Raw genomic sequence first — 115343 nt, 5'->3', positions numbered from 1 at the left:
TCGGTGGGTTCGTTTCATTGCTTGTCTCCTTTGTCGTTAATGACCGGCTGCGTGGTCTGCTTGCGTGTTGCTTGTATCTACATGATGGTGCGGGGGGAATCCGTACAGCGCGAGCTTGGGATCAGCTCATCCAGTTGCCACCGTCGACGTTCAGCGTCTGGGCGGTGATGTAATCGGCGTCGGCGGAAGCGAGGAATAGCGCGGCGCCGGTGAGGTCGTCGGGTACGCCCATGCGGCCGAGCGGCACCGCTTCACCGACAAGACGTTTCTTCTCGCCCAGCGGCCGGTTTTCGTAGCGCGCGAACAGCGCATCGACCTGCTCCCACATCGGCGTATCGACGACACCGGGTGCAATCCCGTTGACGTTGATCTTGTGCGGCGCGAGTGCGAGCGCCGCCGATTGCGTGTAGCTCAGCACCGCGGCTTTCGTCGCGCAGTAGTGAGAGACGAGCGCTTCGCCGCGCCGACCGGCCTGCGACGACATATTGATGATCTTGCCGCCATGCCCCTGCTCAACCATCTTGCGGGCGACCGCCTGCATCAGGAAGAACAGGCCTTTGACGTTGACCGAGAAGAGTGTGTCGAACGTGTCCCAGGACTCGTCGAGGAGCGGGCGCATGTCGAACAGCGCAGCGTTGTTGAACAGGATATCGATCTGGCCGAAACGGGACACGGTCTGCTCGACGATACGCTCGATGTCGTCGCGTCGCGTGACGTCCGCCGACACGACGAGCACGCGCTCACCGTCGCTGTCCTGCAGACGCTGCGCGAAACCGTCGGCCGGCTTCAGGTCGACGAGCACGCAGCGCGCGCCTTCATCCAGATAGCGCCGCGCGACCGCTTCACCGATCCCGCTGGCCGCGCCTGTCAGAATCGCCACCTTGTCTTGCAGTCGTGCTGCCACCGCTTGTCTCCAGGTTTTGGTCCGGGTTGTGGTCCGGTTGTTTGGCACACCGAGCGAACGCTCCGTGATCGAGCAATTGCTCTGTTTGTGGTCGAATGATCGGATACGTGTCGGGTCATGTCAAGGCACGCTGCAAGATTTCGATGGTGCAGCGCGTCAGTCTCATCGCAGGCTGGCCTGGTGGGTGGATGCGGCTCTTGCTCCCATCCGTTCGCGATACGTTATATCATTCCGCACTCGCGTCATCCGACGTTCACGGAATGCTCCGTATGTCCGCTTCGTCTGCTGTATCCACCGATCGACTTGCCGCCCGCCTCGCCACCGCCGATGCCGTCGCCGCACGCGAAGGGCTCGCGCTGACGCCGCTGCGTCGCCAGGTCTATGCGCTCATCGCGGCGAGCGAACGGCCCGTCGGTGCCTACGATCTGCTCGACGCACTCGCGCCGCAACGCGGTCGCGTGCCGCCGACCACCGTCTACCGTGCGCTCGACTTTCTCGTCGCGCACGGCTTCGTCCACCGGATCGAATCGAAGAATGCGTTCTTCGCGTGCTGCGAGATCGGCCGGCCGCATCAAGGCCAGTTCCTGATCTGCGAAGCGTGCGGCTCGACCGTCGAGATTCCCGGCGACGAACTCGCCGCGCAGTTGTCGCACAGCGCGCCGGCCCACGGTTTCGAAGTGCATCGCCAGGTCGTGGAACTGAGCGGCCTGTGCGCCGCCTGTCAGACCGGCGCACCCGCCTAGCCGTTGCACCTGCGCACTCGCGAAACAACACCCTCACCTTTCAACAAAGCAATCAGTCACCAGGAATAGCCGATGAAAACCCTCTCCGCTCCGTTGACCCGCCGCATGCTCGGCCTGTCGAAATATCTCGCGGCCGGTGCCGCCGCATTCGCGTTCGCGCATACCGCATTCGCGCAGGACGCGAAGATCCGCGTCGTCGCGGCGGAGAATTTCTACGGCGATGTCGTGCATCAACTCGGCGGCGAGCACGTCGACGTGACGAGCATCCTGAGCAATCCGGACCAGGACCCGCATCTGTTCGAAGCCAGCCCGAAGACGGCGCGCGATCTGCAGCACGCGAGCCTCGTCGTCTATAACGGTGCCGATTACGATCCGTGGATGACGAAGTTGCTGAACGCATCGAAGAATCCGCATCGCACGATCGTCATCGCGGCGGACCTCGTCGGCAAGAAGAGCGGCGACAATCCGCACCTGTGGTACGACCCGGCGACGATGCCCGCCGTCGCGCGCGCGGTCGTCGCGGCGCTCGACGCTGCTGACCCGGCGCATAAAGCGGCGTACGATGCGAACCTCGCGACCTTCGTCGAATCGATGAAGCCGGTCGCCGACAAGGCCGCTGCGCTGCGCGCCCGCTACGCCGGCGTGCCGGTGACGGCGACCGAGCCGGTGTTCGGCTACATGTCGGATGCGATCGGCCTCGACATGCGCAACCAGCGCTTCCAGCTGGCCGCGATGAACGACACGGAAGCGAGCGCGTCGGACATCGCCGCATTCGAGCGCGACCTGCGCGAGAAGCGCGTCCATGTCCTGATCTATAACAGCCAGGCGACCGAAGCCCTGACCAAACGCATGTTGAAACTGGCCCAGCAATCGCATGTTCCGACGGTGAGCGTCACCGAGACGCAGCCCGCCGGCAAGACCTTCCAGCAATGGATGCTCGCGCAGTTGAACGCGCTCGAGACGGCGCTTGCCGTAGGCGGCCCCGGTAAAGGAACCGCTCAATGACAGCAACAGATCGCCCTGCAAACGCGCAGGCCACCGGCACGACGCCCGTGCTCGAACTCGAGCATGTGACGCTCGATCTCGGCGGCCGCACGATCCTGCGCGACGCGAGTTTCGTCGTGAATCAGGGCGAATTCATCGGTGTGCTCGGGCCGAACGGCGCGGGCAAGACCACGCTGATGCGCGCGGTGCTCGGCCTCGTGCCGGCCGCGCAAGGGGCGATTCGCGTGCTCGGCGCGAGCGTCGAGCGTGGCAATCCGTCGATCGGTTATATGCCGCAGACGCGCAGCGCGCTCGCGGGCCGTCGCGTGCGCGGTCGCGATTTCGTCGCGATGGCTGCGGACGGTCATCGCTGGGGCTGGCCGCATGCCGATGCGAAAACGCGCGCGGACGTCGAGCGCGTGCTCGAACTGGTCGATGGCACTGCGCTCGCGGGACGGCCGCTGTCGGAGCTGTCGGGCGGTGAACGGCAGCGTCTGCTGCTCGCACAGTGTCTGCTCGGCAACCCGAAGCTGCTGCTGCTCGACGAACCGTTGATCAGTCTCGATCCGCATCATCAGAAAGGCGTCGTCGAACTGGTACGGCGCGTGCAGCAGGAACTCGGCATCGCCGTGCTGTTTTCCGCGCATGAACTCAATCCGCTGCTGCATGCGCTCGATCGCGTGCTGTATCTCGGCAGCGGCGTCGCGGCGCTCGGCACCGTCGACGAAGTGATCACGAAGCCGGTGCTGTCGCGCCTCTACGGTTCGACGATCGACGTGATGCGTGTGAACGGCCGCATCTTCGTGATGTCAGGTGATGTCGAGGTCGAGAAGCACGACCACGCGCACGAAGACGACAGCCACGATCACGGTCACTCCCACGATCACGGTCATTCTCATACCCACTCGCGTACGCCACGCGACGGACATTCGCACGATGTTTGAATACGACTTCATGATCAACGCATTCGCGGCGTCGGGAATCGTCGCGGTGCTGGCCGGCATCGTCGGCTACTTCCTCGTGATGCGCGGACAGACCTTCGCAGGCCATGCGCTGTCGCACGTCGGCTTCACCGGCGCGACGGGCGCGGTGCTGATCGGCATCTCGCCGATCTGGGGGATGGTCGGCTTCACGCTCGCGGCGGGCATCGGCATGGGCGCGCTCGGCGAACGTCTCGCGGGCCGCGATGTCGCGATCGGCGTGATCCTGTCGCTGTCGCTCGGCTTCGGGCTGCTGTTCCTGCACTTCTTCACCGCGTACGCGACGCAGGTCACCGCGCTGCTGTTCGGCAACGTGCTCGGCGTGAACCCGTCGACGCTCGTGATCCTCGCCGCGCTCGCCGCCGTGAGTCTCGTCGCGCTCGCGGCGATCATGCGTCCACTGCTGTTCGCGTCGCTGCAGCCCGAACTCGCTGAGGCTAAAGGCGTCTCGCTGCGCACCGTGTCGATCCTGTTCCTCTCGATCGCCGCAATCGCCGTTGCCGCGTGCACGCAGATCGTCGGCGTGCTGCTCGTGTTCACGCTAATGGTTGGACCGGCTGCGGCCGCGCAGAACCTCACCACGCGACTGTCCGCCGGACTCGTGCTGGCAGCGCTACTCGCGCTCGCGCAGTCGTGGATCGGGCTGACGCTCGCGTACTACACCGACTGGCCGACGAGTTTCTGGATCACTGCGCTCGCGGCGATCGTGTATGGCGGTAGTTTGCTGGGACGTCGCTGACAGCACGCAGCGCGCTCGAACACAAACGCGAACGCAAAAACAAACAGGGCGCCGGAAAAATCCGGCGCCCTGTTTTCGTTTCAGCTCTGCGCGAGCACGTCAGCCGAGCAGCACCTTCGCATGATGCGCGACGTGATCCTCGATGAAGCTCTGGATGAAGTAATACCCGTGGTCGTAGCCCGCATGACGGCGTAGCTCCAGCGGCTGCCCCGCCGCGCGACACGCCGCCTCGAACACATCGGGATTCAGTTGGGTCGCGAGAAACTGATCGGCAAGCCCCTGATCGACCAGAATCCCCTCGGCGAAACGATGTGACGCCTGCGCGACGAGTTCGCTCGCGTCGTACTGCTTCCACGCTTCGCGATCGTCGCCGAGATAACCCGAGAACGCCTTCTCGCCCCACGGACAGCGCGTCGGTGCCGCGATCGGTGCGAACGCCGACACTGAGCGATAGATGTCCGGATTACGCAGCGCGAGCATCAGCGCGCCGTGTCCGCCCATCGAATGCCCGAAGATCCCGAGCCGTTCTCCGTCGATAGGCAAGTTCGCCAGCACCGTCTCGCGCAGTTCGTCGCGCACGTACGAGTACATCCGGTAGTGCGCGGACCACGGCTCGCGCGTCGCGTCGACATAGAAGCCCGCGCCGACGCCGAAGTCCCACGCGTCGCTCTCGCCCGCGATGCCCGCGCCGCGCGGACTCGTGTCGGGTGCGATCAGCGCGATGCCATGCTGCGCGGCGAAGCGTTGCGCGCCACCCTTGATCGGAAACGTCTCCTCGGTGCAGGTCAGCCCCGCGAGATAGAACAGGGCGGGCACGCTGCCGAGCGCGACCTGCGGCGGCAGGTAGACCGAGAACCTCATCGGCAGACCGATCGTCGACGAATCGTGACGATAGAAACGCTGCTCGCCGCCGAACGCGGCATGCGATGAAACGAGTTCAAGCATCGTGCGCCCCTTGATTTAGTACAGCACGACTGAGCGGATCGACTCGCCCTTCTTCATCAGATCGAAGCCCTCGTTGATGCGGTCGAGCGGCAGACGATGCGTGATCAGATCATCGATATTGATCTTGCCTTCCATGTACCAGTCGACGATCTTCGGCACGTCGGTGCGACCGCGCGCGCCGCCGAACGCCGAACCCTTCCACTGCCGGCCGGTGACGAGCTGGAACGGCCGCGTGCTGATTTCCTCGCCGGCTGCAGCAACGCCGATGATGAACGACTGCCCCCAGCCTTTGTGCGTGCATTCGAGCGCCTGACGCATCACCTTCGTGTTGCCGATGCATTCGAACGAGTAGTCGGCGCCGCCGTCGGTCAGTTGCACGATATGGTCGACGACGTTCTCGACTTCGTTCGGGTTGATGAAGTGCGTCATGCCGAACTTCTTCGCGAGTTCGACGCGGCCGGGGTTGAGGTCCACACCAATAATCTTGTCGGCGCCGACCATCTTCGCGCCCTGAATCACATTCAACCCGATGCCGCCGAGCCCGAATACGACGACGTTCGCCCCCGCCTCGACCTTCGCCGAGTACACCACTGCGCCGACGCCGGTCGTCACGCCGCAGCCGATGTAGCAGACCTTGTCGAACGGCGCGTCTTCGCGGATCTTCGCGACCGCGATTTCCGGCACCACAATGTAGTTCGAGAACGTCGACGTGCCCATGTAGTGAAACAGCGGCTTGCCGTCGATCGAGAAACGCGAACTCGCATCGGGCATCAGGCCGCGGCCCTGGGTCGTGCGGATCGCCTGGCAGAGGTTCGTCTTGCGCGACAGGCAGAACTTGCACTGACGGCACTCGGGCGTATAGAGCGGAATCACGTGATCGCCCTTCTTCAGCGTGCCGACGCCGGGACCGACGTCGACGACGATGCCCGCGCCTTCATGGCCGAGAATCGCCGGGAAGATGCCTTCCGGGTCCGCGCCCGACAGCGTGTAGTAGTCGGTATGGCAGATGCCCGTCGCCTTCACCTCGATCAGCACTTCGCCCGCGCGCGGCCCTTCGAGATCGACTTCCTCGATCGTCAGCGGGGCGCCGGCTTTCCATGCGATAGCTGCTTTGGTCTTCATCGTGAATGCTCCTGGATCTGTTGATTCGAAAACTGGGTTGCGCGGTGGACGACCGCTTGGGTGACCGTTCCCATCCGCGCGCGGACCGGCGTCATGATCGCAAAAAAATGTGCGCACTGCGTTGCAGCGCGCGTCGCTGCATTGATCGCGCGCGACATCGTCATGTGCGTTTTTTCGGCGTGTCGAACCATGCTTCGACGCGTCCGTACAACTCGATGAAACGCGCGTGACGTCGCGCGAGCGCGGCATCGTCACGCGGTGAAGCGACCGGCGTCGTCGCCGGCGCGAGTGCGGCGAGATCGTTCGCATGCCAGTGACCGCACGCGATCCCACCGAGCATCGCCGCACCACGCGCCGCTGCATTCGGGCAATCGAGCGCGTGCAGTTCGACGTCGAGTGCATCGGCGAGCAGTTGACGCCAGCGCGAGTCGACCGAACCGCCGCCCGCGAGCCGCAACGTCGACACCGATGCGCCGCTCGCGCGGATCGCATCGAGCCCTGCGCGCAACGCGAACGCGACGCCTTCGAACGCCGCGCGCATCAGCGTGCCGCGCGTGTGGCCGAGCGCGAGCCCGAGCCAGCCGCCGCGCGCCGACGGATTGAGCCACGGCGAACGCTCGCCGGTCAGATACGGCAGGAACGCGAGGCCTTCGTCCGGTTCGACAGCGAATGCATCGCGGTAGGCATCCGTCCATTCATACGACAGCCAGCCGCGCACCGCTTCGAGCGCGACGCCGACGTTCTGCATCGCGGCCATGCGATACCAGTCGTCAGTGGCTGCGCGATAACGATGCAGTCCGCGTGCGGCCGTCGGTTCGGTTTTCGACAGCACGACGATCTGGCCGCCGGTGCCCGTCGTGAGCAACGCATCGCCGTCGTGTGCGAGACCGCTGCCGAGCATCGCGCACGGCGTATCGGCTGCGCCGGTCGCGAGCACGATGCCCGGGCGCAGACCGAGTGCGTGCGCCGCGTCGGCGGACAACATGCCGCCTGCTGCATACGCAGGCTGCAACGGCGCGAAGCAATCGTGTGGCAAACCGAGCCGGTCGAGCAGCGCGCGATCCCACACACCAGCCGGATCGGCGAGCGCGGTCGCGCATGCATCGGACGGATCGGTCACTGCCGCGCCGCCGAGCGCGACGCGCACCCAGTCCTTCGGTTGCAGCGCCCAGCGCGTGGCCTTCAATGCGTGCGGCTCGTGCTGCGCGATCCAGCGCAGCAACGGACCGGCCATGCCGGGCGCAACGGGATTCGGTTGCGGCTCGGGCCACGCATCGAGCAGCGAGAGTGCGCGCGTGTCGGGCCACAGCATCGCGGGACGTACTGCGTGACCCTCGGCATCGGTCAGCACGACGCCGTGCATCTGTCCCGACAGACCGATCGCGTCGACAGCGGTGCGTTCGTCGGCGGGCAGACGCGCGGACGCTTCGCACAGCGCGCGCCACCACGTCGAGACATCCGTCTCGGCCCAGCCGGGATGAGGTGTGTCGAGCGCATACGCGACGCTCGCCGACGCGGTCTCGCGACCCGCTTCGTCGACGATAGCGAGCTTCAGTGAACCGGTGCCGAGATCGATGCCGAGAAAGCGCATGAGGTAGTCGAGAAAAAGAGGAAGAACAGCAAGCTGACGGAAGCGGCATTGCAACAGGCATTGCACTCAGGTGCAACCGCCGTTCGAGGGTTAACCCCGTCGCCCGCACAACGGCGTCGAAACGCCACTATGCCCATCGCGGAATACACCTCATAGATTTTCACACATATGCCTGTGTGCGGCGGCATCGGCTGCGTACACGCGAACCGCCGCATCGCGGGGCTTGCAGCGTTCACGAGCCGTACAGGTTCCACGATGTGCCCGCGAAGCGCGCAGACGCATATCATCGCCGGGAGGTCCGGAATAGCGCTGACTGGTCTTGTTCGCCTTTTTTATCGCGCATACCGTGGAGTGCATCCCGAAAACAAAGGCGGAGACAGACAAGATGCAAGCAACCCAGGTTCATCCGTGCGACGAGCGACTGCCTGCGGGCCAGTTGCTGACGCTCGGCATCCAGCACGTGCTCGTGATGTATGCGGGCGCGGTCGCGGTCCCGTTGATCATCGGCAGCGCGCTGAAGCTGCCGAAAGAACAGATCGCGTTTCTGATCAGCGCGGACCTGTTCTCGTGCGGCATCGCGACGCTGATCCAGACGCTCGGCCTGTGGATCTTCGGCATCCGTCTGCCGGTCATCATGGGCTGCACGTTCGCTGCCGTCGGACCGATGGTCGCGATCGGCACGAATCCGAGTCTCGGCATTCTCGATATCTTCGGCTCGACGATCGCGGCGGGTGTCGTCGGCATCCTGCTCGCACCGGCGATCGGCAAGCTGTTGCGATTTTTTCCGCCGGTCGTGGTCGGTGTGGTGATCTCGGTGATCGGGCTGTCGCTGATGGAAGTCGGCATCAACTGGGCGGCCGGCGGCGTCGGCAATCCGGACTATGGCAACCCGGTCTATCTCGGACTGTCGCTCGTCGTGCTTACGCTGATCCTGCTGATCAACAAGTTCGGCCGCGGCTTCGTCGCGAACATCTCGGTGCTGCTCGGCATGGTCGCCGGTTTCGTGATCGCGGCGCTGCTCGGCCGCGTGAACATGGACGGCGTGACGAGCGCACCGTGGGTCGGTTTCGTGATGCCGTTCCACTTCGGCCTGCCGCACTTCGATCCGCTGTCGATCGCGACGATGGTCACCGTGATGTTCGTCACGTTCATCGAATCGACCGGCATGTTCCTCGCGGTCGGCGACATGGTGGACCGTCCGGTCGACCAGAAGACACTCGTGCGCGGCCTGCGCGTCGACGGGCTCGGCACGCTGATCGGCGGCATCTTCAACTCGTTCCCGCATACGTCGTTCTCGCAGAACGTCGGGCTGATCGGCGTGACCGGCGTGAAGAGCCGCTTCGTCTGCGCGATGGGCGGCGTGCTGCTCGTGCTGCTCGGGCTGTTTCCGAAGATGGCGCAGGTGGTCGCGTCAGTGCCCGCGTTCGTGCTCGGCGGCGCCGGCATCGTGATGTTCGGGATGGTCGCGGCGAACGGCATCAAGGTGCTGGCGAAGGTCGACTTCACGACGAATCACCACAACCTGTTCATCGTCGCAGTGAGTATCGGCCTCGGACTCGTGCCGGTCGTGTCGCCGCACTTCTTCGAGAAGCTGCCGTCCGCGCTGTCGCCGCTGCTGCATAGTGGGATTCTGCTGGCGTCGGTGTCGGCGGTGCTGTTGAATCTGGTGTTCAACGGGGTGAAAGACGAGCGGGCGGCGAGGCGCGCGATACGGGCCGCGGGGCATGATTTCGATGGGCGGGGTGGAAGCGCTGAAACACCGGCAGGTGACGAAATGCTGCGTGCTGCGGACATGCATTGATATCGCGTTGCTTCGTGCCGCAAGGTGCGAGGATGAAAACACTGCGGCATGCCGCTAGCTGTTCTGTTAAAGCATTGCCCGGTTGATGTACACCGGCGACGCTCGCGCCTCAGTCAATGACTGGGGCGTTTCTTTGTCCAAGGCACGCTCGCCAATGCGAAGCTCTTTGGCACTGTGGCAGACAGCGTGACGTCCTCGTTGCCCGTGCGCCCGGCTACGCAGTACTTCGCACGAAGATCAGGAGCAAGCTGTAGTCGCCTTTATCCGCCGCACGCAACGCGGTCAAGTAATTGGACCGGGCATTGTCTGCTTTAACCAGGGTCCCGCCTCCACCCCACGAAAACGGTTCCTGTTTCAGGCTGCGCAACAGCGCATCGGCCATCATGCGTGAGTGCCGGCCATTGCCGTTTGGAAACGGATGGATCCACACCAGCTCGCGGTGAAATCGTGCGGCAATCTCGTCGGACGGGAATGTGCCGTTGTCGACCCACCATCGCGTGTTATCGAAAAGATTTCTCAGCTTGACGCTGACCTGCGTCCAGTCACATCCGATGTTCTTGTCGGACTTGCGAAACGTACCTGCCCACGACCAGGTGTGATCGAACATCCTCCGGTGAAGATCACGACAGAACTCTTCGCCAAGGACATCGACCTTGCGCTGACGGCGAGACCATCGCACAGCTTGCAGGATGTTCTCCTGCTCCCAGTCATTCAGGTCGCCCTTGGTGGTCAGGTGCGTCGGTATCAGTCCTGCAAGCTCGTCGGGGTCAAGCGGTGTCTGGCCGTCCTGTTCGTCCAGCGCTATCGCCATAGGTCCGACCAGCGGCCCTGGAGTAGCTCCGCCGTTCTCTGCTCGACCTGTTTGCGAAGCCGGTCGGTTGCCGGACGCTGGTCTTCCAGACTCATCGTGTGAGCCACGCCGCCCACTTCCTGCAAAGCGATTGAGCGCGCCTGGTCTTCGACCACTTGCGTCAGCGGCTTTCTGGGCACCAGCGCGTAGACCAGCTCGCAGTCCAGCCCGTCAGCCAGCTTGCGCAGTTGTCCGAGCGTGATGCGTTCCTCCGCTTCAGCCAGTTCCGACTTGTGCAGGGTCGAACCGGCAACGCCCAAGCGGCCGGCCTGCTGTCGCTGGGTGAGCCCTAACGACTCCCGGATGACCTTCAGCCATCCATGCGGCGGAGTCCGACGGTTCGTCAAATCCGAGTACGCCGCGGCCGATGCCTGGACCTGCTCGAGCCGAAGCTGCCTCATTCTGGAATCCATTTTGCTGCCCTATAGGCTATCAAGAATTGAATAAATGCTAGCCTATAGTGAAGCAAATATCAAATTTCTGCTTCACTATAGGGCAGCAAATTCCATGAAATTGCTTCACTTTAAGGCAGCAGATGCATTTGACTGGCTACGCGGCGAGCCAGCGATTCCCGGGCAGTCTGCTTCGAGCGCCGGCCACCCGGCCCGATGAAGGAACCACGGCGACATCGGGCTTTGCACACGGAGTCATACCGCCGACCAATGAAAAAGGCCTCGACAGTCGTCGAGGCCTTGAGGCCGGTCGCCAGGTGTTGGCAACGCTTTTACAGAACGGCTAGCGGCATTCCGAGGAGGTTTGCTTTACCCACACCGCCACACGCGGCGTGCAGCGTAAGCGGGCATCACCCCGCCGACGCCCCCGACGCCGCAACCGGCGCACTCGCCGCACCATAGTCGACCGGTGCATCGGCCGGACGCGGCTGCTCGCCGGCCCGTTCGATCCACCCGCCGCCCAGCGCCTTGTACAGATCGACGAGGTTCGTCAGCCGGTCCACGCGTGCAGTGACAAGCGACTGCTGCGCCGAGTACAGCGCGTTCTGCGCGGTGAGCACCGACAGATAACTGTCCACGCCGTTCTTGTAGCGCAGGTCGGACAGATCGAGCGCGCGCTGTTCGGCGAACGCGTTGCGCTCGAGCGCCTGGATCTGCTGATCGTACGTACCGCGGGCAGCAAGACCGTCGGCCACTTCGCGGAACGCCGTCTGGATCGCCTTTTCGTACTGCGCGATCTGGATGTTCTTCTGCACGTTCGCGAGGTCGAGGTTCGCCCGGTTCGCACCGCCCTGGAAGATCGGAATCGAGATCTGCGGCGCGAACGCCCACGCTGCCGAACCCGGCTTGAACAGACCGCCGAGCGTCGGGCTCAGCGTGCCGAAGTTGCCGGTCAGCGAGATCTTCGGGAAGAACGCCGCGCGTGCCGCACCGATGTTCGCGTTTGCAGCGAGCAGGTTCTGCTCCGCTTCGGCGATGTCCGGACGACGCGTCAGCAGATCGGACGGCAGGCCAGCAGGGATGTCGGTGAGCAGGTTCTGGTCGCCGAGCGCCATGCCCGTCGGCAGATTGTCCGGCATCGGCTCGCCGAGCAGCAGCACCAGCGCGTTGACGGACTGCGCACGCAGACGCGCCTGCGCCTGCTGGTTCGCAAGCGCCGTCTCGACCACCGATTGCGCCTGCCGCAGAGACAGCTCAGTGCCCGTGCCGGTATCGAACTGCAGCTTCGTGATCCGGTACGACTCCTGCGCGGTCTTCAGTGTGTCTTCGGTGACTTTCAGCAGATCGTCGGCGCCGAGCACCTGCAGATAACTGTCGGCCACCGACGCCACCAGCGCGATCTCAGCCGCCTTGCGTGCCTGCGCGGTCGCCAGATATTGCGCGAGCGCCTGATCCTTCAGGCTCTGGATCCGGCCGAAGAAGTCGAGCTCCCACGATCCGCTCATGCCGACCGAGTACGTGTTCGTAATGTTCTGGCTGCCAGCCAGCAGATTGGTCGGCGTGCGCTGCTTGTTCTCCGAACCGACCGCATTGATCGCCGGGAACAGCTCGGCCCGGGTGATCTGATACTGCGCACGCGACGCCTGGATGTTCAGCACCGACACGCGCAGGTCGCGGTTGTTCTTCAGCGCGATCCCGATCAGCTGCTGCAGACGCGGATCGGCAAAGAAGTCGCGCCAGCCGATCTCGGTCGCCGCCTGGCCGTTCGCGCCACGCGCGCCGGGCGCGGTGCCCGGCTGCGTGTCGTAGACGCCGCCTGTCGGGAACGTGCCCGACACCGGCTCGGCCGGACGCTGATAGTGCGGCGCCAGCGTGCAGCCTGCGGCGAACAGTGCCACCGCCATTGCAATCAACGAATGTTTTTGCATCTCAATGTCCTTGGCTGGCCGAGCCCTTGCCGCCCTGACCGCCATCCGACGGATCATGCGGGTGGTGCTCGTTATAGTGCTCGAGCGCGGCATCCGGATCTTCCTTGTCGCCGGCGAACTTCGCGCGGATCACGACGAAGAACATCGGGATCATGAAGATAGCGAGGAAGGTCGCCGTCAACATCCCGCCGATCACGCCGGTACCGATCGCGTGCTGGCTTGCCGAACCTGCGCCGTTACTGATCGCGAGCGGCAGCACGCCGAGAATGAACGCGAGCGACGTCATCAGGATCGGACGCAGCCGCAGTCGCGCGGATTCGAGCGCGGCTTCGACCGGACCCATCCCCTGACCTTCCTGCAGTTCACGCGCGAACTCGACGATCAGAATCGCGTTCTTCGCCGACAGCCCCACCGTGGTCAACAAGCCGACCTGGAAGAACACGTCGTTCTCCAGCCCGCGCAGCGTCACGGCGAGCAGCGCGCCCAGCACGCCGAGCGGCACCACCATGATCACCGCGAACGGAATCGACCAGCTTTCGTACAGCGCCGCGAGACACAGGAACACGACGAGGATCGAGATGCCGTACAGGATCGGCGCCTGCGAACCGGACTGGCGTTCCTGGAACGACAGACCCGTCCATTGATAGCCGATACCCACCGGCAGCTTCGCCGCGATCGATTCCATCGCCGTCATCGCCTGGCCGGTACTCTTGCCCGGACCCGCCGCACCCTGGATTTCCACTGCGGAAATACCGTTGTAGCGTTCGAGCTTCGGCGAGCCGTAGGTCCAGTGGCCGGTGGCGAACGCGCTGAACGGCACCATCCCGCCCGCGCCGTTGCGCACGTACCAGATGTCCAGATCGTTCGGCGTCATCCGGAACGGTGCGTCGGCCTGCACGTAAACCTTCTTGATCCGGTTATCGGTGTCGAGGAAGTTGTTTACGTACTGCGACGCCCAGCCGATCGAGAACGTCTGGTCGATCGCCGATGCCGACACGCCGAGCGCCAGCGCCTTTTCGCGGTCGATGTCGACCTTGAACTGCGGCGTGTCGTTCAGCCCGTTAGGACGCACCTGTGCGAGCGACGGATCTTTCGCGGCCATCCCGAGCAACTGGTTACGCGCGGCCATCAGTGCTTCGTGGCCGAGGCCCGCACGATCCTGCAACTCGAAGTCGAAGCCCGACGCGGTCCCGAGTTCCGGAATCGACGGCGGATTGACCGGGAACACCAGTGCATCCTTGTACGACGCGAAGTGTCCGAACATCCGACCGACCAGCGCCTGGACCTTCTGGTCCGCGTGCTGACGTTCCGCGTAGTCCTTCATCCGCACGAACACGAGACCCGAGTTCTGCCCGCGACCCGCGAAGCTGAAACCGTTCACCGTGAACACCGACTCGACGATGCTCTTCTCGTCCTTCAGCAGATAGTCCGAGATGTTCGCAAGCGTGCGCGCGGTGGTTTCCTGCGTCGAACCGGCCGGCGTCTGCACGAGCACGAACATCGTGCCCTGATCTTCATCCGGCAGGAACGACTTCGGCAGCCGCACGAACAGCATCCCGACCGCGACGATCACCACCAGATAGATGATGAGCCAGCGGCCCGAACGCTTGATCACGTGGTGCACACCGCTGTGATACTTGTCGCGGCTCGCGTTGAACGTCCTGTTGAACCAGCCGAAGAAGCCCTTCTTCTCTTCGTGATGGCCGGCGGGAATCGGCTTGAGAATCGTCGCGCACAGCGCCGGCGTCAGAATCAACGCGACCAGCACGGACAGCACCATCGCGGCAACGATCGTCAGCGAGAACTGCCGATAGATCGCGCCCACCGAACCGCCCGAGAACGCAACCGGCACGAACACCGCCGACAGCACGAGCGCCACGCCGATCAGCGCGCCGGTGATCTGGTCCATCGCCTTGCGGGTCGCCTCTTTCGGCGATAACCCTTCCTCGGCCATCACCCGCTCGACGTTCTCGACCACCACGATCGCATCGTCGACCAGCAAGCCGATGGCGAGCACGAGACCGAACATCGACAGCACGTTGATCGAGAAACCGACCGCCGACATGATCGCGAACGTGCCCAGCAGCACGACCGGCACCGCGATGGTCGGAATCAGCGTCGCGCGCAGGTTCTGCAGGAACAGATACATCACGAGGAACACGAGGACGATACCTTCCAGCAGCGTCTTCACCACTTCCTCGATCGACAGCCGCACGAACGGCGTCGTGTCGTACGGATACTTCACGACGAGACCGTGCGGGAAGTACTTCGACAACTCGTCGATCTTCGCGCGCACAGCTTTCGCCGTCGCCAGTGCGTTCGCACCGGTGGCGAGCTGGATACCGAAGCCTGCCGTCGGCTGACCGTTGTACTTCGTATCGACGTTGTAGTTTTCGCCGCCGAGTTCGATACGCGCCACGTCGCGAATACGGACGCGCGAACCGTCCTGGTTCACCTTCAGCAGTACGTTGCCGAACTGCTCGGGCGTTTGCAGCAGCGTCGCTTCGGTGATGGTCGCCTGCAATGCCTGACCGTTCACCGCCGGTGTGCCGCCCAGCTGGCCGCCCGCGACCTGAACGTTCTGCGCCTGCAGTGCGTTCACGACGTCGACCGGCGTCAGACTGAAGTTGTTCAGCTTGTTCGCGTCGAGCCAGACCCGCATCGCGTACTGCGTACCGAACAGCGTCACCGTCCCCACGCCGTCGATCCGGCTGACCGGATCCTCGACGTTCGACGCAACGTAGTTAGCCAGGTCGTACTTCGACATGCTGCCGTCTTCGGACACGAACGCCATCACCAGCAGGAAGCTGGCGCTCGACTTCGTGACCTTCGTACCGAGCTGCTGCACGACCTGCGGCAGAAGCGGCGTCGCGAGCTGCAGCTTGTTCTGCACCTGCACCTGCGCGATGTCGGGGTTGGTGCCGGCCGCGAAGGTCAGCGTGATGGTTGCCGTACCGGAATCGTCAGACGTCGACGACAGATACAACAAGTGATCGAGACCGCTCATCTGCTGCTCGATCACCTGCGTGACGGTGTTTTCCACCGTCTTCGCCGATGCGCCCGGGTACGTTGCGCTGATCTGCACCGACGGCGGGGCGATGGTCGGGTACTGCGCGATCGGTAGCGTGAAGACCGACGCGACGCCCGCCAGCATCAGAATGATGGCGATCACCCATGCAAAAATCGGGCGATCGATAAAGAACTTTGCCATGAAACAGGCTCCCTGTTATTACGCGCCCGATGCGGCAGAGGCGGCTTGCGCCGGTTGCGCGCCCGATGCACCGGCAGCGGCCGACGCGGCCGGAGCACCCTGCGCGCCGCTCGCCGCGGGCGCACCCGCGACGGCTGCGCCGGAAGCAGGCGCAGCAGGCAACTGGGCGGGCACGGCTTTCACCTGCGCACCCGGATGAACCTTGTCGGTACCCTGGACGATCACGCGGTCGCCAGGATTCAGCCCGCTCTCGACGACCCAGTTCGTGCCTTGCGTTGCCGACGTCACGAGCGGACGCAGCTCGACCTTGTTCTCCGCGTTCACGACGAGCGCGGTTGCCTGACCCTTCTGGTCATGCGTCACGCCGATCTGCGGCACGATGAACGCGTTGTCGTTGACGCCTTCCTCGATGCGCGCGCGCACGAACATGCCAGGCAGCAGCACGTGGTTCGGGTTCGGGAAAATCGCCCGCACCGTTACCGAGCCGGTCGTCTGGTCGACGGTCACATCCGAGAACTGCAGCTTGCCGGGCGCCGCATACGTGCGGCCGTCCTCGAGGATCAGCGAGACCTTCGCGGCATCGGGACCGCTCGTCTTCAGACGGCCTTCCTGCACATCGCGACGGAACTTGAGGCCTTCGAGGCTCGACTGCGTGAGGTCGACGTAGACCGGATCGAGCTGCTGCACTGTCGACATCAGCGTCGCGGCGCTCGCCTGCACATACGCACCCGGCGTGACCTGCGAAATCCCGACCTGGCCGCTGATCGGCGAAATCACGTCGGTGTAGCCGAGGTTGATCTGCGCGGTGTCGACTGCAGCCTTGCCGGCCTGCACGTTCGCGGCGGCCTGGTCACGCGACGCGACCGCGTTGTCGTAGTCCTGCTTGCTGACCGCGTTGCCCGCGACCAGCACCTTGAAACGGGAGGCTTGCGCCGTCGTCGTCTTGAGGTTGGCTTCGGCGTTCGCGAGCGTCGCCTTCGCGTTGTTCAGCGCGGCGATGTACGGCGCCGGATCGATCTTGTACAGACGCTGACCGGCCTTGACCTGCGAACCTTCGGTGAATTCGCGACGCAGCACGATACCGTCGACCCGTGCGCGCACCTGCGCGACGAGGAATGCGTTGGTACGGCCCGGCAGTTCGCTCGTGACCGGCACGGACGTGGGCTGTACGGTGACAACGCCGACTTCCGGCGTTTGTTGCGGCGGTGCCGATTGTTTTTGTCCGCACGCCGCCAGCAGTACGGCAGCCGTCGCGGCAGTGATTAAGCGGAATGGAACCCGTTCGACGCGCATGGAGCGACCTCTGTCTATGACTGGGAGTGAAATAAGTGCGCGCATCCCACGCCCGGGGACGACGGCGCACGCACGCGTCTCTCGACGCCTGACCGGATAACCAGGATGCGCCACGAATACCGTGGGCTCCCGCGGCGACGCGTGCCAAACCTGAAAATGTCTCACCAGACGGCCTGCAAGCCGCCGATGAAAGCATTTGTTAAGACAACAGTGACGGATATTAACCGGTCATCACTGCTTGGGCTATCCGATCGCCGGGTGCTATTATAGATACATTCACGAATGCATGTAAAAGACGGTAGCTTCCCCCTCGCAGGCAGTCACAGCACGATCGTTCGTAGTTCGCTTAAAAAATGAACGATTTGTGGCGACCCGCGCTTAAAAGCACCAGGGAAATCCCGTAGTCACCGCAGGTCAACGACATGGTCCGACGAACCAAGGAAGAGGCACTGGAGACCCGCGCCAGCATCCTCGATGCCGCGGAACAGGTCTTCTTCGAGAAGGGCGTCTCGCGCACCTCGCTTGCCGACATCGCGCAGGCGGCCGGCGTCACGCGCGGCGCAATCTACTGGCACTTCGCCAACAAGGGCGATCTGTTTACCGAGATGTTCGACCGCGTGCTGCTGCCGCTCGACGAGTTGCAGGCGGCATCGCTCGATCCGCAGGAAGCCGATCCGCTCGGTCGGCTGGTCGAAATCTGCACGATGTGTCTGCGCGACACGGCGAACGATTCGCGGCGCCGGCGCGTGTTCGACATCCTGTTTCTGAAGTGCGAGTTCGTCGAGGAAATGGGCCCGGTGATGGCGCGCTACCAGAACAACATGCGCGACGCACTGGCCAATATCGCGGGCGGCTTGCGCAACGCGATCTCGAAAGGCCAGTTGCCGGCCGATCTCGATACGTCGCGCGCGGCGACGCTGCTGCATGCGTTCGTCGGCGGTTCGCTGCGCGACATGCTGATGTTGCCCGAAGCCACCGACTACGGCCGGCACGCGCAGCAACTCGTCGATGGGGTGTTCGATGCGTTGCGGTTGAGTCCTGCGTTGCGTACCGGTGGCGTAAGCGCCGATGTTGCCGCTGCTCCGCTCGCTCCATTGGAATAGCGCGGCGTTACGAATGCCGCAGACTCACCCTGCAGCGAGTGTGGCGCGCGCCTTCTGGTTCGACGCGTAGATCCCGCCGCGTTCGAGCGGCACGCCGCCCTGTAGCGCTGCGATCCATGCATCGGTTGTCGCGACCGCCGCGAAGCGCGAGTGCAGCACGACGCTGAACACGCGATGAATCTCCTCCGCGCTCGCCAACCCCGCGCTGTTTTCGTACGGCACGCTGCCGGTCGCGTCCGCCAGGAATTCGACGGTCAGGCCCGCGTGCAGCGCATGGTTGATCGTCGACGCATCGCAGTTGTGCGTCATGTAGCCGACCACGGTCAGCGTGTCGACGTTGCGTTCGGCGAGCCAGCCGGCGAGACCCGTCTCCTCGGTCCACGCGCTCGGCACCGTCTTCGTCACGAGATGATCGTGCTCGCGCGACGCAACCACCTGATGCAGTTCCGCGCCGACGCTGCCGCGCGCGAACAGCGGCGATGTTTCGGGTGCGAGGTTTTGCACGAGCACGATCGGCACACCGGCTGCGCGCGCCGCATCCATCGCGCGGCCGATATTCGCAAGCGACGTCTGCACGTCGGGATATTCGATCAGCAGGTTGCCGGTCACGTATTCGTTCTGCACGTCGATCACGATCAACGCGCGCTTGGGGCTGGCCATCAAAAGAGTCCTTGTCAGCAGGGATAAAAGGCACAACAGAGCGCCACAGGATAGCGAGCGTATCGCTCGCGTTCCATTCGCGCAGCAACAGAAGTAACGCGGCTCCGCTCAATCCAGCGAAAGCCAGTGTGCGCCATACAGCAGCAGCGCCACGAAGAAGATCATCACGCCCCACGCCCACATCGGCACACTGTGCGGATCGTCGCGATGAGAAACGCTCTGCGACGCGCGCGTGCCCAGCAGCGTCCCCGCCGCGCGCGGACCATGCGGCGCGCCAGGTTCGCGCGACCGCGTGCGACGCGCCCCGCTGCCGAAGCCGATCGGCCGCAAAAACACATGCTGACGACGATGTGCCTCACCGCTCGCCCGGTTCGGCCCCTGGCCGTGCTTCGCCTGCACGACCGCGCAAAACTCGGTGAAGAAATCGTCGGCCAGTTCGTGTAGCGCGTTTTCGATCTGCCGAGGCGGCAGTTCGGCGAGCGGTCCCGTCAGCGTCGCCCACACCGAATAGTCGATCCGCGTGCCGGGCTGCTGACCGTTCGTCGTGGCGGTCGCATCGCCGTCCGCACGCAGCGTCACACCGATCTGGCCGCGCAATGCACCGATCGCATCGGTACGCGCCTTGAAGTTCAGCGTGCGCTGGGACAGTCCGGTCGCTGTCGCTTCTTCGCCGGCGATGTGTGCACGCACCGCATAGCGCGCGCGCAGCGGACCGAGCGGCACCGTCAACGTGAGCGCATATTCGCCATGCGCGAGGCGTTCGAACGATTCGCAGTTGTCGAGACTCGCGCGCAGCAGCGCGAGGTCCTGCAGCGCATCGCGGACGTCAGCCAGCGCGAGCGGAATCCTCAACGCGTCGTTCAGTTCCATGACCGCTCCCCCGATAAACGCACGCCGCCCGGATCAGGAAGTCTGATCGATGCGGTCGACGCGCGATGCGTAAAACGCCAGGTACCCCCTGATCTGCTGGACCGCTTCGAACGGGGTCTCATAGCTCCAGACGGCGTTTTCGACGACGCCGTTCTCGGTGCGCAGATGGAAGTACGAGGCGTCGCCCTTGTGCGGACAATGCGACGTATGGGTCGACCGTTCGAGCCGCGCCATGTTGACGTCGGCGCTCGGAAAATAGAACACGTCGGGCAAGCCGGTTTCGCTTAGCGTCAGCGCGGCCTGCGTGTCGGCGACCGTGACGCCAAAATGAATCACCCGCACGCGCCGACGGTTCGGCGCGATCTCGATGCGATGCGCGGCGCCCGTGTCGGCGTCGGCCCCGCATGGGCTGCCGGAACGGTCATCGGAGGTCGGGGCGTCGCTCATCAGAGTGCTCCGCAAAGCGGTTGAAAACCGATGCTGGTCGCCGCGACGAACACCGCGCCGCCATGCATCGGCCCAAGAAAAAAGCCACGGGGGCTACCCGTGGCTTCATTATCGGCGAAACTCATGTCGGCTGCGCGGCTTTGCGCAGCCTCGCGAGATGGGTCAAACCCTCACTGCGTGGTCCAGTAGAAGGCTGCTTTCGCGGTGCCCTTCGCCGGCACGGTGATCGCCTTCGTCTGGTCGCGGTCCTTGTACGCCGCGTGAACCGTATAGCGTCCCGGGCTCAGGCGAACCAGCATGTACGGTCCGCGCGACGTTGCAGTCAGTACGTCGCCGTTGTGCGCATCGACGATCCGCACGTGGACGTCGGCGAGGAAATCGGAGCCGGGACCGGTGAAGCGCAGCGACAGCGGCCAGCTGCTTTGCGCGTGCTGCAACGCTTTCGACTCGTCCTGTCCCACACCGCCGGACGTGTACGCGACGTTACCCTGATGCTGCACCTGCGGCAGACCACCGCCGTTCGTGTTGCCGGCGCTCGTCTGATCGGTCGTCGTGCCGCCGCTGACGTCGCTCGCCTGCGCATACGCGCCGCCTGCGACACCGAGACCGAGCGTCAGCAGCGCCGCCATCGTGCCCGCGACGAACTTGCCGCGTGTGTTGCCCAATGCGCTGCCGGGTTGAGTGTTCTGTTGGTTCATCGCTTCGCTCCTTCTTCAGGTCGACTGGTCCGGCTCGCTTGAAGCTATAACGCAATGAACTGCGGCAAGCCGGATCGAGGTCCGTTCGAAAACGTCCGGAAACAAGGGTGGATGCAACCGCCGTGCCCGACGCGATGCTGCACTGCACTTTCCGCATTCACCGCATTCGCCGCATTCGCCGCGTCGGCACTGGAACCGCTTCAACACCCCGCCGCGTGAACCGGGCGGTGCGGCAGGCCGTACCCATCCGGTAAGAACCGCCGCGGCCGCGGAAAATTTACCGTCCGGGCCGCGGCCTTCGTGCGTCCGGTCAGCCGAGGTCGACCGGCACGAAGATCTGCGCATCGTCACGCTGGATCAGCAACGCGATGCTGCTGCCCGCCTGCGCGATCATCTGCTTCAACTGATCGACGCTCGTCACCGGACGGCCGTTGACCGCGAGAATCACGTCGCCCGGCTGGATGCCCGCGTTTGCGGCGGGACCGCCGGCCTGCTGCACGAGCAGACCGTGCGACAGCGACGCACTGCTCTTTTCCTGCGGCGTGAGCGCCCGCACCGCGACACCGAGACGGCCTTGCATCTGCGCGGGCGAATTACCGTCCGCCGACGCCGTCTTCGCATCGCCAAGCGCGCCGATCGTCACCTTCAGATCCTTCGTCGCCTTGTCACGCCACACCTGCACGGTGGCCGTGCTGCCCGGCTTCAGCCCGGCGACCTGCGACGGCAGATCCGACGAATCGCTCACCGGCGTACCGTTCACCGACAAGATCACGTCGCCCGGTTGCAGACCCGCCTTCGCGGCCGGACCGGATGCATCGACCGAGCTGACGAGCGCGCCTTGCGGCGTCTTCATGCCGAACGAGTTCGCGAGCGTCTGGTTCATCGACTGCACGGCGACGCCGAGACGGCCGCGGCTCACGTGACCCGTCTTTACGAGTTCGTCCTTGACCTTGATCGCCTCGTTGATCGGAATCGCGAACGACAGCCCCTGGAAGCCGCCGGTCTGCGAGTAGATCATCGAGTTGATGCCGATCACTTCGCCTTGCAGGTTGAACAGCGGTCCACCCGAGTTACCCGGATTCACCGGCACGTCGGTCTGGATGAACGGCGTGTAGTTCTCGTTCGGCAGCGAGCGCGACTTCGCGCTGATGATGCCGGACGTCACCGTGTTGTCGAAGCCGTACGGCGAACCGATCGCGACGACCCACTGACCGACCTTGCTTTGACGCGGATCGCCGATCTTCACCGTAGGCAGATTGTTCGCGTCGATCTTCAGCACCGCGACGTCCGACTGCTTGTCGGAGCCGACGACTTTCGCGCGGTATTCGCGCTTGTCGGTGAGCTTCACGGTGACGACGTTCGCGCCGTCGACGACGTGCGCATTGGTCAGGATATAACCGTCGCTGCTGACGATGAAGCCCGAGCCGAGACTCGCGCTCGGTTGATCCGAAGCGTCACCGCCGTCGCCGCCCTGCATGCCCGGCACGTTGCCGAAGAAGTGACGGTAGAACTGGTAGAACGGATCGCTCGGATCGATCGGCAGCTGCTGCATGTTGCCGCGCTGCGCAACCTGCTTCACGACGTGCTTCGCGCTGATGTTGACGACCGCCGGGCCATACGTTTCGACAAGACCGGAGAAATCGGGAATGCCGGTTTTCGCGGCGGCTTCCGCAGGCATCATCGCGGCCTGCGCCGGCGAGATGACCTGCGGTGCGGGCACGTTGCGGTGACCCGCGACGTAGCCGGCGGAGAGCGCCACCGCGACAGCTACGGCAACGGCGCCACGGGACAGGGATTTCGCTTTGATCGCGTTCATCGTGTGCTCCTGCAAAGGATTGCTTTTTCGATGAAACGAAGACTACGTGCCATCGCTTAAAGGAGTCTTAAACAGGTTACGAAGCGAAAATCGCAGGGCTTTCGGGTGTTTTCGCGTAGCTGTCGATAGGCTTGCTATCGATGTGTGGGCGTATGTGCGAGCGGGTTTGCGATGTACGAGTGACCTGTATGCCACGTGCGTGTGACACGCGTACGCGATGTGCGTCGATGCACTCGCATCGACACGCACCGACGTGCACGCGCATCGTCAGAAACGCACCGTCACGAGCAAACCGCCCGACGGCGCTTCACCCAGCGTCACCGACGCACGCTGCTGCATCGCGATGCGCTTCACGATCGCGAGACCGAGTCCGCTGCCGGCGACGTCGGTGCGTTCGCGCGTAGCACCGGACCCGACGCGATAGAACCGATCGAACACACGCTCACGCTCGTCGACCGGAATGCCTGGCCCGCTGTCCGCAATGCGCACGACCGGATGCCCTTCCTCGACCTTCAGGCTCACGTCGACCCGTCCACCCGACGGCGTGTACTTGGTCGCGTTATCGAGCAGATTGTTCAGCATCACGCGCAGCGTCTGCGCGTCGGCGATCACCGTTGCGGGCTCGCTGCCTTCGATGCCGAGATCGACGTCGCGTTGCTGCGCGAGCGGCACGTACGTCGTCACGCATTCGTCGAGCAGTGCATGCAGATCGACGGCTTTCGACGTGACTGGACCATCCGGTTCCGCGCGTGCGAGTGCGAGCAGCTGTTCGGCGAGACGCGTCGCGCGCGTGATGCCCGACTGCAGATCGGCGAGCGCTTCGCTGCGCGTGGCGTCGTCGCGTGCGCGTGCGACGAGCTGCGACTGGATCTGCACCGCCGCGAGCGGCGTACGCAACTCGTGCGCGGCATCGGCGACGAAAGCCTTCTGCGTGTCGAGCGCGATCGCGAGCCGATCGAGCAGCGCATTGAGCGCGCGCACGAGCGGCTGCACTTCGAGCGGCAGTCGCGCATCGGGCAATGGATCGAGCGCTTCGGGATGCCGCGTGTCGAGCGCACCGGCAACCCGTCGCAGCGGCGCGAGCCCACGTCCGACGACACCCCACACCGCTACGCCGAGCAGCGGCAGCAGCACGATCAGCGGCCACAGCGTGCGCAGCGCGACGTTCGCCGCGAGCCGGTTGCGCACCGACACGGGCTGCGCAAGCTGCACGACGTTATCGCCGACGATCGCGCCGTACACGCGCCAGTCGCCGCGCTCGGTCTTCTCGGTCGAGAAGCCGAGTTCCGCGCGCGGCGCGAGCGGCGCACGCGGATGCGAGTAGTACATCAACACGCCGTTGCGATTCCAGATCTGCAGCACGATGCCTTCGTCACCGGTATCGCGCGAGCTGAGGATCTGCGAGAACGGTTCCGCGGGCAACGCGGCCGCAATCTCCTGCAACTGGTAATCGAACAGCTCGTTGGCTTCGGCGAGCGCCTGACGGTAGATCAGCCACCCCGCGACACCGAGACCGAACATCACAATGGCAAGCAGCCAGAACAGCAATTGACGACGAATCGAACGCATCGGCTCAGGCTTCCTTCGCGATCATGTAGCCAAGGCCGCGCACGTTGCGGATCAGGTCGGCGCCGAGCTTCTTGCGCAGCGCGTGGATGTAGACCTCGACGGTATTGCTGCCGATCTCTTCGCCCCAGCCGTACATCTTTTCTTCGAGCTGGCTCTTCGACAGCACGGCGCCGGGCCGCGCGAGCAGCGCTTCGAGCAGCGCGAATTCGCGCGCGGACAACGCGATCGGCGAACCGTCGAGCGTCACCTGATGGCCGGTCGGATCGAGCGTCAGCGCGCCGTAGCGAACGATCGACTCGCTGCGTCCGGCTTGCCGACGGATCAGCGCACGCATCCGCGCGCCGAGTTCGTCGAGATCGAACGGCTTCACGAGGTAGTCGTCGGCGCCCGCGTCGAGACCCTTCACGCGATCGGCGACCGCATCACGCGCGGTGACGATCAGCACCGGCAGCGCATGGCCGCGCGCGCGCAGCGTGCGCAGCACATCGAGACCGTCGCGCTTCGGCAGGCCGAGGTCGAGCAGCAGCAGATCGTAAGGTTCGCCGGACGCGGCGCTCAACGCCGCCTCGCCGTCCTGCACCCAGTCGACCGCGAAGCCTTCGCCGCGCAGCGCCTTGCGCACGCCCTCGGCAATCATCCGGTCGTCTTCGACAAGCAGTATGCGCATGGCACGCAGGTTCCATATCGTTGCGAATGTCCGCATTCTAGCGCCCGCGCTTCGTTGCGCACGTCGCGTCGCTTTTTCAACGCAGCATCGCGGCATGTCTCTACAATGTGCGCTTTCGCTCGCTATGGGTGCCGTGAAGCTGCGTCCGACGCAGCTTCGTGCCTTCGATACCCGCCCCGCACGTCCAGGTTTTTATGACTCACGCTTTCGCTTCGCTGTCGCGCGCTTTCAGCCTCTATCGTTCCCGTGTCGCACGCACGGGGGCTTCTACTCTTCCCTGCATATCGACTGATGCCACGCCTGGCGCCGCCACGCATCGCACTGCTGTCGCCGCCACCGCCATTGCACTCGCCTGCGTCGCGCTCGTCGCCGCGCCGCCCGCGCACGCGCGGATCAAGGCGAAGCATCCGGCCGTCAACGTCACCACCGTATTGCCGCCTCAGGTGATGGCCGGACTGCAGCGTGCGCACGTGCCGCTGTCGGCGATCAGCGTGGTCGTCGAGAAAGTGGGCGACACGACGCCGATCGTCGCGCTGAACGCCGGCAAACCGATGCTGCCCGCATCGACGATGAAGCTCGTCACCACGTGGTCGGGTCTGTCGCTGCTCGGCCCCGATTACCGCTGGCGCACGAGCGCGTACGCCGACGGCACGCTCGACGCGAACGGCGTGCTGCACGGCAATCTGTACATCCAGGGCACCGGCGATCCGAAGCTCGTCCCCGAAGAACTGATCGACCTCGTGCAGAAAATCCATCAGGCGGGGATCAAGGGAATCGACGGCGGACTGGTGCTCGACAAGCGCTACTTCGACGCGTCGACACGCGATCTGCCGCCATTCGACGACGACATCACCGCGCCGTACAACGTCGGTCCCGATCCGTTGCTGTACGCGTTCAAGTCGCTGTCGTTCACGCTGACGCCGGCCCCGGACGGCAGCGTCGCGATCGACGTGCTGCCCGCGCTCGCGCAGTTGCAGATCGAAAACCAGTTGCACGCGAGCAGCGGTCCGTGCCGTGGCGAAGGCGCGGCGCTCGCGCCGAGCGTGACGCCGACGCAGAACGGCACGGTCGTCGCATCGTTTGCCGGCGACTATCCGCTGCGCTGCGGACCGCGCACGATCAACGTCGCGGTGCTCGATCACTCGGCGTTCTTCGCGGGCGGGTTCCTCGCGCTGTGGCAGCAAACGGGCGGCACGTTCAACGGCGCGACGCGCGAAGGCGCCGTGCCCGCCGATGCGAAGCTCGTCGCGACGCATCAGGGCCCGCCGCTCGGCGACATCGTTCGCGACATCAACAAGTTCAGCAACAACACGATGGCGCGCAACCTGTTCCTGACGATCGGCGCGGTCGCGGCGAAACCGCCGGCGACCCCCGCGAAATCGGCGCACGCAATCGAAGCGTTCCTGTCGCGCAGTGCATTGCCGATCGACGACCTGTCGCTCGACAACGGCTCGGGCCTGTCGCGCGACGAGCACGTCACCGCGCTGCTGCTCGCCGATCTGCTGCAGGCGGCGAACGCGAGTCCGGTCGCGCAGGTGTTCGTCGATTCGCTGCCCGTCGTCGGCGTGGACGGCACGATGCGCAACCGGCTCACCACGCAGCCGGTGGTCGGCAACGCGCACATCAAGACCGGCACGCTGCGCGATGTGCGCGCGATCGCGGGCTACGTCGCGGCCGCGGACGGTGTCAGCTATGTGGTCGTGAGTCTGATCAACAGTCCGCACGCGGAAGCGGCACGCGCCGCGCACGACTCGCTGCTCGAATGGGTCTATCAGGGTGCGTCGATGGAACTCGCGCCCGAGCCCTCCGAAGAACCGCGCAAGAAAGCGACCGGCAAGACCAGGAAAAACCCGCATCGCCGCGGCGCTCACTGACACGCACCGACGCCCGTCGAAGTTTCCTTCTAGCGATGCCGGGTTCTGCGTCGTAATGGAGCGTGTACGCTGTCGGGCAGTGTTCGACGGCCCTTCGCGCTGCATCTCATAAAGCGTTCATCACGCTCATCTGAAACGTCCCGCCGCGCGACAGCGCCGCATTCCGCCAGGGTCCGTCGAACGATAACGACAACGTCTGCCCATTCGCGCATCGCGATTTGCTGCGGCAGCCAGGGACCAGGGAGGAAGACGCTCATGCGATTCGATGCCGAATTGCTTCTGCTCGCGATGGCACCGGTGTTTCTCGCCTGCATCGGCTGGGAAGCGTGGCACCTGCATCGCACGCGACCCGGCGCCGCGATGTATAGCTGGCGCGACCTGCTGTGCAACGGGACGCTCGCGCTGATGCACCAGGGCGCCGACAAGATCGCGTGGTTCTTCGTCATTCCCGTCTACGCGTACGTCTATTCGCACTGGCGCTTTTACACGTGGCACGCGGGCTGGCTGTCGTTCGTCGTCCTGTTCGTCGCGCAGGATCTGCTCTATTACGTCTTTCATCGCTGCAGCCATCGCGTGCGCTGGCTGTGGGCCGCGCACGTCGTGCATCACTCGTCGGAGCGGATGAATTTCTCCACTGCATTCCGGCAGAGCCTGATGTACCCGATCGCCGGCATGTGGGCGTTCTGGCTGCCGCTTGCCGTGCTCGGCTTTCCGCCGCAGCAGATCGTCGCGATCGTGCTGATCAATCTCGCGTTCCAGTTTTTCGTGCACACGCAGGCGATCGGCCGGCTCGGCTGGCTCGAGTACGTGCTCAATACGCCGTCGATCCATCGCGTCCACCACGCGCGCAACGACCGCTACCTCGATCGTAACTACGCGGGCGTGCTGGTGATCTGGGATCGAATGTTCGGTAGCTACGTCGACGAGGATCCGCACGATGCGCCGGTGTACGGCATCGTCGAGCCGCTCGGTTCTTACAACCCGCTGAAGGCGACGTTCCACGAATGGGCGTCGATGTTTGCCGACGTCGCGCAGGTGCGCGGCTGGCGCAACAAGCTGCGCGCGCTGTTCGCGCCGCCGGCATGGGCGGCGCGCTATCACGTCGAGCGGGCCGAGGCGGCATCCAGCGTCGTTCCCGATGCGGGAAACGGTACGTCGCAGCGTTCGGTCGGGGTCTGAAAGCACCGGAACTAGAGGGAAACGACGACACGAAGGTGTTTCAAACATCGCGCGTATCGGAGAAGATTCTGTAAGCTGTCGTCACGCTGCCAAAACGGCGGACACGGCCCGCACAGATGGCCATGGCCATACGGACATACGAGGAGACGAAGTCGACATGAAACAGAAGAAATCACACAACCGGGGTCTTACGCGCACCGCACAAATCGCCATGGCGGCTGCCGCGTTTGCACTGCTCGCCGCGTGCGGCGGCGGCGACGACAACAATTCGAACAGCAGCGCGACACCCGCGGGCGGCGTCAAATTGCAGGTCGTGTCGTTCGGCGACAGCCTGTCCGACGTCGGCACGTATTCACCGGTCGTACTCGCCAATTTCGGCGGCGGCCGCTTCACGACGAACCCGGGCGAAATCTGGGCGCAGAAAGTCGCCGAATACTACGGCGGTACGCTGACGCCGGCCTATCTCGGCGGCTTCGGTCAGCCGCTGCAGGCATCGACGGGCCTTGGCTACGGACAGGGCGGCTCGCGCGTGACGGACCCGAACGGCATCGGCCACGCAGCAGCACCGCTGCCCGACTACGCGCAGGCCACCACGGTGCCGATCGTCACGCAGATGCAGAACTATCTGTCGGCCCACACGAGCTTCAACGCGAACCAGCTGGTGCTGATCAACGGCGGCGCGAACGACATCTTCTTCCAGGCCGCAGTCGTGCAGGCGACGATCGCAGCAGCCGTCGCGGCCGGCGCCGATCCGGCCACCGCGCAAACCCAGGCAGTCAACGCGGCGGTGCAGGCAATCGGCCTCGCGGCGACGCAGCTCGTGCAGAACGTGATTGCACCGGCGCTTCAGAACGGTGCGACGCACGTGGTCGTATCGAACGTGCCTGATATCGCGCAGACGCCGCAAGGTCTGTCGGGTGGTGCATCCGGACAGCAGCTGTTTGCGGGCCTCGTGTCGGCGTTCAACCAGACGCTGATCGGCACGCTGAACGCGACGGGTCTCGCGAGCAAGGTGGTCTACGTGCAGGCTGACACGTGGCAGGACGGCATCCTGGCGAACTACCAGGCGAACGGCTTCACGGTGTCGAACACGGGCACCGCGTGCAACCTGACCGCGATGGCCGCGGCGGCGCAGAAGTTCGGCTTGCCGAATCCGTCGTCGTTTGCATCGTCGCTGTTCTGCTCGCCGGACACGTACACGGTCGCGAATGCGGATCAGACGTATATGTTCGCGGACACCGTTCACCCGACGACGCATCTGCATGCGCTGTTTGCACAGCAGGTTGAGAAGCAGATTGCGGCTTCGGGTCTTGGCAAGTGATGTTGATGTGAGGCGTGTGCGGCGTGCGCGTGTGTTGCTGTTGCGCGCCGTGCGGCTCAAAGTAAAAAACCCGGTCAGCGATGGCCGGGTTTTTTGTTTGCGGGACGCGTATGTGGAAATGCGGTCGTCGGAGATGGGCGCTCGACGTCCAGAACGCCGTCACACCTCGCAATCGAATCGCTTCAGGACAACGCCTCGAACGCCGCAGCCGCTCTTCCAAGCCGATCGTTCACCGCGATCCATTCGATCGTATCAGGCAGCTTCTCGATCAAAATCCGCGCGACGTTCGCACGATCGAGCGCGCGCAGCAGCCCATACAGTTCGCGCGCATACGCATGCGGATCTTCCGGCGCAGCGACAAAATGCACGCCGTCCGCACTCGCCCACGCGCCCGCTCGCGACGCACGCGCAACGAGTGCGACACGCTCGCCCGCAGCACGCGCGGCGAGCAAAGGCTCGAGCGCACCGAACGGCAGCAGAGCAAGCGGCGTCTGCGGCGCATAGTGCGCCTTCAGCGTCCCCGACGCGCGCGGCGCCGTTGCATCCGAGCCATCAGGCAAACGCGGCGCTTCGCCGAGCACGTTCGCAATGTCCTGCGGTGTCACGTGACCGGGCCGCAGCAATGCAGGAAATCCACGCGACAGATCGACGATCGTCGATTCGATCCCGACGTCGGACGCGCCGCCGTCGAGCACATGAATCGCACCGCCAAATTCGTCGCGCACGTGTTGAGCAGTAGTCGGGCTCACGTGACCGAAGCGGTTCGCCGACGGCGCCGCGACACCGCCGCGACCGCCGCGACGCGCGACGAATGCCGACAGCAACGCCTGCGCGACCGGATGCGACGGACAACGCAGTCCAACCGAATCCTGTCCGCCGCTGACCGCCGCTGGAATATGCGCGGCACGCTTCAAAATCAGCGTGAGCGGACCTGGCCAGAACGCGTCGATCAGCTTGAGCGCATCGGGCGGCAGATGATCGACCCAGTAACCCGGATCGCCATGCGGCGCGAGATGCACGATCACCGGATGATTCGCCGGCCGACCCTTCGCCTCATAGATCCGCGCGACCGCCTGCGGACTCTCAGCGTCACCGCCCAGGCCATACACGGTCTCGGTCGGAAACGCGACGAGTTCGCCCGCATCGAGCAGCGCGGCTGCGTGCTCGATGTCCGCCGTACTAACGGAAGAGGAAGAAGCGTCGGCTGCGTGTTTCGGATCGATCGGCATGAAGGAGCGAGTCAAAAAACCGCGCGTCAGCCGACTGCGATATGCAGCAGCCGCGCGCAATCGCGTGCTGCGGTACGCGCTTCATCGAGCGTCGCCGCAGTGAAGTTCACGTGACCCATCTTGCGGCCAGGACGCGCTTCTTCCTTGCCGTACAGATGCAGCCGCGCGGCGGGCATCGCCGCGACTTCGTGCCACGGCGGCGTGACGGGCGCACTGCCCTTCGCATCGCCAGCCGCATCGGGAAACCACACGTCGCCGAGGATGTTCAGCATCACCGCCGGCGAATGCTGGCGCGGGTCGCCGAGCGGCATGCCGGTCATCGCGCGTACCTGCTGTTCGAACTGGCTCGTCGCGCATGCGTCGACCGTGTAGTGGCCGGAGTTGTGCGGACGCGGCGCCATCTCGTTCGCGACCAGCGAACCGTCGTCGAGAATGAAAAACTCGACGCACAGCACGCCGACATAGCCGAGCTTCGCGGCAATCTGCAGCGCTGCCTGTTGCGCCTGCTCGACGAGCATCGCATCTGCGTCCGGCGCGGGCACGATCGTATGCGCGAGCACGCCGTCGCGATGTGTGTTCTGCGCGAGCGGATAGACAGCCGTCGTACCGGTCGCGCCACGCGCGATCAACGCGGACACTTCGAACTTCAACTGCAAACGCTTTTCGAGCACGCACGGTACACCACCGAGCGACGCATGCGCAGCGCGCGCGTCGGCTGCATTCGTCACGCGCACCTGGCCCTTGCCGTCGTAGCCGAGCCGCGCGGTCTTGAGGATGCCGGGCAATACAGCGTCGAGCGTCGCGTCGTCGAGTGCAGCAAGCGCATCCGACGACTCGATCACGACATGCGGCGCCACCGGCACACCCGACGATGCGATAAAACGCTTCTCCTCGATACGATCCTGCGCGATCGCGACGCAGCGCCCCGCAGGACTCACGAACGTCGTGCGCGCGAGAAAGTCGAGGCTCGCGGCCGGCACGTTCTCGAATTCCGTCGATACGGCCGCGCACAGTCGCGCGAGGTCGGTCAGCGCGGCTTCGTCGTCGTAGGCTGCGCGCAGATGGCGGTCGGCGACGGAACCGGCGGGACTGGTCTCGTCCGGATCGAGCACCGCGACGCGGTAGCCCATCGCCTGGGCGGCGAAGCAGAACATGCGGCCGAGCTGGCCGCCGCCGACCATGCCAAGCCATGCGCCGGGCAGAATCGGGGAAACCGGGGTGTTGTCTGGATTCATCTCAGTGGTCGGTCGCGGCTGCGCGCAACGTGAAGCGCACAACCGGGGTCACGGGGGCGGCCATCGTAACGACAGCCCGCCAATGCTAAAAGCAGTTATAGAGCAGGCAGCACCATCGCATGCGCCACCTGGTTCTGCCGCACGCGGAACGCAGCAAGCTTGTCCGCGTAATCGGTCGACGTGCCGGACAGCAGCGACACCGCGAACAGCGCCGCATTCGCCGCGCCCGCTTCGCCGATCGCGAACGTCGCGACGGGTACGCCCTTCGGCATCTGCACGATCGAATGCAGCGAATCGACGCCCTTCAGATACTTGCCCGCGACCGGCACGCCGAGCACCGGCACCGTCGTCTTCGCGGCGAGCATGCCGGGCAGATGCGCCGCGCCGCCCGCGCCCGCGATGATCGCGCGCAGGCCGCGCTCGCGCGCGCTTTCGGCGTACGCGAACATCTCATCGGGCATCCGGTGCGCCGAGACGACCCGCGCTTCGTACGGCACGCCGAACTCCTGCAGAATCGCAACCGCGTGCTTCATCGTCTCCCAGTCGGAACTGGAGCCCATCAGCACACCGACGATCGGCGCGGCATGCGTGTGGACGGTCTGAACTTCGCTCATCGTGCCTGGTTCCCTGTTCGCTATGCGCGGCCGTTAAGCCAGCTTCTGGCCGGTGAGCCGCTCGAGCGCTTCCTGATACTTCTCGCTCGTCTTCGCGATCACGTCGTCGGGCAGCTTCGGTGCCGGCGGTGTTTTCGGCCACGGCTGGCTTTCGAGCCAGTCGCGCACGAACTGCTTGTCGAACGACGGCGGGTTCGTGCCGACCTGATATTCGTCGGCGGGCCAGAAGCGCGACGAATCGGCGGTCAGCGCTTCGTCCATCAGGAACAGTTCGCCGCGGTTGTCGAGACCGAATTCGAACTTCGTGTCCGCGATGATGATGCCGCGCGTCGCCGCGTATTCGGCGGCGGCTTCGTACAGCTTGATCGAGATGCTGCGGATCGTCGCCGACAGTTCGGTGCCGATGCGGCGCTCCATCTCGTCGTACGTGATGTTCTCGTCGTGATGACCCAGCTCGGCCTTCGCGGCCGGCGTGAAGATCGGCTCCGGCAGCTTCTGCGCGTTCTGCAGACCCGTCGGCAGTTGCACGCCGCACACCGAACCGGTGGCCTGATAGTCCTTCCAGCCGCTGCCCGCGAGATAACCGCGCACCACCGCTTCGACGAGAATCGGCTCGAGCCGCTTCACGACAACGGCGCGACCCTTCACCTGATCGACCTCGTCGGGTGCGACAACCGATTCCGGCGCGATGCCGGTGGTGTGGTTCGGCACGATGTCCTTCAGACGCTCGAACCAGAAGTCGGCCATCTGGTTCAGCACGCGACCCTTGGCCGGAATCGGCTCGCCCATCACGACGTCGAATGCGGACAGTCGGTCCGTCGTGACGATCAGCAGTTTGTCGTTGCCGACCGCGTAGTTGTCGCGGACCTTGCCGCGGCCGAGCAGCGGCAGCGAGCGGAGCGTGGATTCGTAGAGGGTGGACATCGTCGTGATTCGCCTAAAGTGGGGCCCGGGGCGGGACAAAACGGCTCGGAACCGTAAAAACCGAATGTAATCAAAAAGCTAAACGCCGTTCCCCGGATCATGCGGGAACGGCGAGACTGAGGCAACCGACTCGCCGGCACGAGACCGGCAAGTCGGCAAAACCGGTATTTTAGCGGACGACCTGCGCGAGCTCGCCGCTCTTGTACTTCTCGGCCATCTTGTCGAGCGCGAGCGGCTTGATCTTGCCTGCCTGACCTTCGCAGCCGAACGCGACGTAGCGGTCGATACACACCTTCTTCGCCGCTTCGCGCGCGGGCTTCAGGAAATCGCGCGGATCGAACTTCGCCGGGTTCTCGATGAAGTAACGGCGGATCGCACCGGTGATCGCGAGACGCAGGTCGGTATCGATGTTGATCTTGCGCACGCCATACTTGATGCCTTCCTGGATTTCCTCGACCGGCACGCCATACGTTTCCTTCATGTCGCCGCCGAACTCGCGGATTTCCGCGAGCAGTTCCTGCGGCACCGACGACGAACCGTGCATCACCAGGTGCGTGTTCGGAATGCGCGCGTGGATTTCCTTGATGCGCGAGATCGACAGGATGTCGCCGGTGGGCTTCTTCGAGAACTTGTACGCGCCGTGCGACGTGCCGATCGCGATTGCGAGTGCATCGCAGTGCGTGAGCTTGACGAAATCGGCGGCCTGCTCGACGTCGGTGAGCAGCTGCTCGCGCGTCATCGTGCCTTCGGCGCCGTGGCCGTCTTCCTTGTCGCCCTTCATCGTTTCCAGCGAGCCGAGCACGCCGAGTTCGGCCTCGACCGTGACGCCGATCGAATGCGCCATCTCGACCACCTTGCGCGACACGTCGACGTTGTACTCGTACGATGCGACCGTCTTGCCGTCAGCGGTCAGCGAACCGTCCATCATCACGCTGGTGAAGCCGCTGCGGATCGCCGCCATGCACACCGCCGGGGACTGCCCGTGATCCTGGTGCATCACGACCGGAATGTGCGGATACGACTCGACGGCCGCTTCGATCAGATGACGCAGGAATGGCTCGCCCGCATATTTGCGTGCACCCGCCGACGCCTGCATGATCACCGGTGCACCGACCTGGTCGGCCGCGGCCATGATCGCCTGCACCTGCTCCAGATTGTTCACGTTGAAGGCCGGCAGGCCGTAGCCGTTTTCGGCGGCATGATCCAGCAACTGACGCATTGAAACGAGAGGCATAGTGATACTCCTATGATTTGAAACGAATCCTGGTGCCGTCGGCATCTCATGGCGCGATTTTATCGCGAAGCAAACCACGTGCCGATGCGCAGCGGGGTGTCCCGTCTCTCGACGGACACCCGGCGCGCACGCCTCTCGCGGGCACGCGGCGCGTGTCGGGCTTTTAATGGCCCGACACGCGCTGGCTTGCTCAATAAGGCTCGCCGACCCGCACGATCTTCAGCGTGTTCGTTCCGCCTGCCTGACCCATCGGCTCGCCGACCGTCAGCACGACCATATCGCCGCGCGCCGCGTAACCCTTGCCGACGACCACTTCGAGTGCCTGCTGCAACGCGATGTCGCGATCGCTGCTGGCGTCGAGGTGCAGCGGCCGCACGTTGCGGTAGATCTGCATCGCACGCTCGCTGCCGGTACGCGGTGTGAGCGCGAAGATCGGCACGTGGGTCCAGTGACGCGACATCCACAGCGCGGTCGAGCCCGACTCGGTCAGCGCGACGATCGCCTTCGCGCCGAGGTGGTACGCGGTGAACAGCGCGCCCATTGCGATCGACTGGTCGATGCGCGTGAACGTGCGGTCGAGGAAATCGCGGTCGAGTTCGACGTGTTCCGACTTCTCCGCTTCGACGCAGATCGCGGCCATCGTTTCGATGGTCTGCACCGGGTACTTGCCCGCCGCCGATTCCGCCGACAGCATCACTGCATCCGTGCCGTCGAGCACCGCGTTCGCGACGTCCGAGACTTCGGCGCGGGTCGGCACCGGTGCGTGGATCATCGACTCCATCATCTGCGTCGCGGTGATCACGAACTTGTTCGACTCGCGTGCCATCCGGATCATGCGCTTTTGCAGCGCCGGCACTGCGGCATTGCCCACTTCCACCGCGAGATCGCCACGCGCGACCATGATGCCGTCCGACGCGTCGAGGATGCCCTGCAACGCCGGAATCGCTTCCGCGCGCTCGATCTTCGCAATCATCTTCGGCTTGATGCCATACGGCGCGCCCGCGATATTCGCGAGCTGGCGGGCCATTTCCATGTCGGTCGCGTTCTTCGGGAACGATACCGCGACGAAGTCCGCGCCGAGCGACATCGCCGTGCGGATGTCTTCCATGTCCTTCGCGGTCAGCGCGGGCGCGGTCAGGCCGCCGCCCTGGCGGTTGATGCCCTTGTTGTTCGACAGTTCGCCGCCGATCTTCACCTTCGTGTGGATCTCGGTGCCGATCACGCGCGTGACGTCCAGCACGATCAGGCCGTCGTTCAGCAGCAGCACGTCGCCCGCTTTCAGATCGCGCGGCAGGTCCTTGTAGTCCAGACCGACGCGCTCGTCGTTGCCGAGTTCGCATTCCGAGTCGAGGATGAATGCGTTGCCGGGCACGAGCGTGACCTTGCCGTTCTCGAACTTGCCGACGCGGATCTTCGGACCTTGCAGGTCGGCCATGATGCCGACCTCACGGCCCGCCTGGCGTGCCGCCTCGCGCACGTACTCGGCGCGCTGGCGGTGGTCGTCGGCGGTGCCGTGCGAAAAGTTGAGCCGCACCACGTCAAGCCCGGCGTCGATCATTTGCTGCAGGATCTCGGGCGTACTGGAAGCCGGGCCGATGGTGGCGACAATCTTGGTGGCGCGATGCATGAGTCTCCTCGTTGGAATGGGTTCGCCGGATTGAGCGTTGGGAGTCGGATGCGGAGGCTGCGCGCCGACGGGTACTGCCGGAACTGCGCTGGAGGGGGCCGGCGCAGTCGAGTGGGATGAAACCTGATGGATAGCTTCTGCAGCCGCGCTGGCGGCGGCCGCCTGCTCGGCGGATGCGGTCGGTGCCGCCACGCGTGGAGCGGCGTCCGGCGGTGCGGTCTTGCGCACCGCTTTGGGTGACGCACTACCGCCTGCCGTTGCGCGGGACTTCGCCGGTTTGCCCGTTGTGCGCGAGGCCATGTCAGGCCCGCGATTCGAGCACTTCGACTGCCGGCAGCTTCTTGCCCTCGAGGAACTCGAGGAACGCGCCGCCGCCGGTGGAGATATAGCTGACCTTGTCGTGGATGCCGTACTTCGCGATCGCCGCGAGCGTATCGCCGCCGCCCGCGATCGAGAATGCCGGCGATTTCGCGATCGCTTCCGCGAGCGTCTTCGTGCCGTTGCCGAACTGGTCGAACTCGAACACGCCGACCGGGCCGTTCCACACGATCGTACCGGCTTTCTCGAGTTGTGCGGCGAGGGCCTTCGCGGTATCCGGACCGATGTCGAGGATCATGTCGTCGTCCTCCACGTCGGCGACTGCCTTGATCACAGCCTTCGCCGTGGGCGCGAATTCCTTCGCGGTGACGACGTCGGTCGGGATCGGCACCGATGCGCCGCGCGCCTTCGCCTGATCGATGATCGCTTTCGCGTCGGCGACGAGATCGGCTTCCGCAAGCGACTTGCCGATCTTCAGGCCAGCAGCCAGCATGAACGTGTTCGCAATACCGCCACCGACGATCAGCTGGTCGACCTTCTCGGCGAGCGATTTCAGGATGGTCAGCTTGGTCGACACCTTCGAGCCGGCGACGATCGCCACCAGCGGACGCTTCGGCGCGCCGAGCGCCTTGCCGAGCGCATCGAGTTCGGCGGCGAGCAGCGGACCCGCGCACGCGATCGGCGCGTATTTCGCGATGCCGTGCGTGGTCGCTTCCGCGCGGTGCGCGGTGCCGAACGCGTCGTTCACGTAGATGTCGCAGAGCTTCGCCATTTTCTGCGCGAGCTCGTCGGAATTCTTCTTCTCGCCCTTGTTCACGCGGCAGTTCTCGAGCAGCACGATCTGGCCGGGTGCGACGTTCACACCGTTCTCGACCCAGTTCGCGATGAGCGGCACGTCGCGGCCCAGCAGCTCGGCGAGCCGCTTCGCGACCGGCGCGAGCGAGTCTTCCGGCTTGAACTCGCCTTCGGTGGGACGGCCCAGATGCGACGTGACCATCACAGCGGCGCCGGCATCCAGCGCGTCCTTGATCGCCGGCACCGAAGCACGGATACGGGTGTCTTCGGTGATGTTGCCCTGGTCGTCCTGCGGTACGTTCAGATCGGCGCGGATAAACACGCGTTTGCCGGACAGTTTGCCTTCGGCGATCAGATCGGTGAGACGTACTACCTGCGAGACGTTCGATACCTGGTTCATGGGCGTTCGTATGCGGGTTGAGGAGTGGAAGGCGGTTGCGAACCGGGTGCACGGCAGGCCGGTTGGCTTCGCGCGTGGAACGGCCGACCCGGCTGCGCGCAACGTGCGCGACCGGCATCGGGCGCCGGCGTTTGAAACGCTTCTCCCGGTGGCGCCGCGGCCGACGCTCGTGACGACGGCGCGCGCAGCAATCCGGAGAACCGCTATTTTAACCGATACCCATGGCGTTCTAACCCGTGTCGGCGCGAATGTCCCGTATTCGAACCGCGCGCCTGTCGCACTGCCGCAGCCGAGGCGGCGCGCGACGCTACAGGACGAAGCGCAGCACCGTATAGACGAGCATGCCGACGACGATCGTGCCGAGCATGTTGCGACGCCAGAGAAACCAGCCGAGGCCGGCAAGCGTCGCGTAGAAATCGTGATTCGACGGCGCGAACGACAGACCTTCGGGCGTCGCCAGCACGTCGGGAAGAACGACCGCGGCGAGCGCCGCGGCCGGTGCGTAACGCAGCATCCGCTGCACGCGTTCCGGCAGCACCGTGCGCTCGCCGCCGATCAGGAACATCGCGCGCGTGACCGCCGTGACGACGGTCATGCCGAGAATGGCGAGCCAGATCTCCGTGGCGCTCATCGGGAATCTCCACTGCGTTCGGTTTGTTGACGGATGCGGCGCAGGTCCGCGCGCTCGATCAGCAGATCGGCGGCACTGCCGGCGGCAATCGCGGTGATCACCGCGAGCGGCAACGCGAGACGGTACGGTAGATCGAATGCGAGCAGCGCGACCACGCCCGCGATGCTGACCGCGACGAGCGTCGAGCGCGTCGCGATCGCCGACACCATGATCGGAATCAGCGCGAGCGTACCCGCGAGCGCGAGGCCCCAGTTGTCGGGAAACAGGCTCGCGAGCAGGATGCCGACGATCGACGAGATCTGCCACGACAGCCAGCTCGCGATCGCCATGCCCCAGAAATACGCTTCCTTGCCGGGCACGTGGGTCGTCGCGAACGCCTTCTTCTGGAACAGCAGATAGATCACGTCGCCGTTGAAATAGCCGATCAGCAGACGGCGCCACAGCGGCAACCCGGCGAAATGCGGCGCGAGCCCCGCGCTGAAGATCACGAAACGCGTATTCACCATCGCGGCGGTGAGCAGGATCGTCCAGATCGGCAGATGCGCGGCGAAGAGCGGCAGCACCGCGAGCTGCGACGAGCCCGCGTAGACCAGCACCGACATGCCGAGCGCCTGCGGCACCGTCAGCACCGACTTGCTCATTGCGATACCGGTGACGAGCCCCCACGACAGGATCGCCATCAGCGTCGGCGAATAGTCGCGCATGCCCTGACGCAGAGCGAGGCGGTCGTGTGCGGTGAGTTGTGCAGTGAAGCGGGCGAGCATCGGAGAAGTGACCAGCATGAACCGGCGCAATCGACGCGAGGACAGCGGAAGTCGGCGCCGCGTTACCCGACGGCGGTGAACACCCGCTGGCGTCTCCGGATTCGTATTTATGTGTGCGCCGAATTATAGCGCCTGAAAGCGGTTTGAATGCCCGTTCCGTGTGCAAAAGACGCTAAAATGGCGGTCTTTCGCCGCTCGCCGCATCTGCGTCGCGGCCTCTCGCGCAGCGCCTGCCGGTCAGCCCCCGGCGCGCCGCACACGCAAGGGGCCACACGTGTGCGCAGCGGCGCGGGGACACCCCGCATACACCGACAACCGCACCGCCTGGAGAATCGTATGTCAATGGCCGACCGCGACGGCAAGATCTGGATGGATGGCAAGCTCATCGACTGGCGCGACGCCAACATCCACGTCCTCACCCACACGCTGCACTACGGGATGGGCGTATTCGAAGGCGTGCGTGCCTACAAGACGGTCAATGGCACCGCGATCTTCCGTCTGAAGGAACACACGAAGCGCCTGCTCAATTCGGCGAAGATCTTCCAGATGAACGTGCCGTTCGACCACGAAACGCTCGCCGCTGCGCAGCTCGAAGTGGTCCGCGAAAACAAGCTCGAAAGCTGCTACATCCGTCCGCTGATCTGGATCGGCTCCGAAGCGCTCGGCGTGTCGGCGAAGAACAACACGATTCACGTCGCGATCGCCGCGTGGCCGTGGGGCGCGTACCTCGGTGAAGACGGCCTCAACAAGGGTATCCGCGTGAAGACGTCGTCGTTCACGCGCCATCACGTGAACGTGTCGATGGTGCGCGCGAAGGCATCGGGCTGGTACGTGAACTCGATCCTCGCAAACCAGGAAGCGACCGCCGACGGCTACGACGAAGCGCTGCTGCTCGACGTCGACGGCTACGTGTCGGAAGGCTCCGGCGAAAACTTCTTCCTCGTGAACAACGGCAAGCTCTATACGCCGGATCTCGCGTCGTGCCTCGACGGCATTACGCGTGACAGCGTCATCACGTTCGCGCGCGATGCGGGCATCGAAGTGATCGAGAAGCGCATCACGCGCGACGAGGTCTACACCGCCGACGAAGCGTTCTTCACCGGCACCGCCGCCGAAGTCACGCCGATCCGCGAACTCGACAACCGGACGATCGGCAACGGCGCACGTGGCCCGATCACCGAAAAACTGCAGTCGGCGTTCTTCGACGTCGTCGCAGGCAAGAACCCGAAGTACGCCCACTGGCTGGCGAAGATCTGAACCGGGCGCGCGGCCACTGTGTCGCGTGTTCTACAAAGAGAATGTCCTCATGAGCGAAATCAAGGAAATGCCGCTGGTCGAACTGACGGCAAAAGACCTCCCGGCATACTGCCCGAACCCGTCGATGCCGCGCTGGAGCACGCACCCGCGCGTCTTCATCGACGTGACGCACGGCGAAGCGCGCTGCCCGTATTGCGGCACGCGCTACAAGCTGCGCGACGGCGAAGTAGTCAAGGGCCACTGAGCATCGCGCGCCATCGTGAGGCCCCGATCGCGGCACGCCCGCGATCGTCGCGGCCTGTTTCCCCGTCACCTTCCGGACGCCGTGCGCTGTCGCGCGCGGCGCTTTCCGTGGTGCTTCACTTTCATTCCGGACTCTACCCCTGATGCGCCGTGCGCTGGTTATCGCACCGAACTGGATCGGCGACGCCTTGATGGCGCAGCCGCTGTTCGCGCGCCTCGTGAAACTGCATCCGCGTATTGCGATCGATGCGGTCGCGCCCTCGTGGGTCGCGCCCGTGCTCGAACGCATGCCCGAGATCCGCGACGTCTATGCGACCGATCTCGCCCACGGCAAGCTGCAGCTGTGGCGCCGCTGGCAACTCGCGAGCGACTTGCGCGACGTCGGTTACGACGCGGCCTACGTGCTGCCCAATTCCCTGAAATCCGCGCTGATTCCGTGGATGGCCGGCATTCCGCTGCGCATCGGCTATAGCGGCGAGAATCGCTTCGGCCTGTTGAACGTGCGTCACGCGAATCCGCGCAAGGACGAGCGTCCGCCGATGGTCGGCCATTACGCGGCGCTCGCGTATGCACCCGGCGCGAAGGTGCCCGCCGATCTCCCGGTGCCACGTCTCGACGCCGATCTGAACGAAGCGGCACGCGTGTCGGCGCGCTTCAATCTCGATACGCGCGTGCCACTGCTCGTGTTCTGTCCGGGCGCGGAATACGGTCCCGCGAAACGCTGGCCGCCCGAGCATTTCGCGGCGCTCGCGCAGATGGTCGGGCAGTCGTTTCCATACACGCAGATCGTCGCACTCGGTTCGCCGAAAGATGCGCCGGTCGCGCAGGCCATCGCCGACCGCGCGCCGAACGTGCGCAACCTGTGCGGCCAGACCGCGCTCGGCGAAGCGTGCGCGCTGATCGCGCGCGCGAACGCGGTGGTCTGCAACGACTCGGGGCTGATGCACGTCGCGGCAGCGCTGCGCCGGCCGCTCGTCGCGGTGTACGGTTCGACCGATCCGCGCCACACGCCGCCCCTGTCGGACCTCGCGAAGGTACAATGGCTGCATCTTGAATGCAGTCCCTGTTTCCAGCGCGAATGTCCGCTCGGCCATCTGAACTGCCTGCGGCAACTGGGCGCCGAGCAGGTATTCGGCGATCTGCGCGGCATGCTCGTCGCGCAACGCTGAACGCGACCGCGGCTGCTTCGTCACGCAACGTCATGCCCTCGCCTCACGGCGCGGGCATCGTCGCGGAAGTCCGCCGACTGCTCCGACCACTGGAACGCAACTGCGCGCCGCGCACAAGAGACCGACCCGCCATGCCACGTTTCGCCCACATCTTCGAAGCCGCCGCCGACACCCTGAACGCCTATTACCAGGCGGTCGCGGAGGTCAACATCGACAGCTTGATGGGCCTGTGGATCGACGAGGAATTCGTCAGCTGCATCTGCGCGGACGGCTCGCATCTGCATGGGCTCGACAGCATTCGCGCGGGGCTGGCGGTGCAACTCGAAGCGTCGCGGGTATCGATCGAACCGCTCGACATCCGCGTGTACGACAGCCTCGGCACCGTCGTCTACGCGATTGCGGAAGCGCATCGCCCGGCCGATCCGACCGCGACGCCGGCGATGGTCTTCACCACTTACGTGATGGTTCACGAGCGCGGCGAATGGCGCATCGCGCACATCCACGCGAGCGCGATGCCGAACGAAGCGGCGAGCCAGTTCGCCGCAAAAATGCGCCACGGCCAGGGGCCGCTGCACTGATCGACTGACCGAACGGCAGCCAGTCATGCACGCGAACGCGATACGAGCGACATAACGGTTCCGGTACCGCGATGAGCACGACGCACGATCACCCGCCTTCTTCCGATCCACACGACAGCCGCACGGCTGCCGATGCATCGGTCAATCAGCTCGATCGCCTGTATCGCACGCCGCTGTGGTTACCCGGCGGCCATGCGCAGACCATCGTGCCCGCGCTGTTCGGGCGCACGCCGCCCGTCGTCTATCGACGCGAACGCTGGGATACACCCGACGGCGACTTCATCGAACTCGACTGGGCCGCGCCCGGTCCGCATCATCCGCACGAACCCGCCGCGGATGCGCCGCTCTTCGTGCTGTTCCACGGTCTCGAAGGCAGCAGCGCATCGCACTACGCGCGTTTGCTGATGTACGGTGCACAGGCGCGCGGGTGGCACGGCGTCGTCCCGCATTTTCGTAGCTGCAGCGGCCCGCTCAATCTGCTGCCGCGCTTCTACCATCTCGCGGACAGCAACGAAGTCGACTGGGTGCTGCGCCGGCTGCGCGAACGTCATGCCGGGCCGATCGTGGCCGCCGGCGTATCGCTCGGCGGTAACGTGCTGCTGCACTGGCTCGGCGAGCGGCGCGAGGATACGTCGTTCGTCGCGGCAGCGGCCGCGATCTCCGCGCCGCTCGACGTGCATGCGGGCGGCAGCATGCTGATGCAGGGCTTCGGGATGGTCTACACGCGCAGCTTCCTGAAGACGCTGAAGCAGAAGTCGCTGCTGAAACTCGATCAATATCCGGGGTTGTTCGATCGCGACACGATGCTCGCGAGCCGCACGATGTACGACTTCGACAACGTCGTCACCGCGCCGCTGCACGGCTTTCGCAACGCCGACGACTACTGGACCTGCGCGACCGTGCGTCCGCTGCTCGGCGAGATCGTCACGCCGACGCTCGTGCTGAACGCGCGCAACGATCCGTTCCTGCCCGATACCGCGCTGCCTGCGGCGCATCAGGTGTCGTCGACGGTTGAGCTCGATCAGCCTGCACACGGTGGTCACGTCGGCTTCATGACGGGACCGTTTCCCGGACGCACCGACTGGCTGTCGCGTCGCGTGTTCGGCTACCTCGCACCGTTCGCCGATCATGGATGAAATCGTTCGCCAGGCGCTCGCCAAATGGCCCAACGTCCCGCATTGCACTGGCTGGCTGCTGCTCGACCGGCGCGGCAACTGGCGCATGCGCGACGAAGCGGCGCAGGCGCGCGGCGCGAGCGGCGAGCCGATTCGTCATGTGGCGCTGCTCGGCTTCATCAACCGCAATTACGACTGCGACGAGCACGGCCAGTGGTTTTTTCAGAACGGGCCGCAGCGCGTGTATGTCGAGCTGGGTTATACGCCGTGGATCGTGCGGCTGTCGGTCGATGAAAGCGGACAGCTTGCGTTGACCGATCACGCGGGCAACGCGTTCGATCCTGCCGCCGCATGGCTCGACGACGAAGGCGGCGTGCTGTTCAGCGACACGTCGACACCGGCGCGCGTCGCGGTGCTGCACGATCACGATCTCGATCTGTTCGCGACGCATGCGTCGCTCGACGACGAAGGTCGCGGCGGTGACTTCGCGTGGCGCGATGGTGTCGCGTTGGCGTTGCAGCCGATGCAACGGACGGAGGTCGCGCGACGGTTCGGTTTTATCGCGAGTCCTGCTCATGGTCCTGCCAGCACTGCTGCCGCGAAAGACGCGTGACAGGCCGCCGCCTGGCTGTTAGCTGTTGTCCTTCTCGTCCTCGCGCTCTTCCTTGTAGCGCGCCTCGAAGTCGTGCAGCCGCGCATCGATCGTCGACAGGTCGTAGTAGCCGACCGTCTTGATGTCGCGTGCCTCCTTCAACTGCCGGATCGCCGACGGCCACGCGCCTTCCAGCGCGAACGCCTCTGCGAGCGCGCGATGCTGCACCAGTGCATCGCCGCTGCCGACGCTCGCCTGCGCGAGATAACGCCACCATGCGGGCTGCTGCGGATCGAGACGGGTCTCCTTAGTCGCGAGCACCTGCGCCGGCGCGAAGCGCTTTGCGGTGAGCAGCGTCTGCAGATGCATGTCGATTGCCGCGTTCGATTGCGGCCAGCGCTTCTGCGCGAGCTCGGCGAGACGCAGCGCGTCGTCGTCATGACCCGAGCGGCGCGCGATGTCGACGGCGAGCAGATCGAGACTCGGCGAACTGCGCGTCGCGTCGCCCTCGCTTGCCTGCATCTCGTCGAAGCGCTGACGCGCGGTGGCAAGCGACGCGCTTGCATCGTCGTAGCGTTCGAGCAGCATCTGCGCAAACGCGATGCCGTACCAGTTCGCCGCGACGTTCAGCGCGGTGCGGTCCTCGATTTCCGAACGCATCCGCGACAGCTCGTCCGCGTAGTCGCTGCGCGAACGCTGCTGCAACACGCGCACGCGCGCACGGACGAAGCCGTATTCGGGCGCCTGCCGCGGCTGCCGGTACGGCGCGCGGCGGGCGCGATCCTCCATGTCGGCGATGCGCTCGCCGGTGAGCGGGTGCGTGCGCGCATACGGCGGCACGCCCGCGTCGCCCATCGACGCGCGATCGAGCCGCTCGAAGAACGACGGCATCCCGTACGGATCGTAGCCCGCGCCGGCGAGCAACTGGAAGCCGATCCGGTCGGCCTCGTGTTCGGCGGAACGCGAGAAGCGCAACTGACTGTCGACCGCATACGCCTGGCCGCCCAGCGCGATCGCGCTGCCCAGATCGCCGCTGCGCGCGACCACCCCCGCGAGCACGCCGAACAGCAGCCCCGCGAGCGCCGCGTAACTGCTGCGCTCACCGGCGACGATCATCCGCGCGATGTGTCGCTGCAGCACGTGCCCCATCTCGTGACCGAGCACCGACGCGAGTTCCGATTCCGTCTGCGTCGTGACGATCAGCCCCGTGTTCACGCCGATGAAACCACCGGGCATCGAGAACGCATTGATCTGCGGATCGCGCACGGCGAACAGATCGAAGTCCGGACGATAGCCGCCGATGTACTGCGCGCTCGCGGCAGTCGCGAGCTTCGTGGCGACCGAGTTCAGGTAGTCGCGTACGAGCCAGTCGTCGAGATAGTCGGGGTCGCGGCGTACGTCGCGCATCAGACGCTCGCCGAGTTTGCGCTCCGCCTGCGGCGTGAGCGAACCGCCGGAGCCGTCGCCGAGATCGGGCAGTTGCTGGTTGACGAGCGGCGCGCGCAAACTGACCATCGCGCCGGGCTTGCCGGCGAAGCGGCTCTCGGCGCCGCCGTAGGTGCCGAAGACGCCATCGGCAATCGACGGCGGCGTGATGGGCACGACGTATGCGTTCAGCGGACCGATGTCGAGCGGCGGGCCTTTGTCTTTGTCGACCGATGCATCGCTCGCGGCTTGAGCCGGCGATGGGCCACGCTGCGCAAACGCGCCAGGCGGCGCGGCGAGCGCGACGGACAGACAGACGGCGACAAACCGGCTTCGACGCATTGCGGATTCGTTTGGGCGGGATGAAGGCGGGTCCGCTGCGCCACTGTGCTGTGCGGTGCAGTGGACCGGCTGTTATTGTACCCAGCGTGCCGACTGTATTTGTGTTGAGCAAGCGGTTGCGTCAGCCGGCTTTGCTCGCGCCTACTTGGTCTGTCGCCGAGCGTGTCGCAACGTTATGGGCGCTGTATGATTAGCGCCCTCTGAAGGAGCCCGATCATGCCCGAACTCACACACTTCGACGCCGCCGGACAGGCGCATATGGTGGACGTCGGCGGCAAGCAGGAAACGAAGCGCATCGCGGTCGCGCGCGGCTCGATCCGGATGCTGCCCGACACGTTCGCGCTGATCCGCGACGGTCACGCAAAGAAGGGAGACGTGATCGGCGTTGCGCGGATCGCCGCGATCCAGGGCGCGAAGCGTACCGCGGATCTGATCCCGCTGTGTCATCCGCTCGCGCTGACGCGCGTCGCCGTCGATTTCACGCTCGATGAAACGCTGCCCGGCGTCCACTGCACGGTGCAGGTCGAGACTTTCGGGCGGACGGGTGTCGAGATGGAAGCGCTGACCGCCGTGCAGGTCGGTCTGCTGACCGTGTACGACATGTGCAAGGCGGTGGATCGGGGGATGGTTATCACCGAGGTTAAGGTGATGGAGAAGCATGGGGGGAAGTCGGGGGATTGGGTGGCGACTGAATAGTCACTGAGTAGCCGCCACCGAGCAAATCTCACGCGACGTCACTCATCGTCGCTATCGTCATCGTCATTAACATCCTTCGGCGGCGTCCCATACTTCTTCACGAGCGCCGCCTTGAAACCACCCAACGTTTTCTGCTCGTCGCACAGCTCGTACAGATAGCCCAGTTGCGACGGCCAGTCGTGCAGTTCTTCGGCGAATATCTTCAGCCGTTCGACGGTATCCAACGCGGCATCGGTATCGTTATTCAATGCCTGCAGCACCGCATAGCGACGCAGCACGGTCTCACCGGGCAATAGCGCGATCGCCTGCCGATGCATGTCGAGCTTGTACTGCAGGTTCATCGCGTTCATCGGCAGCAGCGTCGCGTAGCCGTATTCGCCCCACGCGCGGAACAGGAACGACGGATCGTCGCGATACTGCTCGGCGGGTCGCGACCCGTAGTACAGCACCTCGGCACGCGCGTAATCGCGATACACCGGATACAGCGCCGCAATCCCGCCAAGCGCGATCAGCGTATAGACACCGAACGACAGTCTCGTCGGCACGAAGCGCAGCGACTTCGTCTCCAGCAGACCGAACACGAACATCGCCGGCAGCAGGAAGAACATGTACTGCTGCGGGTATTCGACGAGCGCGTGCATCACGAGCACGCCGATCAGCGCGATACCGAATACGCGCGCAGCAGTCTGCGGTGCGCGCAACGCGCGAATCAGCCACGCGACGAGCCCCAGCAGCACGACCGCCAGACCGATCAGGCCGGTCTTCGCGAGCAGGTCGATGAAAATGTCGTGCGAGTTGTTCGCGATCTCGACGCCGCCCAGTTGCCGCACGAGGTCGAACTGATAGCGCGGAAACTCGCCCCAGCCGACGCCGAGCAGCGGATGCTGCCGGAACATCGTCCAGCCGTATTTCCACAGCGCGATGCGCGGCGCGATCTGGCCGGCATCCTTGAAGCGATCCGCTGCCGACTGCGCGAGTTCGAGTTGATAGTGCACGTTGGCCCAGCGCACCGCCGCGTTCACCGCGACGAACAGTACGGCGAGCACAACCGGCATCAGCCACAAGCGACGGCTGCTCGACGACCCTTCGTTGCGACGCGATTCGACGAACGCCATCCAGAAACCCGCGACGACGATCACGCCCATCTGCAGCCACGGTCCGCGCGAAACGGTCAACGCCAGTCCGGTCGCATACACGATAGACAGCAGTAGCCAGATCGTCACGGGCAGCCGCCGGATCTGCACGAGGAACAGCGCACCGGCCATCGCGAACGCGATGTACGTCGCGAGATGGTTTGCCTGCGCCATGTTGCCGAACGGTCTGCGGTCCGTCAGCACGTTGTACGCGACGACGAACGGCGTCACCTTCACTTCGAGGTGAAAGAGCTGGATGACCTGGCAGAACACCGCGAACAGCCCACCGACGATCAGCGCCACCGCCGCGACGCGCAGCACCGTCTCCGACATCTGCGCGCGCGTGAAGCCGTAGCCCGCGTGCGTCGTCATGAACGCGGCGAGCAGGAAGCCGGCACCGAGCCAGTTCATCGACGGTTGTGCAACCGGCAGCGTCAGCGATTGCAGCACCAGCAACGCGCCGAATGCGAGCGGCACCAGCGAGACGACCGGCGACGAGAACCGGATGCGCGGCCGTGCGGTCGCAAAGAGCAGCGCGACGGCCGCCCCCATCAGCAGATACAGCGCCAGCGCGGTGTACTCCGCGTAGAACGTCGGAATCGGATAGGTATGGTTGACGACCGCGTACGGCAGGATCAACGCGACAGCCAGCAGGACGAGAGACAGGGAACGCGCGAATGGGGTGGGCATGAGTAACCGGGGGCGTCAGCAACCGGCGCACTATACAAAAAAATCCCCCTGCTGTGCGCCGTATGGCTGAAATCGATCAGATTACGCCACTGTAACCCGTGCACTGCGTTCGCTTTTCATGCGTTCCCTTCGCACGCGCTTTGTACGCACCTCAGCGCACTACGCCCGACACTCGGGCGGTGCGAGATTCGACGGCAGCGTCGGTGCATCGGCGGGCATCGGGCCTGCGCCCGGTGCAGGCAACGACGACGCGGTCTTGCCCGCCGTGAAGCACTCCCACGTCATCGTGCCGGCCGCTACCGTGCCGCGCGCGAGGCCGACACGCGCGGTCGGCGTGTCGGCGTTGTCGGGCACCGACGGCACGAGCGTCAGCGTATTCGCGCCCGCAGCCGACACGCGGGACGTGAAGGTGATCGTGATCTGGCCATTCGCGTCGTCGACGGCGAGCGACTCGACGTTGCGCGTGGACGGCGGCGACGCATACCCCGCGCCGAACGCATTGCCGCTCGCCGCGTTCTCGGCGACGGTGAGCCGCGCGGCTGCCGCGAGCGCGAGCCCCTCGCCGACCCGGCTACGCGCGAGATAGTCCTGATACGCAGGGATCGCATACGCGGCGATTACACCGACGATCGCGAGCACGATCATCAGTTCGATCAGCGTGAAGCCGATGGTTCGCGCCGATGCGGTGAAGCGCGCGACGCGGGCGGACCAACGCGGCCTCGATGGAAACACTGGAGGAAGAAAAACGGAAACGGTCATCGGCAGGCTCCTGAAACGAAAACGCCCGCCCCTCGATTGGGAACGGGCGCTTCGATCGTAGCGAGCCGCGTGCGGCCTGCGCAGTCGGCCGAATGGCCTGGCAGCCTCTACACCTTCAATGAGTGCCCGGAGGCGGCATACGCGTCGCCGCGCGCTGCGCATTGCGACGTTTCAGCAGATAACCCAAGATCACGACGAACAGCGCTCCCGCGATTTCCATCCCATAGATCGCGGCAGGCGCATCGAGCGCGGGCCAGCGATCGCCGGCCGGATCGTTGATGATCAGCCCGCCCGCGATCCAGCCGAGCAGCGCCGCACCGAGCGTGACGACGACCGGGAAGCGGTCGAGCAGTTTCAGCACGAGCTGGCTGCCCCAGACGATCAACGGAATGCTTACGAGCAGGCCAAAGATCACCAGTGCGATGCGATGCTCCGGATCGGCCTGCTCGGCCGCGCCGGCAATCGCGATCACGTTGTCGAGGCTCATCACCGCATCGGCGACGATGATCGTCTTGATCGCCGTGACGAGTTTGTCGGCGGGTTTGACGTTCGCGTGCGCGTCGTCGGCCGGGGCCATCAGGCGCACGCCGATCCACAGCAGCAGGATGCCGCCCGCGAATTTCAGCAGCGGCACGTCGAGCAGCACGACCGCGAACGCAATCAACGCCACCCGCAGCACGATCGCGCCGACCGTGCCCCACAGGATCCCGCGCGTGCGCTGCTGCACCGGCAGATTGCGACAGGCCAGCGCGATGACGACCGCGTTGTCGCCGCCGAGCAGGATGTCGATCACGATGATCTGGATGACTGCGCCCCAATGGAGCGTCGCGAAGAATTCGAGCATGGCGGGAGAATAAAAGGAAGCGGCGAACGAAGACAACAGAAAAGCGCAACAAAAAAAGCGAGGAAGCAATCGCTCGCTCCCTCGCTTTAGAACCTCGCTCTTACGAAAGGATTCCGTAAGAGTATCAAAAACAGGCCGGGCTGACCGGCCTATTTCGACTTACAGCATCGCCTTCAGAAGACGCGCCATTTCCGACGGGTTCTTCGTGACCTTGATGCCGCACGCGTCCATGATTTCCAGCTTCGCTTCGGCCGTATCCGCACCGCCCGAGATCAGCGCGCCGGCGTGGCCCATGCGCTTGCCCGGAGGCGCCGTGACGCCCGCGATGAAGCCGACCACCGGCTTCTTCATGTTGCCCTTGATCCACTCAGCTGCATTCGCTTCGTCCGGACCGCCGATCTCGCCGATCATGATGACGGCGTCCGTATCCGGATCGTCGTTGAACATCTTCATCACGTCGATGTGCTTCAGACCGTTGATCGGATCGCCGCCGATACCGACTGCCGACGACTGGCCGAGGCCGATCGCGGTCAGCTGGCCGACTGCTTCATACGTCAGCGTGCCCGAACGCGACACGACGCCGATGCGGCCCTTGCGGTGGATGTGACCCGGCATGATGCCGATCTTCAGTTCGTCCGGCGTGATCGTGCCTGGGCAGTTCGGTCCGAGCAGCAGCGTCTTGCGGTTCTCGAGACGCATGCGGTTCTTGATCTCGATCATGTCGCGAACCGGAATGCCTTCCGTGATGCAGATCGCGAGATCGAGGTCGGCTTCGACCGCTTCCCAGATTGCCGCTGCCGCGCCTGCGGGCGGCACGTAGATGACCGACACGGTCGCGCCGGTTTCGGCCTTCGCTTCCTTGACGCTCGCGTAGATCGGAATGCCTTCGAAATTTTCGCCGGCTTTCTTCGGGTTCACGCCCGCGACGTAGGCTTCGCGGCCGTTTGCATATTCACGGCAGGCGCGCGTATGGAACTGACCGGTCTTGCCGGTGATGCCCTGCGTGATGACCTTCGTGTCTTTGTTGATCAGAATCGACATGTATTGACCTCTGTTCGTTTGGCGTCGCGCCGTTTGGCGTTACGCGGGCACGGCGATGCTGCTCGCCGGCGCCGCGTTCGCGCCGCCATTCGTAATCCGGTGATAGGCGCCGGGCCGGTTAAGCCTTGCCCGAAGCAGCCGCGACGACCTTCTGCGCAGCCTCTTCCATGCTGTCCGCCGCAATGATCGGCAGACCGGAATCGGCGAGCATCTTCTTGCCCAGGTCTTCGTTCGTGCCTTTCATGCGCACCACGAGCGGCACCTTCAGCGACACCGCCTTCGATGCCGCGATCACGCCTTCCGCGATCACGTCGCAGCGCATGATGCCGCCGAAGATGTTGACGAGAATCGCCGTCAGGTTCGGATTCTTCAGCATGATCTTGAACGCTTCGGTGACCTTCTCGGTCGTCGCGCCACCGCCGACGTCGAGGAAGTTCGCCGGCTCGCCGCCGAACAGCTTGATCGTGTCCATCGTCGCCATCGCGAGGCCTGCGCCGTTCACGAGACAGCCGATGTTGCCGTCGAGCGAGATGTACGCGAGGTCGAACTTCGACGCTTCGACTTCAGCCGGATCTTCTTCGTCCAGATCGCGGTACGCGACGATTTCCGGATGACGGAACAGCGCGTTCGAATCGAAGTTGAACTTCGCGTCGAGTGCGATGACCTTGCCGTCGCCGGTCAGGATCAGCGGGTTGATTTCGGCGAGCGATGCGTCGGTTTCCCAGAACGCCTTGTACAGGCCTTGCAGGATCGCGCGCGCTTGCGGCAGCGAAGCGGCGGGCACGCCGATCTTCGTCGCGAGCTCGTCGGCTTCGGCGTCTTTCAGACCCGTCGACGGATCGACGGCGATCTTGTGGATCAGCTCGGGCGTCTTTTCAGCGACTTCTTCGACGTCCATGCCGCCTTCGCTCGATGCCATCACGACGATCTTCTGCGACACGCGATCGATCACGAGGCCGACGTACAGTTCCTTCTTGATGTCGGCGCCTTCTTCGATCAGCAGGCGATTGACCTTCTGGCCTTCCGGACCGGTCTGGTGCGTGACGAGCTGCATGCCGAGGATCTGGTTCGAGTACTCGCGAACCTGATCCAGCGACTTGGCGACCTTCACGCCGCCGCCCTTGCCACGGCCACCCGCGTGGATCTGAGCCTTCACGACCCAGACCGGGCCGCCCAGCTCTTCAGCGGCCTTGACCGCGTCATCCACCGTGAAGACCGGTGTGCCGCGCGGTACCGCGACACCGAATTTCCGCAGGATTTCCTTACCCTGGTACTCGTGAATCTTCATGCGTGATTCCCTTCAGTCTGAGAGTTGGATTGAACTTGATTTCCGCCGGACTCACTGGTTTCGCCCGCTGCGCCCGCCCTCTCGGCGGAACGCGGCGCGTGGCCGTGCCAGCGCGGATAGAACTGTCGAACAGCCTCGCCATCGAACCGCAGCGCGTGGCAGCGACCCAGCTGGAAAGGAGGTTGGTCGGTCGAACGACGGGCGTCGCTGGCTGTGCCTGCGACTCCGTCATCGGATGCATTGCCCGCCGGTCGACTCTCGCCGGGCCCGCCGCTGCCGGTATTCCATACGTCGCCTGCGAACGCCTGGATCGCGGCGGTCGGCAGCACGGCACACAGCTCGGTGAGATGTGTGCAGCCGCCGATGCCGCCGAACAGGCGCGCGGTATCGCGTCGGAAATTACTGAGCAGGTTGAGGCCGATGAGGGAACGGTAGGCGGGATTGGAGGCTTCGCATTGACCAGGATACGGCACCCAGTCGGACGACGCTTCGGCGTCGACGACGGTGAGCTTGCGATCGATCGTGATGCGGAGCCAGAGTTCATGGATCGGCAGGCCGTTGGGCCGGACACCCGACGCAAGCGCCACATCGCGTGGCTTCTGGTCGGTCAGGCACGCCTCGATATCCCACAGGCCATCTGTGCGCTCATAGGCTTCCGCGTGGATTGCGCGACGATGGCGCAACTGGCGGGAGACGGGCGTGGAAAGCGGCATGCGAGACGGAAGGCCGGATTGGAAAACCGCCTGATTTTAGCATACCGAGTATTTGAGACAGTCCAGCGACAGTCATGGGCGCCGCGGTGCAACATACGGCTGCACGCATGTCGGGCTGTGGGCTCGCTGTGGGCTTTTTGCTGTGGGGCGGTCGTGGGGCTGCGGATGCGTTGCTACGGCCTGCGTGATTGGTGCTGCGATTCGTGCTGCGGTTAGTCCCCGCCTCACTCGTCTTCGATACCCTTCAGTATCTTGCCGATGACGCCCTGCGAGAACCCACGTGCCGCGAGAAAGCGCGCCTGCCTCGCGCGCTCGGTCAGCGTCTGCGGAAGCTCGCCGTACTTCTTGCTCCAGACCGCCTGGGCTCGAGCCAGCTCGGTTTCGCGTAGTTGCGCGCCGGTCTCTTCGATCAGCGTCTGGCTGACTGCGTGTCGCTTCAACTCACCGACGATCCGGCTCGTGCCGAGACGCGACGCACGTCGATGGATAAGGCTTTCGGCAAACCGCGAGTCGGATAGCCAGCCTTCGCGCTCCAACGTATCGAGCAGCGCTTCGAGCGGGTTCGCTTCGTCGGCGAACGGCATCAGCTTGCGGGACAGTTCGGCGCGGCTGTACTCGCGGCGAGAGAGATAACCGAGTGCGCGTCCCTTCAATGAACGGCCGGGACGTTTGGAGCGGGAGGGGTCTTCGGTTGACGCGCCGGGTTCGTCGCGGGGGCGACGTGAACGGCTATAGACGGCTTCCGTTGCGGCGCCGTCCTGCTTCTTCTCAAACGCGCTCTCGCCGTGTGGTGACGCGATGCCGGCTGCGCGGTCATGCTCGTCGAACGATTCGAATGGATCGAACGAATCTGCGGGATCGGCGGCTGGCTTCGGCGTTCTCGACGAACCCGCGCCAACTGTGCGGCGCGGTTCGCCATCAAACGGGCCGCTGGACGGTCCGCCCGCGTCCCGTCTGACATCGGACACGGGCCGACCCTTGCGTATCACGCGACGATTACTCTTCTTCGCCCGCGACTTCGGCGCCGACCGGCACATCGGTCGGCATCGCGTTCACGCCCAGCGATTCGCGGATGCGGTTTTCGATCTCGCGCGCGATCTCCGGATTCTCACGCAGGAATTCCCGCGCGTTGTCCTTGCCCTGACCGATCCGTTCGCCGTTGTAGCTGTACCAGGCGCCGGCCTTGTCGACGATCTTGGCCTGCACGCCGAGGTCGATAACTTCGCCCTGACGCGAGATACCTTCGCCGTAGAGGATGTCGAAAATCGCTTCGCGGAACGGCGGCGCGACCTTGTTCTTGACCACCTTTACGCGGGTCTCGTTGCCAATCACTTCGTCGTTCTTCTTGATCGAACCGATACGGCGGATGTCCAGACGCACCGATGCGTAGAACTTCAGCGCGTTACCGCCCGTCGTGGTTTCCGGGTTGCCGAACATCACGCCGATCTTCATCCGGATCTGGTTGATGAAGATGACGAGGCAGTTCGTACGCTTGATCGTACCGGTGAGCTTGCGCAGTGCCTGCGACATCAGCCGTGCTTGCAGGCCCGGCAGCGAGTCGCCCATTTCGCCTTCGATTTCGGCCTTCGGCACGAGCGCCGCGACCGAGTCGATCACGATCATGTCGATCGAACCCGAACGCACGAGTGCGTCTGCGATTTCGAGCGCCTGTTCGCCAGTGTCCGGCTGTGAAACGAGCAGGTCCGATACATTCACGCCGAGCTTGCCGGCGTACTGGATATCCAGCGCGTGTTCCGCGTCGATGAACGCCGCCGTACCGCCGAGCTTCTGCATTTCCGCGACGACCTGCAGCGTCAGCGTGGTCTTGCCCGACGATTCCGGACCGTAGATTTCGACCACCCGGCCGCGCGGCAAACCGCCGACGCCCAGCGCGATGTCGAGACCCAGCGAACCCGTGGACACCACCTGGATGTCCTCGACCGCTTCCCCTGCGCCGAGACGCATGACCGCCCCCTTGCCGAACTGCTTTTCGATCTGCGCGAGAGCGGCGGCAAGCGCCTTGCTCTTCTCAGCAGTCAGTCCAGCCGCGCCTTTCTTGCTTTCTTCCATGAATCGTCCTTTGCTATGATGAACGGCGTCTGAGGCGGTAGAGCAGCCGGTTTCATCAAGCTGCACACCAAACGCAGGTACTGTATAAAAAAACAGTAGTTTTGGCAAGCCCGGAATGCGGGTTTCGCCATCTCTACCCACAAATTTTCTGGAGACCGCTGCGCGCCGGGCGACCCCGCGGTGCCGGCAATGTCACGCTGGGCGCCCCATGCGAATTCTGATTGCCGAAGACGACAGCATACTCGCGGACGGTCTCGTCCGATCACTCCGCCAATCGGCCTATGCCGTCGATCACGTCAAGAACGGCGTCGATGCCGACACCGCGCTGTCGATGCAAAGTTTCGACCTGCTGATCCTCGATCTCGGCCTGCCGCGCATGGCCGGACTCGAGGTACTGCGCCGCCTGCGCGCGCGCAATTCGAACCTGCCGGTGCTGATCCTCACCGCCGCCGACAGCATCGAGGAACGCGTAAAAGGCCTCGACCTCGGCGCCGACGACTACATGGCCAAACCGTTCGTGCTCGACGAACTCGAAGCGCGCGTGCGCGCACTCACGCGACGCGGCGCGGGCGGTGGTCCGACCATGGTGCGGCATGGCGCGCTGTCGTTCGATCAGGTCGGTCGCGTCGCGTGCATCAATGAGCAGGTGATCGATCTGTCGGCGCGCGAACTCGGACTACTCGAAGTGCTGCTGCAGCGGATCGGCCGGCTCGTCTCGAAAGAACAGCTCGTCGATCATCTGTGCGAGTGGGGCGAAGAGGTCAGCAACAACGCGATCGAAGTCTACGTGCATCGGCTGCGCAAGAAACTCGAGCCGGGCGGCGTGCGCATCGCGACGGTTCGCGGGCTGGGTTACTGCCTCGAGAAAGCGGCACCTGCCGCCGATGTGACGCGACCACCAGCACCGGCTTCGGGCGGCATGCCCGCGAGCCACCACTACAAATAGACGGCACGTCCGCGATGCGCGCCCGCGCAGAACCGGCCTCCGCGCCGGCCGATTTCGACACGGCGCGCGACGCCAGCTACGAGAATCCGTTCGCACCGCCCGACGAAACCGAAGCCGCCGCCGACGCGCGTCCGCGCTCGCTGTTCGGCGAGATTCTCGACTGGATGCTGGCGCCGCTGCTGCTGCTGTGGCCGATGAGTATCGCGGTTACGTATCTGGTCGCGAAGTCGATTGCCAACGGACCGTTCGATCGCGCGCTCGAAACCGATGCCTATGTGTTGGCCCGACAGATCCATCCGGTGAACGGCGTCGCCGAACTGTCGCTGGCCAGTTCGACGCTCGACTTCCTGCGCGCGGACAACGTCGATACCGTATTCTTCCAGGTACTCGGCACGCGCGGCGAACTCGTCGGCGGCGATCGCGACATGCCGTTGCCGCATGAAGAGGACCGGCCGCAGCCGGGCATCGTCGAGTTTCGCGACGACATGCTGCGCGGCAACGACATCCGCGTCGCGTACACGACCGTCGAGTTTCCGCAGACGCCCGGCGCGCAGGCCGTGCTCGTGCAGGTCGGCGAGACGCTCGACAAGCGCAGCCAGCTCGCGAACGACATCATCAAAGGCGTGATCCTGCCGCAGTTCGTGATCCTGCCGCTCGCGATCCTGCTGGTGTGGTTCGGACTGTCGCGCGGACTCGCGCCGCTGCATGCGCTGCAGTCGCACATCCGCGCGCGCCGCCCCGACGATCTGTCGCCGCTCGAAGCACGTCGCGCGCCACCGGAGATCGAGCCGCTCGTCACGTCGTTCAACGATCTGCTGACGCGTCTCGAGCAGAACATGCAACTGCAGAAGCGCTTCATCGCCGATGCCGCGCATCAGATGAAAACGCCGCTCGCCGGATTGCGCACCCAGGCCGAACTGGCGCTGCGCCAGGACGCGCCCGCCGAAGTGCATCGCTCGCTCGAACAGATCGCGACGAGTTCCGAACACGCGGCGCGGCTCGTCACGCAGCTGCTCGCGCTCGCGCGTGCGGAAAACCGCATGTCGGGGCAGATTTTCGCGCGGGTCGCGGTGAACGACGTCGCGCGGCACGCGGTGCGCGACTGGGTGCAGCCCGCGCTCGCGAAGCAGATGGACCTCGGCTACGAAGGCCCGGACGAATCAAACGAAGCGATCGACGTCGAAGGCAATCTCGTGATGCTGCGCGAGATGCTGTCCAACCTGATCGACAACGCGATCCGCTACACGCCGGCCGGCGGCCGCATCACCGTGCGCGTGCGGCCTGAACCCGCGGCAAGCCTCGTGCATGTGGAAGTCGAGGACACCGGTATCGGCATTCCTTCAGCCGAACGCGAGCGCGTGGTCGAACGGTTCTACCGGATTCTCGGACGCGACGGCGACGGCAGCGGACTCGGCCTCGCGATCGTCCGCGAGATCGCTACGATGCATGGCGGCACCCTCGCGATCGAGGATCACGTGTACCAGACGTCGCCGCACCTCGCCGGCACGCTGGTGCGTGTCAGCTTGCGCACGCTCGAACCGGCACGGGACTTACCCTGATACGCGACGTCCACGCCCCACGCCCGAAACATGCTGCTCGGGTACTTCGCGGCAATACCGGCCGCTTCGCCGGGCTATCGCGAGAGATAGCGGAATTTAGCGAAGCCGGCCCGTCCGAACACCCGCTGAAAATTTCGCGATAACGCGTCAGTAGGCCGTAAGTTTCCACTCCAATAATCCGTGCACGGGACGCGCTGACCGGGCGCGCCCGCATGCATATCAAAATGGAGACGACACATGGCTACCGTTGGCGGGCAAATCGCACACGCGCCGATGACGCACGATGAGAAGCGGGTGATCTTCGCATCGTCGCTAGGCACTGTATTCGAGTGGTACGACTTTTATCTGGCCGGATCGCTTGCGTCCTATATCAGCAAGAGCTTCTTCTCCGGGGTCAATCCCACCGCCGCGTTCATCTTCACGCTGCTCGGCTTCGCAGCCGGCTTCGCCGTGCGGCCGTTCGGCGCGATCGTATTCGGCCGGCTCGGCGACATGGTCGGGCGCAAGTACACGTTCCTCGTGACGATCGTCATCATGGGCCTGTCGACCTTCGTGGTCGGCTTCCTGCCCGGCTACGCGACAATCGGGATCGCGTCGCCGGTGATCTTCATCGCGATGCGACTGCTGCAGGGTCTCGCGCTCGGCGGCGAATACGGCGGCGCCGCGACCTACGTCGCCGAACACGCGCCCGCGAACCGTCGCGGCTTCTACACGTCATGGATCCAGACGACAGCGACGCTCGGTCTGTTCCTGTCGCTGCTCGTGATCGTCGGCGTACGCAGCTCGCTCGGCGAAGATACGTTCGGCGCATGGGGCTGGCGTATCCCGTTCATCGCGTCGATCCTGCTGCTGGCTGTTTCCGTGTGGATCCGGATGCAACTGAACGAATCGCCGGCGTTCGCGCGGATCAAGGCCGAAGGCAAGACGTCGAAGGCACCGCTGACCGAAGCGTTCGGTCAATGGAAGAACCTGAAGATCGTGATCCTCGCGCTGGTCGGGTTGACCGCGGGCCAGGCTGTCGTCTGGTACACGGGTCAGTTCTACGCGCTGTTCTTCCTGACGCAGACGCTCAAGGTAGACGGGACCAGCGCGAACATCCTGATTGCGCTGGGTCTGCTGATCGGCACGCCGTTCTTCGTGTTCTTCGGCTCGCTGTCGGACCGGATCGGCCGCAAGCCGATCATCATGGCCGGCTGCCTGATCGCGGCGCTCACGTACTTCCCGCTGTTCAAGGCGTTGACGCACTACGCGAACCCGGCTCTCGAGGCCGCGACGCAGAAGTCGCCGATCGTCGTGATCGCGGATCCGTCGGAGTGCTCGTTCCAGTTCAACCCGGTCGGTACCGCCAAGTTCACGTCGTCGTGCGACATCGCAAAGGGGGCGCTGTCGAAGGCCGGCCTGAACTATGAAAACGTCGCGGCGCCGGCAGGCACACCCGCGCAGATCAAGGTGGGCGATACGGTCGTCAATACATACGACGGCAAGGCCGCCGATGCGAAGGACCAGCTCAAGGCATTCGACAAGACGCTCGGCACGACACTGAAAGCGGCCGGCTATCCAGCGAAGGCCGACCCCGCGCAGTTGAACTGGCCGATGACCGTGGTAATCCTGACGATCCTCGTGATTTTCGTGACGATGGTGTATGGACCGATAGCGGCGATGCTGGTGGAAATGTTCCCGACGCGGATCCGCTATACGTCGATGTCGCTGCCCTATCACATCGGTAACGGATGGTTCGGCGGCTTCCTGCCCGCGACCGCGTTCGCGATCGTCGCGGCGAAGGGCAACATCTACTCGGGGCTGTGGTATCCGATCGTGATCGCGCTGGCGACTTTCGTGATCGGCATGTTGTTCGTGAAGGAGACCAAAGACTCCAACATCTACGCCAGCGACTGACGTCGCGGCCGCAGACGATACCTGGAGTCCGCAGCAAATGTGACGCCCGGGGGTTGACAGCCCCCGGCGTCATCTTCATAATTTGCCCTCTTTGGCGAATTAGCTCAGCCGGTTAGAGCGACGGAATCATAATCCGCAGGTCCGGGGTTCGAATCCCTGATTCGCCACCATATTCAACGCGAAGGCCCGCACTCTCACGAGTGCGGGCTTTTTCGTTTTGGCGCGCGGTGAGCCACTTGGTGAGCCATCCGCCCGATGCACAAGTTGCCCCACCTGTTCCAATCGCGCCACGGCGTGTTCTACCTCCGGCTCGCTCGCGGCGGCCAGGAGGTCAAGCGCTCGCTGCGCACGAAAGACTTCCGGCAAGCTAGACTGTTGGCGCTCGCGTTCAATCTCGAACTCGCTATGAAAACGCCGGACAACAAGCCGAAGGCCGCAGACTTCAACCTCGACGCCGAATCGCTCAAACGGCTCGATGTCGTGTTCCCGGATGGCACACAGGTTCGCGACATTAACAGCGACGACGACGTGCGCCGCGCCAAAGATCTGTTCGGCGAGCGATTCGCCGCCGCGACTCCCGCTCTCGATCTGCCCGCCTTCTCGCCGACCGTCGCGGCTACAATCGCCGCTCAGAAAGCCAAGCGGGAGACGAAGCGCAAGGCCAAGCCGTTCGCGGACGTCGCGAAGCTCTACAAGAAAGAGAAGACGCTGGACAACACAACGCGCACGATCACGGCCAAAGAGAGGGCCTTCGCGGACTTCGAGAAGCAAATCGGCTCGCGGCCGATCGACGCCTATTCGATCGAGGACGCGGTCTCCTACAAGAACAAGCTCATCGACGCGGGCGGCAGCGCCAGCCGCATCAACGCGAAACTCTCGTTCCTGCGCGACCTGTTCGCCTACGCCTTGGCGAATGGCTTGCGGACAGAGGCGAATCCCTTCGAGAGCGTCAAAGTCTCGTCGAAATCGAAGCTTGAACAACAGAAGCGCTCCTACAAACCGTTCTCGGCGGACGACTTGGACGCCATATTCGACCCGGCGGCCTACACGCGGATGGATAAACCCGCGTATCGCTGGCTGCCGTTTTTGGCACTGTATTCTGGCGCGCGGCTCGAAGAACTCGCGAGCCTTCGGCTTGACCAAGTCCAGCGCGAGGGCGAGGTCTGGTTCTTCGACGTTGAGAAGGCGAAGAACGCGAACTCTCAGCGCCGGATTCCCCTTCACCGGATCGTCGTCGAATCTGGCTTTCTAGCCTACGTCGAAGACTTGCGCGAGCGCGGCGCGACCCAGCTCTTTCCCGAGCTCAAACCAGGGGCAAACGGATACGGGAAAAACGTCACTCGCAGGTTCGCCGACTATCTTGATGAACGAAAAATAACTGATGATCGCAAGGTCTTTCACTCGTTTCGGCATACGTTCATAAGCAGGATGACCGAGCTCAATGTCCACCCGGCAATGTTGATGGCGCTCGTGGGACACTATGACCAAGCTAAGGTCGATTTCAGTTCACCCCATTTCGCGAACTACCAGCACGCGAAGCCTTTGGCCGAACTAAAATCGACACTCGATCGCTTCGACGTTAAGCTAGCCCTTCCGTTCTGACGCTTCGGCCAACCCTGCCAAATATAGCGCCGCGTCCCTGAAAAACGACCCAGGAAAATGCTTAGCCGTCTTGTCCGTGTATTGCTCGCCCTGACGGCGATCGCGCCTTTGTCGATCTCGCTTGCTTTTCAATTTGCGCGATCTAAAAATTATCTCTGGGCCGGGGGCGCGTTCGCCCTATGCCTGTGTCTTGGGTTGTTGGCTCGATTGATCATCAGCCTCGCGTCTTCCCGTTTGGAGCCTCTGTCGGCCAAAATTTTAAAAGCGAAGAGCGCAGACAAGGAGGTCATCGGATTTTTTGTCGCCTACGCCCTTCCGATGATTTTCCGCGGTCAGCCAGCTTCGCCAGATTTGACCGCGTGGCTCTTCGCGGCCGGCATGCTGTTGTTCGTGCTGTGGGGCACGCAAAGCACGCAGGTGAACCCGGTTTTAGGCGTGCTCGGCTTTCACTTTTATGAGGTGGAGACCGACGGAGGCATCACTTATCTTATGATCACGAGGCGTCGCATCAACAACGTTTTGACCATTAAGAAAATCGTCCAACTCAGTGAGTTTGGCATCTTGGAAGCGGGCGATTCAGCACAAGGAAAAGAAAAATGAACCTGTTCGCGCTGTCCCGAGGGGAAGAGCAGCCTCCGATCCTGCGCATACCGCTCACCGCGGAGCTAAGGCGAGAAGTCGCCAGGACATTCGTTGATCAGTTGGCGGCTTTCGAGAGAGGCGTCGAGCACGTCTTGGCATTTGACGGGCGATACATGCCGGAAGAGGATGAAGCGATCGCCATCGACCAGTTCCAAGATGTCGACGGCATCATCGACGCGATCGAGCGGCCGATGCGAGTCGAGTTGTTCGATTCGCGCCAGCATTCACTTGAAAACGTCAAGGCGCTGTTTTTGGGCCATCGCCGCAATGGGCACCAGGCGGCGTTGATCCAGAGCTTCGAGCGACGTCGCCTGATCTCAAAGAAGACGCTTTCGATGCTATTCTCCGGCGACACTTTCCAGCGCATTCAAGAAGACGGCTTGACGCTCGACAGCCATCTGCTGGCCGTGCTCGAAAACGGCACGATCACGTTCAAGAGCTTCCATTTTCTGCGTCGCGTGTTCGACCTGAGCGAACACTACCGCGAGGCCACCAACGAAGAAGTGGAAGCGTTCGTCGCGCACGACAATATTGTGGTGGAGGACGCTGACGCCTTCGTCGCGACGGCCGGCCCACTCATCCGAAAGAAAATATCTTTCATTTCACAATCAGGCATTCTCGACTCCCACACGGGCCGCCAAATCGCCAGCGCCGCGCGACAGTTCAATCTGCAAGTCCGAATCGACGGAGACGACCGGATCGTTTTGCCGACCGACAAAGCGGAACTCCGAAAGCTGCTGAAATTTCTCGACGAAGACTATTACGAGTCGGCGCTGTCCAAAAGCCACTTCGTGTCAAACTCAAAGCGGCCAGCCGACTGACATCGTTCGCCGGTCGCGGCAGCGAAAACCTATGCGATCGCCTCACAACCATGTCGATGGCAAATCCCCGTGCGAGGACAGGCCTCCGCTCACGTCCTCCAACGCCCTGCCAAATCCGCTCTGACGCGGCTCGCGCCCCCGCGTCGCCCTTCCGGGTCAAGGGCGAGCGCGAGCGCTCGGCGCAGCGCACCCTTGACGCGCCGGGCTGCGGACAATGGCAAAAGGTTGTGGGCGACGCTCTTTCGCCCACAACCTTGGAAAACCGCTTTGACGCTGAGAGCCGCCTCCATCAAGTCAAAGCTTCCCGCGTTGCCAGCTTTTGACCGGCGCATGCGGCAGCGACTCTGACAAAACCCGGCGCTCCAACTCTGCGCGCAGCCTGTCGACTTGCTCGCGCAGCTCTTCGCGCTCCCGAGCGACCGTCGCGAACTCTGAAAGCATCCGCAGCGCGGATCGTCGCGCCTCTGGCGACAGGCCGGCGATCAGGCTGGCAATTTCCGCGCTATCTTCTCCGACTTTTCCTCTGTATTCGCCAAACAACGCGCTTATCGGGCACGCGAACAATTCTGCGAATTGAGCGATGCGGAATAGCGTCGGCGTTATGGCCCCAGTTTCTAGCCTGGACACCGTCTCCTTTTCCAACCCCAACGCATCCCCGACCCGCGCCTGCGTGAAGCCGGCGGCTTTGCGCTGCGCGGCTATCGCGCTCCCCACCCTTTTGGCGAGCTCTTCGCCAACGCTCTCGCTCCTCATACACCCTCCGCGCGGCAAAAAAACGACGTTTCACGTCATTCTCTCAACGCACGACGTTCATAAATTGACGTGTTACGTTACGATGTGAACGCCTTAGATCATTTTTTAGTCGGTTGGCCGTTTTGCTCGGCCTTTGTTCAACGATTAGAGAGACAACATGAAGAAAACAATTGTTGCGGCCTTGGCTGCGGGGGTTCTTGCTGGCTGCGGGGGCGGGGGCGGCAGTTCGGGCGGTGGCGCAGCTTCGACGGGCACGGGCTCCGGCGGCAGCACGGCGGCGGCGACGATTTCGCTGATCGCGGCTCCGGGCGCGAGCGCGGGCTCCTTCACGGCGACGGGCGACGTCGCTGACGACACGCTGGGGTATATCAACCACCAGCGCGCGCAGATCGGCCTGCCGGCCCTGTCGTTCAATTCGAGCGTGGCGCAAGCGGCGACGAATCACTCGCTTTGGGAGCAAGACAACAACACGATCGGACACGTCGAAACCGCGGGCCAGCCAGGCTACACGGCGGCGACCCCGTCGGATCGCGTGAACATGTTTTACAAGAGCGCGTCGGTCGGCGAAATCACCGCGGGCTTCTCGGGCCCGTTCGCGAGCTCGACCGAAGCGATCCAAGCGCTGTTCGACGCTCCGTTCCACCGCGCGATCGCCTTGTTCGACTCCGTCTACGCCGGTCCGGGCGTCGCGGCGACCACGGACCCGTCGAAGCTCTCGACGCTGACGGTCGATTTCGCCGACAACAAGCCGTTCATCCAGGACAGCCAGCTCATCGCATGGCCCTACAACGGCATGACGGGCGTCAACACGGGCTGGGTCGCGAACGAAAGCCCGAATCCGGTCGCGGCGCAGCCGAGCCTCGAAGGCACGGTGGTCGGCTACCCGGTGACGCTCTCGGGCGGCGGCAACGCGGCGTTCTCGAACGTCTCGTTCACGATCGCCGACGCGTCGGGCGCCAACGCGCCCTGCATCGAGACGGACAGCTCGAACAACGCTGAGGCGACGCGCCTGGCGATGTGCGTGCCGACCGCGAAGCTGAAGACCAACACAACCTACACGGTCAAGGTCTCGGGCTCGCTGTCGAACACGACGCTCGCCGCCACGCCGTTCGCCCTGAGCTGGACGTTCACGACGGCGGCGACGGACAACACGCCGATCGGCGCGCCGACATCGACATCCGCAAACAAGCAAACCGCGAGCGGCGCTCGCGCGTTCGAGCAAATCACGCCACGCCGCGTCATCCTCAATTGAGAGCTTCTATGAGTCAGCGAATCCAACGAAACAAGATTGCCCTCGTCCTCGCGCTCGCCGTGTCGACGCTTTTGTCCGCCTGCGGCGGCTCGCCGAGCGAAGGCGACGTTCGCGCCGCCTTGGAGAAACAAGTCGACGTCGGGCGACAGCAAGCGGAGCAATTCGCCGGCAAGAACTCGTTCGTCGACCAACAGGTTGCTGAGCAGAAAAAGGCCGTCTCCGAAGTGAAGTTGATTGGCTGCAAGTCCGATGGCGAGAAAGCTTACGTGTGCGACATCCAGGGGAAAGCGGGCGCCGCGCGCATTCGCATGCTCAAAGGCGCGGACGGCTGGCTCGCCGCCGACGCGGACAAAGGCTAAGGCGCCAAGCCGCCACCCGTTGACCAATCCGTCAGGGCGCGCGGCTGTCGCCGCGCCAACCTTCGCGGCCGACCAATATCCACACGAAGACAACCATGGATCTTTCATCACTCGTCGCTGCCTCCGCCGCGATAGCTACGTCCGCCGCCAGCTTGCCCCCGCCCGTCGCGCAGCCCGCCCTGCCGGCGCAAGCTGATGCACCCGTCTACATCGTCGGCGAGCAATGGACCTTCCGCTACACCAACGATCTTGAACCGACCAAAAACTCAACATTCGCGCAAACCGTCTCGCGCGTGGAGGGCGGACGCACAGAGGTCAATGGCGGATTGATCGTTCTCGACTCGGGCGGCAACAACGTCAAAACAGCCACCGGCACATTCGAACCGAGCGACGGGAAACTTCAATTTCCGATGTCGGTCGGCAAGACCTGGTCGTCTTCGGGCGTCTATCGATCCGGAGCTTGGGCGTCTGACGTCGAGCGCAAAGCGAAAGTCGTCGGCGTCGAGCAAGTGAACACCCCGGCAGGAGTTTTTGCGGCGTTCAGAATCGAGATGACGGCCAGTTGGTCGGGCACAGAGGGCAATCGCGGCGAGGGAACCTCTCGCGAGACAGATTGGTATGCGCCATCGGTTGGGCGAGTTATCAAGATGGACTACTTCGACCGACCCTCGCACGGCGCGCCGACGCCCACTCACGTCGAATTGCTCAAATTCTCCAAGCCTCAATAGATTCCTTCAAAGTCAGCCCCTTTCGCTGGCGCGTCTGCAAATCGCGCGCGCCAGCGCTTTTTCAGTGGAGCGTGTATGCAAAAGTCAAAACTCGTCAGCGAGCAAATTCAAGAGAAGCGCGGCCTGGTTTTCGCAAAGTTCTTCGGAGTGCTAGGTTTTTCAATGTTCATGTTGATTCCGTTGATCAATGCAATCGTCGGCATGTTCATAGTGATTTTCTTCGCGATGAAGATCATCGCCGCCAGTGCGCAGCGGGCAGCGGATTTGTCGTGGCTGCTCGTCGGAGCGGCTGTGTGCATGTTCGGCTTTTTCCTTCCCGCGCTTTGCGACGGCCCGACGTCAGCGGGCATGAAAACTGGCTTCTTCTTAGAGTTCGTGCTGAACATCTGCGTCGCGGTCTTCATCGTTGGCGGCAAGCTCTCGCACTTGCTCAAACCCGCCGGCCAAGCCTGAGCCGGCGCGTCAACCATCAGCCTCGGACGGGCGCAACGCCCGGTTTGGCCGCGAAAGCGGCTTTTTTTAGATCAAAGCCTGCGCGGGGGCCGGCGCGGCAACACCCTTCCTCCGGCGCTCTCCGCGATCTCGCGCGCTTCGCGCTCGGCGATCGCCCTGCGCAGCGCCCGGCGTATGCGCTCGCCGTCTTCGTCGTCGCGATCCGCCGCCGCGTCGAACGCGGCCTTGCCTTCCAAGTCGGTCGCCTTGACGTCCGACAAGGGCAACAGCATTTCCACGCACTCCGCTGTTCCCGACGCCGACGCGTGCATCAGCGGCGTCCATCCGATCTCGTCGGCGTTGTCGGCCCTCGCGCCTTGATCGATCAAGGCTCGCGCAGCCTCCGCGTCTCCCCTCCCCGCGGCTCGACGAAGCTCGTCGTCAAGCCGGTTCATGCGTTCGATCTGTTCAATCGCCGATTTTTTCTTCTTCATGCTTTGATCCTCAATGGACGCCCTTCGCCTCGCGTCAGCGATTCGAAGGGCTGTCGGCCATGCGATGGCGGCTCCCTCCGGGGAGGGCGTTTTTTCGTGGCGAGCGGAGATGGCCTTTCGCGTCGCGGCCCCTGCGCTTAGGCGCGCTTCGCTCCTATCGGGGTATCCGAAAACAAACGGCTGCTACGCGGGATGACGCCCGAAGGGCCTTGCGCCGCGAGTGGATGAACGCCTCCTGCAACACGGGCGGCAACCAGCGCAGCTGCTCCCTCCACCATGTCTCCCGCATCTCATTGATGTAGGCCGCCGCGCTTGGGTCCTCTTGGTCGTTCGCTTCCCGCAACGTCGATTGGAGATGCGCGTCCTCGTGGTCTATCGTCCAGTCCGCTGGCTCATGGCTGGGGCGAACGATTGGCAACGCGCAAATCGGCCAAACGATCTCATGCGTCTCGCCGCCCACGAACACGATCATCCGCACGCCCTTCTTGTCAGCGGTCAGGCCAAGGCGGGAGGCCAGCTCGGACGGTTTGTAGAGGGCGATCTCTTCGCGGCTGTATGACAGGGTCGACGAGCCGGGTTTGGCGCTCTGCGTCTCGGACACGTTGGGCCTCTCGACCTCGCGCGAGCCGAAGACTTTGCACAGCCGCTCGGCCGTCTCGCCAGGCATGACTTGCCCGACGATCAGCGTTCCGCACATGGACAGTAACGCCTGGACGAAGCTCTCGCCATAAACCTCGACAAGCTGCGCGAAGTCCTGGCAGACGACCACGCATCGAACGCCTCTCGATCGCCCCACTTCAAACAGCGAGCGCACCGGCAGCTTTCCTGCTTGCGGGAATTCATCGGCCACAAACCAAATCTTGCGAGACAGGTTGTCGTCGAACTCCACGCTGTTGACGAGCGTCGCGAAGACCGCCGCCATGCCTTCGACGTAGCATCTCGTCAGCTCGCCATATCCAGAGTGACCTTGCAGGATCAATTGACGGGGCTCCGTCGCGCCTCGCGCCCATGCGATGACGCTGACGCGCCGCTCCGGCGGCGTGTCTCCCCAAGCCTCCGCGAGATCGTGGATCGGCGAACAGAAAGCCGACAGGTTGATGAGCACGCCCTTTGTCGTGACCGATGCTTCCTCGACAGCGCGAATCGCTTCGCGGTGGCATGTCGACATGATCGAGAGCAGCGCCGGCTGCGGAAGAGACACGAGATCGGACAGTTCTCTCCAACCCCACCCCGCCCCGCGCGTCTTTCTGAGATGGACAAGCAGCCCGACCAGGAGCTGGCGCGCAGCGTTTGACCACATCGGGTCGTGGCTGTCTTTGATCGTCGAGCTTGCGAAGCGCCTCATGTCCTGCACGTTGCGCAGGTCTTTCGCTAGGTCCCACGCGTGGCTTCTGCTGTCCCATGGCGCGACGATGGCGGCCCTTTCGAAAGCGGCCGTGAACTCGCCTTTGGGATCGAACAGAAACAGTTGCTCGTCCGCTTTGACGATGTCGCGGACCAAGGGCCGCAGCGCCGTCGACTTGCCGGAGCCAACGCCGCCGACCATGAGCGTGTGCCTCGTCCACATGCTCGACGGCCAAGGCACATTCGGCGCCAGATTGTGCTCCGGCTGCCGCGCGGCGACCCGGCGAGAAAGCGCGCGCAAACGCCGAGTCGCCTCTTTCCCTTCATGCCGCCGCGCGCCGCGCACGAAAAGGAACTGATCGCGAGCCTTCAAATAGGGCTTCGCGAACAAGCCGAAGGGCGCGAGCGCCGCAAGCGCGGAGAGGCCAAGGCGCAGCTCGATTCCGGCACGCGCCGGAGCGTCCAGGCCGTCCCACCAGCGAACGTAACGCGCCGACGGACCTTCATAAGCTGACGGCAGCAAATGATGCGCCGCGAGCTTCACCCAATAGCCCGCGTGCTCGCCAAGCGTTCCCGCAGGAGCCGAAAGAAACGGAAGCGGTCGCCAAAGCGCCCACAAGGCTGCGGCACCCGCCGCAGCCCCAATGGTTGCGCTCGCAACGAGCCAACCGGGCACGTCTTTGCGGGGAAATGAAGCTGGAAACGCTGAACTGGATCTTTGTCGCATGGCGGTCGCCTCCGGTGTCTGCACACCAGGCAAGGGCGACCACGTCAGCCCTTCTGTTCGCCGAGCCGACAAACGGTTATACCGACCACTCGTCTATTCATCTGACGAAAAGAGAACAATTCTCTCGCCAGCCTCGCCCTTCCGAAATATCCGCGTCCCTCCGCGAAGGCGGATGGGAGAAGCGGCCTTTAACCATGGAAGTGAGGAATCGCAAATGCATGCAACGTGGGATGACATCATCAGCGCATACAAAATACTGATCGAAGACGACTTCGAGTCGATTCAGGACTACGCCGCGAGGCACATTCGCGGCACTTCGTTCGCAGAACCCGATGACCTCATCCAAGAGACCATGACGCGTGTTTTGGCCGGCTCTCGGAAGTGGCCATTGAGAGCGCCTTTCGGCGTGTTCCTCCGCCTCGCCATGCGCTCGATCGCCCAAGCGCAGTGGGCGCAACGCGACAAGCGCCTCATCGTCCCGATGCCAGAGGATTTCGACATTGAGAAGCGACTGGCTGACGCCGAAACCGGATCGCCTGTCGAGATCCGGCTGCTCGCGTTGGAGCGCTTGCAGCAGGCGCATGAGGCGGTGGCGCTTGCGCGCGAGGCGCTGGGAGAGGATTTCGCCGCCCAGGGCGTCATCGACGGAATCGTGTGGGATGCGCTTCCGAGAGAAACGCGGGCGACGCTCGGAATCAGCGAACGCGACTTTGACGCCGCGCGTCAACGAGCGGGACGCAGGCTTCGCGACGCCGTCGAGATCATCAAGCAGCGCGAGGAGCAACGCGCCGCCCCAACGGGCAAACCGTGTCAAACCCTGCCCAGCGCTTCGCGATCGAGAGGCAAGTTGAAGAGATAGCCCGGCCTCGCGCAGATATCCTCAAATCAAGCGCGCATGCTCACGCATGCGCGCTTTTTCAATTCTGTGGCCGCTCCAAGGTCTCTTGCCGCATCTTCGCCAAGGTTTCCGCGACCAAGCGTTTTCGAAGTCTTCGCATGTTGGTTCGACCCGATGCCCCGACGTCGAGCGAATCGCGATAGCTGTCTCCGGCCTGCTCGCCCTCGTCATCAGTCGATGACGGGGCCGGCGCTCGCGCGCCAGCGTTCAGGGCAAGAATCCAATCGATCAACTGGTCGGTTCTCACCAGTGGCGCGGAGCAAACCACAACGTGGGGCAGCGTGAAGCGTCCAGCCCTCATCGAAGCGCGGAGTGTGGCCGGGGCGATCCCCAAAATTCGCGACAGCGTTTTGACGCGCACGAACATCGACTCGACTCCGTAAGCCTCGCGCAAATGCTCCTGGACACGAACGCGTTCGCTTGCCTCGCTTTCGCTCTCGCCCGGCGGCCTGGGCAAATCATCCACCGCAATATTGGCTTCGCTCATTTCGTCCTCTCAATCGACGCGAAATGCGTCGTCAATAGTGAGGGCGAACGCCACGAAAATTTGTTTGCGATTTGGCGCGAGATTCAGTTCGAAGCATCCTCGCCAAACCGTGTCGCTTCGCGTCTTTCATGCCGTTCGTCTGCTTTTTTAATCCGTGCAACGTTGCATTTCGCTCATTCCTTCAATTTTCCCAATGCTCGATTGTTGACTGGTTGCAAGACAAACGGCCCGACAACTTTCAGTTGCGGGCCGAATTCGTCGTGTTTGCGTCCCTAGTGCTCGTATAAGGAACGAGATAAGCGCCCTCTGTGTTCTTTTCTTAGTCCCTGCTCTCTTCCCCTCTCGCCTGCCTCGGCCCCTTGCGGGGCAAGGCTGTTTACGAGATGACGCCCGCCATCGGCGCGCGACATTGCACAACGCCCGCGTTTTAGCCTGTGCAACTGCGCGCCGTTCGGCGTCCGAAATCTCGTGGCCGCCGCCCTACCAATATGCGCGGGAGCGCAAACGCAAACAGGGAGAGAGCAGATGGCAAGCATCATCAAGAAGCCGTTGAAAGACGGTGGATGTTCATGGCAGGTGTTCGTGACGATGACGGGGTTCCCCCGGATCACCGCCACGTTCCCGACCAAGGAAGAAGCCGAAAAATTCGGCCAAGCGCAAGAAGCGGACTTCAAGAGTCAGCGGAAGCTTGACAGCCCGAGCCGTCCGATCAAGGCGTCGCCACCCAAAGGCAATCTCTTGAAAGACCGGATCGCCGACCTCATCGGCTCCTTCGTCGTGTCCGGCGGCGCATCTGCGCGAGAGCGACGCAATCACAAAGTCGTGATGCGGCTCGTCGGAAACAGCCGCGTCTGCGACATCGACGAGTATTGGATCGAGGACTACATTGCGAACGCCCGGGCCACCAAAAGCAACCGCGACGAGCCTTACGCCTATGACACGATTCGCAAACAGATCTTTCTGATCAAGAAGTCGATCCGCGTTCGGGCGCGCGATCTGCGGGTTCCTCGTCCTCCGTTCCCCTTCCGCAATTCGATGTTTCCGAAGGGATGGGACGCTCCGCGCAAGCGGCGTTTGAAACCGAAAGAGCAACGCGCGCTGTTTGGCGCATTTCGGAAATTCGACGGCGCTCGCCGCGACCACTGGTGGCTGATGGCCCGCTTGGCTCTGCTCACGGGCGCGAGGCTGCAAGAGGTTGCGCTCGCCGAGTGGGCCGACTTCGAGCTTGAAGAGTGCCAGTGGACAGTGCCCGCCCATCGATGCAAGACCAGGCAAGATCGCGTCATTCCGCTTGGCAGTCGCGCCCGTCTCATCATGCGCCTCCTGCACAACAGAAGAGACCCTGACAGCGCGCGCGTGTTCCACACCATGGGCACGCCTAGCGCCTGCTCGCAGCAATTCCGCAAGATCGCGCGAGCGTCCGGCGTCGTTGGCTTCCGGTTCCATGATTTCCGGCACGAAGCAGTGAGCCGGATGTATCTGCAAGGGAAGCTCACTGAGCACGAAATCATGGTGATCGTCGGCCACAGTTCGATCGAACAAACGCGCGCTTACGTGGAGCTGCACACCAAAGAAGTCGCGTCGCGCATGCGCTGATTCCGCGCATTGCTGGACGGCGGCCCCTGTGATCCGGGGCCGCCATTTCTCGCTCGCCGCCCATGCTTTCGATCGTCAAAATCAACTCAGCGAAGAACCAAGCGGCTCAGGGCAGCGAGGGATACCTCGCTTATTTGGGCGCGCCGTCGACTCGGCAGCGAGGCGACTTCGACGACTACGCGCGTGGAAACGATCGCTCTGGGCTCGGCCCCGCTCCCTTCTGGGCATGCGCCGGGCCATCCTTGCTCGGCCTCGACCAAAGCCACCCAGCAAACACAGAGCATGTCGAACGGCTCGCGCGCGGCTTTCATCCGCTCACCGGCCAAGCGCTCGTCGAGGGCGCGGGGGAATCGCATGTCATGGGCGTGGACATGACATTTTCCGCGCCGAAAGACGTCTCCGCGATCTTCGCGGCGGCCGACCGGGCGACTCAGGCGCAGATTCTCGATTGCTTGCATGACGCCGTCCGCGCCGCGCTCGCGCACGCCGAAGCGCACGCGGTCACTCGGCACGGCCACGGAGGACGCACGAAAAAGAAGGCCGAGGCCGCCGTCGCCGCCTGCTACACGCATTTCGCGAGCCGCGCGCTCGATCCCCAGCTCCACGTTCACGCATTCATGTTCAACGTGGGCGAGCGAGCAGGCGCGGACGAGTGGAGCGCGCTCGAACACAAGGCGCAGTTTGACCGCAAAATGGCGACCGGCGCGCTGTTCCGCGTCGAACTGGCCGCGCGCCTGCGCGCGATGGGGTTCGCGATCGAGCCGACCGGCCCTTACTTCCAAATCGTCGGAGTCAGCGACGAGCAGCGCGAAGCGCTTTCGACACGCAGCCGCGAGATCGCCGAACAGGTCTCGGAGATGGGCGACGTCGGCGAGCATGGAGAGGCCGCGAAAGACGTCGCCGCGATCAACACGCGCTCGGCCAAGTCTGAGCCGCCGTTGCCTGAATTGCTGGACCGATTCGCTCGCCAAACGGCGGCACTCGGACTTACGCCCGAAGCGGTGTCGCGCATGCGCGATCCGACGCTCGCCACTCAGGCCAACGCCTCGATGAATCAGCCGGCCGCTTCCGAGCTGGCGGAGCAGATGATCGTCATTGCGGCCCGCTCACCCGAATTCGCGCTCGACCACGCCGCGCTGCTTGCCAAGCTGACCGAGCACCAGTCGTGCGCCACGCCGCAAGACGCGTTGGCTCTCATTTGCGAAGCGGCGATGGGCCAATGGGACGCCGCGCGCTGCCTCGACGAACTCGACCGCTTCATGGCGTCAGAGCATCCTTTGGCCCTGGGCGAGACAGAAACATTGGCGCCGGTTTTCACTTCGCGCGCGACGTTTGGCATGGAGGAGAGAACCACGCGAACGGTTCAAGACGGCAAGACGGATCTCCGGCATCGACTCTCCGCCTCGACCGTCAACAAGCGGTTCGACGCGTTGGAGGCGGACCTTGGCGCCAAGCTCGGCGCGGCGGTTTCTCTCGACGAACAGCGGGCCGCCGCGCTTCACATCGCGAGCGAAACGGGCAACCATGCGTTTGTCGAGGGCTGGGCAGGCACCGGCAAAACAACCTTGCTGCGCGCGCTCGCGGATGCCTACAAAGAATCGGGCTTCTCCGTTTTGGGCTGCGCTCAGTCCGCGTCGGCAACGCAAACCCTCTCTCGCGAGACGAGCGTCCCGTCGCGCACGATCGCCAGCTTGCTGCTCGCGATCCAGTCTGGGCGCCAGACGTTGAACAATCGCACCGTGTTGGTGTTGGATGAGGCGGGCATGGTCGGCTCTCGCGAATTCGCGCTCGTTCAGCAAGCCGTCGTCGACGCGGGCGCGAAGCTGATCGCGGTCGGCGACTCCAAACAGTTGCAGCCAATAGAAGCCGGCGGCATTTTCCGAGCGCTGGTCCGCGAGCACGGAGCCGCCGAAATCTCGACGATCCGCCGTCAACGCACTGACTTTGGGCCGCTGCTCGACTGGCTGGCCGATCGCGCGCGCGATGGCGCGGCCGACCTGGCGAGCGCCGCCGTCGAGCTTGAACGGCTCGATGCGCTGCGCTCGCTGCCTGAGGACGCAAAGATGCGCGCGGCTGAGGCGCACTGCTCGGCCGACCCGACGTTGCGCCGAGGCTTTCTCGCATGGCGATCGCGCTACGACCATGAATGGATGCGGGACGCCGTCGAGTCGTTCGCCATCGGCGCGGCGCTGCCCGCGCTCCGACTGCTCGACGCCCACCAACGGCTCCGGCTCAGCGACGGCCCCCTCGCGACCGTCGAAACGCTGCTCGACGGGTGGGCGGCAGACAAAACACCGTTGACGGAGAAGATCATGATCGCGGCGACGCGCGCGGAAGTCGCGGACCTCAACGCCCGCGCGCGAACGCGCCTTGTCGAGCACGGGGTCGTGCTCGACTCCAAGGGCGTGGAGCTGGAAATCACGCATCGAGACGAATCGAAGGAGCCAAAACGCTTTGCTCCTGGCGACCGCGTCGTGTTCACCAAGAATGACCGGACGCTCGGCGTCGCGAACGGCTCGACGGGCACAATTCAAAAAATCCAACGCGCCGCGAGCGGTCCAGCTCTGATCGTTGAACTGGACACACCGAACGAGCGCGGCGAGACGACCGCGCGCGTGCCCGCCTCCTTCGGCCGCTTTGACCACGCATATTGCCTGACGAACCACAAAAGCCAAGGCCGCACACTGAGCAGCGCGTATGTGTTGGTGAATCCAGCGACGGCCGATCGCGAATGGATTTACGTCGCGTCGAGCCGGTCTCGCTTCGCGACGACGCTGCACGTCGATCGCGGCGCGATCCTCTCCGCCGATCCCGAGTCGCATTTGCAGCCGAACGCCACGCAGCTCGATCGCGCGGCTGCGATCGAATGCTTGGCGCGCTCGATGAGCCGCAGTCGCGCGAAGGGAACGACGCTCGACTACGCCGTTGCGCCGGGCGAAGACGGACGCGCCGACATAGCTGCTCAGCAAGAACGGGAAGCGTCGACGCTTGACCAGCAGCAGCACACCACAGCGACGAACGCGGTCGCGCCGACAGCGCGGCCAAGGCGCCCGCGCACGACGCAATCACTGGACCGCCAACCGGAGGCGCGGAGATGACAAACGACCGACCCGCTTCTCGATGGGGCCAAACGCAATTGAGCCTGTGGCTCTCGCGACGTCGCCTCGACAAACTGCGAAGAATCGCGGCGACGCTGCCGCCCGGAGCGACGCCGCTCGACGCGATCGATCGGGCTCTCGATCTTGCGACAGCCCCGATCTTTGCTCCGCGCCCTGGCGCCTTGGCTGACGAAACCGAGCCGGCCCAAGTCGCCGAACAGATCGCCCCGATGGAGGCGAGGCTCGCCGCGATCGCGGCCAGGTCCGAGCGAGTTCTCTCCGCGAAGCTCGACCGTCTCGCGGTGGCCGTCGACCACGTTCTCGAACTGGCGCTCGCGTCGAGTTCGTCAACGCTCGCGGCGGGCTCGTTGGATTTCGAAGGACAAACCGACGAAAGCGCGAACGGCGACACAAGCGAAGACATCGGCCAATGGCTGCGGGTTCGGCTCGCGGTGGCCGGAGCAACGGCGAAAGAAGTGACCGTTGTTCGAGCAACCGTCCGCTCGGCTTCGCGCTATTCCGGGCCGTCGTCGGCAACGCGGTTCGACGCGATCTTGTCGGAGGTCGATGGCCGCGCGATCCGTGACGCACTGCCGCCTGGCCCGATCTTCGTCTCAGACGTTGAAGCGAACCGCGCGCTCTCTCGGCTCGATCGCGGCCAAGCGGTTTGCTTTTTGTGCCGCCCTTCAAGCGACGGCCGTTGGGCCGTTGACGCTCATATCGCCGACCAGGCCGGCGCGACCGGCGACGCAATTGCGTCGTTCCGCGCTTGATGGTCGGCCGACATGGTCAGCCGTTTCTAGGGCGAACGCGCCCGGTGGGTTTTCACCGTGAAAACGGTGCGTCGGGTGTATAAACGAAAAAAGAGATTGAAACGAGCAATAAGTCAAGACAACACAATGCCCCAGCCCTGCGTAGCTATTGGCATCTCGCCAGAAGAAGCATCTCGACAGGCTGGCATTCTGGGATATTCACCCGCTGGCCTCATGCACCATGATTGGGTCAAGGGCAATAACTCGTCGGCGCAATCGAGATCACTCGGTCGATGACATCGCAAATCCAAGTCTGCGAGCCTCCTAGCCCTCTGGCGATGAGAAGCGGCGACTTAATGCACGCGCTGCTTCGGCGCACCCACAAGGAAGATCAGCATTCGCGAAACCGCCCCTCGTCAGCCCAACAGATCTCTCTCGAAGGCAATCGACGGCAATGTATCGTCTAGCCTGCGGCGAGTCGGCTACCACCCCTCACGATCCATTCTTCATAGTCAGCCATCACCAACTCCGCACGACGCATGAGCGGCCCCATAAAAGCTTTCCGATTCGGGTGTGCATAGATTTTCGGCTGCAAAACGGCGCCGTCGAGCAACTCCTTGAACTTGGAAAAGCGATCCTCCCATGAGTAATCGTCCCCATTCAAAGCCATCGCTTCGATCAGCTTCCGATGAACATCCTTGTTCTTTTTCTCTCCCACGGCATCCATTGCACCAAACAACGCCAGCAAGAAATCTTTAAGTTTTTCGATCAAGTCAAGCTTTTGCTCTTCGGTGAGCTGCAGGGCTACGAGCAACTCCAACGCATCCAAGGACTGGGCGATCGCCGCAACCGATTGAGGCAGGTTATTTCTTGCCGCGAGATCTTTGAGGCGCTCCTTTTTCTTGTTTTCTGGAATTTCATCGAGACCCCACCCCTCCGACTCCTCAACCATATCAATGTCGAAGACCGCTCCAACGCGCTCGTCCGCGTCTTTCGTTTTCGCGTATAGATGACTGACTACTTGCTCGGCAAAAGCAACTCTAAGATCGTCGTTATGCCTCTTCAATTCAGCTCGATCGAAATCAAGAATGCCACGCAACCTCAACCGGCTCGACAGCCAGGCGGTGCCCATTTTTCGTAGATGGGCTGCGCGAACAATATCGCTCGCTGCCAGTTGATCCAAGAAATCAGAAAGTCCCTTTGCCCCGGTCGCATCCTTGCCCCCGGCCAACGTTGCTTTCCATGTCTTCCAGTGCAATTCAAGGTCGCGATCTTTGAAGAATCCGCAATAGGCCGCGTTCATTTTCTCCATCAGATCCATCGCATCCAGATCCGACACCGCGATTCCTCCATATTTGGCGAAGACCTTAGGCAAGTTTTTTGATACGACTCCGTCGTGTGAAAAATCCACAATCAAGCAATCATTTTTCCATTTTCGCATGCGATTCACTCGGCACGCGGTCTGAAACAAGAGAACGTCGTCCATGCCCCGGTCAATGAACACGGTATGTAACGTGGGCTCGTCAAATCCTGTCAAAAGCTTGTCGACAACAACCACGATTGAGTTTCGAATCTTCAGGCCAGCGACGCTCTCGATGCCTTTTCGCCTAAACTCATCAATGATTTGCTCTTGATTTCTGCCTTCGTTTTTTGAGGCGCAGCTAGGTTCGCCTTGCTTGTCCGTGTATAGAACCAAAACGGGCATGCTCCTCAACGTCTCGGCGTGCTCAGAGAACCGAGCGTCGGACGCTAGTGCCTCAAGTTCCTCTTTGATCAACACTTGATAAGCGATCGCCGCTCTAATGGAGTAGGACGCAAATAGCGCCTTGCCCTCCCCGAGGGTGCGACCGCCAACCGGACGGACAGCCATCATCGTCTTCGCGGCAAACACGAGCGCCGCTTTCTTCGCAACGAGCCTTTGGCGGTTCGGGTTTTCGTAAATCTCATCAGCGGAAGGAGCGCGCAGCTCGACTCCTTGTCCGATTTTTGAAATCGAGTCTGTTATGGCGTAGACCACATGGTCGTCGAAACGCACGACGTTTTGGATTGGATTCAGGATTACCTTATCGCGAATCGCTTGGGTCATCGTATAGGCAAAGTAAGGTGCCCATCGAATGTCGTCGCCTGGGCCGCTTGGTGCGCGCCATTCGCCAATGCGCGCAAGAATCTCGTCTTTCGGAGTCGCCGTAAGTCCGATGAGAAGATTGCGCTTTGCACCGACCGGCCGAATCGTCCCCCATTGATCGAAAACCTCAACGGTCGCGTCGTGCAAAACGCCGCTTTGCGAGCGATGAACCTCGTCAATCACGAACGCGACACGTTTGCGTTGAAGCAATTCATTGAGCGCCGGGTCGTCCTTCGCGAGCCGTTGCACTGACGGAAATTTGTGGATGTTAACGACGACAACTCTCGTGCCGCCCACCAACGCCGAGCGAAGTTGCTCGAATGTCTCTGCCTCGGCGACTATTTCCTTAGTGGCGCGGAGTCGACCGGCTTCCTCCGCAACGTTCTTTCGAAGCTCCGTCCGGTCAGTCAGCAAGACACAAAGGTCAAATAGTGGCGCGGAGGCCTTGCTGCGCGGATCAAGCATGTCCGCCAACGCCTGGGCTAACCAAACAATCACGTTGGTCTTGCCAAGGCCCGCCGCTCCCTGCAATAACACGGAATGGGACTCCGCACCATTCCGATACAACGACGTCTCGTTGACTATCTGTTCGATTTTTGCTGGATTGAGATCGGGGAGGTCGACGGTCAATCGCGCGCGAACCACCGCTTCGCTAATCTTCGGCTGATCTTCTTCGCGGTAGAGCTCACGAACGCGGCGTATGGTTTGGAACAGCATGGCCCTCTGTGCCGGGCGCGGCAATAGGAGCTCTATGCCGGTGGTGGTGCGACTCGTCCGACTTTGGTTGAAAAAGAACATCTCGCGGTCAACGCCGTCGCCTGCGGCGAAAAGCGATGCCAAATGGTCTGCCAAAGCGGCGCTCGGAGACTTCTCGCGCATATCAGCTGCGCGCGCGAAGGAATCGACAAGGCGATCCGGTATGCCGGCTTCGATGGCGATGCGATCATTGCGCTCTATCGCGTCGTCCACCTCGGGCAGCAACCATTCAAGGTCTTGCAGGAGCATTAAGCTGCCCATGTCAAGACAGCTTATATGGACTGGTTTCTCATACAGGCAGACATCCTGCCTAATGCGATTCTTTTCGGCCGCAGGCATCGACCGGCTCCGGAAACCGGGCCACTTCCCGCCGGATTCAGCCCATCGCTCCCTCGCTTCGCCGAGAACGGCCAGGGCCGCCTCCACGCAATTGTGAGCAATCTTCTTGCGGCCGTGCGTCGCGGCAGTTTGCCCTGTCTGAGCCGTTTTAAGCTCAGCGTATGCGAAATACACTCCGTTGACAAAGAACACACAATCCGGCCTGCGCCGAATGCGCTTTCCCGTTAGAGGGAATAAACGCTCGAATGTCGCTTCTGGGATGACTCGCATCGCGTTGCGAGCGAACAAGGTAGTCGCAGCCTCCTCCGCACCAGCACGAGGCTCCTCATTCCAGAGAGAAAATGACTGAGCGCGAAACACAATTGATTCTCGAAGAACGAACGCCGCGTTTGGCAGTGCGGCGATCTTTGGGAGCAACGCTTCCTCAATGAAAGCCTGCGCACATTCGTCGTCGGATGCAAATTCCCCGACCACTTTTTCGAACGCCGCTTCGTTCAGCGGATTGCCCGCACGAAGAAAGCTAAGCAGGTCGACTGGCACGACCCAATTGCCGGAATCGATGTCAGACGGCTTCCCCAATATCCAGCCAAGCTGGTCATGACCATGGCCCGTCAAAAACGGCAAAAAGACACCGTGCTGGAAATCCTCTTCTTTGAAGCCGTGCCCCATCTCGTTTTCCTTTTTTCTAGGCTGCCACTTTTGCCGATTCGCGCCTCATTTTGGCCTTAGCTTTCGCGGCGGCTGTCTTGCCGGTAATCGCCTCGTCAATCAGGGCTCTACGCTGTTGGGCGAGTAATTCTTCAATTCGATCGAGCACCTGGGACTGTTGATCAATGATTCGGAGTCGATGATCCAATTCGCGAGCCAACTTTTCCTGCACATCAACGGGAGGAAGGGGAATACAAATGTCCTTAAACTTGTCCCAATAGAGACGCAAACGAAAGTCAATGATGCCCCGAGACAAGGTGCGAATCTCTTCAATCGCGGACGAGGTGCGAAGCACGTGTTCAACGAAAGCAGGGACGACCCTTGCTTTCGGCCTAGCGACCACATATGCCGGGCTCACGAGACCATCGACCTTGACCACGCCGAAGCCGCCCTGCCAAGCACGCATTTGGTTGTAGACGATGTCTCCGGGTTTCACTCTTTTGTAGACGCTCCGGTCCTCACTTCTCGCAACTTTCCTTTCCTGCTGGTCGTCAGTCAGTTCCTTGTCCGATACCCCGGAGTGAATCGATACGCTCAAGATGGGCAAGCCGGCCCCACCAAGACGTGCGCTCGGGCGAAACAGATTGCCAAGTCGCTCGACGGTCCAGCCAACTGGCACATGGCCATACCAGGCGGAATCGACATTCGGCTTCCGCCCACGCGTTGAGCCGCGCGCAAATATAACTTCCTCCCTAAGCGATCGCTTCAAATCTCCAATAACGTCGCGACGACGCTTTAAGAGCTCCGCTTGTCGATCGATAAGCACAAGCTCTTTCTTTAGACTCTCAACAATATTTTTTTGTGTAGTCAGGTCGGGGAGCGGTATTCGCTGCGAGGAAAGGATTCCCCAGTCAACTCGCGGCATCTTTGCACCCGACACCTGATCGCTCAGACTGTCGGTGAACCCTTTTGAAATGAGCAAAAATCCCAAAAACTCAGGGTCTGCTATTGCGATATTCGGTGCCAAAAGCAAGAACTCGGTCGACACGGCCAAGGGCTCGCGGGCAATGAACGCCTTAGCCAAATACGGCCGCAGCTTGCCAAAGCAAATTATTCCTGGACGAACAGAGTTGCTGGTTGATACTTCTGGATGTAGGTCCACAGGAGTGGCCACACCACGACGCGCCTCAACGTGCTCCATGCCGACGTAGCGCTGCGGATCGATTCGGCTCTTCACCCGCGGGAGGTGAGCAGCATCCTTGAGTCTGGCGTCGAGCCAGCCCTCCGGCAGAGGATCCATCCACGACGGCAGCGGTTCCCGTCGTCGGCCGCTCACGCTCGCCCCCGAACGCTTGCAGCCTCAAGCTCTTGTTGCAGCGCGGCCATTTCCCGCGCCAAAACGCCGAGCTCCTTGGCCAATTTCTCGCTACTCGGTATGTCGGCGCGCTTCGGGAATATCCGGTTGAAATTCACTTCACAGCCAACCTTTCGACCTAAGCGTCTGCGGGGTTCACGCACCCAAGAATTCAAGAAATCTTCAATCAACCGATCATTAACTACCGGGTCCGACGAGAATCTGGTCGACTCATGATCTTTTTCAAGCAACGGACCGATCACGACCGACACTTTGACGAAATTGCCTTTCTTTGTTTTCGAGGCCTTCGCTTTTACCGAAACCCTCCCCAAGCCGAGACTTTCGGGGCCCGAGCCACCGAAACTGATTAGCCGTCCCGTTTCTGCGTCCCAAGACCATTTGTTTCCATCAGACGCGATCAGGTGCACAGAGTCGCAACCTTTCGCCCAATCGTTAACGCGCGCCGCAGCGGCCGCGAGATCTTGCGAGACGTCTGCCGCATCATTAAGGATACCGCGACTCGTCGTTATCCGCCGGTCGTCCAGTTGGATCTCCAATTCGTCAAAGTCCAGCTCCAAAGGCTCCTGGACGGCTCGGCCCTCTTCGTCATGCCGATGCACCTCGATTTCGACATCGTTATAAAGCAACTCGTCGACCTCCAACACCCTCGAAATCGGCCCGTTTCGATATGCCTCAAAAGCTTGCACGATTGCTTTTCGGCTGGCCGAGTCGATCTCGCAATTTTTCTTGTTGAGGTTACGCGTCAGGTCCACGCAACAGTCTTCCGCGTTAACGAAGATGACCTTGCCTGCACGATGTTTTGGCTTGGCTCGGTTAAGCACCCACATATATGTGGAAATGTCTGTGTTAAAAAATTCGCCTCTTGGCAGTTGAATGATGGCTTCAACGAGATCTTGTTCTTTCAACATCCACAATCGAGTTTGTGATTCGCCGCTTCCCGCCCCGCCAGAAAACAGAGTGGAACCATTGTGGATTATCGTCGCGACACCACGCTCGGCCAGGTGGAAGGCTGCGTGCTGCAAAAACAGCAGTTGTCCGTCCGAAATCGGCGGGAGACGATCTCTCGAAAAACGCCCCGACGCGTCCAAACTCACAGCGAATTTGAAGTCTTTCCAATCGCTACCATAGGGTGGATTCGCGACGATCACATCAAATTTCTCTGCGAGAAACAGATCGTTAGTTAGGGTATTTTCGTGTTCGATCTGAGCGTCGTCCCGAAATCTTGCCTCGATAGCGGCCAAGGCATACAACGCGTCATTGATTTCTTGACCACGAGTGCGGACCGACAGGTCGGGGAAAGCATTGCGCAAAGCATCTTCGGTTGCGAACAAAAAATTCCCGCCGCCGCACGCCATGTCGTAAACGTCGGCGACCCCGTCGTGAAGATTACCCTCTTTGCGCAGGCTGACGATAAGGTCCGCAGCAAGATCGATGACATCCGAGGGCGTGTATTGCTCGCCTGCTGTCTCGGCAGAGATGTCGCCCCACCTTCTCTTGATATGCTCCTCAATAGTCGTGACTTCGGAGTTCGTAAAGGGGGTAAGGTCAATAGCCGCCCAGCGCGACGCGAATGCATAAAGCGGGCTGTTCGGTCGCGAAAACAGATCAGACGCTTTACCTTGAATATCCAGATACTTTGGCGCTCCTTCCGGATAGCCCAGCCCCAGCAACCTCTTCGTCTCAAGGTCATAGCCTTCCAAGTGCGCAAGCAAGCGGCTTCTGAAGTTGCCACCCGGCACAGCACAGGTTTCGCGCAGCCCCTTCCCCAGCAGCAACAACTCTCGGTGAAAACCCTTGTTCTCGGCTTTTGCAGACCTCTCCAACCACTCGCAATGCTCAGGCGAGTCGAAGTCGAAACCAGCGCCCATGGCTTGCTCAAATTGAGCGGTCTTCTCCGCTCGAAAACGGCGCAGGCGAGATTCGAGCAGCATCAATGCGAAAAACGGCATCATGTAGCTGGGGAAGTCTCCCTCCTTGATGCCCGCGCCTCGTAGCGTGTCAGCCGTCTTCCAAATAGTCTCTGCATAGGAAAGCAGGGCCGCTCCAATTTTCTGCGACATCGTATTTCTCAGGTTATGTTCGTCTAAGACGGGCGCGCTCGATGGTCGATATTTGTCGATCGATCGACCGACCGACCGACCGACCGACCGACCGACCGACCGACCGACCGACGGAAGCCTGCAGATATCCGCACACAGTGTCAACGTCCGCGCCCAGGACCGAGCAAATCCACCACTAGGTCTGGCGGCATCCTAGCCGGCACGCCCATAAGCAAGAGCCGCATTGTAAACCGATAGGCAGCCGGCGCTCTCGGGAGCCCCAAATTACCGCTAGACAGCGTCAACGATGATGAATTGACGTCACCGCACGGCTTGGTCGACTGACGCCTTCTGACTCGGCGCGACACCCGCCCTGCGGCTCGATGCGCTGCTCAAACTCTGCGATAGCCCCCGTGTCAGCGGACTGACCGTTCAGTAGGGCAGTTGACACGGAGCAAAAAACCGCTATGTTGTGCCGCCGTTGCCCCGAGGAGATCCAGCATGAAAAAGCAGCTCATCAAATTTCTGTTCAGCCCCCGATTCGATCTTCTCCTAGTTTGGGGTGGCCTCGTAATTGTTATAAGTTGCTGGGCCAAAACTCTATGAAAATCTCGAGAATTGGCTGAATCGATTAATTCTAAAATTTTGATAGTATGCTCGCATAGCGGACCGAAAAACCGATAACTGCCGCAAGCAAAAGCACGAACGGCAAGATTGGCATATACAGGCGAGGAGATCGCCACCCCTCCTTTTTATGATCCATCCGCACGCACACTAAAGCTGAAATTAAGCACGCCACTATAAAAGCAATTCCACACCAAGGGAGAACGCCCTTCGTCTGCTTGAAAACAATGGGAATCAGCATTAATGCCGCGCCGAAAAGCCAAAGAACGCTGACGATAAAAGAACTTCGCGCATGAGATTCTTGATTTTTCGAAGGATCTTCTTTTGTGCCACCACCGATCGAAAAGACTCCGCGGCCAGCATATAGAGCCGCCAACACCGACAAGAAGAAAGAAAAATAGGCTAATACATCGGTGGCTTCCGGCGCAGGCGTCGCGAAAGGAACAAAGCCAAGTGGAAGAGCAAGAACTATCGTTATGCACTTCAGAACTATGTCAGCCTTTTTAACATTATCTATTTTCATTCGAGCAGTCCCTTTCTGCGGAGGGTGAGCGAGTGTTGCACGCCGTTCTTGGGCGCGTGCGGTGCATCGTGATACTATCAGTGAGCCTTAGTTCTTCATACGAAAACCTGGCTCGCCTTGTGCCAACGCTTTGATTTTCTTGGTGTTTCATGCGGAGTGGGTTGTCCTCCCTGATTCGCCACCAGCATGTCAAAAAGCCTTGCAAATCAATGGTTTGCAAGGCTTTTTCTTTTGTCCGGTGTCACAGCATGTGACCCAGATGATCAAAATTCCCCGCCTGATTCGCAACCGCTTTGGTACCTACTACCTGCGTGTTGTTGTCCCCAAGTTTCTGCACGGCACCTCAAAACAGGTAGAGTTCAGAAAGTCCCTCGGGACCAAAGACTTCCAGCAAGCCAAGCTGCTGGCGCTCCATTTCAATACGCAGATCGAGAGCATGGGGATGAGCAAACCGAAAATCACTGACTTTGACCTGGTGCAGCGCAGCCTGGACCACTATCGCATCGTCCGAGGTGGCGACGGTTCGCTCGAAATCGAAGCCAATGGCCCAGAAGATCACGCACTGGCCCTGCAAGCCATCGAGCACATTGGCAGGTTCAAGGAAGCTGTCACTGTCATTGCAAAACAGCCTATTCCTAGTCCTGCCTCGCCTCCAGAAGCTGTCAGTGGCCCCACCCTGCAAGAAGCCGTCAGCGAGTATCTGGAAAAGGTCGAGGTCAAGCCCACAAGCCGCAAGAGCTACAAGACGAAGCTCACATTCCTCGTTAGCAAGCTCGGAGCAGATACCCCATTCGCCAGCATCGACCAAGCCCGTTTCTCCGCGCTGGCAGAAGAAATTGCCGCAGACGATAGCCGCGAGAATAAAACGAACGGCGACTACATCACGATCATTGGCGGATTCATTAACTGGCACCGCATTCGGAAGGGCCTGCCCCAGATCACTGCTGCAACCCTGAAACCCAAGCGCGACAAACCCGCATCACTCGATCGCGATGCTTACTCACTCGTTCAACTGGAAGAACTGTTCAAATACGCAGCCAAATTCAAAACCACCGAGCCGCATAAATTCTGGACTACGCTTGTAGCGGCATTTTTCGGATGCCGCATCGAAGAACTGGCACAGATCAACCTTCATACCGATGTGCTCCAAGACGGGGAAACAGGGGTTTGGTATGTCAAATTCGACGAAGACCCAGATAACGATGGCATTGTTCGTAAATCGCTCAAACGCCATGCAAGCTGGCGACACACACCGATTCACAGTGTCCTTATTCGGCTCGGCTTTCTTGCCTATCTGGACAAGCAAAGACAGGCAGGTTCATCCCGCCCATTTGAACTAGCCTGGACGCCTTATATTGACAAGGCGAACAAACTCGTGAAATGGAGTCACAAGATTACCAAGTGGGGAAGTGAGGCTCGAAAGGAACTGATCAATAACGAAATCATTCCTGTGGATTCGTCATTGAGCTATTTCCACAGCCTGCGCCATTCGTTCAGCAACATACTCAGCATGTCAGCCGTCCCTGAGGAACATCGTTCAGCCATTCAGGGGCAGGCGTATGGCCAGATTAATGCGACCGTGTATGCCAAGCTCAGGCACAGCCACAATTTCCTAGCCCCGATAGTCGAAAAAGGCCTAGAACCGTATCAGGCCATTATCGAAAAGATCGGCTTAGTCCCACCCACTAGCCCGGGGAAATAATCCACAAAGCCGAAATCAGTCCACCCAATATAAAAAGCTATTTTTAAACGCACCGAGTGGGTTGTTGTTTTTTTGAAACAGATTATAATGAATGGATTTATTTGTAAATAGTTATTGCATTAAATTATTAATTTTGATATTATCCAATTCGTCGACTAACCAGAAAGGAGGGCGACACAAACCATAAACTTTACAGGAGAATATTATGGCCATTCTTACAGAGGATTTTCATTTTCGCGTAACACCCGAACTCAAGGACCTCATGCAGAAATGCGAGCTTTATTACGGAGAACCCATTTGCTGGTCAAAGATTTTCCGCGCAGCAGCTGCCGAGGAACTTGCGAAAATCATTATCAAAATGTTGAACCAGATGTCTGGCTCAAGCGTTCAGCTTAAGGTCTGTTAAGAGATAGTTGGGTAAGCAATCACCCGCGCAAAAGCACCCTCACGGGTGTTTTTTCATTTCCGCGCCTTGACAATCGAAATTTTTCCGGTAAATCAATAGGGTGACTATGTGCCGGGCCTGTCCCGTAAGACACAGCAACCCTGATTGTCGTCGTAGCTCACGCAACAGCAGGAGCTACGATGAAACAGTCCCCCCATTTCATGCGCCTGGTACAGCGCACCACGCGCACCTTGCAGGAGCGCGCATCTCACCTTCGATGGTTACTCGACCAGCCGTCAATCCAGGCGTATTACGACAGCCTGCGACCTCGTCCGCTGGTTTCCCCCGGCAAGGACGAAAGCGGCAGCCTTGCTGTCCCTACACGCGAATGGAAAGGCATCTGCAATTTCTACACGCATGTCGAACGCAACCAGACCTATCGAAAATTCATCGTCATCGACATTGACCAGGGCACGCGCTCGCTCGATATGTGGAGCGAGAAAGACATGCCCGAGCCGACATTCATCGTCCGCAACAGGCAGTCAGGCAATTGCCAATACTTTTACCAGCTCAAAACCGCCGTGGCCTGGCACGACAATGCGCGCAAGCGCATACAGGAATACTTTGAAGCGGTCGAACTCGCACTAACGATCACACTGGAAGGCGATCCAGACTATCACAGCGCCCTTGCACGCAATCCGCTGCATGCCAGCCACCAAGTCATCGTGACAAACGCGATCTATACCCTCAGCAGCCTGGAAAGCTTCTTCGACCGAGACGAATATCCACGAGGCATCAATTCATTCTCGGCAGACCACTTTGCGACCCACCTACCCCCCGATGAATTAAAGCGCGGGAGCCGTAACTGCACCCTGTTCGAAACGCTACGCCAGTGGGCCTACGGTGCAATCTTTTCGCCTCTTGGAGCAACAGAGGAAGCATGGCAGCGTGCCGTCGAAACAATGGCTGTCGAAGTCAACGGCCGATTTGATACTCCATTGCCCTACAGCGAGGTCAAGATCGTCGTCAAGTCGGTTGGTCAGTGGGTATGGAAGCACAGAGACACACTGGCCGAAGAAACCATCAATCGCGGCGCGTATCGCGAGCAGATCGACGAAAACCTGCCCTTGCTGGACAAACAGAGCCAGTCTGCACAGATCACCAATGCACATCGCACGGACAGTACCAGAGAAAAAATATCGGATGCAGTTATCGCGCTCAAAGAGCAAGGTCACATGGTTGACCAGATGAGCGTGATCGAGGCATCGGGTTTGTCCAGGAACACCGTGAAAAAATACTGGAATCTTGTTCGTCTCCTGAATCGTGGTCTTTAAGTGGTACGAGATTTCTTTGCGGGAGTCGCCGTGTCACGACGGTGTATCAGGTAATCAGCGAAGCTGTGCTTTTCTGCCACTCCCGTGCAAGGTCCTTGCCAGCAGAGGAAAAACCCATGACCGGAAAACCTGTTCGGGATCTGGACAACCTATCTGTCGAAAAGCCAAAAAATAGGGAAAACAAAAACGGGCGAAATCAAAACTCTGATCGCGTAGTCTTGACTTTCGAATTTTTTCCGTTAGCCTGAAGATAAATGGAGGCGTTATGGCAGCAAATACAAATCAGGAATCCACACCATTAAATAATCCAACCATCCTCAAAAGAGGAAGTGTCAGCCACGCTTCGATCATCGTGCTCGGCAACCAGAAGTGCATCGCACTTGTCGTCAACAACGTTAAACGAGTCTTTTTTTATTCCGCCGCGCTGCTTGCCCGACTGGCTGAAATCGATGTGCTGGTGGCAGATTTTTCAGCCTTCGAACCGGAGACATATCAAGCCCCTAGCGTGCTTGCCAAGATATTCGCTGCGCGCGAAAAACTCGGCATTGGTAGCGTCGAAGGAGGCCGTGGAACCACCACAACAAATCCGCAGACCTGAAACAGCAAGGTTACTCGCATTCCGGCTATCGCCAGAATACGAACCTTGTCAGGGCGCTGCCCTGATACCCGTTTCCACCCGTCTATAACAATAATAAAGGAGGCAAACATGCCCGAAGCATCATCCCCCACAAAGCGAAGAAACCGCATCGAAGTGTGCTTCAGTGACGACGAGCTATTGCACCTTCACACGCTGGCTGTACGCGCTGGAGCCTCAACACCTGGCACATTCGTGAAGCAATCCGCACTTGCTGCACGTACAAAATCCGGGCGCAGTCCATTTTCGTTGTCATGGGTTCCAGAATATGTGCTGCGCATTCAGCAGATCGCAATGAGTTTGGAGTCCATCGCCTCGCATGGTAATTGTGACTTACAGACCACCGAGGCACTTCGACGTATCGAGGCCGAACTGTCCGCCCACCGTGATTATTTCTTTTGTCGTGGCGGACTTGATGGCGATCTGCCAGCATGATGATCAAGATTTTTCGACGCTCGCAGAAATTGAGCGCGGTCGGCCCTGTGCAATATCTCCTTAGCGAGCGCGACCATACCAAGGCACTGCGATCTGTCCAGCCCGAAATCCTTGCGGGTAACCCTGCCGTCACTGACATCTTGATCGACAGTCTCCCATTCAAGCATCGATATGTCGCGGGCTGCATTGCGTTTCGCTCCAGTGAGCAGCCCACTACACTGCAGAAGCGCCAGATCATGGCCGAGTTTGAAAAAAGCTTCCTCGCTGGCTTGACTCCAGATCGGTACAACATTCTCTGGGTCGAACATCGCGATAAAGGCCGTGTTGAACTGAATTTCGTTGTGCCTCGCGTCGAACTGACGACGCAGAAGTCAATGAACATTCACCCGACGGGGGCAAAGAATCTGGCGTTCTACAATACGTTCGTGGCCGTGATGAATCATCACTTCGGCTACGAGCAAGTCGTACCCGATCCCGCTCGATTGCATGAGAGCGAGCATGTGCGCAAACTCAAGGCACATGGCGGCCTGACCGACAGCCCCGCTCTAGACTCTGGTTCGCACGCGTCGAAGCTTAAATGGCATGCCAACCTGGTGAAGAAAATCCAGGCAGGAAAAATCAGGAATCGGCCCGAGCTAATCCAGTACCTGCACGACCACGGCTGCGAATTTACGCGTATCGGTTCAGACTATCTCAGCATCAAGAATCAAAAAAATGGCCGGGCTATTCGGTTTCGTGGCTATATCTACGAAAACAACGGCGGGCAAAATTACAGCCTCGAACGTATCGGGAATGCGACTCTCACCCAGCAACACGCCAACCTGTTACGGGCAAAGCTCGACGGATTCACGGCCGAGCGTGCGCAGTTCAATACCGCGAGGTATAAACATAGCAGAAGAACTGCGTTCAGCAACCAGATCGATTTGACCAAGCGTGCGATGACAGCAGGGCATCATGCAACACTAAACCAAGTCATTGAACGAAAGACCGAAGAGCTACGCAGTGCGGAAATCGCCTCAGCCCGGACTCAACCCGAGCCAAACGGTGATCTCCTCACCCACGTTCGTCGATCTATGGCAGAAAATTTCACTGAATCGACTGCGACCGATCGATCTGCCATCGACGAGCCCTCGCCTCCTGTCGGCCATAGCAGTGCAATCGCAAGCGTTGACCTTCTATCGTTACAGGGCGAACTCGGGCAGCTTGAAACGCAACTGGTTGTGGCAGGCGCAAAAGGCGATACGGTAGCGGCCGGAAAAATTCAGGGGCAAATTACGGCCCTGAACCTGCGTATCGTCGAGATCAAGAGACAAGCCGTTACCAGAGAACAGGAACAGCGCCTTGCCGAACTCAAAGCGCCACCCCGTAGGCGGTCATCCGCGCTCAGGCTCCCAGGTCTTTGAGAACCTTCATTGTCTTTTCTACGGGAACATCCATCATCACGGAGAGCTTCACCGCCAAGTCATTGTCGTTATCGAATCCGACAAAACTGTTCAGGTCGAAGTCCATGTAGCTCCCCTCGACCATTAGCAAGCTATCGATGACATATTGGGTGAAGTACAGCTTGAACGAAGCAAATCCGTTCGAATCATCCGACACAACTTGCTCTTTAAAAAACCCCAACCGAATTAGACGGTTGACGTACGGCGCGGCATCGGGCGGAATGATTGGCATATATGTACTGGAAACGGCCGTGAGATCCTCGATGCCGTAGTCTACTTGAAGCTGGATCGTAGATCACTACCGAAAAGCAGGAAGGTGAATACTACTGAAAATGGCAAGCTCAACGGCGACCGAAACAGCATCACATAGGACCAGGTAGCTGAAAATTTGACAGCGAACAATGTCAACACGACTGAAATTGCCGCAAGCACAACGAATCCGAGGCGGGCGACAGCACGACCACGGATTATGCCCACGCCAATCGCAAGTCGAGCGACATTCAAAACGAGCCCGGTCAGTGCCCATCCAGTGAAGGCGGCCGATATCAGGTTGTAAAACCCGAATGCCGACTGTGCAACGATCAGGCCTCCAACTATTGTGAGCTTGGCTCGCAAGCCGATCGAATCGCCTTTTATCAAGATGACGACCGATGCGGCAATGGTCGCGAACACCAGGTACTGAATAAAAATCGAACTGGTATTTGGAACGTCGAGAACGTAGAGGGAGTAAGGAATGAGCGATGCGACAGAGTAAATGGCGACGAAGATTGCTAGCGCCTTTACACCGTTAGGACCAACGCTCTGATCAGCGCCGACCGAGGTCGTTGCCATGATGATTTCCGCCGTCGTGCGGTCAGTCGATGCGTTGATGCCCGCTGCAATCTGCTCACCAGCGGTGTGAATCTTCCCGCCAGACCACATATCGCCGGTGACGTTGTCGCTAAAAGTGCCAAGCGGACCGCGCGCAGGGGTGGAACTATTGGGATCGTTACTCATATTGAATTTCCGGTTTGTATACGGGGATCGTGTGACGTCGCCAACTGCGAATGCTCTACCACATCGGCTGTTGGCTACGGAAACGCCCCCTAACGCAATCAATCGAACAACGGCTTGATATCCTTGCCCTTACCAACGGCCACATCAAACCCATCCACAGCGAGATTCACATCGATTGCATGCGTCGATTGGTCGTCGCTGCCAGTCACCTGCACCGACTGAACCGTCGCGTAGACGATCGCCGGCAAATTTTCATTACCGTTGTTATCTCGGCTCAGCTCAGATTCGATCCGCTTCGCGGCGTCTGCCGACACGTCTCGCTTATATTTGCGGTTGATAGATGGCGCGAATGAATTCAAGTGATAGCGGATCGTCGTGGTCACGCTCTTTTCGCGAAGGACGCCCTTGCTGTCCACTGTCCGGGCGACGTCCTGCCAGCTATATCCGACCATGATCTGCTGGAAGGAGCCTTGCCACTCGTAGTGCCCCTTCAACGGATCACCAGCATTCAGAAGGACCGGATCGAATCCACGACCATCGAAGAGTAGTTTGATCTTCGCGGGCGTCTTCGCAGTCACGCTCAAATCCGACTTGTGCGCGTCCTGAAACTGCTGCTTGTCAAACGGATTCCGAATGCTCGCGTAGCCCGGAAATTTCACTGCGGCTAACTGATCCGTTGTCGTGGTACTGGAGTTCGAGATCGCGTCCAACGTCGTCTGGTAATAGGTCTTCCAGTCGGCCTCGGTCACGTTGTTCAAGCTCAGATTTAGCTCGCGTGTGTACGTTGCCTTGTCCGCACTTGAAAGGATCGCGTCAGACTGGCTCGCGGCAATCGTGGCCGAAGTGGGGGCCGAAGCTGCGACGGCCGATTGAGCTGCATTGTCCACGCGCTCATGGCAAGCGGCCATCAACACAGCGACCGGCAGAATAGAAGCAAATTTGATTTTCATGATTGAACCAGCACATCACCCTAAAACGTCCAACAGACGCGAGGACACGTTCGAATCCCCGCGCCCGCCCTGTCAATACCACATGCCAATATAGTTGCCGTCCGCAGTTCCCCGTTCCACCACGACGTACCTCAACGTGCTCGTCGCAGTGACGAAGCGGTACACCGTCCAGAGCGTTTGCCCCTGCTGCGAGTCGACATACGGCGTGCCATTCATCGCGCCCTGAAACGAGGCAGCGGGAACCTGAACCGCCGTCAAAGGTCCCGAGTTCGTCGAACCCGTGTACAGCTCGAAATTTGCATTGCCCGCCGAATCGAAGCTCAGCGTCTGCGGGTGAGCTTGATTGATTGGGTCGCAATATTGGTTGAAGACGAAGCTCTTCCCCGCCAACTCGCTGACAGCGGTGACTTGGGTAGCAGTACCGGTAATCAGAATGTCGGTGGCTGCATAGCCGTTGTCGCTGATGCTGCCGGTAGGGGCTGCCCCGCAGATCTCCAATGCGCCGTCGAGATTCGGTTCGGTGTTCGTGCCCAGCGACGTGCCTGTTGCCCCATAAGGATCGAAGATGCGCGGTGACGAACTGCCCACGACGCTGATAGGGCTCGTGTTCGCGAGCGCAGCGTTGTTGACTTGAATGGTCTTGGGGCTGCCCGATACCCCATAGGTGATCTGGCCGGTCCAGCCGCTTTGTGTCAGCGTCTGGGTGTTGGTTTTCGTCGGCATGTTGTCGACGAACGAGGCACCAATCCAGGATGTTCCTGAGATGCCAGCGCTTGCGTTGTAGTCTTCATAGGCTATCGAATACGGCTGTAAGGTATTTGCAGTGTTCGAATTGTTGCTGTCATTTCCCCCTCCACCGCCACATGCCGCAAGGGCGGAACACACACTGAGGGCAGCTACAAGCGACTTCTTCATTTCTGGTTCCTGTTTTGTTGCGCTTTAAGGGACTACCGGCGTTTGGGGCACGAGACGTCAATAAAAAGGGCTGAATACTACTTAATAGGTAGCATTGAAACGTATTAAAGACTACCTGTCAAGACGTAGCGCTGCAACCATTGAAGTAGCAGAAGGAGTCGCTATGAATAAGGTTGCTGAAGCCGCGCTGGCTGACGCTGTAGGCAAAACGATCGCCCGCAAGCGTGTCGAAGCTGGGTTCACCCAAGAACAGGTAGCCGAGAAGCTTGGATTGCAGCGGGAGGCTGTCGCGCGGGTAGAAAGAGGAACCGCTATCCCGACCGTTGTGCGTCTGGCCGAGCTTGCCGAGCTGTTTGGCTGTCCCACAGGTGAACTGCTGATGGAGTCGTCAACCGTGACGGTGGATCAGGCTGCCGAAGTCGTAAAAATGTTGGGGCGAGTGCCGCTAGCTGACAGACAATTACTGGTGAGGTGGCTAGGTGAGTTCGCCGACCGACTCAGTCTGGGGAAGTGAACCAGCAAATCTGTTCTCGACGCAGCGCCCGATCAGTTTTGAGACCGCGCCTTCGGCGCACAGCGCCACCATTTCTTAACCCGCGCTGTGGAGTGCTCCGGCTGTGCTCCGCCCCGTCTGGCGATAGATAGCTCGGCCGAAGCAGCAGTCGCCCACCATGAGGGCAAGCACGCCCCGTTGTCATCGACAATATGGCACTAGCCGCCTGCTCCGCAGCATGGCCGAGCCGGTTGAACAGTTAGCGATATATGCAATAATACTTCGCTTATGTGGCGCGCTATGCAAGCAAGAAACCTGAGGCTCGCCATCACCAAGCCGAAGAGAGTGGAAGAGCTCCGTCAGTTTACGACGCTGGTTCAAGGAAGGGGAAATGGTCTCAAGTGTTCCAACGCTCTTTCGTGCGCACTCGACAAAATATCTCACGGGCATGACCGGAGTTATCTCCAACCCCAATCTGCACAGGGCAAGGAGGCCGCGAGACATGCCACTCGCCATCCACCAGGCGCTGAGCGAATGGTTCGTGGATCGCTTCGGCGTTGACTACCGTGGGAGCTCACTCTTCTGCACAGGTGATGCCTCAATCGCTGCCGGATACAAAACGAAAACCTCATCGCTAATATCGATTGAGCCGCTTGGCGACTATTCGGTGTGCTACAGCACGAAGTGCAAGGACCTTTTTGGTCACTACCAGTTCTATTGGAGCCAAGAAGATACTACTGTTGAGAAAATCCAAGCTGATATGGAATCACTTGATTTTGTTCATCAGAGCAATGGCGGCCTAAAGGAAGCGGCCACGAGCGGGCATGAGGTCATGCTAGTGGCCGAGCGCTTCCGTTATAACCTTTGCTAGCCGTATCTGGAAGTCACAATGGATTTTGCTGAAGCCAAAGTGTTCTCAGATTCTCTCTTGGCCGGCGGTTCTCTCGCAGGCTGGGATATCTTGGAATTCGTCTCACACGGCAAGTCGGCCGTGATCATGGGCGCTCGTCGCGATCAAACAAAAGCGGTCATCAAGGTTTTTCATCCAGGCCTGGTTGCACAGTATGGCCGCGACGCACAGCTAATCAGAGTTAATCGCGAACGGGAACTCATTGATAAATATCACCCAAATATTGTTCGTGTTCTGGAAGCGGGCAGCTGCGCAGTCACCGAACACCTGTTCGTAGCGATGGACGTCGCGGCGGGGCAACCGCTGTCCAAACTTCTCGCTTCCATTCCGCGCGCAAATATCGTTACGCTCATTGAGCAACTTGCTCGTGCAGCTATGCAACTCGAGAACTGGGGGTTCACGCATCGCGACATAAAGCCTGACAACATTCACGTTAGCGACGACCTGACGTCGTTGATGTTGCTGGACTTCGGTGTGCTGAAGCCGCATGGCGACGACTCTGCGACAAATCTGCAAGTCTCGAAGGCTTTCATTGGCACGCATCAGTACAGCCCTCCCGAGATGATTCATGGGCGAGAAGAAAACACTTTGGATAGCTGGCGAGCAATTACGTTCTATCAAATAGGGGCCGTTTTGCACGATCTGGTCGTCCGCAAACCGATCTTCGATTACGCAACGAATCGGCATGCAGACTTGGTGTCAGCCATCGATAGCGACATTGTCAATGTGACGGCCGAAGATGTTGATCCACACCTCTGCAATCTAGCAACCCGATGCCTTTTGAAGCGTCCGAATGAGAGGCTGGAATTGGTCCGCTGGGATGACTTTATGTTCTCGGATCGTGCGACGCAAAAGCCCTCACTTCAGTCACGTATAGACGCACTACAGCGGCGGAGTCGTGTCGGCAAGGTCCTAGGTCGGGTCGATGCGATGGAGGGTGTAGAAGAGCGGCGGCTGAAGGATAGGCGCTTCTCAACGATTGTACGATCTGCCAGGAGTCAGTTTGACCATGCGCTTGCCGCACTCGGCGCACTTATGCCTACAAGGTCAACATCCGTTGATGGTGAGGCACACCCCCTTCCTGCCCTCACCTACACCTTCGTCGCTGCGCCAAACTTCGGTCTCGCAGTGTCGTTTCGAATCCAAGTTGCCATTGCTCTCCACGAAAATGACAGCCTTGTCGATGTTTATTCAAGAGCTTCGAAGGGCAGCACAGACACGGAAGTCGGTTGGAATTACCTCGGGCCGGCCTTAGAGAGTCTTGATGGTTGCTCCGAGAAGTTTCAGGAATGGATTCTCACGATAATCGAAGAGCTACTTGAACAGTAAAAGCGGGAGACTCGGCAATGTCCGGTACTTGGTGGGTTGATCAAGATGATTTGCTTGACGAACAGCTTGACGTGCTTGGAGTGGATCTGTCCGAAGATCTCATTCTTTCGGGTCCACCCGGAAGCGGCAAGACAAATCTCCTTCTGTTACGTGCGAATCACATGATGCTGACTTCGGCTGATTCGGAGTTCTACATCATTTGCTTCACTGGCCTTTTGGCAAAGTTCATTCGGACAGGCGCCGATCTCTACTCATTTCCGGCAAATCGCATAATTACGCAGTACAAGTTGCTTGAGCAGGTGCTGGGTGACCATGGATTTCTTCCGGAACGGAATCCCGGCGAACCCATTGATGAGCGATTGTCATCGCTGAAGTCAGCGATGACAACAATGATGAAGACAGGAGCTGGCAAAAACACATACCCAGTACTTTTCATTGATGAGGCGCAGGACTATTCGGGTGAGGATCTCGCAATGTTCGAATATCTTGCGACGAATCTATCTTGCGCCGCCGATCTGCGCCAAGGTATCTACGACGTCGGTTCAAGTGGTACATCTTGGCTTAATGGCCATGCTTGGGACGCTAAAATTACGCTGCAATTTCATCACCGTGTAGCACCGGCGATACTTGAGGTGGCCGACAAAATCATGGCCGGAAAATTCGAGCACAAACCAATGCTCGAAACTCATCAGTACAAGGGAGACCCCGGTAATGTCGAGGTCGTGGACGGCAAAGAACTCGCCGATCAGATAAAGGTGTTGATCCCTAAGCTTGCCAAGCAACTCGCGGTCTATCCGGGCCAAGTTATCGGCGTTTTGGTTCCGCATCGGCGGGACGTTGAGCACGTCGTGGAGATGCTTTCCGGAGCCCCTGAAATTGCTGCTCAGGTTACAAATGCAATGTCTAGGGACTTCGACCCGGGACTACACGTATGGGTTAGCACTGTACATTCGTCCAAGGGACTTGAGTTTCGTTGTGCTCACGTTGTTGCTGCGGACCTTTTCAAAGACTTTCACAAGCATGAGCGAAGGGTGGCGTTTATGGCAGTTACAAGAGCCAAAACCGCGCTAACTATCTACCACCACCAACCTTTACATCCGTTCTTTGCGTCAGCACTCGCTAAGCCAAGGGTAGAGAAAGTTACCGTTGCGAATTTATTTGGGAAAGCATCATGAGAGAGTTTGTAGGTTTCGACATCGATGCAGGAGAACTGATTCGCAACTTGGGGCGATTGGAGAAACTGCGCACGCGCGCACGCACAATCGAAGGAGAAGACCTTGGGCAACCGCTATCTGACAATGAAGTGCGTGTGCTATGGGCAACCGGCAGCCCACAGCCTGTAGACCTTCCGTCGATCCTGCTTGGCTCGCAGACCACCTTAGCAAACTTCCTGCCGAAAATGTTGGCACTCCCGGGTGCTGCTACCCCCGTCACGTCCTTTATGAAGACATGGCGTATAGATGACGTAACCGACCTCGACGTTTTCGCTGAAAAACCACTAAGCAATCTTGTGGCGCTAGGGTTTGTCGGTTTGATCATTGGAGAACTCATAACAACGGCCGGTCCAGATGCAGATCTTCGCTTAATGGGAATGGATGGTGTCCGTAGGACGTTATCTTTCGTATGCGCTCAAGCCGTAATGAAGGGATGGAGAAGGAAGTCGCTTACCACGCTGGTTGAGCGGTGGCTTGAGGCAAGCGTATTGACAGCGAATGAGGTCAACCTACCTGCGCGCGGTCAGATAGCCGATTTGTGCGAATTCGTGCGCTCCCTCTCGGACCTTCGCGAACTTGAGTACTTCGCGCAGGCGCCACTCGCGCATCACGTTCAAAGCTGGGTCTTTAGGCAAGCTGACACGAATCAGCGTAGTTTTCTCGCTCATAGCCTTTCTGATATTGCACACATGTTAGAGGAAGTTACCAGCCGAGAACAAAGATACGACATCGTGATGGAGGCCCTCAGCCATCCATCACAGGAATTGCTTAATCCACTTGCGCAAGGGTTCTTGATTAGCTTGATTGAGCCAGGTTCGCTGGAATTTCTAGAGCTAGCAAAGAGTGCTGATACGTATGGCACAGTTGCGATCGCTTATTGTCTGTGTGCGGCAATTCTCGGCAAAGACAACGCACTTCGAGCATTTAATGGCTTTGGATGGTCCGTCCTGAATCAAGGCCTTCAGCTCAATGCCGACATGCCCATGGATATTTCGATTTCCGAACTGCAGATTCTCCATAATTCTCGACGGAGCGCACCAATTCCCTTTCGGACACGTTCACCGTGGCTCATTGATGTGGAGCTTGCACCAATGATTACGGGCAGCTTCGGGAACGTGACAAAACGCAGGGCTGCATCGCAGAGAACTGAAGAAGAGTCCGTCGTCGCGGAGCGTGACGAGCTGCTACGTGAGAACCTCGCAACAGCCATGCGAGCCTTGGAAAACGCATACGGCGTTATTCAAGGTAAGCCATCCAGCGCAGATAATAAAGTAGCCGTACAGCGACGGCAGAGGCGGTAGCAAGGAACTGCGCGCCGTGAGGCGCGTTTTCTCTTGGCATCTCGGACGCATTCATCGTGGTACGCTCACGTAGAGCTTCCACCTATCGATGTATCCTGATCGAAGACTCCAAGGTACAACAGCTTTTCGCGCGGTAGATCTATAACAGAATAACGGCTCAATTGATCCCTATTATTTGCTCCGCAAAAACGTGTATTCCATCTAAAGTCGTTTTAAAAACAGAGTTATCAGCGCGAAATTCCCCTCAGTACGCTCGGTTCAAAAGGCTAACGCCAGTGGTGGCTCGCGAGTATTCGAATACTTCGGCCACAACAGCAGCCATGTGATGGCTTGTGTCGTAAGAGATCCATTGTGTCGAATTACCTTTGATCATGTGTTCGCTGCAAACTTTAACCATCGCGTCGCCCCAACTGAAATCTTCCTTGGCATAATGCGGTGATGTGACAATCTGATCCGCCAGCCCCCACATTTGCTCCCCGTTCGGGTACACGGCCATCGAGTGCCCGCGAACGATGAAGAATTCGTTCGCGATGGTGTAGCGAATCTTGCCGTTGGCGTCTGGAGCGATATTGTCGTTTGATCGCGGGTTGCGAACTCCGTAATCTCCAAACACGACATGCAGCCCTGGTGTAGACGGAAGCAGCGCTTTCCACAGGATCATTTCAACGCGCCGAAGGAATCCAGCGGAATTCTGCTTTTTCACTGCTTCATTGATGCTCGTCGGCATCGAAGATCCTGCGATAACAACCTGAACGAATCCTCGCGTGCGGAGGAACTCAAGAGCAGCGGAAACGTCCGGTAACAGGTCCATCAGTGGACGCCCACGAATGTCACCAAGGTCGATTAAAACAGGCACGCTCTGAGCCACTAACCCGCACTCATCCATTACGTCGCCAAGCACGTCATCGAACATTTCCGCGTCGGCCATGTCTTCAAGGTCTTCTGCCTCAAGTCTTAGAAGCGCTTTCCCACCATTCATGTGCAAAGCCCGCCCAATCGCCGCGCGGTATTCTGCGTCTGACCAGCGATCGACACCGACCACGGCATGGAAGTTCATGCCGAGAGATTGCAACTCACCGCAGAAGTATGTATAGACATGCTCCCCACTCTCTACCCTATCCGTGGGACCAAATGCATACATATCTACAAAAAACGGGCGATCCCGATGCGCATCTGCCAGCTTGGCCGCAACTTCGCTCAGGTAGTCTTGGAGCGATTTGGGCTGCTTCGGGGCTCGCGGCTTGCGGATCTTCGCGCCCGGCAGTGGGGGTTTCGGCTTGGTCGGCTTTATAGAAGGTTGTTTTTGGACCTCCAGCAGCGGCATTACAGACCGAGCTACCAGATCACGCATATGACGCAATGCCTCAAACTCGCCGTCGCGTGCTCGAAGAATAGGTACATAAGTAAGCATTTTTATACTCCCTGTCCCAAACGGCCTACGAAAAGCCGCCTCACTTGGTCATAGCCGACAATGTCGTTAAAGAGCTGATAGTTATTCAACTCTCGCCGCAGTCGGCCTGCAATAACTGCGGGGCTGATCTTCAATTCACGAGCAAGTGCATCTATATTCTCCTTGCTCGGCGAGACAAATGCGTCACTGCGTTTCCAGCTCACGCGAGGAATAAATGCCTCACGTGCCAATCTATTAGCCTCAACCTCGCGTCGATCCTCACTTGATGCATCCAAATCGTCGAGAAATGTTTCATCCAGCCCCACATGCTTCCATAGATGCGCCACCTCATGTAGCAAGGTAAACCAAAAGTTGTCGAGGCGATCTTGGCGCAAAGTTAATGCAATGATCGGCGTGCCATCACCATCCTTCAAAGCAGCACCGTCAAGCGCTGTGCCCTTTAACTGCGGCTCCATCACAACAACTATCCCGTGTTTTTCCAAAAACTCAACCGCCAACACCGGCCCCTGCTCAAACCAGCTGAGTTGCGCAATTTCGCGCAGGAAGTCTGCCGAAAGGACGTCAGCTGAAAACGACCTCGACGAATCCTTTAAGGCTCGCGCTTTCTGAATGACCCTCGCGAGCCAAGCATGAAGTGCGTATTTAGTAGTCGGCGAATATGCTTGCCCGCCTATCGTGCGACGAAACGCCATGCTGCCAAACTGTAGGCCAACGTCAGCAATAAAGTTCTTCACCAGGTCGTTTTCATCCGATGATGCCTTTGATGAAAATTTTGACAACCAGCCCCGTGCGATCATTTCATTGACCGGGAACTTCGACCAGTCAACCGATTCCTCAGACTTCTCTTCATTGGCCGATGCCAACCCAATTAAGGTCTCTGCGGAAATCCCAAGACCTACGGCCAATGCCCTAATCATCGGCACGGTTAACGGCCGCTTCCTCCCCAAAACTTCCGAAACCCTACTGCGCGTGCCAAAATAGGGCACCAGATCGGACTGCTTGAGCCCACGCTCCTGCATCCGAAATAGAATCGCGTCCACAGGATCAGGCGCCTCTACAGGGTATCTATATGCTTCATACGAGTCGACCAATACTGATAACAATTCAAGTCGCTCGGCATCATTGCTTCCTGGAGCGGGATGCCGCCGCATTAATGAATGAACCGCTTCAAGATACTCGTGATACTGCTCGTCCGATTTAATTACCTTTACGTCGCTCATGATGCTGCTCGTTCCATTCTCACTACCAATGCGATCCCCTGCGGGAAGTGCACCGCGAGTTCGATGATCCACACGGCCCCTCCCACGCGAAAGATAAATGTGTCCGGAGAGACCAACGTCGCACGCGGAAACTGCGCCAGAACATCCCCCGCCTCTTTCCAGTGCGCTGATGCCAACTCCGCTATCCAGCTACGAAGCCAGATACGAGCATCGTTGTCTAGAACAACCTGAAGCTTGTCTTTACCCAGTAGCCGCATATTTGTTCCCAATTTGGGAACACTATACACACAACAAAGCAGCGCGTAAAGTTCCCAAATTGGGATTTACGACAAAATTGTAAGCTGCCACATAAAACAGGGGCGGATTTGTTCAGCGCTACGGCCGTCTCCCACAGGCGGCTTGCACTAGACGCATTGCGTGAGTTTTCGTTGCGATTAACGGGGCCAGATGGTACATTTACTCTACCATCCACTCTACGTCTGTGACCGGCAAAAATCCTTCTAACTTATTGATTTTCAAGGAAACAGCCTGTGAGGCGAAGCGATCGGGGAAATTCCCTGATTCGCCACCAGCATTACCAAGGGGGTTACGTGCAAACGTAACCCCCTTTTCGCTTTTGGCGCTGTGCAGGTGCCATGCCGGTGTTTTGCGTCAACGAGCCACGCGCATCGTGTCACGGGCGGCAGTCAACCGCCACCCGCGACACGCATGACTTACTTGGCAAGCGCCCAGATGTTGGCCTGACTTGCATCAGGGCCCGCAGCACGCGAAGCCAGCGACGTCCCCGTTACATCGACCGGGTTCAGCTTCTGCGTGTAGCTGGCCGGCGTGATGTACGCATGGTTCATCGGTCGCACGGAGTCGAGGTGAGTATCCGCACTACCGGCAAGCTCCGGCAGGTTCAGGATGTTGCTGGCGATCATCGACTCGGTGTATTTCGCGCGGCCAAGATAGGTTTGCGGCTGCACCGGGTCTGCAATCTGGAACATGTCCTGCAGCGTACGCACCATCGAGAAGTGGCTGTACTCGTCGCTGTCGACAACATTCGGATTCGCCTGATTCGTTGCGACACCGAAGATCGAATTACCGTGGCCGTGATTCCCCCCGCTGTACAAAACGGTCGTCGTCGGCGTGAACTTGCCGTTCGCAAACGTCAGCGGCGCCTGGTTGACGTTCGTGGTCACGGGATTCCAGCCACAGCACGACGTCGAACTCCCTTCCCCTTCGTCGAACATCACGACAATGGCCATCTTGCGTTGCTTGTTGGCCCAAAGCGGCGATGCCTCGATTTGTGTAACCACCTGACGCACGTAATCGTCACCTCGCTGAACGATCTGCGTGCTGCCGCTAGCGCAGGACGGATCAGAACCCGCGCCGTGCATGTCGTCGCATCGGTCGGGGATGATGAAATTCAGACTGCCCACATCGCCCGACGCGAGATCGGTGCTGAACTGGTCACTGTTGAAGCCGGCCGGAACCGGGTAGGCCGACGACTTCGCCCAGTCGGCAGCGGTGTACTGCGTGCCGAAGATGGTGCGTGTGTCGGCGTTGAACTCAGGCAGGTCGCGGGTCTTTTGAGAAACCAGGCCCGGATGATGTTCCGTTTTAAAGAGTCCGTCCGGAACCGGAAAAGCGGTTCCGTTGCCACCCGGGCCCTTGTAAATGTCCGACACGGCAGCGTCCGCGATGCCATCCGTGCGCGGATCCTGACCTGGGTTGATCGATTCGTTATAGGTGCGCCACGTCATGCCCGCCTGCGACAACAGATTAAAGATTGTCGGCTGCTGGAGAATGTTGTGGGAAGCACTGGCGCCAACTGCACAGGATGCACTGCCAAAGTCCGGCAGATGATGACCGTCTTGCGGCGGCAACGCCCCGGTCGCGACGAGCGGTTGGCCGTCCGAGGCTATGCCGCCGGCGAATGCTGAATCCGTGGGTGTCGGTGAGCCGCAGCCCCACCAGCTGTCGTCCACGATCCCCCAATCGTCCCCACTGCTGAGCGCCACATAGTTCGGCTCGCTCGGATTGCCCGTCGAATAGTAGGTGGTGAACTGATTGTTGGCGCTCAGGAACTGGTTAATGAACGGGGCATTGGATGAACCGAGAATCCCTGGCGTGTTTGGAACCGGAGCCACGCTGTGGTTCTCGAGCATGATGATGAAGACGTTGTCGTAGCGCGGAATGCCTTCGACATTGAACGCCGCCTGTTGGGCCTGCGCGAACGTGATGCGCGTCTGCGCCTGCGACGGCGTGACGACGGTAGCGGCGCTCACGCCGGATGCACCGACCAGCGCCGGGTCGCCACCCGGCACCGCCAGGTTGTCAGGGAACATGTCGCCGCGGTCGAACTTGGTCGTCGCGTAGGTGTAGCGGTTCGCGAGCTGGTTGTCTTCGAAGAGCACGGCCTGCTGTTCCGCGCCCGAGAGCTGGTTCACATCGCGGAGGACGTCCGCAGCCGGCACCGATACCGACGATGCACCCAGGGCGGGCGTGCTCAGACGCGAGACCAGGTTCGCCTTTTCGGTCGCGTAGTTCGTGCCGTTCGCTTCGACGAGACGCTGCACCTCGCTCGACATCGGGCTGATCACAACGGCCGTTGCGCCTTGATCGGCTATCTGCGCAGCCGACGCACGCAGAATCAGGTGGCTCGTTGGCGCTGCGCTGATCGCCGTGTTGATGGCCTTGGTGCTCACGTCCGCGATCAACTGGCCGGTCGCAGTGGATTGCAGCGTGAAGTGGCCTTTGCTGTCGGTCGTCGTGCTGGCCTCCGAACTGTCGCACTGGCCGTTGCCGTTTGCGTCGACGCATACAGTCGCGCCGGCGTAGTAGCCTGCCTGAAGGATTGGATCACCTGTCGTGCTGCCGGGCACGAAACCCGCGGCAGCAACGACGCCTGTAAATGTCTGTGCGTTGCTTGCAATTGGGGAGGTCGATGCAGGTGGCTTGTTTGAATTGCCACCGCAGGCTGTCAGCACACAGGCTGCCGCGATCGACGTCAGAAGAAGCGGCGTACGTTTTATAGAAGTAACCGACATTGTTTTGAAGAATCCAGTTGGTTGGGTGAGCGACTGTCTCGTGCTCTTGCGAAGCCAAATCCAGATTTGCGCGTAGCGCTTTTGTTTCAATAATGTGTAGAAGTGCTGGAGAGGGACTCCGAAGTGCAACTGCTATTGCCACGACAAAAGCAGCGCACGCATTGGATCATTACCGAATGACTACACGGGGGCACAATCCCCACCAATGGCTTGCATCGTGAAAAAATTTGTAACCCCCGATGTGACTATTGGATGACGAGCATGACGAGCGCGCTCCTCCCCGCTATAGTGACGATCGATATCACCACCCCCGGTCCAGCTTAAGAGGTTGTCGGCATGTCATATGTTAGACACCTCTGCCTTCATCGAAGGCCTGCTGCTCGGTGCCGGTCTGTTCACGTCGGTCGGTCCTAAAGACGCCTTCGTCATCAAGCGCTCGCTCACGAGCCGTCATCTTTTTTCCATCGCTATCGTTTGTGCAGGCAGCGACGCGCTGCTGATCGCACTCGGCGCAGGAGGCTTCGCTGCGTTTCTTGCCCGCATGCCGATGCTGTCCGCGATCGCGCTATGGACAGGCATCGTGTATCTCGCGTGCTATGGATTGCTCGCGTTGCGCTCGGCTATTCGCGGCGCACAACATCCGGACGTCACGCAGACAGCGACCAGCGACTCGCTTGCGCACACACTGCTCGCGACTGCATCCGTCTCGCTGCTCAATCCGTATGCGTGGATCGATACGGTGCTCGTCGTCGGATCGCTCACGGCGAACCGGACCCCCGGATTGCGCTGGCCGTTCGCATTGGGTGCGACGACGGCGTCGCTCTGGTGGTTCGTGTGTCTCACGTACGGTTCGCGTGCGTGCCGCCCGCTCTTTGCACGCGCATCCGCGTGGCGCGCACTCGATGCGTTCGTCGCGATCATGATGCTCGGCGTCGCCGCGCACCTCGTTGTGCAAAACCTCTAGCAGCAAGCGTTTTTCTGTGACGCCGCATGTCATCGCTTAGCTGCACGAAAAGATGCCCATCGCGCATATTCTGCAGACGTAAAGGCCGAAACGCGACGCGCGCGGAGTATATTGAATCGAAGCGCTCGGAACGCGTGGTTTCTCCGTTAAAGACATCGGGTTCGAACATGATGGATCGACGCTCGGAAATCGTCGTGAGATACACAGCGGCGGGATGGTGTCTCGGCTTTGTCGTCGCGTGTACGGTCTTCGCAAGTGCGTCCGCCGCGAACGGCACGGTCCTCGCGATCAAGGGACTCGGCGCGATGATCGGTGTGACGATCGCAATCGGGATCGTCGGCTACATCCGGTCGCGCGCGATCTCCGCGAGCGAGCCTGCGCACCGTCGTATCGGAGGCCTGACGATCGGGCTCGTGGTCCTGCTCGTCGCGCTCGCCGCAGGCATTCTGGCCGCGCTGCTTCACACGGAACGCTCCGCGCCCGCAGGCTCGTCACCATTCGCTACCACCGCTCACCCGTCATGGGAAAGCGCGCAAGACTCGACGAGCGACACGCCTGCACACGCAAGCGACGCCGCAGGAAACTGATCCGCAGCAGCGCACGTCCGTCCCTCGCCCCCACCGCATTTCGTTATGTTTTATGGTGACGCCGGATCGCGCGGATCACATCGATCAACGGCTCAAGTCGAAGGCACTCCACACCGTCGCCCCCTCATCCGCATCGGGACCAAGACGCCGCACGATGAAGTCGATCACGCTGCGCAGCTTCGCACTCGGCCGTCGATCCTGCGCGTAGATCAGATGCATCGGCGTGGGCTTGTACGACCACGCGGGCAACACCTGTATTAAACGACCCGCAGCGATATCGTCGGCCAGCAACGGCTCCGGTTGCAGCACGATGCCCGCGCCGTGCAGCGCGGCAATGCGCAACGCGCTGCCCTGATTCGACGTGAAGCGTCCGCTGACCTGCACTTCGCACGTTGCGCCGTCGGGTCCGCTCAGATGCCAACGGTCATGATGCCGCCAGTACGCGAGACCGAGGCACACATGCGCGCTCAACTGCTCGGGATGCTCCGGCTGCCCGTGTGTCGCGAGGTACGCGGGCGCGGCCGCGAGGATCCGCCGATATGGCCGCAACGGCCGCGCGACCAGGCTCGCATCGTTCACATCGCCGATCTGGATGCCGAGTTCGTAGCCTTCGTCGAGCAGTTCGGGCACGCGGTTGTCGAGCGTCAGTTCGACGCTCACGTCCGGATGACACTCGAGATAGTCGGTCAATACCGGCACGACCACCTGACTGCCGAAGCTCACCGGTGCAACCAGCCGCACATTGCCGCGCGGACTCGCCTGCAGTTCGGACGCACTCGCCTCGGCGAGTGCGACGTCGGCGAGCGCCTGTTTGCAGCGCTCGTAGTACAGACGGCCCACTTCGGTGAGCTGCTGCCGGCGCGTCGTGCGATGAAGCAGTCGCGCGCCGAGTCTCTCTTCGATCACCCTGATGTGCTTCGCAGCCATCGTCGGCGAGACGTCGCTCGCTTCGGCCGCCGCGCTGAAGCTGCCGCTTTCCACCACGCGCACGAACATTGCCATGCCGGCCAGCTTGTCCATCATTCAAAACCTGCAGGTTGGGAATGGGTGAAATCATCGCATGTTTATCGGAGCCGCCGACCACGCGACACTGCATGCACGGGCGCATCATCCGCTGCGCCGCTCACCGGGAAACCCGAGGAACTGTCATGCCTATCCTGCACCTGCAAATGCACCCGGGCCGCACGCCGGAACAGAAGCGCGCATTCGTACGCGAAGTGACGCGCGCCGCCGTCGAGACGTTGACCTGCCCACCCGAAAGCGTCGACGTCATCATCACCGAAGTGCCGCGCGATGCATGGGCGAAAGCCGGCAAACTGCTTGCAGACAGCTGACGTTTTCCATCGTCGACGCGATGCGCTGCGCCCTGCAGCGCAGCACGCGTCGCTTCGGCCCTACGGCTAACCCTGGTTGCACATCCCCGCGCGGCTTCGACGAGGTCACGCGGGTCATCTCCGCAATGCAGTCATGCTGCACTGCGGAGTTTCGCGTATTGCAGCGCACAGCACCGCCCCATCCTCGCCCCGCGCTCGCTGTGGCGATCCGCTAGCGCGTGACATGCTGCATGGCACGCGACGATGAAGTAAGCGCCCATTCGCGGGAGCTTATGCAAACCATAAAAATGTTTGTCTTTTGTAGTCCCTCGAAACCCTCCACCATGCACCAGCGTCATTGCTTCAAGGCCATCGCCGCTCCTGCAGCCGGCGACACAAGACCCGTGCAGTGACCCGCAGTATGCAAAGTCATCAACGGAGACAGACTCTTGGGACAGCCAGACAAAACAGCGGCCGGCGCATCGACGTCGCTCAGGCAAAGCCGCTGGATGCAGCTTGCAATCGGTGTGATCTGCATGGGCCTCGTGGCCAATCTTCAGTACGCATGGACCCTGTTCGTCGAACCGATGAACGCGCAGCATCATTGGGGCCTCGCCGCCATCCAGTCGGCGTTCTCGATTTTCATCGTTACCGAAACCTGGCTCGTGCCGATCGAAGGCTGGCTCGTCGACCGCTTCGGTCCGCGTCCGGTCGTGATCGGCGGTGCAATCTGCGCGGGACTCGGCTGGGTACTCGACGCGTATGCGCCGAACCTGCCGGTGCTCTACCTCGCTGCGGTGATCTCCGGCGTCGGCGCGGGCTGCGTGTACGGCACCTGCGTCGGTAACGCACTGAAGTGGTTTCCGGACCGGCGCGGTCTCGCGGCCGGTCTGACGGCGGCCGGCTTCGGCGCAGGCGCCGCACTCACGGTGATCCCGATCGGCAACATGATCCAGCACTCGGGCTATCAGCACGCGTTCGTGTTCTTCGGCCTCTTCCAGGGCACGTCGATTCTGCTGCTCGCCACGTTGCTGGTGCGGCCGAATCCGCCGGCGTTCGCTCGCGGCATCAAGCGTGTCGTCGCGACGAAGCGGGACTACACGACCGGCGAGATGATCCGCTCTCCGGTGTTCTGGGTGATGTACGCGATGTTCGTCTGCGTCGCGACCGGCGGCATCATCGCCACCGCGCAGATCGGACCGATCGCGAAGGAATACGGCTTCGCGTCGATGCCGGTGTCGTTCTTCGCGGCGACGCTGCCGCTGCTGACGATGACGCTGTCGGTCAATAACATCTGCAACGGCTTCACCCGTCCGCTGTGCGGCGCGATCTCGGATCGCATCGGCCGCGAGAACACGATGTTCATCACGTTCCTCGGCGAAGGACTCGCGCTGCTCGGGCTAATGCACTTCGGCCATCACCCGACGCTGTTCATCGTGTTCTCGGGGCTGATCTTTCTGTTCTACGGCGACATCTTCTCGAACTTCCCGGCGACCTGTGCCGATACCTTCGGCAGCAAGTACGCAGCGGGCAACGCCGGCACGCTGTACACGGCGAAGGGCACGGCCGCGATGCTGGTGCCGGTCGCGTCGCTGCTGTCGGAGCACGGCGGCTGGAACATGGTGTTCATCGCCGCGGCGTGCATCGCGATTGCAGGCAGCGTGTCCGCGAAATTCGTGCTCGCACCGATGCGTCGTCAGTGGATCGAGAACTCGGCGAAGGACAGCGAACAGCTGGCGTTCGGCGCCGCGTTCCGGCCTGCACCGCTGGGTTCGAACGAATGATGCCGACGATGAGACACGCAGACGTGATCGCTGACGCAAACGCCTGACCGTTATCGAAACCCCGAACGAATCGATCGCTTCATGTCCTCACACCCGTCACCTTTCGCACGCGCGGTTCCGCTCACGCTGACGTTGCAGCCGTTGCACACCGGCACGTCGCTGCGCGATCAGGCGTACACGAAGCTGCGCCAGGCGATCGCGGAAGCGGACATCTACGGCTCGCGCGAATCGATCCGGCTCGACGAGCGCAATCTCACCGAGGCGCTCGGCGTGAGCCGCACGCCGATCCGCGAGGCGATGACGCTACTCGAACAGGAAGGCTTCGTGCGCAGCGTGCCGAGGCGCGGCGTGTTCATCCAACGCAAGACGAAGCGCGAGATCGTCGAGATGATCCAGATGTGGGCAGCGCTCGAAAGCATGGCCGCGCGACTCGCAACCCGCCACGCGACCGACGACGAGATCGCCGCACTGCGCCGGATGTTCGACAGCTTTCACGGCGAGCGCCGCACGCCCGCGACGCAGATCGACGAGTACTCGGAGGCGAACATCGTGTTTCACCAGGCGCTGGTGAGACTGTCGAAGTCGCAGGCCATCGCGCACACGATTCACAACGTCTTCGCGCACGTTCGCGCGATCCGCAAGGCGACGATCTCGCAAAGCGACCGCGCCTCGCGATCGATCGCCGAGCACATGCGGATCATCGAAGCGCTCGAAGCACGCGACACCGAAAGCGCGGAGCGTCTGGTCCGCGAACACTCGCTGGAACTCGCGGCGTTCGTCGACGCATCCTGCGACTTCCTCGACTAGGACGGAGGCGGTATGTCTGGTTAGAAAATTGCATTCATTTTCTTAATATATTACACACACAATACACAATTTACCGTGTTCCGACGTAGACGGAATCGCACGATCCGCTTGTTGTCCATGAGCGGCTCACGCTTTATCTACAGGCGTTTACATGCTTTTTTGATGATCGGAATGAATGCTGCAACGCATGCTGATTTTCCTCACGAAAAGCGTTGAAAAAATTTGGTGTGTGAAATACTGTATATCAGTGGTCGGCGTGAAGTGACTCGAAGCGACACCCGAACAGCCATCAACGAAACGGAGATGAACGAATGTCCACTGCCGAAATCGCGCGCCCTGAAGCGGCCGACGAATCCCACGACGTACCCGCAACGACCGACGGTTTTCACCTCGTCATCGATGCGCTCAAGCTCAACGACATCGACACGATCTTCGGTCTGGTCGGTATCCCGATCACCGATCTCGCGCGTCTCGCGCAAGCCGAAGGCATGCGCTTCATCGGCTTCCGGCACGAGCAGAACGCCGGCAACGCTGCCGCGATCTCGGGCTACATGACGAAGAAGCCCGGCATCTGCCTGACCGTGTCGGCGCCGGGCTTCCTGAACGGCCTCACGGCCCTCGCAAACGCGACGACGAACTGCTTCCCGATGATCCTCATCAGCGGCTCGAGCGAACGCGAGATCGTCGACCTGCAGCAAGGCGACTACGAAGAGATGGATCAGCTGAACGCCGCGAAGCCGTACGCAAAAGCGGCGTACCGCGTGCTGCACGCAGAGGACATCGGCGTGGGTATCGCGCGTGCGATCCGCGCGGCCGTGTCGGGTCGCCCTGGTGGCGTGTACCTCGATCTGCCGGCCAAGCTGCTCGCTCAAACGATGGACGCCGCGAAAGCGCAGAAGTCGCTGATCAAGGTCATCGACGCAGCACCGCGCCAGTTGCCCTCGCCTGACTCGGTGAAGCGCGCACTCGACGTGATCCGTCAGGCGAAGCGTCCGCTGATCCTGCTCGGCAAGGGCGCCGCGTACGCGCAGGCCGACGCGGAAATTCGCGCACTGGTCGAAAAGAGCGGCATTCCGTATCTGCCGATGTCGATGGCCAAGGGCCTGCTGCCCGACACCCACGCACAGTCCGCGTCGGCCGCGCGTTCGTTCGTGCTGCAGGAAGCCGATTGCGTCGTGCTGATCGGCGCGCGGTTGAACTGGCTGCTCGCGCACGGCAAGGGCAAGACGTGGGGCGCCGCACCGAAGCAGTTCGTGCAGATCGACATCTCGCCGACCGAAATCGACAGCAACGTTGCGATCGCCGCACCGGTGATCGGCGATATCGGTTCGTGCGTGTCGGCGCTGCTCGCAGGTATCGATGCGAGCTTCCCGAAGCCGTCCACCGAATGGACCGGCGCCGTCGACGAACGCAAGAACAAGAACCTCGAAAAGATGGCCGCAACGCTCGCGAAGAACCCGTCGCCGATGGGCTTTCATAGCGCACTGCGCGCGATCCGCGACGTGCTGAAGAAGCGCCCCGACATCAACGTCGTCAACGAAGGGGCGAACACGCTCGACTACGCGCGCAGCATCGTCGACATGTACCAGCCGCGCAAGCGCTTCGATTCCGGCACGTGGGGAATCATGGGCATCGGCATGGGCTTCGCCGTCGGCGCGGCCGTGACGAGCGGCACGCAGGTCGTCGCGATCGAAGGCGACAGCGCATTCGGTTTCAGCGGCATGGAGATCGAGACGATCTGCCGTTACGACCTGCCTGTCTGCACGATCGTGTTCAACAACAACGGCGTGTATCGCGGCACCGACGTGAATCCGACCGGCGGCAAGGACGTCGCACCGACCGTGTTCGTGAAGAACGCGCGCTACGACAAGATGATCGAGGCATTCGGCGGCATCGGCTTCAACGCGACGACGCCCGAAGAACTCACCCATGCACTCGAAGAGGCGATCCGCTCGGGCAAACCGACGTTGATCAACGCTGTCATCGACGAAGCGGCCGGCACCGAAAGTGGCCGTCTGACGAACCTGAATCCGCAAAGCGCGGCAATGAAAAAGCAAGACTGAAAACCAGGAGAAATACGTGAGCAAAAAACCCCTCGAAGGCATCAAGATCATCGATTTCACGCACGTCCAGGCTGGCCCGGCGTGCACGCAAATGCTGGCATGGTTCGGCGCCGACGTGATCAAGGTCGAGCGTCCCGGTTCCGGCGACGTCACGCGCAACCAGTTGCGCGATATCCCCGACGTCGACGCGCTGTACTTCACGATGCTCAACAGCAACAAGCGTTCGCTGACGCTCGACACGAAGAAGCCGGAAGGCAAGGAAGTGCTCGAAAAGCTGATCCGCGAATCGGACGTGCTGGTTGAAAACTTCGGCCCGGGCGCACTCGACCGGATGGGCTTCTCGTGGGACGTGATCCGCGATCTGAATCCGAAGATGATCGTTGCATCGGTGAAGGGCTTCAGCGACGGCCACCACTACGACGACCTGAAAGTCTACGAGAACGTCGCGCAGTGCGCAGGCGGCGCCGCATCGACGACCGGCTTCTGGGACGGCCCGCCGACGATCAGCGCAGCCGCGCTCGGCGACAGCAACACCGGCATGCATCTGGCCATCGGCATTCTCACCGCGATCATCGGCCGCCAGCAGACGGGTCGTGGTCAACGCGTAGCCGTGTCGATGCAGGACAGCGTCGTGAACCTGTGCCGCGTGAAACTGCGTGACCAGCAGCGGCTCGACCGCCTCGGCTTCCTCGAGGAATATCCGCAGTACCCGCACGGCTCGTTCAGCGATGTCGTGCCGCGCGGCGGCAACGCGGGCGGTGGCGGTCAACCGGGCTGGGTGCTCAAGTGCAAGGGCTGGGAAACCGATCCGAACGCGTACATCTACTTCACGGTTCAGGGTCACGCGTGGGCGCCGATCTGCCGCGCGATCGGCAAGCCGGAGTGGATCGACGATCCTGCATACAGCACGCCGCAGGCACGCCAGCCGCACATCTTCGACATCTTCGCGACGATCGAGGAATGGCTCGCCGACAAGACCAAGTTCGAAGCGGTCGACGTGCTGCGCAAGTTCGACATTCCGTGCGCCCCGGTGCTGACGATGAAGGAAATCGCCAACGACGAATCGCTGCGCAAGAGCGGCACGATCGTCGAAGTGGAGCACAAGGCGCGCGGCACGTACCTGACGGTCGGCAGCCCGATCAAGTTCTCCGAACTGAAGCCGGAGATCACCGGTTCGCCGCTGCTCGGCGAACACACCGACGAAGTACTCGCGCAACTCGGCTACACGTCGGCGCAGATCGCGCGCATGCACGAAATGCAGGCGGTGTAACGTACGCCTGATGCAGCCGCCCGCCGGTCCGGCGGGCGGCAACGTTTCTCAAGGACTCCCCGCCATGCCCACAACCATCGATTTCGAACAGCTCGTTCACGCGATCGGCGATGCCGTCGTGATCTCCGACGCAAGCGGCGCGATTACGTTGTGGAATCCCGCGGCCGAACGCATGTTCGGCTTCACGCCGGACGAAGCGCTCGGCCAGTCGCTGGATATCATCATCCCCGAGCGGCTGCGTGGCCGGCATTGGGACGGTTATCACAAGACGATGGCAACCGGCGAAACGCGCTACGGTCACGATCTGCTGAAAGTGCCTGCCGTCGATAAAGCCGGCCGCACGATGTCGATCGCATTCACCGTCGCGCTGCTGCATTCGCCGCAAGGCGAAGTCACCGGCATCGTCGCCGTGATCCGCGACGAAACTGCCCGCTTCACCGAAGACCGCGCACTGCGCAAACGCGTCGCCGAACTCGAAGCGAAAGTCAGCGCTTAGCGAGACGCACCCCGCGCGACGGCAGCGCGCTGCCGATTTGCTATATTGGCCGCTGACTCTTCTTCAGCCCTGCCATCATGCGCGTCGGCCGTCCTGTTGCTCCGCTGCCGCAACCCGTCTGCGATTACTGCGGCGCTAAAGCGGTCTTCGTCCGTTCGGACGAGGACGGTTATCCGTATCGCGACGATCACGGTCCGCTGTGGGTCTGCACGCCGTGCGAAGCGTGGATCGGCATCTTCCCGCGCAGCACGCGTCGCGTGCCGCTCGGCCGTCTCGCGAACGCCGAACTGCGCGACGCGAAAGCGCGTCTGCACGCCGCACTCGAACCGATGGTCCAGGGCAAGCTGCGCCGCGACGGCGGCAACGTGTTCGAAGCACGTTCAAAGGGTTATCGCTGGCTCGCGGGCGAACTGAAAATCCCCGAAGACCAGTGCACCATCCATCAGCTCGACGCCGACCAATGCAAGGCCGCAGTCGACGTGATCGAGCGTTTCGCCGCGAGCCGACGCACCGGCGAAACCGAATAATCCCCGGCAGCACCACATACCCGTTCTCCCACCGACACAATTTGTGCAGCGCAATGGCTAGCTGCGCAAATAGTACCAATGCGCATTGGGTTTTGAAGTAGTGAAGCACGTTTCCTGAGCACTACAGTGCAGTTCACCGGACCCTCCGCTCGCACGCGGTCAGGCGTACCGGTCGGACAAAAACAGAATCAGGAGACAACAGTGAAAACGATTCGATCTTTGGCGGCCTACGCCACGACGACCGCTGTCGCGATGGTTGCGTGCATGCCCGCTGCGGCCTTCGCACAAAGCTGCAACGTGCCGGTGATCCGCGTACTCGCGCAGAAAAGCCTCGGGCTGTCGGTGATGGAGAAATCGCTGCCCGACTACGAGAAACGCAGCGGCACGAAAATCGAGATCAGCTACTTCGGCGAAAACGACCGACGCGCGAAATCGCGGCTCGATGCATCGACGGGTGCGGGCTCGTACCAGATCTACTACGTCGACGAAGCGAACGTCGCGGAATTCGCGTCCGCCGGCTGGGTCGTGCCGCTGCTGAAGTACTACCCGAAAGACGCCGACTACGACGACTTCCTGCCGGGCCGTCGCGCGGTCGCGAGCTACAAGGGCGTCGCGTACTTCGCGCCGTTGATCGGCGGCGGCGACTTCCTGTTCTATCGCCGCGACCTGCTCGAGAAAGCGCATCTGCCGGTGCCGAAGACACTCGACGAACTCGTCGCCGACATCAAGAAACTCAACGCACCGCCGAACATGTACGGCTGGGTCGCACGCGGTCAACGCGGCTCGGGCATGAACGTGTGGCGCTGGGCACCGTTCATGCTCGCCGAAGGCGGCACATGGACCGACAAGAACGGGCAGCCGAACTTCAACTCACCGGCCGCCGTGAAGGCGACCCAACTCTATAGCGATCTCTTCAAGTACGCGCCGCCGGGAGCCGCGACCTACGACTGGAGCAACGCACTCGAAGCGTTCCGCTCGGGCAAGGTCGCGTTCATGATCGAGTCGACGCCGTTCGCCGACTGGATGGAAGACCCGACCAAGTCGAGCGTCGCCGACAAGGTCGGCTACGTGCGGCCGCCCGCACCGTTGCCGTCCGCTGCATACGGGCATGGCCTCGCGATCTCGTCGGTCGGTGCGAAGGACGAATGCACGCGCCAGGCCGCGGGCAAGTTCATCGCGTGGGCGACGAGCAAGGACCAGGAGCAGGCACGTCTGCGCGACAACGTGTTCAGCGACTACAACCGCACGAGCACGATCAATAGCGACTACTTCAAGAAGCACGTGAAGCCGCAGATTCTGAGCGGCCTGAACGACACCAATCCGGTGACGAAGGTGACGATCTGGTCGAGCCCGCAATGGCCCGACATCGGCGACAACCTGGGCATCGCGCTCGAAGAAATCTTCACGGGCACGCAAACCGATGTGCAGGGCACGCTGACCGACGCGGTGCAGTACGCGAAGGACGCGATGGAACACGGCGCGAAGAAATAAGCATAGCGGCGCGCCCCAGGGCGCGCCGCCCTCGTTCCCGGAGACATCGATGTTCAATCGCGGTAAAACCAGCCTGCCCTGGGTGTTCCTCGGCCCGCCGCTCGCGA

At 61.5% G+C, this 115343-nt stretch carries 103 protein-coding genes and 1 tRNA gene (2 of these 104 running past the window's edge); 53 read left to right on the top strand and 51 right to left on the bottom strand.

The window, feature by feature from the left end:
* Together E1748_RS12625 and E1748_RS12620 are read right to left on the bottom strand one after the other, a co-directional pair.
* Nucleotides 1-18: the 5' end (the start) of an ABC transporter substrate-binding protein gene (locus E1748_RS12625; RefSeq protein ID WP_133647579.1), read on the bottom strand. 1305 nt of this gene lie to the left of the window's left edge; 18 of the gene's 1323 nt are visible here — the first part of the coding sequence; it begins with the start codon at nt 16-18; its stop codon lies beyond the left edge, outside the window.
* Nucleotides 19-121: 103 nt separating this feature from the next.
* Complete coding sequence (locus E1748_RS12620) at nt 122-904, bottom strand: L-iditol 2-dehydrogenase (RefSeq protein ID WP_133647578.1); 783 nt, start codon at nt 902-904, stop codon at nt 122-124.
* Nucleotides 905-1173: 269 nt separating this feature from the next.
* On the opposite strand from E1748_RS12620, the gene E1748_RS12615 reads away from it, so the two are divergent.
* The 4 genes from E1748_RS12615 (at nt 1174) to E1748_RS12600 (ending at nt 4350) form a co-directional block, all read left to right on the top strand.
* The gene (locus E1748_RS12615; RefSeq protein ID WP_133647577.1) at nt 1174-1647 is read left to right on the top strand and encodes a Fur family transcriptional regulator; all 474 of its coding nucleotides are present in this window, start codon (nt 1174-1176) and stop codon (nt 1645-1647) included.
* A 105-nt stretch (nt 1648-1752) separates the two neighbouring features.
* On the top strand, nt 1753-2652 hold the full coding sequence (locus tag E1748_RS12610) for a metal ABC transporter solute-binding protein (RefSeq protein WP_133649338.1): 900 nt from the start codon (nt 1753-1755) through the stop codon (nt 2650-2652).
* The gene (locus tag E1748_RS12605; protein WP_133647576.1) at nt 2649-3575 is read left to right on the top strand and encodes an ABC transporter ATP-binding protein; all 927 of its coding nucleotides are present in this window, start codon (nt 2649-2651) and stop codon (nt 3573-3575) included. The genes E1748_RS12610 and E1748_RS12605 overlap by 4 nt, the downstream gene beginning before the upstream one ends.
* The gene (locus E1748_RS12600; protein ID WP_133647575.1) at nt 3568-4350 is read left to right on the top strand and encodes a metal ABC transporter permease; all 783 of its coding nucleotides are present in this window, start codon (nt 3568-3570) and stop codon (nt 4348-4350) included. Before E1748_RS12605 ends, E1748_RS12600 begins: the two co-directional genes overlap by 8 nt.
* A gap of 99 nt (nt 4351-4449) precedes the next feature.
* Here E1748_RS12600 and fghA read toward each other — a convergent pair whose 3' ends face one another.
* The 3 genes from fghA to E1748_RS12585 form a co-directional block, all read right to left on the bottom strand.
* Nucleotides 4450-5295: an S-formylglutathione hydrolase gene (gene fghA, locus E1748_RS12595; protein ID WP_133647574.1), complete on the bottom strand. Its 846-nt coding sequence runs from the start codon at nt 5293-5295 to the stop codon at nt 4450-4452.
* A 15-nt stretch (nt 5296-5310) separates the two neighbouring features.
* Nucleotides 5311-6417: an S-(hydroxymethyl)glutathione dehydrogenase/class III alcohol dehydrogenase gene (locus tag E1748_RS12590; RefSeq protein WP_133647573.1), complete on the bottom strand. Its 1107-nt coding sequence runs from the start codon at nt 6415-6417 to the stop codon at nt 5311-5313.
* Between the two features lie 160 nt (nt 6418-6577).
* The gene (locus E1748_RS12585) at nt 6578-8008 is read right to left on the bottom strand and encodes a xylulokinase (protein WP_133647572.1); all 1431 of its coding nucleotides are present in this window, start codon (nt 8006-8008) and stop codon (nt 6578-6580) included.
* Between the two features lie 385 nt (nt 8009-8393).
* On the opposite strand from E1748_RS12585, the gene E1748_RS12580 reads away from it, so the two are divergent.
* Nucleotides 8394-9809: a nucleobase:cation symporter-2 family protein gene (locus tag E1748_RS12580; RefSeq protein ID WP_133647571.1), complete on the top strand. Its 1416-nt coding sequence runs from the start codon at nt 8394-8396 to the stop codon at nt 9807-9809.
* 214 nt (nt 9810-10023) lie between these two features.
* Here the strand turns inward: E1748_RS12580 and E1748_RS12575 are convergent, their stop codons facing one another.
* The 5 genes from E1748_RS12575 to E1748_RS12555 all read right to left on the bottom strand — a co-directional run bounded on the left by E1748_RS12575 (nt 10024) and on the right by E1748_RS12555 (nt 17483).
* The gene (locus E1748_RS12575; RefSeq protein ID WP_133647570.1) at nt 10024-10620 is read right to left on the bottom strand and encodes a mobile mystery protein B; all 597 of its coding nucleotides are present in this window, start codon (nt 10618-10620) and stop codon (nt 10024-10026) included.
* Nucleotides 10611-11072 carry a mobile mystery protein A gene (locus tag E1748_RS12570; RefSeq protein ID WP_133647569.1) on the bottom strand — a complete coding sequence of 154 codons (462 nt, stop codon included), beginning with the start codon at nt 11070-11072 and terminating at the stop codon, nt 10611-10613. The genes E1748_RS12575 and E1748_RS12570 overlap by 10 nt, the downstream gene beginning before the upstream one ends.
* A 389-nt stretch (nt 11073-11461) precedes the next feature.
* Entirely contained in the window at nt 11462-12979 is a 1518-nt protein-coding gene (locus E1748_RS12565) for an efflux transporter outer membrane subunit (protein ID WP_133647568.1), read from the bottom strand.
* Between the two features lies 1 nt (nt 12980).
* The gene (locus E1748_RS12560) at nt 12981-16190 is read right to left on the bottom strand and encodes an efflux RND transporter permease subunit (RefSeq protein WP_133647567.1); all 3210 of its coding nucleotides are present in this window, start codon (nt 16188-16190) and stop codon (nt 12981-12983) included.
* Between the two features lie 18 nt (nt 16191-16208).
* Nucleotides 16209-17483: an efflux RND transporter periplasmic adaptor subunit gene (locus tag E1748_RS12555; protein WP_133647566.1), complete on the bottom strand. Its 1275-nt coding sequence runs from the start codon at nt 17481-17483 to the stop codon at nt 16209-16211.
* Nucleotides 17484-17905: 422 nt separating this feature from the next.
* Between E1748_RS12555 and E1748_RS12550 the strand changes: the two genes are divergently transcribed.
* Nucleotides 17906-18586, top strand: a complete 681-nt coding sequence (locus tag E1748_RS12550; protein WP_133647565.1) for a TetR family transcriptional regulator — start codon at nt 17906-17908, stop codon at nt 18584-18586.
* 24 nt (nt 18587-18610) lie between these two features.
* Here E1748_RS12550 and E1748_RS12545 read toward each other — a convergent pair whose 3' ends face one another.
* The 7 genes from E1748_RS12545 to E1748_RS12515 form a co-directional block, all read right to left on the bottom strand.
* Complete coding sequence (locus tag E1748_RS12545; RefSeq protein ID WP_133647564.1) at nt 18611-19246, bottom strand: cysteine hydrolase family protein; 636 nt, start codon at nt 19244-19246, stop codon at nt 18611-18613.
* Between the two features lie 108 nt (nt 19247-19354).
* Nucleotides 19355-20116, bottom strand: coding sequence for an SRPBCC family protein (locus E1748_RS12540; protein WP_133647563.1), 762 nt, complete (start codon nt 20114-20116; stop codon nt 19355-19357).
* Nucleotides 20117-20149: 33 nt separating this feature from the next.
* Nucleotides 20150-20563 carry a DUF427 domain-containing protein gene (locus E1748_RS12535; protein ID WP_133647562.1) on the bottom strand — a complete coding sequence of 138 codons (414 nt, stop codon included), beginning with the start codon at nt 20561-20563 and terminating at the stop codon, nt 20150-20152.
* A 170-nt stretch (nt 20564-20733) separates the two neighbouring features.
* Nucleotides 20734-21192, bottom strand: coding sequence for a carboxypeptidase regulatory-like domain-containing protein (locus tag E1748_RS12530; RefSeq protein WP_133649337.1), 459 nt, complete (start codon nt 21190-21192; stop codon nt 20734-20736).
* A 379-nt stretch (nt 21193-21571) separates the two neighbouring features.
* Nucleotides 21572-23068: a DegQ family serine endoprotease gene (locus tag E1748_RS12525; protein ID WP_133649336.1), complete on the bottom strand. Its 1497-nt coding sequence runs from the start codon at nt 23066-23068 to the stop codon at nt 21572-21574.
* Nucleotides 23069-23344: 276 nt separating this feature from the next.
* Nucleotides 23345-24646 carry an ATP-binding protein gene (locus tag E1748_RS12520; RefSeq protein ID WP_133647561.1) on the bottom strand — a complete coding sequence of 434 codons (1302 nt, stop codon included), beginning with the start codon at nt 24644-24646 and terminating at the stop codon, nt 23345-23347.
* Nucleotides 24647-24650: 4 nt separating this feature from the next.
* Nucleotides 24651-25313 (bottom strand): response regulator, encoded by a 663-nt coding sequence (locus E1748_RS12515; RefSeq protein WP_133647560.1) that lies wholly within the window; start codon nt 25311-25313, stop codon nt 24651-24653.
* A gap of 194 nt (nt 25314-25507) precedes the next feature.
* Between E1748_RS12515 and dacB the strand changes: the two genes are divergently transcribed.
* The 3 genes from dacB to E1748_RS12500 all read left to right on the top strand — a co-directional run bounded on the left by dacB (nt 25508) and on the right by E1748_RS12500 (nt 29687).
* Nucleotides 25508-27187, top strand: coding sequence for a D-alanyl-D-alanine carboxypeptidase/D-alanyl-D-alanine endopeptidase (gene dacB, locus E1748_RS12510; RefSeq protein ID WP_133647559.1), 1680 nt, complete (start codon nt 25508-25510; stop codon nt 27185-27187).
* Between the two features lie 255 nt (nt 27188-27442).
* Nucleotides 27443-28366, top strand: coding sequence for a sterol desaturase family protein (locus E1748_RS12505; RefSeq protein ID WP_133647558.1), 924 nt, complete (start codon nt 27443-27445; stop codon nt 28364-28366).
* Between the two features lie 157 nt (nt 28367-28523).
* Nucleotides 28524-29687, top strand: a complete 1164-nt coding sequence (locus E1748_RS12500) for an SGNH/GDSL hydrolase family protein (protein WP_133647557.1) — start codon at nt 28524-28526, stop codon at nt 29685-29687.
* A gap of 182 nt (nt 29688-29869) precedes the next feature.
* Here the strand turns inward: E1748_RS12500 and E1748_RS12495 are convergent, their stop codons facing one another.
* The 9 genes from E1748_RS12495 to E1748_RS12455 all read right to left on the bottom strand — a co-directional run bounded on the left by E1748_RS12495 (nt 29870) and on the right by E1748_RS12455 (nt 39458).
* Nucleotides 29870-30916 carry an L-threonylcarbamoyladenylate synthase gene (locus tag E1748_RS12495; protein ID WP_133647556.1) on the bottom strand — a complete coding sequence of 349 codons (1047 nt, stop codon included), beginning with the start codon at nt 30914-30916 and terminating at the stop codon, nt 29870-29872.
* Nucleotides 30917-30942: 26 nt separating this feature from the next.
* On the bottom strand, nt 30943-32151 hold the full coding sequence (locus tag E1748_RS12490) for a 5-(carboxyamino)imidazole ribonucleotide synthase (protein WP_133647555.1): 1209 nt from the start codon (nt 32149-32151) through the stop codon (nt 30943-30945).
* Nucleotides 32152-32246: 95 nt separating this feature from the next.
* A complete protein-coding gene (gene purE / locus E1748_RS12485) occupies nt 32247-32765 on the bottom strand; it encodes a 5-(carboxyamino)imidazole ribonucleotide mutase (protein WP_133647554.1) in 519 nt (172 codons plus the stop codon).
* Nucleotides 32766-32798: 33 nt separating this feature from the next.
* Entirely contained in the window at nt 32799-33689 is an 891-nt protein-coding gene (locus E1748_RS12480; RefSeq protein WP_133647553.1) for a phosphoribosylaminoimidazolesuccinocarboxamide synthase, read from the bottom strand.
* Nucleotides 33690-33858: 169 nt separating this feature from the next.
* The gene (gene fba, locus E1748_RS12475) at nt 33859-34923 is read right to left on the bottom strand and encodes a class II fructose-bisphosphate aldolase (RefSeq protein ID WP_133647552.1); all 1065 of its coding nucleotides are present in this window, start codon (nt 34921-34923) and stop codon (nt 33859-33861) included.
* A gap of 190 nt (nt 34924-35113) precedes the next feature.
* The gene (gene pyk, locus E1748_RS12470; protein ID WP_133647551.1) at nt 35114-36550 is read right to left on the bottom strand and encodes a pyruvate kinase; all 1437 of its coding nucleotides are present in this window, start codon (nt 36548-36550) and stop codon (nt 35114-35116) included.
* A 301-nt stretch (nt 36551-36851) separates the two neighbouring features.
* Nucleotides 36852-38063, bottom strand: coding sequence for a phosphoglycerate kinase (locus E1748_RS12465; RefSeq protein ID WP_133647550.1), 1212 nt, complete (start codon nt 38061-38063; stop codon nt 36852-36854).
* A 307-nt stretch (nt 38064-38370) separates the two neighbouring features.
* Entirely contained in the window at nt 38371-38694 is a 324-nt protein-coding gene (locus E1748_RS12460) for an AzlD domain-containing protein (RefSeq protein ID WP_133647549.1), read from the bottom strand.
* The gene (locus E1748_RS12455; protein WP_133649335.1) at nt 38691-39458 is read right to left on the bottom strand and encodes an AzlC family ABC transporter permease; all 768 of its coding nucleotides are present in this window, start codon (nt 39456-39458) and stop codon (nt 38691-38693) included. The genes E1748_RS12460 and E1748_RS12455 overlap by 4 nt, the downstream gene beginning before the upstream one ends.
* A 336-nt stretch (nt 39459-39794) precedes the next feature.
* Between E1748_RS12455 and E1748_RS12450 the strand changes: the two genes are divergently transcribed.
* From E1748_RS12450 to E1748_RS12425, 6 genes are all read left to right on the top strand, one after another.
* A complete protein-coding gene (locus E1748_RS12450; RefSeq protein ID WP_133647548.1) occupies nt 39795-40715 on the top strand; it encodes a branched-chain amino acid transaminase in 921 nt (306 codons plus the stop codon).
* Nucleotides 40716-40764: 49 nt separating this feature from the next.
* On the top strand, nt 40765-40959 hold the full coding sequence (locus tag E1748_RS12445; RefSeq protein ID WP_133647547.1) for a zinc-finger domain-containing protein: 195 nt from the start codon (nt 40765-40767) through the stop codon (nt 40957-40959).
* Between the two features lie 142 nt (nt 40960-41101).
* On the top strand, nt 41102-42127 hold the full coding sequence (gene waaF / locus E1748_RS12440) for a lipopolysaccharide heptosyltransferase II (RefSeq protein WP_133647546.1): 1026 nt from the start codon (nt 41102-41104) through the stop codon (nt 42125-42127).
* 131 nt (nt 42128-42258) lie between these two features.
* Nucleotides 42259-42705: a nuclear transport factor 2 family protein gene (locus tag E1748_RS12435; RefSeq protein ID WP_133647545.1), complete on the top strand. Its 447-nt coding sequence runs from the start codon at nt 42259-42261 to the stop codon at nt 42703-42705.
* Between the two features lie 71 nt (nt 42706-42776).
* Nucleotides 42777-43841: a YheT family hydrolase gene (locus E1748_RS12430; protein WP_133647544.1), complete on the top strand. Its 1065-nt coding sequence runs from the start codon at nt 42777-42779 to the stop codon at nt 43839-43841.
* Complete coding sequence (locus tag E1748_RS12425) at nt 43834-44433, top strand: DUF2946 family protein (protein ID WP_133647543.1); 600 nt, start codon at nt 43834-43836, stop codon at nt 44431-44433. Before E1748_RS12430 ends, E1748_RS12425 begins: the two co-directional genes overlap by 8 nt.
* 18 nt (nt 44434-44451) lie before the next feature.
* On the opposite strand, the gene E1748_RS12420 is transcribed toward E1748_RS12425, so the two are convergent.
* Complete coding sequence (locus E1748_RS12420) at nt 44452-46179, bottom strand: M48 family metalloprotease (RefSeq protein WP_133647542.1); 1728 nt, start codon at nt 46177-46179, stop codon at nt 44452-44454.
* A gap of 216 nt (nt 46180-46395) precedes the next feature.
* Here E1748_RS12420 and moaC point away from each other — a divergent pair, with 216 nt between their 5' ends.
* Nucleotides 46396-46875 carry a cyclic pyranopterin monophosphate synthase MoaC gene (gene moaC, locus E1748_RS12415; RefSeq protein WP_133647541.1) on the top strand — a complete coding sequence of 160 codons (480 nt, stop codon included), beginning with the start codon at nt 46396-46398 and terminating at the stop codon, nt 46873-46875.
* A gap of 38 nt (nt 46876-46913) precedes the next feature.
* Here the strand turns inward: moaC and E1748_RS12410 are convergent, their stop codons facing one another.
* From E1748_RS12410 to recA, 8 genes are all read right to left on the bottom strand, one after another.
* A complete protein-coding gene (locus tag E1748_RS12410) occupies nt 46914-48698 on the bottom strand; it encodes a PglL family O-oligosaccharyltransferase (protein ID WP_133647540.1) in 1785 nt (594 codons plus the stop codon).
* 159 nt (nt 48699-48857) lie between these two features.
* Nucleotides 48858-49457: a pilin gene (locus tag E1748_RS12405; protein ID WP_133647539.1), complete on the bottom strand. Its 600-nt coding sequence runs from the start codon at nt 49455-49457 to the stop codon at nt 48858-48860.
* A gap of 115 nt (nt 49458-49572) precedes the next feature.
* Complete coding sequence (locus E1748_RS12400; RefSeq protein WP_133647538.1) at nt 49573-50301, bottom strand: TerC family protein; 729 nt, start codon at nt 50299-50301, stop codon at nt 49573-49575.
* A 159-nt stretch (nt 50302-50460) separates the two neighbouring features.
* The gene (gene sucD, locus E1748_RS12395; protein WP_133647537.1) at nt 50461-51342 is read right to left on the bottom strand and encodes a succinate--CoA ligase subunit alpha; all 882 of its coding nucleotides are present in this window, start codon (nt 51340-51342) and stop codon (nt 50461-50463) included.
* 118 nt (nt 51343-51460) lie between these two features.
* The gene (gene sucC, locus E1748_RS12390; RefSeq protein ID WP_133647536.1) at nt 51461-52630 is read right to left on the bottom strand and encodes an ADP-forming succinate--CoA ligase subunit beta; all 1170 of its coding nucleotides are present in this window, start codon (nt 52628-52630) and stop codon (nt 51461-51463) included.
* Complete coding sequence (locus E1748_RS12385) at nt 52627-53343, bottom strand: DUF2889 domain-containing protein (protein WP_133647535.1); 717 nt, start codon at nt 53341-53343, stop codon at nt 52627-52629. The genes sucC and E1748_RS12385 overlap by 4 nt, the downstream gene beginning before the upstream one ends.
* A 224-nt stretch (nt 53344-53567) precedes the next feature.
* Nucleotides 53568-54332 carry a recombination regulator RecX gene (recX, locus tag E1748_RS12380; protein ID WP_240766579.1) on the bottom strand — a complete coding sequence of 255 codons (765 nt, stop codon included), beginning with the start codon at nt 54330-54332 and terminating at the stop codon, nt 53568-53570.
* Between the two features lie 7 nt (nt 54333-54339).
* Entirely contained in the window at nt 54340-55413 is a 1074-nt protein-coding gene (gene recA / locus E1748_RS12375) for a recombinase RecA (RefSeq protein ID WP_133647533.1), read from the bottom strand.
* A gap of 208 nt (nt 55414-55621) precedes the next feature.
* On the opposite strand from recA, the gene E1748_RS12370 reads away from it, so the two are divergent.
* From E1748_RS12370 to E1748_RS12340, 7 genes are all read left to right on the top strand, one after another.
* On the top strand, nt 55622-56359 hold the full coding sequence (locus E1748_RS12370; protein WP_133647532.1) for a response regulator transcription factor: 738 nt from the start codon (nt 55622-55624) through the stop codon (nt 56357-56359).
* A gap of 14 nt (nt 56360-56373) precedes the next feature.
* Nucleotides 56374-57918 carry a sensor histidine kinase gene (locus tag E1748_RS12365; protein WP_133647531.1) on the top strand — a complete coding sequence of 515 codons (1545 nt, stop codon included), beginning with the start codon at nt 56374-56376 and terminating at the stop codon, nt 57916-57918.
* Between the two features lie 237 nt (nt 57919-58155).
* Complete coding sequence (locus E1748_RS12360; protein WP_133647530.1) at nt 58156-59814, top strand: MFS transporter; 1659 nt, start codon at nt 58156-58158, stop codon at nt 59812-59814.
* 93 nt (nt 59815-59907) lie between these two features.
* A tRNA-Met gene (locus E1748_RS12355) sits at nt 59908-59984 on the top strand.
* An 85-nt stretch (nt 59985-60069) separates the two neighbouring features.
* Nucleotides 60070-61416: a tyrosine-type recombinase/integrase gene (locus E1748_RS12350; RefSeq protein WP_133647529.1), complete on the top strand. Its 1347-nt coding sequence runs from the start codon at nt 60070-60072 to the stop codon at nt 61414-61416.
* 57 nt (nt 61417-61473) lie between these two features.
* Nucleotides 61474-62016: a hypothetical protein gene (locus E1748_RS12345; protein ID WP_126877593.1), complete on the top strand. Its 543-nt coding sequence runs from the start codon at nt 61474-61476 to the stop codon at nt 62014-62016.
* Nucleotides 62013-62879, top strand: coding sequence for a Kiwa anti-phage protein KwaB-like domain-containing protein (locus E1748_RS12340; protein WP_133647528.1), 867 nt, complete (start codon nt 62013-62015; stop codon nt 62877-62879). The genes E1748_RS12345 and E1748_RS12340 overlap by 4 nt, the downstream gene beginning before the upstream one ends.
* Before the next feature lie 294 nt (nt 62880-63173).
* On the opposite strand, the gene E1748_RS12335 is transcribed toward E1748_RS12340, so the two are convergent.
* Nucleotides 63174-63632 (bottom strand): helix-turn-helix domain-containing protein, encoded by a 459-nt coding sequence (locus tag E1748_RS12335; RefSeq protein WP_133647527.1) that lies wholly within the window; start codon nt 63630-63632, stop codon nt 63174-63176.
* A gap of 157 nt (nt 63633-63789) precedes the next feature.
* On the opposite strand from E1748_RS12335, the gene E1748_RS12330 reads away from it, so the two are divergent.
* The 4 genes from E1748_RS12330 (at nt 63790) to E1748_RS12315 (ending at nt 66424) form a co-directional block, all read left to right on the top strand.
* Nucleotides 63790-64884, top strand: a complete 1095-nt coding sequence (locus tag E1748_RS12330; RefSeq protein WP_133647526.1) for a CAP domain-containing protein — start codon at nt 63790-63792, stop codon at nt 64882-64884.
* An 8-nt stretch (nt 64885-64892) separates the two neighbouring features.
* The gene (locus E1748_RS12325; RefSeq protein ID WP_133647525.1) at nt 64893-65243 is read left to right on the top strand and encodes a hypothetical protein; all 351 of its coding nucleotides are present in this window, start codon (nt 64893-64895) and stop codon (nt 65241-65243) included.
* A 95-nt stretch (nt 65244-65338) separates the two neighbouring features.
* Nucleotides 65339-65971 carry a TapB family protein gene (locus E1748_RS12320; protein WP_133647524.1) on the top strand — a complete coding sequence of 211 codons (633 nt, stop codon included), beginning with the start codon at nt 65339-65341 and terminating at the stop codon, nt 65969-65971.
* A gap of 75 nt (nt 65972-66046) precedes the next feature.
* Nucleotides 66047-66424: a hypothetical protein gene (locus tag E1748_RS12315; protein ID WP_133647523.1), complete on the top strand. Its 378-nt coding sequence runs from the start codon at nt 66047-66049 to the stop codon at nt 66422-66424.
* 71 nt (nt 66425-66495) lie between these two features.
* Here the strand turns inward: E1748_RS12315 and E1748_RS12310 are convergent, their stop codons facing one another.
* A complete protein-coding gene (locus E1748_RS12310; protein WP_133647522.1) occupies nt 66496-66897 on the bottom strand; it encodes an ankyrin repeat domain-containing protein in 402 nt (133 codons plus the stop codon).
* 154 nt (nt 66898-67051) lie between these two features.
* The gene (locus E1748_RS12305; RefSeq protein ID WP_133647521.1) at nt 67052-68785 is read right to left on the bottom strand and encodes a type IV secretion system DNA-binding domain-containing protein; all 1734 of its coding nucleotides are present in this window, start codon (nt 68783-68785) and stop codon (nt 67052-67054) included.
* Nucleotides 68786-69182: 397 nt separating this feature from the next.
* On the opposite strand from E1748_RS12305, the gene E1748_RS12300 reads away from it, so the two are divergent.
* Nucleotides 69183-69827 carry an RNA polymerase sigma factor gene (locus tag E1748_RS12300; RefSeq protein WP_133647520.1) on the top strand — a complete coding sequence of 215 codons (645 nt, stop codon included), beginning with the start codon at nt 69183-69185 and terminating at the stop codon, nt 69825-69827.
* A gap of 58 nt (nt 69828-69885) precedes the next feature.
* Here the strand turns inward: E1748_RS12300 and E1748_RS12295 are convergent, their stop codons facing one another.
* A complete protein-coding gene (locus E1748_RS12295) occupies nt 69886-70353 on the bottom strand; it encodes a hypothetical protein (protein WP_133647519.1) in 468 nt (155 codons plus the stop codon).
* A gap of 525 nt (nt 70354-70878) precedes the next feature.
* On the opposite strand from E1748_RS12295, the gene E1748_RS12290 reads away from it, so the two are divergent.
* The 3 genes from E1748_RS12290 (at nt 70879) to E1748_RS12280 (ending at nt 75820) form a co-directional block, all read left to right on the top strand.
* Nucleotides 70879-71949 (top strand): site-specific integrase, encoded by a 1071-nt coding sequence (locus E1748_RS12290; protein WP_133647518.1) that lies wholly within the window; start codon nt 70879-70881, stop codon nt 71947-71949.
* 62 nt (nt 71950-72011) lie between these two features.
* Complete coding sequence (mobF, locus tag E1748_RS12285; protein ID WP_133647517.1) at nt 72012-75047, top strand: MobF family relaxase; 3036 nt, start codon at nt 72012-72014, stop codon at nt 75045-75047.
* A complete protein-coding gene (locus E1748_RS12280) occupies nt 75044-75820 on the top strand; it encodes a hypothetical protein (protein ID WP_133647516.1) in 777 nt (258 codons plus the stop codon). The genes mobF and E1748_RS12280 overlap by 4 nt, the downstream gene beginning before the upstream one ends.
* Nucleotides 75821-76262: 442 nt before the next feature.
* Here the strand turns inward: E1748_RS12280 and E1748_RS12275 are convergent, their stop codons facing one another.
* The 4 genes from E1748_RS12275 to E1748_RS12260 all read right to left on the bottom strand — a co-directional run bounded on the left by E1748_RS12275 (nt 76263) and on the right by E1748_RS12260 (nt 84228).
* Entirely contained in the window at nt 76263-79688 is a 3426-nt protein-coding gene (locus E1748_RS12275; protein WP_133647515.1) for a type I restriction enzyme subunit R domain-containing protein, read from the bottom strand.
* A gap of 16 nt (nt 79689-79704) precedes the next feature.
* Nucleotides 79705-80967, bottom strand: a complete 1263-nt coding sequence (locus E1748_RS12270) for a restriction endonuclease subunit S (RefSeq protein WP_133647514.1) — start codon at nt 80965-80967, stop codon at nt 79705-79707.
* A gap of 32 nt (nt 80968-80999) precedes the next feature.
* Nucleotides 81000-83102, bottom strand: coding sequence for a class I SAM-dependent DNA methyltransferase (locus E1748_RS12265; RefSeq protein WP_133647513.1), 2103 nt, complete (start codon nt 83100-83102; stop codon nt 81000-81002).
* 616 nt (nt 83103-83718) lie between these two features.
* Nucleotides 83719-84228, bottom strand: coding sequence for a hypothetical protein (locus E1748_RS12260; RefSeq protein ID WP_133647512.1), 510 nt, complete (start codon nt 84226-84228; stop codon nt 83719-83721).
* Nucleotides 84229-84487: 259 nt separating this feature from the next.
* Between E1748_RS12260 and E1748_RS12255 the strand changes: the two genes are divergently transcribed.
* From E1748_RS12255 to E1748_RS12230, 6 genes are all read left to right on the top strand, one after another.
* Complete coding sequence (locus E1748_RS12255) at nt 84488-85930, top strand: DUF6538 domain-containing protein (RefSeq protein ID WP_338119597.1); 1443 nt, start codon at nt 84488-84490, stop codon at nt 85928-85930.
* Between the two features lie 205 nt (nt 85931-86135).
* On the top strand, nt 86136-86336 hold the full coding sequence (locus E1748_RS12250; protein ID WP_133647510.1) for a hypothetical protein: 201 nt from the start codon (nt 86136-86138) through the stop codon (nt 86334-86336).
* 179 nt (nt 86337-86515) lie between these two features.
* Nucleotides 86516-87649, top strand: coding sequence for a replication initiation protein (locus E1748_RS12245; protein WP_133647509.1), 1134 nt, complete (start codon nt 86516-86518; stop codon nt 87647-87649).
* Between the two features lie 265 nt (nt 87650-87914).
* Nucleotides 87915-88247, top strand: a complete 333-nt coding sequence (locus E1748_RS12240) for a hypothetical protein (RefSeq protein ID WP_133647508.1) — start codon at nt 87915-87917, stop codon at nt 88245-88247.
* 108 nt (nt 88248-88355) lie between these two features.
* Nucleotides 88356-88718 carry a hypothetical protein gene (locus tag E1748_RS12235; protein ID WP_133647507.1) on the top strand — a complete coding sequence of 121 codons (363 nt, stop codon included), beginning with the start codon at nt 88356-88358 and terminating at the stop codon, nt 88716-88718.
* Complete coding sequence (locus E1748_RS12230) at nt 88715-90121, top strand: relaxase/mobilization nuclease domain-containing protein (protein WP_133647506.1); 1407 nt, start codon at nt 88715-88717, stop codon at nt 90119-90121. Before E1748_RS12235 ends, E1748_RS12230 begins: the two co-directional genes overlap by 4 nt.
* Here E1748_RS12230 and E1748_RS12225 read toward each other — a convergent pair.
* The 4 genes from E1748_RS12225 to E1748_RS12210 all read right to left on the bottom strand — a co-directional run bounded on the left by E1748_RS12225 (nt 90102) and on the right by E1748_RS12210 (nt 93021).
* Nucleotides 90102-90392, bottom strand: a complete 291-nt coding sequence (locus E1748_RS12225; protein ID WP_133647505.1) for a hypothetical protein — start codon at nt 90390-90392, stop codon at nt 90102-90104. The genes E1748_RS12230 and E1748_RS12225 overlap by 20 nt on opposite strands.
* A 41-nt stretch (nt 90393-90433) precedes the next feature.
* On the bottom strand, nt 90434-91156 hold the full coding sequence (locus tag E1748_RS12220) for a hypothetical protein (protein WP_133647504.1): 723 nt from the start codon (nt 91154-91156) through the stop codon (nt 90434-90436).
* Between the two features lie 98 nt (nt 91157-91254).
* Nucleotides 91255-92106, bottom strand: coding sequence for a hypothetical protein (locus E1748_RS12215; RefSeq protein ID WP_133647503.1), 852 nt, complete (start codon nt 92104-92106; stop codon nt 91255-91257).
* Nucleotides 92107-92178: 72 nt separating this feature from the next.
* Nucleotides 92179-93021, bottom strand: a complete 843-nt coding sequence (locus tag E1748_RS12210) for a hypothetical protein (RefSeq protein ID WP_133647502.1) — start codon at nt 93019-93021, stop codon at nt 92179-92181.
* A gap of 163 nt (nt 93022-93184) precedes the next feature.
* On the opposite strand from E1748_RS12210, the gene E1748_RS12205 reads away from it, so the two are divergent.
* The 5 genes from E1748_RS12205 (at nt 93185) to E1748_RS12185 (ending at nt 98268) form a co-directional block, all read left to right on the top strand.
* On the top strand, nt 93185-93535 hold the full coding sequence (locus tag E1748_RS12205; protein WP_133647501.1) for a helix-turn-helix domain-containing protein: 351 nt from the start codon (nt 93185-93187) through the stop codon (nt 93533-93535).
* Nucleotides 93536-94016: 481 nt separating this feature from the next.
* The gene (locus E1748_RS12200) at nt 94017-94385 is read left to right on the top strand and encodes a hypothetical protein (RefSeq protein ID WP_133647500.1); all 369 of its coding nucleotides are present in this window, start codon (nt 94017-94019) and stop codon (nt 94383-94385) included.
* An 18-nt stretch (nt 94386-94403) separates the two neighbouring features.
* Complete coding sequence (locus tag E1748_RS12195; RefSeq protein WP_133647499.1) at nt 94404-95753, top strand: protein kinase domain-containing protein; 1350 nt, start codon at nt 94404-94406, stop codon at nt 95751-95753.
* A gap of 17 nt (nt 95754-95770) precedes the next feature.
* On the top strand, nt 95771-96928 hold the full coding sequence (locus E1748_RS12190) for an ATP-binding domain-containing protein (RefSeq protein WP_133647498.1): 1158 nt from the start codon (nt 95771-95773) through the stop codon (nt 96926-96928).
* Nucleotides 96925-98268: a hypothetical protein gene (locus tag E1748_RS12185; RefSeq protein ID WP_133647497.1), complete on the top strand. Its 1344-nt coding sequence runs from the start codon at nt 96925-96927 to the stop codon at nt 98266-98268. Before E1748_RS12190 ends, E1748_RS12185 begins: the two co-directional genes overlap by 4 nt.
* Before the next feature lie 244 nt (nt 98269-98512).
* On the opposite strand, the gene E1748_RS12180 is transcribed toward E1748_RS12185, so the two are convergent.
* From E1748_RS12180 to E1748_RS12165, 3 genes are all read right to left on the bottom strand, one after another.
* Complete coding sequence (locus E1748_RS12180; protein WP_133647496.1) at nt 98513-99679, bottom strand: beta family protein; 1167 nt, start codon at nt 99677-99679, stop codon at nt 98513-98515.
* Nucleotides 99680-99681: 2 nt separating this feature from the next.
* The gene (locus E1748_RS12175; protein WP_133647495.1) at nt 99682-100899 is read right to left on the bottom strand and encodes an ImmA/IrrE family metallo-endopeptidase; all 1218 of its coding nucleotides are present in this window, start codon (nt 100897-100899) and stop codon (nt 99682-99684) included.
* A 713-nt stretch (nt 100900-101612) separates the two neighbouring features.
* Nucleotides 101613-103934 carry an alkaline phosphatase family protein gene (locus tag E1748_RS12165; RefSeq protein WP_133649334.1) on the bottom strand — a complete coding sequence of 774 codons (2322 nt, stop codon included), beginning with the start codon at nt 103932-103934 and terminating at the stop codon, nt 101613-101615.
* A 343-nt stretch (nt 103935-104277) separates the two neighbouring features.
* Here E1748_RS12165 and E1748_RS12160 point away from each other — a divergent pair, with 343 nt between their 5' ends.
* Both E1748_RS12160 and E1748_RS12155 read left to right on the top strand, forming a co-directional pair.
* A complete protein-coding gene (locus tag E1748_RS12160) occupies nt 104278-104898 on the top strand; it encodes a LysE/ArgO family amino acid transporter (protein WP_133647493.1) in 621 nt (206 codons plus the stop codon).
* A gap of 194 nt (nt 104899-105092) precedes the next feature.
* Nucleotides 105093-105485: a hypothetical protein gene (locus tag E1748_RS12155; RefSeq protein WP_133647492.1), complete on the top strand. Its 393-nt coding sequence runs from the start codon at nt 105093-105095 to the stop codon at nt 105483-105485.
* Between the two features lie 84 nt (nt 105486-105569).
* Here E1748_RS12155 and E1748_RS12150 read toward each other — a convergent pair whose 3' ends face one another.
* Nucleotides 105570-106508, bottom strand: a complete 939-nt coding sequence (locus E1748_RS12150; RefSeq protein ID WP_240766571.1) for a LysR family transcriptional regulator — start codon at nt 106506-106508, stop codon at nt 105570-105572.
* Between the two features lie 20 nt (nt 106509-106528).
* Here E1748_RS12150 and E1748_RS12145 point away from each other — a divergent pair, with 20 nt between their 5' ends.
* The 9 genes from E1748_RS12145 to E1748_RS12105 all read left to right on the top strand — a co-directional run.
* Nucleotides 106529-106819 carry a 4-oxalocrotonate tautomerase gene (locus tag E1748_RS12145; RefSeq protein WP_338119589.1) on the top strand — a complete coding sequence of 97 codons (291 nt, stop codon included), beginning with the start codon at nt 106529-106531 and terminating at the stop codon, nt 106817-106819.
* A 428-nt stretch (nt 106820-107247) separates the two neighbouring features.
* On the top strand, nt 107248-108582 hold the full coding sequence (oxlT, locus tag E1748_RS12140) for an oxalate/formate MFS antiporter (RefSeq protein WP_420819319.1): 1335 nt from the start codon (nt 107248-107250) through the stop codon (nt 108580-108582).
* Between the two features lie 81 nt (nt 108583-108663).
* Nucleotides 108664-109389 (top strand): GntR family transcriptional regulator, encoded by a 726-nt coding sequence (locus tag E1748_RS12135; RefSeq protein WP_133647491.1) that lies wholly within the window; start codon nt 108664-108666, stop codon nt 109387-109389.
* A 311-nt stretch (nt 109390-109700) separates the two neighbouring features.
* Entirely contained in the window at nt 109701-111452 is a 1752-nt protein-coding gene (oxc, locus tag E1748_RS12130; protein WP_133647490.1) for an oxalyl-CoA decarboxylase, read from the top strand.
* 16 nt (nt 111453-111468) lie between these two features.
* A complete protein-coding gene (frc, locus tag E1748_RS12125) occupies nt 111469-112722 on the top strand; it encodes a formyl-CoA transferase (RefSeq protein ID WP_133647489.1) in 1254 nt (417 codons plus the stop codon).
* 64 nt (nt 112723-112786) lie between these two features.
* Complete coding sequence (locus E1748_RS12120; protein WP_133647488.1) at nt 112787-113218, top strand: PAS domain-containing protein; 432 nt, start codon at nt 112787-112789, stop codon at nt 113216-113218.
* Nucleotides 113219-113295: 77 nt separating this feature from the next.
* A complete protein-coding gene (locus E1748_RS12115; protein WP_133647487.1) occupies nt 113296-113745 on the top strand; it encodes a zinc-finger-containing protein in 450 nt (149 codons plus the stop codon).
* 252 nt (nt 113746-113997) lie between these two features.
* Nucleotides 113998-115236 (top strand): ABC transporter substrate-binding protein, encoded by a 1239-nt coding sequence (locus E1748_RS12110; RefSeq protein ID WP_133649330.1) that lies wholly within the window; start codon nt 113998-114000, stop codon nt 115234-115236.
* 49 nt (nt 115237-115285) lie between these two features.
* A protein-coding gene (locus tag E1748_RS12105) for a carbohydrate ABC transporter permease (RefSeq protein WP_133647486.1) crosses the window boundary here: on the top strand, nt 115286-115343 show its 5' end (the start). The gene runs 821 nt beyond the window's last position; 58 of the gene's 879 nt are visible here — the first part of the coding sequence; its start codon is at nt 115286-115288; the stop codon falls past the right edge of the window.

This window comes from Paraburkholderia flava (assembly GCF_004359985.1).
In the GTDB taxonomy this organism is placed as follows: domain Bacteria; phylum Pseudomonadota; class Gammaproteobacteria; order Burkholderiales; family Burkholderiaceae; genus Paraburkholderia; species Paraburkholderia flava.
Note: the sequence above shows the minus strand (reverse complement) of the source record. Positions and strands in the feature narration are given on the sequence as shown.

What these genes read in the sequence shown, in the direction of transcription:
- E1748_RS12615 (WP_133647577.1), top strand. Translation starts at nt 1,174, where the DNA reads ATGTCCGCTTCGTCTGCTGTATCCACCGATCGACTTGCCGCCCGCCTC.
- E1748_RS12610 (WP_133649338.1), top strand. Translation starts at nt 1,753, where the DNA reads ATGCTCGGCCTGTCGAAATATCTCGCGGCCGGTGCCGCCGCATTCGCG.
- E1748_RS12605 (WP_133647576.1), top strand. Translation starts at nt 2,649, where the DNA reads ATGACAGCAACAGATCGCCCTGCAAACGCGCAGGCCACCGGCACGACG.
- E1748_RS12600 (WP_133647575.1), top strand. Translation starts at nt 3,568, where the DNA reads ATGTTTGAATACGACTTCATGATCAACGCATTCGCGGCGTCGGGAATC.
- fghA (WP_133647574.1), bottom strand. Translation starts at nt 5,295, where the DNA reads ATGCTTGAACTCGTTTCATCGCATGCCGCGTTCGGCGGCGAGCAGCGT.
- E1748_RS12590 (WP_133647573.1), bottom strand. Translation starts at nt 6,417, where the DNA reads ATGAAGACCAAAGCAGCTATCGCATGGAAAGCCGGCGCCCCGCTGACG.
- E1748_RS12585 (WP_133647572.1), bottom strand. Translation starts at nt 8,008, where the DNA reads ATGCGCTTTCTCGGCATCGATCTCGGCACCGGTTCACTGAAGCTCGCT.
- E1748_RS12580 (WP_133647571.1), top strand. Translation starts at nt 8,394, where the DNA reads ATGCAAGCAACCCAGGTTCATCCGTGCGACGAGCGACTGCCTGCGGGC.
- E1748_RS12575 (WP_133647570.1), bottom strand. Translation starts at nt 10,620, where the DNA reads ATGGCGATAGCGCTGGACGAACAGGACGGCCAGACACCGCTTGACCCC.
- E1748_RS12570 (WP_133647569.1), bottom strand. Translation starts at nt 11,072, where the DNA reads ATGGATTCCAGAATGAGGCAGCTTCGGCTCGAGCAGGTCCAGGCATCG.
- E1748_RS12565 (WP_133647568.1), bottom strand. Translation starts at nt 12,979, where the DNA reads ATGCAAAAACATTCGTTGATTGCAATGGCGGTGGCACTGTTCGCCGCA.
- E1748_RS12560 (WP_133647567.1), bottom strand. Translation starts at nt 16,190, where the DNA reads ATGGCAAAGTTCTTTATCGATCGCCCGATTTTTGCATGGGTGATCGCC.
- E1748_RS12555 (WP_133647566.1), bottom strand. Translation starts at nt 17,483, where the DNA reads ATGCGCGTCGAACGGGTTCCATTCCGCTTAATCACTGCCGCGACGGCT.
- E1748_RS12550 (WP_133647565.1), top strand. Translation starts at nt 17,906, where the DNA reads ATGGTCCGACGAACCAAGGAAGAGGCACTGGAGACCCGCGCCAGCATC.
- E1748_RS12545 (WP_133647564.1), bottom strand. Translation starts at nt 19,246, where the DNA reads ATGGCCAGCCCCAAGCGCGCGTTGATCGTGATCGACGTGCAGAACGAA.
- E1748_RS12540 (WP_133647563.1), bottom strand. Translation starts at nt 20,116, where the DNA reads ATGGAACTGAACGACGCGTTGAGGATTCCGCTCGCGCTGGCTGACGTC.
- E1748_RS12535 (WP_133647562.1), bottom strand. Translation starts at nt 20,563, where the DNA reads ATGAGCGACGCCCCGACCTCCGATGACCGTTCCGGCAGCCCATGCGGG.
- E1748_RS12530 (WP_133649337.1), bottom strand. Translation starts at nt 21,192, where the DNA reads ATGGCGGCGCTGCTGACGCTCGGTCTCGGTGTCGCAGGCGGCGCGTAT.
- E1748_RS12520 (WP_133647561.1), bottom strand. Translation starts at nt 24,646, where the DNA reads ATGCGTTCGATTCGTCGTCAATTGCTGTTCTGGCTGCTTGCCATTGTG.
- E1748_RS12515 (WP_133647560.1), bottom strand. Translation starts at nt 25,313, where the DNA reads ATGCGCATACTGCTTGTCGAAGACGACCGGATGATTGCCGAGGGCGTG.
- dacB (WP_133647559.1), top strand. Translation starts at nt 25,508, where the DNA reads ATGACTCACGCTTTCGCTTCGCTGTCGCGCGCTTTCAGCCTCTATCGT.
- E1748_RS12505 (WP_133647558.1), top strand. Translation starts at nt 27,443, where the DNA reads ATGCGATTCGATGCCGAATTGCTTCTGCTCGCGATGGCACCGGTGTTT.
- E1748_RS12500 (WP_133647557.1), top strand. Translation starts at nt 28,524, where the DNA reads ATGAAACAGAAGAAATCACACAACCGGGGTCTTACGCGCACCGCACAA.
- E1748_RS12495 (WP_133647556.1), bottom strand. Translation starts at nt 30,916, where the DNA reads ATGCCGATCGATCCGAAACACGCAGCCGACGCTTCTTCCTCTTCCGTT.
- E1748_RS12490 (WP_133647555.1), bottom strand. Translation starts at nt 32,151, where the DNA reads ATGAATCCAGACAACACCCCGGTTTCCCCGATTCTGCCCGGCGCATGG.
- purE (WP_133647554.1), bottom strand. Translation starts at nt 32,765, where the DNA reads ATGAGCGAAGTTCAGACCGTCCACACGCATGCCGCGCCGATCGTCGGT.
- E1748_RS12480 (WP_133647553.1), bottom strand. Translation starts at nt 33,689, where the DNA reads ATGTCCACCCTCTACGAATCCACGCTCCGCTCGCTGCCGCTGCTCGGC.
- fba (WP_133647552.1), bottom strand. Translation starts at nt 34,923, where the DNA reads ATGCCTCTCGTTTCAATGCGTCAGTTGCTGGATCATGCCGCCGAAAAC.
- pyk (WP_133647551.1), bottom strand. Translation starts at nt 36,550, where the DNA reads ATGCATCGCGCCACCAAGATTGTCGCCACCATCGGCCCGGCTTCCAGT.
- E1748_RS12465 (WP_133647550.1), bottom strand. Translation starts at nt 38,063, where the DNA reads ATGAACCAGGTATCGAACGTCTCGCAGGTAGTACGTCTCACCGATCTG.
- E1748_RS12460 (WP_133647549.1), bottom strand. Translation starts at nt 38,694, where the DNA reads ATGAGCGCCACGGAGATCTGGCTCGCCATTCTCGGCATGACCGTCGTC.
- E1748_RS12455 (WP_133649335.1), bottom strand. Translation starts at nt 39,458, where the DNA reads ATGCTCGCCCGCTTCACTGCACAACTCACCGCACACGACCGCCTCGCT.
- E1748_RS12450 (WP_133647548.1), top strand. Translation starts at nt 39,795, where the DNA reads ATGTCAATGGCCGACCGCGACGGCAAGATCTGGATGGATGGCAAGCTC.
- E1748_RS12445 (WP_133647547.1), top strand. Translation starts at nt 40,765, where the DNA reads ATGAGCGAAATCAAGGAAATGCCGCTGGTCGAACTGACGGCAAAAGAC.
- waaF (WP_133647546.1), top strand. Translation starts at nt 41,102, where the DNA reads ATGCGCCGTGCGCTGGTTATCGCACCGAACTGGATCGGCGACGCCTTG.
- E1748_RS12435 (WP_133647545.1), top strand. Translation starts at nt 42,259, where the DNA reads ATGCCACGTTTCGCCCACATCTTCGAAGCCGCCGCCGACACCCTGAAC.
- E1748_RS12430 (WP_133647544.1), top strand. Translation starts at nt 42,777, where the DNA reads ATGAGCACGACGCACGATCACCCGCCTTCTTCCGATCCACACGACAGC.
- E1748_RS12425 (WP_133647543.1), top strand. Translation starts at nt 43,834, where the DNA reads ATGGATGAAATCGTTCGCCAGGCGCTCGCCAAATGGCCCAACGTCCCG.
- E1748_RS12420 (WP_133647542.1), bottom strand. Translation starts at nt 46,179, where the DNA reads ATGCGTCGAAGCCGGTTTGTCGCCGTCTGTCTGTCCGTCGCGCTCGCC.
- moaC (WP_133647541.1), top strand. Translation starts at nt 46,396, where the DNA reads ATGCCCGAACTCACACACTTCGACGCCGCCGGACAGGCGCATATGGTG.
- E1748_RS12410 (WP_133647540.1), bottom strand. Translation starts at nt 48,698, where the DNA reads ATGCCCACCCCATTCGCGCGTTCCCTGTCTCTCGTCCTGCTGGCTGTC.
- E1748_RS12405 (WP_133647539.1), bottom strand. Translation starts at nt 49,457, where the DNA reads ATGACCGTTTCCGTTTTTCTTCCTCCAGTGTTTCCATCGAGGCCGCGT.
- E1748_RS12400 (WP_133647538.1), bottom strand. Translation starts at nt 50,301, where the DNA reads ATGCTCGAATTCTTCGCGACGCTCCATTGGGGCGCAGTCATCCAGATC.
- sucD (WP_133647537.1), bottom strand. Translation starts at nt 51,342, where the DNA reads ATGTCGATTCTGATCAACAAAGACACGAAGGTCATCACGCAGGGCATC.
- sucC (WP_133647536.1), bottom strand. Translation starts at nt 52,630, where the DNA reads ATGAAGATTCACGAGTACCAGGGTAAGGAAATCCTGCGGAAATTCGGT.
- E1748_RS12385 (WP_133647535.1), bottom strand. Translation starts at nt 53,343, where the DNA reads ATGCCGCTTTCCACGCCCGTCTCCCGCCAGTTGCGCCATCGTCGCGCA.
- recA (WP_133647533.1), bottom strand. Translation starts at nt 55,413, where the DNA reads ATGGAAGAAAGCAAGAAAGGCGCGGCTGGACTGACTGCTGAGAAGAGC.
- E1748_RS12370 (WP_133647532.1), top strand. Translation starts at nt 55,622, where the DNA reads ATGCGAATTCTGATTGCCGAAGACGACAGCATACTCGCGGACGGTCTC.
- E1748_RS12365 (WP_133647531.1), top strand. Translation starts at nt 56,374, where the DNA reads ATGCGCGCCCGCGCAGAACCGGCCTCCGCGCCGGCCGATTTCGACACG.
- E1748_RS12360 (WP_133647530.1), top strand. Translation starts at nt 58,156, where the DNA reads ATGGCTACCGTTGGCGGGCAAATCGCACACGCGCCGATGACGCACGAT.
- E1748_RS12350 (WP_133647529.1), top strand. Translation starts at nt 60,070, where the DNA reads ATGCACAAGTTGCCCCACCTGTTCCAATCGCGCCACGGCGTGTTCTAC.
- E1748_RS12345 (WP_126877593.1), top strand. Translation starts at nt 61,474, where the DNA reads ATGCTTAGCCGTCTTGTCCGTGTATTGCTCGCCCTGACGGCGATCGCG.
- E1748_RS12340 (WP_133647528.1), top strand. Translation starts at nt 62,013, where the DNA reads ATGAACCTGTTCGCGCTGTCCCGAGGGGAAGAGCAGCCTCCGATCCTG.
- E1748_RS12335 (WP_133647527.1), bottom strand. Translation starts at nt 63,632, where the DNA reads ATGAGGAGCGAGAGCGTTGGCGAAGAGCTCGCCAAAAGGGTGGGGAGC.
- E1748_RS12330 (WP_133647526.1), top strand. Translation starts at nt 63,790, where the DNA reads ATGAAGAAAACAATTGTTGCGGCCTTGGCTGCGGGGGTTCTTGCTGGC.
- E1748_RS12325 (WP_133647525.1), top strand. Translation starts at nt 64,893, where the DNA reads ATGAGTCAGCGAATCCAACGAAACAAGATTGCCCTCGTCCTCGCGCTC.
- E1748_RS12320 (WP_133647524.1), top strand. Translation starts at nt 65,339, where the DNA reads ATGGATCTTTCATCACTCGTCGCTGCCTCCGCCGCGATAGCTACGTCC.
- E1748_RS12315 (WP_133647523.1), top strand. Translation starts at nt 66,047, where the DNA reads ATGCAAAAGTCAAAACTCGTCAGCGAGCAAATTCAAGAGAAGCGCGGC.
- E1748_RS12310 (WP_133647522.1), bottom strand. Translation starts at nt 66,897, where the DNA reads ATGAAGAAGAAAAAATCGGCGATTGAACAGATCGAACGCATGAACCGG.
- E1748_RS12300 (WP_133647520.1), top strand. Translation starts at nt 69,183, where the DNA reads ATGCATGCAACGTGGGATGACATCATCAGCGCATACAAAATACTGATC.
- E1748_RS12295 (WP_133647519.1), bottom strand. Translation starts at nt 70,353, where the DNA reads ATGAGCGAAGCCAATATTGCGGTGGATGATTTGCCCAGGCCGCCGGGC.
- E1748_RS12290 (WP_133647518.1), top strand. Translation starts at nt 70,879, where the DNA reads ATGGCAAGCATCATCAAGAAGCCGTTGAAAGACGGTGGATGTTCATGG.
- mobF (WP_133647517.1), top strand. Translation starts at nt 72,012, where the DNA reads ATGCTTTCGATCGTCAAAATCAACTCAGCGAAGAACCAAGCGGCTCAG.
- E1748_RS12280 (WP_133647516.1), top strand. Translation starts at nt 75,044, where the DNA reads ATGACAAACGACCGACCCGCTTCTCGATGGGGCCAAACGCAATTGAGC.
- E1748_RS12275 (WP_133647515.1), bottom strand. Translation starts at nt 79,688, where the DNA reads ATGGGGCACGGCTTCAAAGAAGAGGATTTCCAGCACGGTGTCTTTTTG.
- E1748_RS12270 (WP_133647514.1), bottom strand. Translation starts at nt 80,967, where the DNA reads ATGGATCCTCTGCCGGAGGGCTGGCTCGACGCCAGACTCAAGGATGCT.
- E1748_RS12265 (WP_133647513.1), bottom strand. Translation starts at nt 83,102, where the DNA reads ATGTCGCAGAAAATTGGAGCGGCCCTGCTTTCCTATGCAGAGACTATT.
- E1748_RS12260 (WP_133647512.1), bottom strand. Translation starts at nt 84,228, where the DNA reads ATGAAAATAGATAATGTTAAAAAGGCTGACATAGTTCTGAAGTGCATA.
- E1748_RS12255 (WP_338119597.1), top strand. Translation starts at nt 84,488, where the DNA reads ATGATCAAAATTCCCCGCCTGATTCGCAACCGCTTTGGTACCTACTAC.
- E1748_RS12250 (WP_133647510.1), top strand. Translation starts at nt 86,136, where the DNA reads ATGGCCATTCTTACAGAGGATTTTCATTTTCGCGTAACACCCGAACTC.
- E1748_RS12245 (WP_133647509.1), top strand. Translation starts at nt 86,516, where the DNA reads ATGAAACAGTCCCCCCATTTCATGCGCCTGGTACAGCGCACCACGCGC.
- E1748_RS12240 (WP_133647508.1), top strand. Translation starts at nt 87,915, where the DNA reads ATGGCAGCAAATACAAATCAGGAATCCACACCATTAAATAATCCAACC.
- E1748_RS12235 (WP_133647507.1), top strand. Translation starts at nt 88,356, where the DNA reads ATGCCCGAAGCATCATCCCCCACAAAGCGAAGAAACCGCATCGAAGTG.
- E1748_RS12230 (WP_133647506.1), top strand. Translation starts at nt 88,715, where the DNA reads ATGATGATCAAGATTTTTCGACGCTCGCAGAAATTGAGCGCGGTCGGC.
- E1748_RS12225 (WP_133647505.1), bottom strand. Translation starts at nt 90,392, where the DNA reads ATGCCAATCATTCCGCCCGATGCCGCGCCGTACGTCAACCGTCTAATT.
- E1748_RS12220 (WP_133647504.1), bottom strand. Translation starts at nt 91,156, where the DNA reads ATGAGTAACGATCCCAATAGTTCCACCCCTGCGCGCGGTCCGCTTGGC.
- E1748_RS12215 (WP_133647503.1), bottom strand. Translation starts at nt 92,106, where the DNA reads ATGAAAATCAAATTTGCTTCTATTCTGCCGGTCGCTGTGTTGATGGCC.
- E1748_RS12210 (WP_133647502.1), bottom strand. Translation starts at nt 93,021, where the DNA reads ATGAAGAAGTCGCTTGTAGCTGCCCTCAGTGTGTGTTCCGCCCTTGCG.
- E1748_RS12205 (WP_133647501.1), top strand. Translation starts at nt 93,185, where the DNA reads ATGAATAAGGTTGCTGAAGCCGCGCTGGCTGACGCTGTAGGCAAAACG.
- E1748_RS12200 (WP_133647500.1), top strand. Translation starts at nt 94,017, where the DNA reads ATGCCACTCGCCATCCACCAGGCGCTGAGCGAATGGTTCGTGGATCGC.
- E1748_RS12195 (WP_133647499.1), top strand. Translation starts at nt 94,404, where the DNA reads ATGGATTTTGCTGAAGCCAAAGTGTTCTCAGATTCTCTCTTGGCCGGC.
- E1748_RS12190 (WP_133647498.1), top strand. Translation starts at nt 95,771, where the DNA reads ATGTCCGGTACTTGGTGGGTTGATCAAGATGATTTGCTTGACGAACAG.
- E1748_RS12185 (WP_133647497.1), top strand. Translation starts at nt 96,925, where the DNA reads ATGAGAGAGTTTGTAGGTTTCGACATCGATGCAGGAGAACTGATTCGC.
- E1748_RS12180 (WP_133647496.1), bottom strand. Translation starts at nt 99,679, where the DNA reads ATGCTTACTTATGTACCTATTCTTCGAGCACGCGACGGCGAGTTTGAG.
- E1748_RS12175 (WP_133647495.1), bottom strand. Translation starts at nt 100,899, where the DNA reads ATGAGCGACGTAAAGGTAATTAAATCGGACGAGCAGTATCACGAGTAT.
- E1748_RS12165 (WP_133649334.1), bottom strand. Translation starts at nt 103,934, where the DNA reads ATGTCGGTTACTTCTATAAAACGTACGCCGCTTCTTCTGACGTCGATC.
- E1748_RS12160 (WP_133647493.1), top strand. Translation starts at nt 104,278, where the DNA reads ATGTTAGACACCTCTGCCTTCATCGAAGGCCTGCTGCTCGGTGCCGGT.
- E1748_RS12150 (WP_240766571.1), bottom strand. Translation starts at nt 106,508, where the DNA reads ATGATGGACAAGCTGGCCGGCATGGCAATGTTCGTGCGCGTGGTGGAA.
- E1748_RS12145 (WP_338119589.1), top strand. Translation starts at nt 106,529, where the DNA reads ATGGGTGAAATCATCGCATGTTTATCGGAGCCGCCGACCACGCGACAC.
- E1748_RS12135 (WP_133647491.1), top strand. Translation starts at nt 108,664, where the DNA reads ATGTCCTCACACCCGTCACCTTTCGCACGCGCGGTTCCGCTCACGCTG.
- oxc (WP_133647490.1), top strand. Translation starts at nt 109,701, where the DNA reads ATGTCCACTGCCGAAATCGCGCGCCCTGAAGCGGCCGACGAATCCCAC.
- E1748_RS12120 (WP_133647488.1), top strand. Translation starts at nt 112,787, where the DNA reads ATGCCCACAACCATCGATTTCGAACAGCTCGTTCACGCGATCGGCGAT.
- E1748_RS12115 (WP_133647487.1), top strand. Translation starts at nt 113,296, where the DNA reads ATGCGCGTCGGCCGTCCTGTTGCTCCGCTGCCGCAACCCGTCTGCGAT.
- E1748_RS12110 (WP_133649330.1), top strand. Translation starts at nt 113,998, where the DNA reads ATGGTTGCGTGCATGCCCGCTGCGGCCTTCGCACAAAGCTGCAACGTG.